We start from the raw sequence: 115,343 nt of genomic DNA on the forward strand, positions 1-115,343 counted from the left end.
GATCTCCGGCGGCAGTGCCGTCAGCGGCCTGTACGCCCATGGAAATGCAGGACAATGCGATTCCTGCAGCTGCGAGAGCCATGGTAATTTTTTTCATTTCTATCTACTCCTTTCCTGCAGCCAATCAATTGGCTGTTTACGATATTATATTACTTGAGATAATTATTGTAAATAGGATAACAATCTTTTCTGCATACACGTCTGTCCCGGTCAGGATGGCATCCTTTAGAACAAAAAAAGACTGTGAGGAAAGGATCTTCTTTCTTCACAGTTCTCTGATCTTCTGGAGCGGATGAAGGGAGTCGAACCCTCCTGTCCAGCTTGGGAAGCTGGCGTTCTACCGATGAACTACACCCGCATCAATTACTTTATCATGATATCATATCTGGGCCGCTTTTGCCAGTAGGTTTTGTGGACGCGCCTTCGGCGCGAGGGTTCAAAGGGTTCAAAAGGTTCAGAGGGTGGTGGTGGCGCCCTTCGGGCGCAGATTTTAAAAAAGGGGCGCGGCTTCGCCGCGGGTTGTGTAGAAGGGTTGCATCGCTTCGCTCAGGGGGCAACAGCGCCTACGGCGCTGAGGGGAGTGGATTGCCCTAACGGGCAATGAGTTTTATAAGCCGCCTGCGGCGGTCACGTCAGCATAGAGTATCTATTCTCTCCGCTTACCTCGTACACCCTTTCCCGCTACGCGGGACTTCCCCTCAAGGGGAAACGAGAGCGTTACGGGATTGGCTTTCTGTGTCATATGGCATGAAAAACAATTCTGCGGATTGGCTCGCTGCGCTCGCCTCCCCCTATCCGGCTTCGCCGGACTTCTCCACGGGAAAGCGTGTCACACGATTCTCAGGTCGCTTCGCTTCCTTACGAATCGTGTTCCCTTGCCACCCCTATTCAGGGGGCAGAACAACCTGTGCTTAAAGTAGAGTCAATTATCAAAAGATAGCGTCACGGAGCTTTATTGTTCCCCCTGCTGCAGGCGGTATAGGCATATATATGATGGCGCCGAAGGCGCCGTACTTCGCCAGCGCAGCGATACTATATAACTCCCGAGGGCGAGAGCCCTCAACCCGCCTGTAAGGCGAAGCCGATCACAGGCAGAACCCTGGCAGCCCAGGGCCAAAGGCCCGGCGGCTGGCTCAACCCTCACGCCCGTAAGGGCGTGTCAACCTTCGGGAATACTGGAAAGCACCGCGCCGAAAGGCGCCTGAACCCTCACGCCCCAAAAGGGCGTGTCCCTAAGAAGTCAGCGTTACGGATTTGGCTTTCTACGTCATATGGCATGATAAGCATTCTGGTGATTAGCCGCTGCCCCCTTTTCAGCAAAGCACGGGCGCAAAAAGGCTGCAGAGTTTTCTGTCTCTGCAGTCTTTTCCCTGTCAGTATTTATCGCCGTAGAGTTCTTTGTTTCTCTGGACGATGGCCATAATGCGGCTGGCCGTTTCTTCGATGGCCTTGTTGGATACGTCGATGACCATGCAGTGGAGCTGGCGCATGACTTCCTTGGCGTAGGAGAGTTCATCTTCTATGCGGGCAATGTCGGTGTAGTTGGCAGTGCCGGAGAAGCCCAGGGCTTTCATTCGTTCGCTCCGGATGGTATTGAGTTTGTAGGGGTCGATGATGAGGCCGATAATACGGTAAGGCGGAATGTGGAAGATTTCTTCTGGCAGCGGCACTTCCGGTACCAGGGGAAGGTTGGCTACTTTGTATTTCTTGTGGGCCATGTACATGGACAGCGGTGTCTTGGAGGTACGGGACACGCCGATCAAAACCACATCGGCCTTGGAGAAGCCGGCTGGGTTTTTGCCGTCGTCGTATTTTACCGCAAATTCGATGGCTTCCACTTTGCGGAAGTATTCTTCATCCAGTTTATGGATAATGCCCGGTTTCATTCTGGGCTTGGTGCTGGAAATGGATCCCACCATGTCCATCATGGGTCCCAGGATATCCACATACCGTACGTTTTTGGCTTCTGCCATTTTTTCAAAGGTCTGGCGGAGTTCCGGACTCACCAGGGTGTGGCAGACCACGGCATGATGCTGGGCTGCTTCTTCTATGACTTTCTGTATCTGTTCCGCATGGCGGATGAAGGGGACCCGCACAATGTCTATGTCTTCATCAAACTGGCTGATGGTGGCTTTGGCCACGCTTTCTGCCGTATCGCCCAGGGAATCAGAAACCACATAGACTTCCGGTATTTTATTCAAGGGCTTAGCCTCCTTATCTTCTGCCTTTTCCCAGTTCCAGGAAAAGGCGGGTAATATTGGTTTTGGAAATCCGGCCTTTCAGCTGGAATTTCCTTTCTCCCTCCACATCTCTGAAGGTGCCTACGGGCAGGCAGTCGATTTCATAATCGATGAGTTTCTGTGCAATGGAAACCATGTCTTCGTCGGGCTCTGCGTAAATCATTTTGGAGCGGGATGTCATGACCATGGAAATGGGCACTTTGGCCAGGTCTTCCCGGCCCATGGCCGATTTCAAAAGGTCCTTCCGGGATACCACGCCCAGTACATCGTCTTCTTTTCCTACGAAGAGGGTGCCTATGTCTTCGGTGAAAAGAAGGACAGCGGCATCGTAGGCATTGGAATCGGCATTCACCAGGACGGGGCGGGACATACAGGCTTCGGCGGTGCAGGAGCGGATTTCTGCGGCTGCAGGGTCCTCTCCGCCGCCAAGGTAGTAGTAGCCCAGACGGCGTCTGGCAGCAATCACTTCTCCCGAGAGAAGGACTGCCAGGTCGCCGCGAAGGGCGCTTCTGGTCACGTGAAGCCGTTCTGCAATCATTTCACCGGTGATGGGGCCGTTTTCCCGCACAATGCGGGTAATTTCTTTCTGGCGGCTGGTGAGCTGCATGTTGACTCCTTTCTTTTCGCTGTAGTAAGAAACCGGGGCTGCAGAGCAGCCCCGGCTTACAGAATATTCGTCATATTCGTCAGGCTGCGGAATCTGGCCTGATTACCAGTTGTAGTCTTCTACTTCTTTCAGACCTCTTCCGGTAGCAGCGTCCAGCATGAGTCTCTGTTCAATGCGGGCCACATTTCTCTTGGTGGCCTTCACCATATCCGGGTTGACGGACACGTAGTCGATGCCGCTCTTTACCAGGAATTCGGTGAAATCAGGATATACGGAAGGTGCCTGGCCGCAGATGGAAACGGTCTTGCCGTCTTTGTGGGCGGTGGCGATGAGGTGGCGGACAGCTCTCTTGATGGCCAGATTTCTTTCATCAAAGAGGGCGGACACGGTGTCGTTGTTTCTGTCGCAGCCCAGAATGAGCATGGTCAGGTCGTTGGAGCCGATGGAGTAGCCGTCGATATACTGGTTGAACTGGTCAGCCAGAATGATGTTGGACGGGATTTCAGCCATGAGGAAGAGTTTGAAGTCCGGACCTCTTTCCAGTCCTTCTTCTTTCATGATGGCAGTGACTTTGGCTGCTTCTGCTACGGTGCGGCAGAAGGGGATCATGCAGTTCAGGTTTTTCAGGCCGTATTCTTCACGGACTTTCTTGACAGCTTTCAGTTCAAGACGGAAAGCAGCGGTGTACTTGGGATCGTAGTAGCGGGATGCGCCTCTCCAACCCAGGAGGTCAGCCGGTTCTACCGGTTCGTATTTGTCGCCGCCTTTGAGGTTTCTGTATTCGCCGGACTTGAAGTCGGAGAAGCGGAGTACCACGGGCCGCGGAGCCAGGGCACGGCATACTTTGGAAATGCCTTCGGCCAGCATGTCGATGACTTTTTCCGGTTTGCCCTGTTCGATGAGGTAGAGCGGATGTTCATGGATGAAGGTGGTCCAGATGAATTCTTCACGCATAAGGCCGATGCCATCGCAGGGGAGGCTTGCGTATTTATCAGCCAGGTCCGGATCGCCCAGGTTCATCATGACGCCGGTGCCGGTGGGTGCGAAGTATTCAGCTGCCACAACGGTGGTGCCTGCTGCGCCGGCTGCCTGTTTCGGTTCGTCCTTCTTTACCAGGTCTTCTACAATGCCTTCATAGACTACGCCGTTCTGGGCATCAATGGTGATGTCCTGACCGGATTTCAGTACCTTGGTGGCTTCCACGCTGCGGCTCTTGGTGCCTACAACGCAGGGGATGCCCAGTTCACGGGAAACGATGGAAGCATGGCAGGTCATGCCGCCGGCATCGGTTACAATGGCAACAGCCTTCTTCATGGCCGGTACCCAGTCCGGGGAGGTCATGGTGGTAACAAGGACTTCGCCTTCCTGGAATTCATCAATATCTTTCGGATCTGTAATTACGTGGCATTTGCCTGCTGCCATTCCCGGGCTTGCAGGAAGACCTTTAACCAGTACCTTGTGATCAGTTGTCATTTTCACTTCTCCATTTCCAGCTTTCTTTTCTTTATTCTTCTTGGACCATACAGTTTCCGGACGGGCCTGGAGGATCCAGATGCGGTCCTGGTGGTCTACAGCCCATTCCATATCCATGTAGCAGCCATAGTGTTTTTCAATGGCTTTGGCATAGCTTGCCAGTTTCACTACCTGGTCATCGGTGAGAGCCTGGGATTTAGCCAGCTCTTCGGGCACCTTTCTTTCTTCTACATCGCCGCCGGGCTTACGCACCAGTTCGATGGACTTTTCATTCACAATGCGGGATTTGATGGTAAGGTCTGCTTTGTTGACGATGAAATTATCCGGTGTCACAGTGCCCTGGACCACGTATTCCCCAAGGCCCCAGGAGCCTTCGATCATGACGCAGGAATCGTCGCCGTTGGCAATATTCACGGTGAACATGACGCCGGCTACCTTGGAATCGGCCATCATCTGGACAGCAGCGGAAAGGGCTACATTTTCATGGTCGAAATGTTTCTTTGCGCGATAGTATACAGCACGGTCGGTAAAGGTAGATGCGTAGCATTCCTTCACCTTGCGGATTACCATGTCACGGCCGGTGACATTGAGGTAGGTATCCTGCTGGCCTGCAAAGGAAGCATCCGGCAGGTCTTCGGCAGTGGCAGAAGAGCGGACAGCCACATAGGGGTTTTCCTGGTCCACTTTTTTAGCCAGTTCTTCGTAAGCGTCGCCGATGGCTTTAGCCAGGTCTTCCGGCATTTCAGCGGAAACGATGCTTTCACGGATCTTGGTGCAGACTTCATGAAGTTCCACAGAATCTTCCACGTCTTTCAGATCCTGCAGCAGTTCATGGATCTTCTTGTTCTGTCCCGTGGTTTCCATGAAATAGCGGTATGCATGAGCTGTGGTAGCGTATCCGTAGGGAACGGGAACACCAGTGGAGGTGGTCAGTTCACCAAGGGAAGAAGACTTCCCGCCTACCAGTGCTACATCCTTTCTGTGCAGTTCATCAAACCATAAAACATAAGCATTTTCTCTTGCGTCCATCATAGCCCTCCTTAAGGTATGAAGATAAGAAATAAATAAGCTTGAATTTCTTGTACACTATTTCGCATCAGCAAATTTATAGTATACCTTTATACAACAAAAGTCAAGGTACTTTATGATACAAAGACAGCCTTTTTAGAAAAACAATGATATCCTTATGGGGCCACTGGGTGGCCCGGGTTCAGAGGGTGAAAGTGGGCGCCTGTGGCGCGGTCGGGACCGGGGGCGGTGCTTTCCAGTATTCCCGAAGGTTGACACGCCCTTACGGGCGTGAGGGTTGAGCCAGCCGCCGGGCCTTTCGGCCCTGGGCTGCCAGGGTTCTGCCTGTGATCGGCTTCGCCTTACAGGCGGTTTGAGGGCTCCGCCCTCGGGAGTTATATAGTATCGCTGCGCTGGCGAGGTACGGCGCCTTCGGCGCCATCATATATATGCCTATACCGCCTGCGGTAGGGGGCAATAAAGCTCCGTGACGCTATCTGTTGATAAGTGACTCTACTTTAAGCACAGGTTGTTCTGTCCCCCGGATGGGGTGGCAAGGGAACACGATTCGTAAGGGAGCAAAGCGACCTGAGAATCGTGTGACACGCTTTCCCGTGGAGAAAGTCCGGCGCAGCCGGATAAGGGGGAGCCGCGTAGCGTCTAATTACCAGAATGCTTATCATGCCATATGACACTGAAAGTAAATCCCGTAACGCTGACTTTATAAGCATTGCCCTACGGGCAATCCACAACCCTCAGCCCGGTAGGGCTGTCGCCCCCCTGAGCGGAAGCGATGCACAGCGAACATGATTTGAAGGAGCGCCAGCGACGCACAAATCATAGTGAGTCGTTTCCCCTGTGGGGTGCAACCCTTCTACACAACCCGCGGCGGAGCCGCGCCCCTTTTTTTATTTGCGGCAGAGCCGCTACCACCACCCTTTGAACCCTCTGAACCATTTGAACCCAGGCGCCGAAGGCGCCTGAACCCTCTTACTTTCGAGAATACACCACAGCACCGCTATGACGCGAAAAAAGCGCCCCCGGGAGGACGCTTTTTGTATGTCACATAAGTCCGCGGATCAGAATGACCAGGATGAGGACGGGGAGGATGAACTGGAAATAGGGTTTCATCCAGCGGGGCATTTTCATGCCGCTGCCTTTATTGACTTCTTTGATGTAATTGTCAAAGCCCCAGCCGAAGCGGGTAACGCAGAAGAGGAGGTACACCAGGGCACCGCCGGGGAGGAGGAGATTGCTGACCAGGAAGTCTTCGCTGTCCAGCACGTCCCTTCCTCCGATGAAGTGCATGCCGGAGAGTACATTGTATCCCAGGACGCAGGGGATGGAGAAAAGGAAGACTATGACAAGATTCACCAGCACTGATTTCTTTCTTGTCCAGCCGAAATTATCCATGGCGCAGGCAATGAGGTTTTCAAATACCGCCGTCACCGTGGAGAAGCTGGCAAAGGTCATGAATACGAAGAAGAGGGTACCCCAGAGCCTGCCTGCGGTCATGTCGGTAAAGATTTTCGGCAGGGTAATGAAAATCAGGGAGGGGCCCTGGTCGGGATGCACATTATAGGCAAAGCAGGCCGGGAAAATGATGAGGCCTGAAAGGAGGGCCACGAAGGTGTCCAGGGCTGTAATGCGCACTGCTTCGCCGGTTAAGGTGAAGTCGTCGGTCATGTAGCTGCCGAAGATTTCCAGGGCGCCAATGCCCAGAGACAGGGTGAAGAAGGCCTGGTTCATAGCCGCTGCTGCCACGTTGCCAAGGCCCGCTTCCACGGCCCTGTCCCAGTCAGGAAGAAGGTAGAAGGCCAGGCCCGGCTCTCCGCCTTTCAGGAACAGGCTGTGAAGGGCCAGCACCACAATGAGGATAAGGAGGCAGGACATCATGACCTTCGTAATCCGTTCCACCCCGTTGTGAAGGCCCAGTCCGCACACCAGAAACCCCAGGAATACGGTGAGGGCCATGAAGATGCCCATTTCCCAGGGACTTCCCAGCATGGCGGTAAAGACCTGTGGGATCTCATCCTGGGACACGCTGCTGAAGGTGCCGGTGAGAAATTTCCAGAAATAGGCCACCATCCAGCCGGATACGGTGGTGTAGTACATCATGAGGAGGTAGCATCCAAGAACGCAGAACCAGCCATGCAGGTGCCAGAAGCTCCCCGGCTTTTCCAGACTCCTGTAGGCACCGACGGCGCTCTTCCTGCCGCCCCGGCCTACTGCCAGTTCCATGGTCATCACGGGGATGCCCATGAGAAGAAGGAAGCAGAGGTAAAAAAGGACAAATACGGCACCGCCGTATTCTCCGGTAATATAGGGGAATTTCCACACATTCCCTATGCCGATGGCACAGCCGGCACTGACCAGAAGGAAGCCCAGCCGGGATTTAAAACTGTCTCGATTTTCCATACGTCTCTCCTTATCATTTGATATGTATAACAGGTATTATACATCGGCCAGGGCCATGGCGCCAGCGGGACCGGACCTTTGGGCCACTGCGTGGCCCGGGTTCAAAGGGGTATGGTGGCGGCTCGCAGGCGGTGAGTTTTATAGCCGCTCTACGGCTGCCGCCAGCGGCATTCAAACTCCCCTCTGAACCAGCCCGCTCTGTGGGCGGAACCGGAGCCGTCAAGGGCGGCAGCCCGATGACGGCTTGAACCTGGGCGCCGAAAGGCGCCTGAACCCTTTTGCTTTCGAGAATACAGTAAGAACAGCCTTATATCTCCACTCCCTTAAAGTACTTCTCCACAAAAGGCACGCGGGAAAGGCGGATGGTCTTTCCGGAGAGGTAGGAAAGGGCCCCTCCTTCTTCCGCGAAATCAAAGGTGGTCTTATAGGAGCAGAGAAGCTGGCGCCTTTCTTTTTTGTCCCGGTTCCATTCCTTGGAGCCGTACTTGTCATCGCCCAGAAGGGGATGGCCGGCGTGGGCCATCTGGCAGCGTATCTGGTGGGTGCGTCCGGTAAGGAGATGACATTCCACCAGGGAAAGGCCCTGGCGGAAGGATTTCACTTCATATTCCGTCACCGCCGTTTTGGAGCCCTTCACCGGATGGTCCACCACGTAGACCCGGTTCTTTCTGGCATCCTTGAAAAGCTGGTCCTCCAGGCGCCCTTTGGGTGGCGTCATCCGCCCTTCTGCCACGCAGAGGTAGGATTTCCTGATTTTCCTTTCCCGGATCAGCCGGTCCAGCAAGTCCCTGTCCTCTAGGCTTTTTGCCAGAAGAAGGATGCCGCTGGTATTGAAATCAATGCGGTGCACCGGGAAGGCCGCCGTTTCTCCCCGTTCCGCCAGAAGACAGTTCACCCGGTCCAGCATGGTGTCCTTTGTTTTTCCTGTCACATCCAGGGAAAGAAGGCCTGCCGGCTTATTGACCGCCAGAATATGGTCATCTTCGTAGAGGATCTCCGGCGGCGGCAGCGGCCTTTTCTCCTCCAGTACAAAGGAGCGGAGCCTGTCTCCCTCCTGAAGCCGGTAGGAAGGCTCTTCCTTTTTCCCGTTCACTTTGATTTTTTTCGTGCGCAGGGCTTTCATAAAAAAAGACCGGCTCCAGCCCTTTCTTTCCATAAGAAAGGCGTCCAGCCTCTTCCCGGCTTCCCCGGCCCTGATGGTCCATTCTTCCATAGATTATCTCCTGTTACTGCCACTGGTCACGCCATGGGACCTGCCGTCCCTTTCCCGGATGCCCCGCAGGGTCAGTTCCCGGATGGCACGGTAAACCAGGCGGTCATGTTCGCCAGCTATGTCAAAGGCACCGCACATGGCCTGGGACAGGGATGTCATCAGCGGCCTGTACTGCTCCTTGTCTATAATAATTTCAATTCTTCCCTTGTCCTTTTCAATGACCTGGATTAAGGCATTCTGTTTTTCTTCCATCATTTCCCCCGGAAACCGATTTATCTTCCATCTTCCCTGTAGGACCTGGCCAGCACGGAAAGAAAAGCATCCACGTCCTGCACATGGTCTTCGGGAATCCCCTGCAGAGAGCAGAGAGCTGCCGTAAGCAGCGCCTTTGTTTCCTTCCTTGTTCCGTCGGAATGAAGGGTGAGTCCCTCTTCATCCATGGTGATGGCTATGGAAATCCGATTCTTCCAATTTTCCATGGTCTCCCTCCCTGCAAAGATTTATATTATATCACACTATTTATGCTACACGATAGAGAGAATAAAGGCAATACTTTTCAAGGCGGCTTCGCCTTTGGACACGCCCTTTCGGGCGTGAAGGTTGACGGGCCTCCGGCCCGAAGGTTCTTAAGGTTCTTAAGTTTGACGGAGCCTTCGGCCCCGAGGGTTGTGGTGGCGCCCTTCGGGCGCAGATTATAAAAAAGGGGCGCGGCTGGCGCCGCAGGTTGTGTAGAAGGGTTATGTCCCCACAGGGGAAACGACTCACTACATTTTGTGCGTCGCTCCGCTCCTTCACCCACTGCTGTCACTGACTCACTGGATTTTCAGGTCGCTGATGCTCCCTTACAAATCCAGTTCGCATAGTGCAAAATGTGTTCGCTGTGCATCGCTTTCGCTCAGGGGGCGACAGCGCCTGCGGCGCTGAAGGTGGCGGATTGCCCTTCGGGCGTGAAGGTTCTTAGGATTGACCGGCCTGAGGGCCGGAGGGTTCTTAAGTTTGACGGCCCTTCAGGCCGAGGGTTGTGGTGGCGGCTTCGCCGCAGTTTTATAGTGCCGCCTTTCAGGCGGCCCCTTCCACCGCTTCGCGGTCCCCCTCCCGCCCCGCTGGAAAGATGTTGGCGCCAGCTACCAAAGGGGGAAAACTTCCTCGAGTGTAGCGAGGTCGGCCCGTTTTCCCTCGGGCGAAGCCCGGTTGTTAGGTTTTATCATAAGAGGGCGCCTTCTATAAATTTAGAGGCGCCACCACAACCCTCGCGCCGTAGGCGCGTCAAACCTAAGAACCCTCGAGGCGATAGCCCCGTCAAACTTTAGAACCCTCAAGCCTGTCAGGGCTTGTCCGTAAGGCGGTTGTATGGTTTTCGCTGCCCCAGGCAGCGGTATATAAAACTCCCCTCTGAACCAGCCCGCTCTGTGGGCTGAACCCATCGTTCGGTGCGCAGCACACGAACGATAGAACCCGGGCGCCGAAAGGCACCTGAACCCACAGCGGGGCCCAGCGCACCCGCTCACCAGTTCACTCATATAGATATTACATATGTATCATGAAATTCTCCTATTTTTATTATATCTTCTCGGAAGCTATACTACAGACAGGAAAAATTTCTCCTCTTATCCTCCGGTGAAATGCGGAATTTAGCTGGTAAAATGCAAAATATAATCTTTAGGCTATCATAGATATTTTTATTAGATTTATTCTATGCGTTTTCCTTATAATAAAATCAGAACATGGCATACAGTTTTTGGGCAGTATGGGAGGTTTGCTATGAATAACAAAGAGTACATGGAATACGAAGGATACCGGGTCATTGAAGCGGCGCTTCTTTCCTATACTTCCCCTGCCGGCAGTCTGCTGTCTGCCGCCCCCGGGAACCATGGCCTGGTTTGGGACTACATTCTCTTTCGCCTCTACCTGGCTGAAAAGGCTATCCGCCGTTTCCCCAGCGGCTTCGGCTGCATGGATGAAATGGCCAGCGGCCTTCGGGAAGGGCTGTCCCACCTTCCCCTTACTCTTCGCACGTTGTCTCTTTTGAAGAATCTGGAAGGGTCTTCCCTGATTCTGGGCATAGGGTCCCTGCCGGATGAAGGAAAGGTGAAGCAGCGGTTTCATGAATTTCATGAGCTGGAAAGAGCCTGCAGCGGTTCTATGGAAAAAATGGTGGCTTCCCTGGCTTCCCTTTCCGGATGCCGGGCCGATGGGAAACTGATTTCCTACCTTTCTGCTGAAACGAAGGCTTTCCTTTCCCACCTGTCCGTGAAACTTTCCTCCCTTACGCCCTGCCGCATCTGCCAGGGGGCCAGAAAATTCACTCCTTCCCTTCCTGCTTTTGCAGAAGAAGCGGGGGAAGATTCCCCTCTTTTTGCCCTGCTCACCGGCCTGGCCCTGAGCTGTCTGGTGATGCTCCTGTAAATCCACTATCCAAAACGAAACGCCTGGAGTACAATGAAAACATAGGAAAATAAAGAAGCATGGATTCTGAAGGATCCATGCTTCTCTGATAGAAAGGGAGGTCTCTTTGATGGATATGACGGAATACCTGGAAAATATGGGCATCACCATATGCCAGCGGGCCTTCTTTTCCTACATGGCCAAGCCCCAGGGAAGCTACGGGCTCCATATGATTTTCCGTCTGTTCCTGAAAAAGAAAAGGATCATCATGCTGGAACGGGACCGGGCAGGCTGGTGCCGCTTCCTTGCCGATTACGCAGTGCTTCGCCTCTATATCGCCCGTTTCGTGCTGAAGGACTTTGCCCGGGACTACCCGCCCCTTTTGAGCATATACGCCGGTTTCGACAGGGTGGAGAAAAATTTCCCGGAATTTCTGAAAAAAGAAGCGGACCCCGGAAGGGGCGTAGGCGACATATCCCTCCTGCCGGACAATCTTCCCTTCCTTTATTCCGAAGAAAAAATCAAAGCCTGCCACGAGCTCTTTGACCATATGGCGGCCAAGGCGGAAAGGAAGCTGGACAATCCCGATGAAATTTTAAAGAGCCTCATCACCGAAAGCCTTTCCTATCTCTGTACCCGGGACAAGGCGCCGCTGTACACGCCGGTATTCTGGTTCTTCTCCAAGGAAACCCTGGCCTATGCCCAGTACCTGTCAGAACTTTATAAAGGTCTCATTCCGGAAAGCCATTATGAAAATCTCCATGCCCGCCCCTACCAGGAAGTGGAGCGGGAGGAGGATACCTTCTACACCGACTACCGCCTGCCGGCGTATATCCTCTTCTTCCTGGCAGGGCTTATTTTCCTGGTACTGGCCAAGGCGTGAGAGGGCCGCGCCTGTTGGGCGCGAAGGGGCACGGCTCCGCCGTGGGTTGTGTAGAAAGGTTGTGGAAAAAGGTTCTTAAGTTTGATGGGCCCTGTGGGCCCAAGGGTTGTGGTATCGCCCATGGGGGCCACTGGGTGGCCCGGGTTCAGAGGGTTCAAAGGGTTCAAAGGGTGGTGGTATCGCCCTTCGGGCGCAGATTTTAAAGAAAAGAGAGGCGGCTTCGCCGCGGGTTGTGTAGAAGGGTTGTGTCCCCACAGGGGAAACGACTCACTACATTTTGTGCGTCACTCCGCTCCTTCAAAATGTGTTCGCTGTGCATCGCTTTCGCTCAGGGAGCGACAGCGGCTTCGCCGCTGAGGAGAGTGGATTGCCCTTCGGGCAATGCTTATAAAGTCAGCGTTACGGGATTTGCTTTTCTATATCATACGTTATGATAGGAATTCTGCTGACTGGCTCGCTGCGCTCGCCACCCCCTATCCGGGCTGCGCCGGGCCTCCCCCTGTTCAGGGGGCAGAATAACCTGTGCTTAAAGTAGAGTCACTTATCAAAAGATAGCGTCACGGAGCTTTATTGTTCCCCCTGTTGCAGGCGGTATAGGCATATATATGATGGCGCCGAAGGCGCCGTACCTCCCCAGTGGAACGGTACTTCATACCTCCCGAGGGCGGAGCCCTCAACCCGTCCGGGAGGCGTCAGCCGGTCCCGGACAGAACCCTGGCAGCCCAGGGCCAAAGGCCCGGCGGCTGGCTCAACCCTCACGCCCGTAAGGGCGTGTCAACCTTCGGGAATACTGGAAAGCACCGCACCGAAGGCGCCTGAACCCTCTTACTTTCGGGAATACAGCCCGCCCTCCATTTTGACACTAAAAAACGCCCCTTTCGGAGCGTTTTTTTAGTGGATATCAGAATACATCCTTAATCACGATGGTCTGTTCACGGCTGGGGCCTACGGACACGATGCCGATGGGCACGCCGATGAGTTTGGAAATACCTTCCAGGTATTCCTTGCAGAGAGCCGGGAGTTCGTCGTAGCTGCGGATGTCGGAAATCTTCTGTTTCCAGCCCTTGAAGGTCTTGTATACAGGAGTAATCTTTTCCAGGAAGTTCAGGTCAGCCGGATATTCTTCCACTTCTTTGCCTTCGTATTCATAGCCTGTGCAGACTTTGATTTCTTCCATATCGTCCAGAATGTCCAGTCTGGTAATGGCCAGGTAGTCGAAGGAGTTCAGGGCAGCAGCGTAACGGACAGCGCGGGTGTCCAGCCAGCCTACACGGCGGGGACGGCCGGTAACGGTGCCGAATTCGTGAGCCGTATTTCTGATGTAGTCTCCGGTCTCATCCAGAAGTTCCGTGGGGAACGGGCCCTGGCCTACGCGGGTGCTGTAGGCTTTGACTACGCCGAAAATGTTCTGCATCATATGAGGTCCGATGCCGGCGCCGATGCAGGCACCGCCGGCGGTAGGATGGGAAGAGGTAACGAAGGGATAGGTGCCGTTGTCGCAGTCCAGCATGGAAGCCTGGGCGCCTTCAAAGAGTACGTTCTTGCCTTCCTTCACCAGGGTCTGCACGGTGTAGTTCGTATCCTTTACATAGGGACGGAGCTTTTCCGCATAGCCCAGGTAATCGTCCAGCATGGTTTCATAATCAAAGCCTTCCATGCCGTAGAGCTTTTCCAGCAGCATATTCTTCTGGGCCACATTGTATTTCAGCTTTTCTGCAAAGGTTTCCTTGTCCATAAGGTCGCACATGCGGATGCCGATGCGGTTGATCTTATCTGCATAGCAGGGTCCGATGCCGTTCTTGGTGGTGCCGATCTTGCGGCTTCCCTTCCTTGCTTCTTCCGCTTCATCGAGACGGATATGGTAGGGGAAAACCACCTGGGCACGGGTAGAAATCTGGAGATGGCGGGCATCGATTCCCTGGTCTTCCAGCCGTTTCATTTCTTCCAGAAGGCTCTTGGGATCCACCACCACGCCGGTGCCGATAATGCAGATGGTGCCGGGATACATGATACCGCTTGGCATGAGGCGGAGCGGATATGCCTTGCCGCCGGTGACTACTGTGTGGCCTGCGTTGTTCCCGCCCTGGGAACGAACCACCACGTCTGCCTTTGCGGCCAGATAATCTACAATCTTGCCTTTGCCTTCATCGCCCCACTGGGCACCAATTACCATTGCTGTTGCCATTATTCATTCTTCCTTCCTGAATCGGAATTCCCATCCCAGGTGATGGGAAAATTTACATGTACGGTTTTTTCGCACAATTACGCCTATATTATACCATCTCCATGGAAATGGGGCAAAGTGATGGGCTGCCGGTTTCAAAAGGTTCAGAGGGTTCGTAGGGTTGCGGATTGCCCTTCGAGCGTGAAGGTTCTTAAGATGGACCGGCCCTATGGGCCGGAGGGTTCTTAGGTTTGACGGCCCTTCGGGCCGAGGGTTGTGGTGGCGGCTTCGCCGCAGATTATAAAAAAGGGGCGCGGCTAGCGCCTTTGGACACATCTTCGGTGTGAGGGTTCAGAGGGTTCAGAGGGTTCAGAAGGTTCAAAGGGTTCAAAGAGTGGCGGTATCGCCCTTTCGGGCGATGAGTATGAAGTCAGCGTTACGGATTTACCTTTCTGTGTCATATGACATGATAAGCACTACGATAATGAGCCACCTTCGGTGGCTTCCCCCCTTTGGTGCCTTACGGCACCACCTTCCCCCCGCTGAGCGGTGGGACTATAAAGATATGAAAGGCAGTCTTCTCATAGTCGATTCTACTGTGCTCCTGTATAGGTGGCGCCAACCACCAAAAAAGGGGGGATGCATTTCCTCGCCCGCAGGGCGGTTGTAAAGGTTTTATACAAACCGGCGCCTTCTATAAATTTAGAGGCGCCCACAACAACCCTCAGCGGCAGAGCCGCTGTCAAACTTAAGAACCCTCGGGGCGATAGCCCCGTCAAACTTTAGAACCCTCAAGCCCCATAGGGGGCTTGTCCATAAAGCGCCGCCAGTGACGCAAAAAACTCCACCGCCAGGGTGGAGTTTTTCTTATTCTGCTACAACTGATACGTGGACGGTGCTGGTCACCTGCTGGTGTACCCATACTTCCACATCATATTCGCCCAGGGTCTTGATGGGGTTCTTCAGGCGGATATTTTTCTTTTCCAGCTTGAACTTATACTGCTTTTCCAGAGCTTCGCTGATGTCCTTGCCGGTGACGGAGCCGAAAATTCTTCCGTCCTCACCGCACTGGACCTTGATGACCACTTTCACTTTTTTCAGCTGGGCTGCCATGATGACTGCCTCATCGGCGGCTACCTGGTCCTTGAATACCTTGGATTCCTGACGCTGGGCAGCGGTATTGAGGTTGGCTTTGGTCCCTTCTACGCCCAGGCCTTTACGGATGAGCACGTTGCGGCCGTAGCCGTCGGAGACTTCTACTACGTCTCCTTTTTTACCCATTTTTTTGACATCCTGTAAGAGTACGACTTTCATTCTTTTTCCTCCTTTATTTGTTTGCGGACCTGTGCAATAATCACTTTCTCCGCACTTTCTTTATTTCCCTCTTTCCCCAGTTGGGCGCCGGCAACGGTCAGGTGACCGCCGCCGCCCAGGGCTTCCATGACAACCTGTACATTGACAGAGCCGTCGGAGCGGGCGGAAAGACAGAGTCCCTTATCGGTATGGTAAAACAGGAAGCTGGCCCGGATTTCCTTGATGGTAACCAGGTAGTCTGCCACCTGGCCTGCCAGAATCTGGGCTTCTTCCACATGATCCGGGCAGGAGGCAATGGCAATGGTGCCGTCTACGAGCTGCATGCCTGCCAGGATTTCTGCCTTGCACTTAATGCTGCTGATATCTTCTTCAAAGAGGCGGTGTACCAGCTTCGTGTCAGCGCCGCAGCGGCGCAGGAAGCTGGCTGCGTCGAAGGTACGGACGCTGGTCTGTACGGCGAAGTTCTTGGTATCCACCACAATGCCTGCATAAAGGCAGGACGCTTCCAGTTCATTCATTTCCTCTTCGCCGCCGTAGTACTGCACCAGTTCGCTCACCAGTTCAGAAGCTGACGAAGCAGAAGGTTCCATATAGGTGAGAAGGGTGCCTGTAATCATGGAGCTGGCTCTCCGGTGGTGATCGATGACCACCTTTTTCTTGGCCTTTTTCAGCACTTCCGGCGCTGCAGCCAATTCCGGCACATGGGTATCCACCACGATGACCACTGTTTTGTCTGTCACCATGCCTTTGGCCTGACTTTCGTCGATAAGGAGCCCTTCCGCCACGCCGCTTCCCTCGATGGCTTCCACCATTTTGCGGCAGGTATCCCTTTCTTTCGAAAGGACGATATGGGTTTCCTTATGGGAAGACCGGGCCAGATGGGAAACGCCCACGGCGGCGCCCAGGGCGTCGAAGTCTTCGTGGGCATGGCCCATGATGAGCACCATATCGGCGCCGTCGATGATTTCCTTCAGCGCCTGGGCCACCACCCTCACCCTGACACGGGTGGAGCTGACAGCCGTAGGCGACTTGCCACCAAAGGCCCTGACATCCTTGCCGATGCGGACAATGGCCTGGTCCCCGCCCCGGCCCAGAGCCAGATCCAGCGATACCTGGGCTTCCTCGAACTGCCTTGCAAAGCTGTCTTCGCTCTGCACCACGCCGATGGACAGGGTGACAGGGATGCGGTTCACCGTATGGATTTCCCGGACCCTGTCGAGGATATCAAAATTTTCCTCCATCATGTCTGCCAGAGCCTTCTGGGAAATACAGGTCACAAAGTCGGTGGTGGAGTACTGTTTGATAAATCCGTCACGACTGGAGAAATAGGAAAGCACCCTTTCCGTCACATCGGAGAGAAGGGCCGACTTTTCCATATCCGTCATATCCGCCGTCACTTCCGACACGTTATCAATGCGGATAATGCCGAATACCGGCCGGGCTTCGGTACATTCCTTTACCGCCACTTCCACATCGGTGCGGTCCATGAAATAGAAAACCATGAAAGGCGACTGGGTGCCGCCGCCGATATCCACGTCGATAAACTTGTGAAATACCCGGAAGAACGTTCCCCCTGCATGGCAGTCAAACCAGCCGGTTTTGCCCCATATTTTGGAAATCTTCTGTCCAGTCACCAGGTTCTGGAAGCGCACCCCTTCCTGGGCATCCTTCCCTATCCAGTTCTTAAATACATTATTGGCCCACACAAGCTCTTTTTTTTCATCCATCATGGCAATGCCCACAGGCAGGTTCTTCACGGCATACACCGTGCCTGCCGATACGCCGGCGGACAAATCGTCCAGATACCGGGACAGTTTTTTCTCCTGATAGAAATCGCAGCGCTTGATATACACGATGCAGCCTGCAATGATGATGAAAAGAAGAAGTCCCAGCTGCCAGTTCTGGGTAGAGAGCATAACCACTGCAATCAGCAGCAGCACCAGCATAATACGGGATGTCTTTTTATACACCCAGATATCATTCAGCATTTTCTTCTTGTAACCTCGATTTCTGAAAACCGGTTCTATGGCGCCGGCTTTTGCCGGCCTACTCTAATCCTACTCGAAATAAGAGATGAATGCAAATGTATGTGTATGGACGCACCTTCGATGGGAGGGTTCATTGGACACACCTTCGGTGTGAAGGTTCAAAAGGTTCAGAGGGTTCAGAGGGTTCAAAGGGTAGTGGTAGCGGCTCCGCCGCAGATTACAAAAAAGGGCGCCACTGGCGCAGCTGGATAGAGGGTATATCTGCCGCAGGCAGATCATTCAGCAGACTGTTTACCAAGCCATACGATACAGAAAGCCAATCCCGTAACGCTGACTTTATAAGCATTGCCGCAGAGCGGCAATCCACCACCCTCGGCCCGAAGGGCCGTCAAACTTGCGAACCCTCCGGCCGCAGGCCGGTCCATCTTAAGAACCCTCACACCGAAGGTGTGTCCAAAGGCGTCAGCCGCCACCGCCACCCTCTGAACCCTTTGAACCTTCTGAACCTTTTGAACCCGGGCCACAGAGTGGCCCATACAGACGCCGCCCATGTCTCTACTGGTAATTCCGCTTCTTTCTGTAACTGGCAGCCATGTCCGCAATGCCCAGGAACACCGCAAACATCTGGATGACACCAATGAAAGCAGAAAGGATCATAATGAACAGCCGGAGCGGTTTCATGAAGGGATAGCGGTGAGGCATCCACCAGAGTACCGACAGCCCCTGGAGCCAGAAAATGGAAACGCAGAGGGTGCCCAGATTGTAGGCCACATAGGACACCTGCTCCTGATCCTTGAAGAAATACTGGGCTGCCAGCACCAGAAGGTAAAGGCCCAGGGTGGCCTTTGGAAATTCCCACCGTTCAAAAGGAGGAAGATGGGGAATATCGGTAATGCCCATTTTCTTAAACACATGAGACCCCAGAGCCATGGAAGCCCAGGAGTAGAAAAAAGAAACAGCCACCAGCGTATAGGGCACCGATTTTTCCATGGCATCCATGAGGAACTCCACCTTTTCCTTCGCCTGGTCCAGAGCCTCGCCGCTGTAGAAGGAAGGCAGCGTTTCCAGCATGCTGTCCCTGATCTGGGAAAGGCCTTCGCTGCCGAAAATCAGGCTGGGAAGCCCCAGAAGATAGAGGGTGGCAATACCTTCTGCCACCAGAGCCAGAAGAACCACCACGGCGCCCGCAATCAGCGTCTTGGCTGCCGACACTTTAAACCGGTAGCATATACCCATGGTGACTCCCAGAAGGCCGAAGATGGCGCACACAAAAGCGGCAGACACCACACCGAAAAAGGTGGAGTCCAGCACCAGCACGCCGGTGGTTACCACAATGGACCATTTCACGCCTTCCTTCATGCCCAGATAGGCAATAGGAAGGGGAATCAGAAGAAAAACTACCGTAGAAAGAAGGGGCATGTAAAACCCCAGAAGGGAAAGCACCACCACCAGTGCCGTACACATACCGGCCAGCACAATGGCGTGATTATCTCCGGAAATCCGATCGTTCATATAAAACTCCTTCATAAATATGATGATATAGATATTATATTTTACCACATTTAGATAAGTTCATGCAGAACCCCCAAGCCCCGGGCTTGGGGAGCCTCCTCTTCTCCTGAGGCAAAGGGGAGGGAAAAGCGGCAGGGCCTTAGAAAGGGATTCTCCATATGTCCCGTTCCCACTAAAAAAGACGCCGGAAAGGCGTCCTTTGACGATTCGACAGGCGTAGCGCAGGCCCCTCTTTTCCCCATGTCCCTTCTTTCGCAGCATAGCTGCCACGGATTGGATTTCTTCTGCCCTTTTCTTTCCATGCCCGCTCAGGGAATCCTGTAAAATCCCGATTCTTTCTCCGCCGCTGCCTTCTTCACTTATCTCTGGAAGTCTGTTTTGTCCTTTTCCTCCGCCCTCGCTGTATCGGCCGGTTTCTTCTTCTCTTTTCTTCCGATTTCCTCATCGGTATAGGAAATGGGAAGCAGCTGTGCTTCCTCAGCAGCGCAGGTAAAATGATGTTCGCTCCAGTCTCCCAGTCCAATGAGCAGCAGAACAAGGAGCAGTATGATTTTCGTTTTCATGTCATCTTCCTCTCCTTTCAGATGTCTTGTCATAAGGCTTTATGAAACAAGGAAGCCCAAAGGCAGCAGGCCGCCATCGGTGCCCATCTCTGTAATGACAGGCCCCCTACCATCATGATGATCTGTCCGTCAGCGCTTCCTTACAGAAACGGAGAAACGCCTTCACCGCCGGCGTGCGAGGTACATTCCTCTTCCAGGCAATGGCAGTCTGGATGCGGCGCTCCGGATATAAAGGAATAAACTTCAGTTTCTTCTCGTCGTACATAGGCACCGCACCTTCGGAAGACAGGGCACAGAAGCCTGATGCTTCCACGAAGAGTCCCGCATTGCCGCCCAGATTCTCTGTCACCGGGACGGTCATACTCTGGAACTGCTCCCCCAGCCAGCTGATGATTTCCTTTTTCAGCTTTTTTCTGCTGGGAAGAATCAGTGCCCGCCCGTGAAGATCAGAAGGCTTGATATGGTCTTTGGATGCGAGCACATCATCTGTCCGCAGGTAGACTCCCCACCGGGCATCCGGCCCCACAGGTATATAATCAAAGGCATCTGTATCAAAAGGGCAGACCAGAATGGCCGCATCAATCAGGCCATGATTCATCCGTTCATCAATTTCATCGGTAGTCCCGGTGAAATAGTTGAACCGGACAAAGGGATGCTGTTTTTGAAATGCGAAAATGAGAGAGGCAAAACGCTCCGTCACCATCAGCTCTCCGCCGCCCACCATGATGCAGCCTCTCAGCTTTTTTTCGCTGGAAGAAAGTTCTTCTTCCGTCTTTTCCATGAGTTCCATCATTTCCTCCGCCCTTCTCCGAAGAAGATGACCCTCCTCTGTCAGAACGAGCCGGCGGTTTCCCCTTTCGAAAAGGTGAACGCCCGTCTCTTCTTCCAGTTCTGCGATCTGCCTTGACAGGGTGGGCTGGGTGATGTGGAGACTTTGGGCGGCTTTGGTCATACTTCCCAGCCGGGCTGTCATCAGGAAATATTTCAATACACGAAATTCCATTTTCTATCCCTCTCCTTTTATGATGTACCCAGAGCCGGTCTGCCGTTTCTCCATGCTTCATTAATCACGGCCGCCATGTCCTGCTTGGCCCTCCAGTCCCCATGCAGGCCGTCTAATGCCAGAGACGGAGGCATGACCTCCATTCCCTCAAAGGGGGCTGCCGTATCTATATGCTTTCTGGTTCTGATAAAATCATTCACCCTGCGGAAAGAGGCCTGCCAGCCCTCAGCCGTAGGTTCCTGAAAGGCTCTGGCAATGGAGGCGGGATTGATGGGAGGCAGCGTGAGAAATACAGGAGTTATGCCGTGGGCATAGCTCATCATTTCCAGCGTTTCCAGGTCATGAATCACCTCTTCCGCCGGAACACCGGCGCGAAGGCTGTTGGTTCCTCCCATGATAAGCACTGTGCGCAGATGAAAGGGGACTACATCCTTTTCAAACCGTTCCACCATCATGGCACTGGTGTCGCCGCTTTGGGACAGATTCACCACTGGAAAAGACAGATAGGATTCATAGCTGTAGGCCCTGTCCGCCGGGCTGAAGGACAGGTGGCCTCCGCCATGGCTGATACTGTCGCCGAAGACTCCCACTGTCCAGCCATGTACATCCAGTGTCCTCTTCTGGGGAAGGCTCCAGATACCTACCGGATGGCCTTCCCGGTCCAGTCCCCGTACCCTCCAGTAATACGTTCCCTTCCTGGGTGCCGGGTCATAGAGATCAGTAAGCGTAGTGACCCCTGCATAGACACGATACCGGGAAGGGGCATATCCATCTTCATTTTCCGGATACCGGCTGGTCACTTCCACTTCGTAGGAGTCCGCTCCGGGAATGCCGATGTAGGAATATACGGGATACAGAAGGGCTCCTCCCTTCTCCCCCTCATCATAGGGGCGGGGAAGCGGCGCATAGCGATGGATGGGGACCAGGGAACCTTCCAGCCGGCGAGGCGCTGAAAAAGGCCCTGCCGGCTTCCCGTCCAAATCAAAGGGTCTCACCCTCCAGTACAGATGATCCTTTATCTCTGCCTTCAAGGGAAGCGCCGAAGAAGAAATCATAACGCCCGGCACATACACCTTCGGCACATGGTACACCACCTTTCCAGAAGGCTGCTCCCCATCCCAGGCCCCCTCTTCTTCTGCAATCTCCAGCTCATAACCGACGGCATCGACATTTTCATCCCAGGAAAGAAAATACATATCCCCTTCCTGGATTCCGGAATTTTCTTCCTGGTGATACACCGATGCATCTAGCTCCCGGGAATGTCCATAGTAAAAAGGAACTTTCTCTGCATTCATAACCAGTGGAAGAGCTGCCAGCAGTCCGGCAATCAAACAAATTCCCATCCTCTTCATAGCAGATTCCTCCTTTGCCTCTTTCTTCCTATACCATCCAGAGGGGACCCTTTCGTCCCTCTCATCCTTTCTGCCCATATTCTAATATAGAAAGATTCGAATATCCAATAGTTATAGGCAATGTTCTCCTATGCCTTGTAAGCATTGGATGCCCCCCCCTGTTTCTGATAAGAGCGTTCTGTTATCAGGCCATTGAATCCTTGGACCCAAAGGCCCGATGATCTTTGCCACAGGGCTTCGCCTCTCCATAAAATATTTCCCACTCCCTCTTCCCCCTTGTGCTATAATATGAGAAGCGACTATGGAACGGCTTTTTTTATTTTTTACATACATAATATTTACCATTATTTTTCTGCTTATTTCAAAAACATAGGCACCAAACAATTGAATAGGAGGATTTGAATCTTGGCAAAAGCTAGATTACAGATTATTCCCCTGGGAGGTCTGGGGGAAATCGGAAAGAACATGACTGTCTTCCGTTACGGCGACGAAATTATCGTAATTGATGCAGGCATGGCCTTTCCGGAAGAAGATATGCTGGGAATTGATATTGTCATTCCCGATTTCAGTTATTTAATCGAAAACAAGGATAAGATCAAAGCCATTCTGATTACCCATGGTCACGAAGATCACATCGGCTCTCTGTCTTATCTTTTAAGGGATGTATCGGCGCCGGTCTATGCGACCCGCCTCACCTGCGGCCTCATTGAAGGCAAGCTGAAGGAAGCCCATATTTCCAATTATGATTTACACGTAGTCAAATCAGGAGATGAATTCAAAGCCGGTTCATTTAAATTCGGATTCTTCCATGTCTGCCATTCCATTCCTGATTCCTGCGGCATTTACCTGCGCACCCCCATCGGTACCATCGTCCACACCGGCGACTTCAAGTTCGATCACTCCCCGGTAGACGGCGAACAGACCGATATGTACAAGCTGGCCGAGCTGGGCCATCGGGGCGTGCTGGTGCTCTGCGCCGACTCCACCAATGCCCAGAACCCCGGCTACACACCGTCGGAAGCCGTGGTCACCCGTTCTCTCATGGAAGCCTACGGCGAAGCAAGGGGCCGTATCATTCTGGCCACCTTCGCATCCAATGTATCCCGTATCCAGATGGCTGTGGATGCCGCCGTCCATTACAAGCGCAAAGTCTGCGTCTTCGGCCGCTCCATGGTGAATGTAGTGAATATCGCCCTGGAAATGGGCTATCTCACGGCGCCGGAAGGCACCTTCATCGAGCCGGAAGAAATCAACCGGTACCGGGATGACCGTCTCTGCATTCTCACCACCGGCAGCCAGGGCGAACCTATGGCAGGGCTGTCCCGCATGGCTGACGGCAGCCACCGGCAGGTCACCATCCATGCCGGCGATACGGTCATTATCTCCGCTTCCCCGATTCCCGGCAATGAAACAAGCGTGGGACGCACCATCGACAGCCTGATGAAACTGGGTGCCCATGTGGTGACCAGTGCCACCACCAGGGTCCACGTATCGGGCCACGGCTCCCAGGAAGATCTGAAAACCATGCTTTCCCTGGTACACCCGAAATTCTTCATCCCTGTGCACGGCGAATACCGCATGCTCTGCAGCCATGCGGAACTAGCTGAAAGCCTGGGTGTCAAGAAGCAGAACATCCTCATCGGCGAAAACGGCTCTGTTTTCGAATTCACCAACCGCAGCGCCAAGATCAACGGCAAAGTACAGGCAGGCCCTGTATTCGTTGACGGCCTGGGCGTAGGGGATGTAGGAAATATCGTCATCCGCGACCGCCAGCAGCTGGCCCAGGACGGCGTAGTCATCGTAGTCATTGCACTGGAAAAAGGAAGCAACCAAGTCCTGGCAGGCCCGGATATCGTTTCCCGCGGTTTCGTCTATGTACGGGACAGCGAAGCCCTGCTCACGGAAGCCCGGGACCGCACCGAGTCCGTACTGGACCGTTGCGAAGCCGGCAATGTGACCGAATGGAATGCCATCAAGACCCAGATCCGCGATACCCTGGGCAAATATTTCTACGACCGCACCAAACGGCGCCCCATGATTCTTCCCATTATCCAGGAAGTCAAATAACCATCCCCCTTCCCCGCCCTGCCATGGGCGGGGATTTTTGTCGAAATCAGTTTCCTGCCGCTGTGAACCGCACTGCTGCCACGGCGAGTAGGAAACTTCCGCAAACAGTTTCCCGCCGCCATGAACCGCACTGGTGCCGCGCTGAGTGGGAAACTTTCCGCAAACAGTTTCCTGCCGCTGTGAACCGCACTGGTGCCGCGCCGGACAGGAAACCCATTGAATTCCCAAGGAGCCCTGCCATGATTACCATTTTCCCTACCTTCTTTCCCTCCTTTGCCTGTAAGGCAGACAAATGCCGCCACACCTGCTGCCAGAAATGGGAAATCGATATTGATGAAGACACTGCCCGCAAATACAGACATACCCCCGGTCCTTTGGGCGATGAACTCCGTGCATGGATGACCACCGGCGACGAAGGCAGCGCCTGCTTCCGGCTGAACGATCAGGGATACTGCCATTTTCTGAATGAAAAAGGGCTCTGCCGGCTCATTCTGGAAATGGGACCTTCCAGTCTCTGCCAGATCTGCCGGGACCATCCCCGGTTCTACAAGTTTACCTATGACAGCCAAAGGGAGGAAGACGTGACCCTTGCCGGCACAGGGCTGGCCTGCGAAGAAACGGTGGAACAGCTTCTGGCGGAAGAGGGAGAAATGGTTTTTGCGGTGAAGGGAGAAAAAGGACTTCTTTCCTTTGAAGACCTGCTGAGCCGACTCTCCCTCTCCCTGCCCCGCTTCCTTCTTCATTTCCATCCTTCTTTCCAGAAAGACCAGGTGCACCAGGTGCTGCAGCTTTTGGAGAAAACAAATCCCATTGACCGGGAGTGGACAGAATCCCTGTCCTTCATGGAAGACCATGAAGAAGAACTCAGCCGGAAAGCAGAACGCCTCGCAGAAAGCCTGCCGCCCCATTTCCTTACCAATCTGTACCGGTACATTTTCTACCGCCAGCTGGATGAATGCGAGGCCTACGACATAGAAGATGCCGCCTGCTACAGCAGCGAAAGCGTGACTTTCATCCTTCTGGAATATGCCAGAACAGGAAACCTCATCCGCTCTGTCACCCGATGGTCCGAGCAGGTGGAATACGATACGGAAAATGTGTACATTCTTCTGGACAGCATGTGGACACACCTTCGGTGTGAGGGTTGACGGGCCTCCGGCCCGAGGGTTGTGGCCGCCTGTCGGCGGCGGGTTATGTCCCCACAGGGGAAACGACTCACTATGATTTGTGCGTCGCTAGTGCTCCTTCAAATCATGTTCGCTGTGCATCGCTTCGCTCAGGGGGCAGAGGGAAAGGTTCTTAAGATTGACCGGCCTGGCGGCCGGAGGGTTCTTAAGTTTGACGGGGCCTTTGGCCCCGAGGGTTGTGGTATCGCCCTCTTGGGCGATGAGTTTTGTAATGCCGCCTTCGGCGGTCACGTCCACATCGAGTATCATAATCATTCTTACCCTCGTACATACCGACTTCGCTGGATGGCGTCTCACTGGATTCGCGGGTTGCGGGGCTCCCCTATGAATCCAGTTCGCTTGCACACCCTTCGCCACTTCGTGGCCCTCTTCCCCTAAAGGGGACGCAAGAACGTTACGGGATTGGCTGTCTGTGTCATATGTGACACAATATCCAGTGCCACCTATTTTCTCGTTTCCCCTTGAGGGGAATGCCTCGAAGAGGCAAAGGGTGTACAAGGCAGAGCGCCGATTTGACACCCCATCGCTATCCTGACCGCCAATCGGCGGCCTGTGTCATTTTTGTTTCTTACCCTTGGACACACCTTCGGTGTGAAGGTTCAAAAGGTTCAGAGGGTTAAGGTTGACGGCCCTTCGGGCCGAGGGTTATGGTCGCCTGTCGGCGACGGGTTGTGCATCGCTTCGCTCAGGGGGGCGACAGCAGCTTCGCCGCTGAGGGTGGTGGCGCCCTTCGGGCGCAGATTACAAAAAAGCCAGCCCGCGCCCTCCGTCATTTCGACCGAAGCGGAGCGGAGTGGAGTGGAGAAATCTCCCCCCCTCTGATGGTACGGGCGGCATTACGGCAGGAGATCTTCAGGCTCAGAGTATCATCGGAGCGGTTTGCATCTACCCCCCATACCGGCACATCCCCCCGCTCGAGATGACGATGCTGGCGGGCACCATTGGACACACCTTTGGTATGAGGGTTCACAGGGCTCAAAAGGGAAGGTTCTTAAGATTGACCGGCCCTAAGGCCGGAGGGTTCTTAAGTTTGACGGGCCTTTGGCCCGAGGGTTGTGGTGGCGGCTGACGCCGCAATTTTTAAAAAGGGGGGGCGGCTGGCGCCGCGGGTTGTGTAGAAGGGTTGTGTCCCCGCAGGATAGAAAAAAGACTGTGAAAAATGATTTACATGTTTCACAGTCTTTTTTGCTGCCTTTTTCAGGTCAAGCGGATTCTATTATTCTCCCATTTCCTGGAGTACATGGGCGCAGCGGGCGCAGACATGGGGATGAGCGGCATCGCTTCCCACATCGGGGGTCCGTTTCCAGCAGCGTTCGCATTTTTCCAGGGTGCATACGGCTACGGAGCACTTCACGGTGCCTTCTTCATTGGAAGATGCGCCTTCCGGTGCTTTTTCGGTGCCTTCTTCAATCTTTGCCTGGGATACGAGGCAGAAGTCGGCCAGTTCTTTTTCCATGTCCTTCAGCACCTGGAATTCATCGCCGTCGGCGTAGACGGTGACTTCAGCGTCCAGCGGATGGCCGATGGTCTTGGCCTGTCTGGCTTCTTCCAGAGCCTTGGTGACTACGCTTCTGACAGCCAGCCGTTTCTTCCACTTTTCGTCCAGTGCTTCATCCAGATATTTCTCATTGGCTTTCGGCATGTCTGCCATATGGACGGACCATTCTCTTTCTTCCCTATTCGGGAGAGCCTGCCATACTTCTTCGGAGGTGAAGCAGAGAACCGGTGCCACCAGGCGTACCAGGGTGGTAAGGATTTCATACATGGCGGTCTGGGCGCTTCTTCTCAGTTTGCCGTCCGCCTTTTCGGTGTAGAGGCGGTCCTTCAGAATATCCAGGTAAATGGAGGACAGGTCGACGGTGCAGAAGTTGTGGACTGCATGGTACATCACATGGAACTGGTAGTCGTCATAGGCTTTGAGAACCGTTTCCTTCACCTGTTCCAGGCGGAGCAGTGCCCAGCGGTCCAGTTCTTCCATATCTTCATAGGCTACGCTGTCTTTCTTCGGATCGAAGTCATAGAGGTTGCCCAGGAGGTAGCGGAAGGTATTTCTGATTTTCCGGTATACGTCGCTCATGGCTTTGATGATCTTGTCGGAGAGACGTACATCGCCCTGATAGTCCACGGAGGAAATCCAGAGGCGCATCACGTCGGCGCCATACTTGTTGATCACATCCTGGGGAGCCACTACGTTGCCTACGGATTTACTCATCTTGCGGCCTTCTCCGTCCATGGTGAAGCCATGGGTGAGGACTGCCTTGTAGGGGGCATAGCCGTTGACGGCAACGGAGCAGAGGAGGGAGGAATGGAACCAGCCGCGGTGCTGGTCGGAGCCTTCCAGATAAAGGTCGCAGGGATATTTCACGCCTTCCCATTCCTTGTGGGGATAGCGGAGGACACCGTTCCAGGTGGAGCCGGAGTCAAACCATACGTCCATAATGTCCTTTTCCTTGTGGAAATGGGTGCCACCGCAGTGGGGGCATTTGAAACCTTCCGGCAGCAGTTCTTCTGCGCTGTGGGCCCACCATGCATCGGTGCCTTCTTTTTCCACGATTTCTTCCACTTTCTTCATGGTTTCCGGTGTGATCACCCATTTGCCGCAGTCATCGCAGTAGAAGGCAGGAATCGGCACGCCCCAGGAACGCTGACGGGAAATGCACCAGTCCTGACGGTCGCGAATCATGTTGTACAGACGGTCATGGCCCCAGGAAGGAATGAAACGGGTATCATCTACGGCTTTCAGTGCTTTGTCCCTGAAATCATTGATGGATGCAAACCACTGTTCCGTAGCTCTGTAGATAATGGGGTTCTTGCAGCGCCAGCAGTGTGCATACTGATGGTGAATGGATTTCTTGCCCAGCAGCATGCCTGCATGAGCGAGAGCGGAAATGACAGGGCCTTCTGCTTCCCAGATGGTCTTGCCTTCCAGGCCCAGACCGGCTTCCGCGGTCATATGGCCCTTTTCATCCACCGGGCAGATGATGGGCAGATCCAGCTTGCCCTTATTTCTGTAGTCCTGGCACACTTCAAAGTCGTCCACGCCATGTCCCGGAGCGGTATGAACGCAGCCGGTGCCGGCATCCAGAGTGACATGGTTGCCTTCCAGCACATAAGCCAGACGGTCCAGCAGGGGATGATGGAAGGTGGCCAGTTCCCATTCAGCGCCGGTCATTTCACGGCCCACAAATTCATAATCTTCTACCTTGCATTCTTCCAGTGCCTTCGGTGCCAGTTCCTTGTTCATGAGGTAGTATTCATCGGCTGCCTTGTTATGTACCCATACATAGGTGAACTTCGGGTTCACGCAGATGGCTTCATTGGCAGGAATGGTCCAGGGAGTGGTGGTCCAGATGACGGCAAAGAGCTTGTCCTTCGGCACCCCTTCAGGAGCAAGGCCCTTCAGGTCCACTGCCGGGAATTTGACATAAATGGAAGGAGACTTTCTGTCTTTATATTCGATTTCTGCTTCTGCCAGAGCGGTTTCGCAGTGGGGGCACCAGTATACAGCCTTCTTGCCTTTGTAAATGTAGCCCTTGTTGGCCATTTCGCCAAAAACTTCCAGTTCCTTGGCTTCCAGATGGGGATCAAAGGTGACATAGGGATTGGCAAAATCGCCCACCACGCCCATACGGATGAAATCGGCCTTCTGGATGGCAATCCATTTCTTGGCATAGGCCAGGCATTTTCTGCGAAGTTCCAGAGGAGTCATGTTGGCCCGGTCTTCGCCGGAATCCTTCAGTACCGCATATTCGATAGGAAGTCCGTGGGTATCCCAGCCGGGGATATAATTAGCTTCATAGCCGGCCATATGTTTGTAGCGGACAATGATATCCTTCAGTGTCTTGTTCAGTGCATGGCCGATATGAATCTTGCCATTGGCATAAGGAGGTCCATCATGAAGAACAAAGGTCGGTGCGCCGTCCTTTCTTCTCTTTTCCTGTCTGGCATGATAGAGGTCATGTTCCTGCCAGAAATCCACAAAGCCCGGTTCCTTCTTCGGCAGATTGCCGCGCATGGGGAAATCCGTCTGCGGCAGATGTAAAGTCTTGCTGTAATCCATTTCAATTCCTCCTATGGAAATCAGAAATTTCCAAAATAAAAAATTCCCGCCCGCAAGGGGCGAGAATTCATTTCCCGTGGTACCACCCTCATGACCTTCCGGCCACTTGGTACAGTTAACGATGTCCCGTCAGGGCTTTTCTTCCCTGAAGCTCCGAAGTGATCCTCCCGCAGGCTGAACGCTCCCTTTCACCAGACGGAAGCTCTCTTTGGAATCAATCCATGCGAAACGTCTTCATCCACGCTTGTCAGTATTTTTATATTTTACTTATCATAAAGCCATAAGTCAAGGGGATTTTAAAAAAGACGCGCCTTTGGCGCGAGGGTTCAGAAGGTTCAGAAGGTTCAGAGGATTCAAAGGGTGGCGGATTGCCCTTCGGGCGTGAAGGTTCTTAGGATTGACCGGCCTGAGGGCCGGAGGGTTCTTAAGTTTGACGGCCTTTCAGGCCGAGGGTTGTGGTATCGCCCTTACGGGCGATGAGTATAAAGTCAGCGTTACGGGATTGGCTTTCTGTGTCACATGGTATGATAAGCATTCTGCGGATTGGCTCGCTGCGCTCGCCTCCCCCTATCCGGCTTCGCCGGACTTCCCCCTATTCAGGGGGCAGAATAAAACACCTCGAAGCCTCGCTTCGTAAGCGGCTCTACAGTAAGCACGGGTTATTGTGCCACCTCGCAGAGGGGGTGGCAAAGGAACTGGATTCATAGGGGAGCTGTAGGCGACCCGCGAATCCAGTGACATGCTTCCCACCGGGCAAGGTGGTGGCGCCAGCCACCAAAGGGGGAATGCATTTCCTCGCCCGTAGGGCGGTTGTATGGTTTTCCAACGGGCGAAAGCCCGGTTGTCTGGTTTTCGCCGCCAAAGGCGGCATAAAAAATGGCGCCGAAGGCGCCGTACCTCCCCAGTGGGCACGGTCAGCCAACCAATAGGTAAGCCCTTTAATGGGCAGGCTAAGGGCCTACTTTGGCTGACTTGGAGGTCCTATGCAGGACCTCCACAGTACTTCATACCTCCCGAGGGCGGGAGCCCTCAACCCGTCCGGGAGGCGTCAGCCGGTCCCGGACAGAACCCTTGGCGCCCAGGGCCAAAGGCCCGGCGGCGCCATCAACCCTCACGCCCGTAAGGGCGTGTCAACCTTCGGGAATACAACCACCTGCCTCAAATGACACTGCCTTCCCTTACTTATCTTCCTCCTGGTTAATAACCCGGTTCTTTGTCTTCATGAAATTCGGTGCCACCAGGACCACCAGCACCAGGGCCATGAGGGCGTAAATGCCGAAGGTGCCCAGGAAACGGTAGGCCATGGACAGGGCCATGCCTACCACGTTGAAGTCGAAATCGCCGAAGGTAGTGTTTTTGAAGCCCAGTCCTTCAAACACAGGAATGAGAAGGGCGGCGGCAAAGGTGATGAGGAGGCCGTTGGTGAAGGCCCCCAGTGCGGCGCCCCGGCGGCCGCCGGTGGCATTTCCGAAGATGCCGGCTGCAGCGCCGCAGAAGAAATGGGCTACCAGACCGGGAACGATGAGAACGCCGCCGGCAAAGCCCAGGATGAGCATGCCCAGTACGCCGCCGATGAAGGAGGACACAAAGCCCAGCACCACCGCCGTAGGAGCATAGTTGAAGAAAGCCACGCAGTCCACTGCCGGCACCGCATTGGGGATGACTTTTTCCGATACCCCTTTGAAAGCAGGGATGAGGTCGCCCAGCATCATGTTGATGCCGCTGCTCACCACTGCCACGCCTACGGCAAATTCAAGGCCCGCCATGATGGCGAAGATGACCGGGGACATGCCGTGGGAAATGGTGGATACATAGTCCGGGCCGGCAGCAAAGGCAGCCAGCAGGAAGAACACAATCATGGTGAGGGCGGTGGACACGTTGGTATCCTTCAGGAAGGCCCACTTTTCCGGGATTTCCATGGATTCGATATTATCCTCCGCCTTGCCGGCCTTAGAACCTACCCAGGCAGAAATGTAGTAAGCCAGACTGCCGAAGTGGCCCAGGGCGATGTGGTCTCCATGGGTGACGCGGTTTGTATATTTTTGGCCAATGGCCGGTGAAATGGAGCTCCAGGCCCCCAGAAGGAAGCCTCCTGCCAGCACCAGCTCCATGCCGGAAAGGCCGATGGTACCCAGTACCGCCGACAGAAGGCAGGCCATGAAGAAGCTGTGGTGCACCGTGAGGAACACATATTTGAATTTCGTAAGCCGAGCAATGACCAGGTTCATCATGAGCCCTGCCACCAGGATAAACATGGTTTCCGTGCCAAGGAGGCGGGAAGCGGAAGCTACGATGGCTTCATTGCTGGGCACTACACCGGTGATATGGAAGCCTTCATGAATCATCTGCCCCAGAGGCTCCAGGTTTGCCACAATGATATTGGCCCCGGCCATCATCATGATATAACCCAGAACCGGCCGAAGGGTTCCTGTCAGTACTTTGTGAAAAGGCTTCCGAAGGGCCATGAGGCCGATAAAAGAAAACAGCCCCACAATCAGCGCCGGCTGCTTCACCACATCCATTAAAACATCCAGAATTCCCATGCCTTACCTCTCTGCTTTCTTATAGAGTCAATCAAATAAAACAAATTTGATTTTACGCTTTTCTATCAGGGCCGTCAAGAAAAAAGAAAGCCAAAAAGCCCCGTCCCGCTGCCCCTTTCGGAGAGAAGGGAAGCGAAACTTCTAGCCCTATGTTCATCAAAAGTATATAAATTCATCATTCTGCAAATCTATAGTTCCTATTTCCTGTCCCCCTTCCTTCATGGACAGGCGATGTAAAATTTTTGTAGAGGTCTTTTAGTTCCCTCTATAGCTTTTATATACCGGACCATTTATAATAAGGCTTGTGAATTTAATCCTATCCTATTCGAGTGTTATAAAAAGTGTTATAAAAAATAAATGTACCTTAATCCATAACAATCTTTTATTACAGATATTTTAACAGATGAATTTTTATTCATGAAGGAGCTTTTATGACCCAGGAGTCATTGACTTATACAACCATTTTGGAGCACGTCATGGATGGTATGCCCGGCGGTGTTCTTGTGTACCGGGATGATGAAAAGGAAGAGATTCTCTATGCCAATTCCTGGCTGATTCATATGTTCGGCTGCCATGATATGGACGATTTCATGGCTGTCACCGGCGGATCTTTCAGAAGCCTGGTCCATCCCCAGGATGCGGAGAAGGTGGAGAAGGATATAGAGCGCCAGATTTCTTCCGGAACCAATGTATTTGATTACGTCAACTACCGCATCCTCACAAAGGAGGGCACGGAAAAGACGGTGGAGGAGTTCGGCCACCTAGTCCATGTACCCGGTGTGGGACCTGTATTTTACGTATTCTTTCTGGACAGCGACGCCAAGTATGTGCTTCATGACATTGACGGCATTACGGGACTACCGGGACAGACCCGGTTCCTTAAGGAGGCAGCCCTGCGCCTGGCCTTTTCGCCTTCTTCTGCCGGCAGGCCGGTGATGCTGTACATGAATATCCGCAATTTCCGGATGTTCAATCTTCTTTACAGCAGCCGCCGGGACAATGAATTTCTGAAAAAAGCAGCGCTCATCCTGAAAACCGCCTTCCCCCAGGCCCTCATTTCCCGTTTTTCCGACGATCATTTCGCCATTCTCACAGAGGAAACCTCGGTGCATGAACGCATTGACCGGGCCTTTCGGGAAATCATGAGTCTTCGGGAGGACGTGGATCTGGCAGTGAAATTCGGCCTCTACTATATCGATGATGCCTGCACGAAGCCGGAGACCGCCTGCGACCTGGCCAAGGCCGCCGCCGACAGCATCAGGAACCGTTATGATATCCACTGCCAGACCTATACGGAAACCATCGGTGAAAAGGCTTTTATCAGGAGCTATGTCATGGACCATCTGCAGGAAGCCCTGGATAAGAAATACATCAAAATCTACCTGCAGCCGGTGATCCGCTCCATTTCCGGCACCCTTGCCAGCGCCGAAGCCCTGTCCCGGTGGGTGGATCCGGTATACGGACTCCTTTCGCCGGCCGATTTCATTCCTGCCCTGGAGGAAAGCCGCCAGATTCAGAAGCTGGACCTCTATGTGCTGGAAGAAATCTGCAAAACTTACCGCGCCAGAGTGAGCCAGGGACTGCCGGTGATTCCTATTTCCTTCAACCTGTCCCGCGTCGATTTCTACAGCGGCTCTATTTTTGAAGAAGTGGACGCCATCGTCAGGAAGTACCGGGTGCCCCACCATATGATTCATGTGGAAATCACGGAAAGCGTCTTCATCAAGGACGGCGTCAGCATCAGCACCCAGATCGACAAATTCCGGGACGCCGGCTATGAAATGTGGATGGACGACTTCGGCAGCGGCTATTCTTCCCTGAACGTGCTGAAGGATTACCATTTCGATGAAATCAAGATCGACATGGCCTTCCTCTCCAGCTTTACGGAAAAAGCAAAGGACATTATCAAATCCACGGTACGCATGGCCAAGGACATCGGCATCCACACCCTGGTGGAAGGGGTGGAAACGGAAGAGCAGCTCCAGTTTATCCGCTCCATAGGCTGCGAGAAAATCCAGGGATGGTACTACGGCAGACCCATGCCTCTTGCGGAACTGGAAAACTGCATGCAGGAAAAAGGATGGATTCCGGAGGACCGGGCCCTTAAAAATTACTACAACCCCCTGGGTTCCATCGATTTCCTCACCGATGAGTCCATGGCCCTGGTAGAGCTGAATGAAGGGAAACTGACCTACCTCTTTGCAAACCATAAATTCCGCCAGGCCCTGGCTTCCGGCGGCACCAGCACGCCCCGCCATTCGGAGAAAGAGCTGAACAGCCCCTCCTCTTCCCTGGGCAGGAACATTCACGCCTTCTTCCTGAATATCCTCCGCACCGGACAGGACCAGACCATCACCTATCCGAAAAAGAACCGCTACATGCATCTCACAGGGCACCACCTTTCCACTCTGGCCGGCAAAGACCGTCACCTCTTCCAGGTCCACCTGACCCATATTTCCATCAGCCGGGAAGCAGAAGAAGCCCACCGGCTGGATGATATGCTGCGCAGCCTGTACTACCTGTACCAGAGCATTACGGTGCTGAACCTGAAGGACGATACGGCCACCCCCATCATCGCCAATACCCCCTTCCGGCAGTATCTTTCCAAAAAGACAAAGGGCCTTGAAGCCCTGCGCAAAGCGGCGGAATCCCAGATTCACCCGGACGACCTTCCCCGCTACCGCCGCTTCACGGAATTTCATCACCTCTACCAGCTTCTGGAGAACGATCCCTATGGCACTGCCGCCGGCATCTTCCGCACCCTGGACGAAGACGGCACCTACCGCTGGTACGTGCACACCATTATGGCTGTGCCCAATACCGATTTCAAGATCTTTCTCTACGCCTGTAAACTGTCCTTCATGAGCAGCAAAGAATTCCGGGAACCTATGCTGGAACTCTGCAGGGAATGGATGGATAAAAAGGAATAAAATCCCGAAGAAGTCATCGGGAGCCCGCGCAAAAAAGCTGTGAAAAATGTAAACCATTTCTTCACAGCTTTTTTGTATGTCTTCATTGGTCGAAATGACGGAGGGCGGAACGGCGTTTTGTCATTGGTGGAGTGAGATTTCTCCACTTCGCTACGCTACGGTCGAAATGACGATAGGGGTGCCCGCTGCCAACGTCATCTCGAGCGGGGCTGCGCGCCGATATGGATGGTAAAGACCCTGGCACGCATGAAACGCTGAGTCGAGAGATCTCCCGCCGTAATGCCACCCGTACCATTAGAGGGGGAGATTTCTCCACTTCGCTTCGCTTCGGTCGAAATGACGATAGGGGTGCCCGCTGCCAACGTCATCTCGAGCGGAGCTGCATGTCGATATGGATGGTAAAGACCCTGGCACTCATGAAACGCTGAGCCGAGAGATCTCCTGCCTCAATGCTTCATGTACCATAAGAATGGGAGATTTCTCCACTCCGCTTCACTCCGGTCGAAATGACGAAGGTGGGGCGGCGTTTTGTCACTAGAGGAATGAGATGGGGCTTCTCTCTTTTAACCATCAAAATGGCGCAGGAGAGTACTGTCTCCTGCGCGGACTATGGATTTCTCTACGTTTTTTTATTTTTCAAAGGGCAGGCGGTTCAGGATCTTCAGCAGCGGTTTTCTGAAGCTCTTTTCATCCAGCGGAGAATTCCTCACGGTATAGAGGAGATAGGTTTTCCCTTTCCGCTGCACCGGAAGGATGGAATGAACATTCCAGTGATACTGACGGTCATTGCCCAGGGTGCGGAAGCAGCCTACCACGGTGCCGTAGGAGTCTTCGTGGATGCGCTGCCGGATATTCGACAGGTTACAGAATTCCAGGAACCGCTGCCGGTCGTCGGGATGCACCATGACGGAAGCATACTGTTTGGCCATTTCCGCCAATCCCGCATGGCGCCGGTGGAAATGTGTCTGGTAAGGCGTATTGTTCACCAGCGGAATGACAGCATTTCCCTCCGGATCTACCAGGCCCACAGCCTGGTAGAGATAGAAAATATTCCGCATCACCCAGTCCAGGGACACTGCCTCGTTTTCCTTTTCATTAATGGTAATGTTCGTGAGGAAGGCCAGTCCCAGATGGGTGTTTCCCTCCTGCGCCAGATGACGCACTTCCAGTTTCATGTACTGCCCGTTTTCCGTATAGGTCATGGTTCTGTCAGCGGCTGACTGCGCCAGGCTTTCTATGAAACTTCTGATGTTCTTGCCAATGGGACCGGCGGAATCATTGATGGAATCCTCCGATTTCTCAAGGCTTTCCACGCCGGCAGAGCGGAGGGATTTCATAAACTCCGGATTGGCGAAAAGGTAATGAAGGGTTGTCCCCGTATATTCCACCACGGCCATGGACTTATCGGTGAGGAAATCTACGCCTTTCAGAGACCCGTAATACTGGCGAAGGTCCGGTGTCTCCACTATCCAGCCCTTCTTCTTCTGTGTCTCCTTCAGTTCATCCAGAGTCATGGGCTTTCCGTAATAGTAGCCCTGGATGAGCTCGCAGCCGATGGAACGGATAAAGCGCACCTGGTCCTCCGTTTCCACCCCTTCCACCAGGGTATGGATGCCGATTTCCTTGGCCATGCGGATAATAGCCTTGATAATATTCCGGGACTTTTCACTGCTGCTGGAAAGGAAGGCCATGTCGATTTTGATTTCATCGAAGTTGTAATCTTTGAGGGTATTCAGGGAAGAGTAGCCGCTGCCGAAATCATCCATCCACACTTCATAGCCGGCGCTGCGGAACCGCTCGATTTCCTTCCGGATCACGTCCCCTTCACGGACAAAGGCGCTTTCCGTCACTTCCACATAGAGCATATTCCGGGGCACCTGGTACCGTTTCCGTATGTCCTCCACCTCATCAAAAATAGAGCCCTGGAAAAAATCCACCCGGGACAGATTAAAGGAAGTGGGAATGACCGCTTTGCCTCCATCCGTCTGGGCGCGGTAGCAGCGGCAGATTTCCTCCAGCACATAGAGATCCAGCTTCTTCACCTGCCGGCTCTCTTCCAGAAGAGGCACATAAATGCCGGGCGAAATCATGCCCCGCTCGGGATCCTTCCATCGGGACAGGGCTTCCACACTGGCCAGGGTACCGGACACGGTGCGGATGACTGGCTGCAGATAAACCTCTATCCACCGCTTTTCCAGTGCTTCCCTGAAGTGGTCGATCACATAGCTCCGAAGGGCTTTCCGGCGGCTCATATCTACCGTATAGAAGCAGACGTACTGATCCGGCAGCTCCTTGATGCTGTCGCAGGCCATCTGGGCCATGCCACAGGCACTTTCCACAGGCACGTGAAAATCATCTACCTGGTAAATGCCAAACTTCACATCCAGACGGCTGGCATCATAGAGAGCATGAATCTGCTCGGTAATGGAGGGAATCAGGGCCTCCACGGAAGGCAGGGACGCCAGAATGACGAAATGGTCATCGGCAAAGCGGGAAATGAGATTATTGGGGAAATTTTTCTGCAATACCGCCGCCATTTTAAGGAGAAACTGATTTCCCTTCTCGCTGCCGTTCCGAAGATTGTAGAAACTGAAATTGTGGATATTTATATAAATAAATGCCAGCTTCGGCGACTTCGGATCCAGAGACGCCATGGCCATGGTCATGGACGCATGCTGCAGGAACCGGGTCTTTCCGGGAAGACCGGTGAGGGCGTCAATATCATAAATCTTGTACTTGGTATCATTGTCCAGGAAGAACACATAAAACACAGGTCCCACACCGGGCACAAACACCCGGTGGCCGAACTCCTCCACCCGCCTGATAGAACCATCCTTTCGGACAATACGGTAATTGACGAAATCCAGCTTTTCCGGACTGCCGGAAATCTGATCCCGGATATCCTTATCCACCCGGCTCCGGTCCTCCGGATGCACCAGATGCATGAAAGAGCCGCCGGTGGTCTTCATGAAATCCTCATAGGAAGAACAGCCGAAAACACGAATCAGCCAGGGATTGGCATATAAAATTGTCTGCTCCCCATCGTCGCGGTAAATGAGAATCCCGCCGGGCAGGTTCCTATCCAGCTGCGAAAGCAGCGTACCTGTTACATCTATCCCTGACAAAATCAATCACCGTTCCTTTGGTATAGGATATTCACTTTCCGGAAGGACCCGGAAATATTCGATAGCCCCCAGAGCTTTATCCCCTCTGAAAAGAGGCTCTGTATGCACCAGAACGGGCACCCGCTTCCCTGCCTTATTCTTCAGGAAAACCGGCTGCTCCCGGGACTGGCCGTCAAAAATGGTAGCCATCATGGGGCAGAAATCATGGCATAAATGAAGGCCCGTGCTGTCGATATGATCCAGGCCGCCGTTGAAACAGTGCTTTCCTACCATTTCTTCCCTGCTGTAGCCGGTAATATGTTCCGCTCCCTGACTCCAGAATATGATTTTCCGCTCCCCATCCAGCACGTACATGCCAAAGGGCGCTTCATCCACCATCTTCCGCAGCAGATCCACCATTTCTATATCCATGCTTCTTTACCCCCCCCGATATATTTATAAATATCAATCTCACAATATGATACACCTGTCACTAATAGTACAATTCCACTGAGACAAAAAATCTATCATAATCTATTACAACCGGTAGTCATGCTCCCTATGGACATGTCCTGCCGACATGAGGGTTTGGCGCCTTCGGACCGGATGTCATCATTGTCCGCCCCTGCCTTTGCCTCAACCAGAGGGCTCAGCCAGGAGGAAAAGCGCTCCCTTGCCGGAACCTATCTGGACATGGGCATCGGCTTCTATCAGGGCGCCTGCAGAAATGACGCCAAGGCCCTGGCCTTTTTCCGGGAAGCAGACAGACTGGGCCACATGAAGGCAGGCCGCTGGATCGGACTTCTCTATGCCAATGGAAAAGGGGTGCCCCGGGATTTCAAAAAAGCCGCCAACTGGTATAAAAAATCGGCAGACAAAGGCGATATCACCGCCACCTGGCTCTTAGGCGAGCTCTATGAAAAAGGAGAAGGCCGTCCCCAAAGCTATGACAAAGCCTTTACCCTCTACCAGCGGGCCGCAGAGCGCACAGACATCATCGGCGCCCCTGCCATGACAAGGCTGGGACGGCTCTATGAAAAGGGGCTGGGCTGCCCGAAGGATACAGCCAAAGCCGAAGAGCTGTACAAAAAAGCAGTGGAAGCAGGCTATGAAGAAGCCAAAGCCGACCTTTCCCGGCTTGATGGATGAAATCGAAGCAGTGAAAAAAGCACCGGTCCTTACCGATGCTTCTTTCACTGCTTTCTTTTTTTCAGGAAAACGGAAGGCCAAAAACTCACAGCGTCGCTGCTTTGCCGCCTTCTAAATGGAAGGTCCGGAAATCTCCCCGGTGTCAAGTATATGATTTTCTGCCTTCCTTTGTGCCACGCAAAAAACCCCTGATTCATCCCATGCTGATGCGCGGTAGGGCTCAGGCGTTCAGCTTCGATGAATCGGCCAGGAGCAGCCGCCTAAGCGGAATATCTGTGTCGTCAAGGAAGAACTGGTATAGCCATTTGCCACCAGGATGTCTGGCAGGTCATCTTCAGGAGTTTTATAGATTGTTTTCGACGCGTCAGAGAGTTCTGATTCATATGAGGAAGTTCTTCCTGCCTCCATGGCCTGTCCCTTGATAAGGTGTGTGCACGTAACAGGCAGGGAGGCGGGCGCCCCTTCCGGGCCCTTTCAGTTCTCTCTGTCTATATAATCCCTTTAAAGGAGGAAAGTTCTCATGGAAAGAGGAAATCTCAGGGCCCTGCACCCCGCTTCTCATATGCCTTTCCTGCCTTCCAGCCCCTTTGCAGCGTCTCACTGTCTGATGGCCTGATTCCCCCTTCCTTTACCTTTCTTTTACAGGAATGTTATATAATAAGACAGAATATCTTTGGATTTCATCAGTGAAAGGAGCCTTTCCATGATTAAACTTCTGTTCCTGTCTCACACCGGAAGCGGCGAGCCGCCGATGGCGGAATTCATTATGAAACATTTGGTGAAAAAAGCGGGCCTGTCGGAGAAAATCTACGTTTCCTCCGCCTGCCTGGAAAAGGAAGGCTCCCCTCTCTGCCAGGAAGGGAAGGATGTACTGGCAGCCCACGGCATCCCTGCCACCAATAAGAAAGCCCTGCCCCTGGAATGGAGTACCTATGACCAGTTCAACTACATTTTCCTCATGGATAATCCCCAGGATCCCCGGCTTTTCAATACCATGGGCGGCGATGTGGACAATAAGATTTCCCTCCTGTCCGCGGCAGCCGGTTATGACGGCGGCATTGCCAATCCCTATAAAGGGGCCTCCTTTGAAGAAGCCTTCCAGGCTTCAGACATTGCCTGTCAGAAACTCTTGGAGAAATATAAGGACTGGATCGAATAGGGCCCCTGCGGAAAGGCTGCGGCCTGCCATGGGACGACAGACAGGCCCCCGGGAGCGTGTTCACGGAGGAACAGATGGATACAAGAATGCGCTATATGGCGATGGCCAGAGAAAATGAAAAAATCATAAACCAGGGATTTTATGAAGCAGGGGGAGAGGTCTTTCATTTTGCCTCTCCCCTTTCCAGACTGGAGGAGGCGGAAATCTACGGGCTGAAGGCGCTGGAAGAGATGGTCTCTTCCCTTTCCGCTCCCCTGGGGGAAGGAAGAATTTCGGTGGTCGAAGGAGATACCCTGGCCTACGGGGCAGAGGGGGTATTGAATTTTGCCAATGCCTTTACCCCCGGCGGCGGATATCTTTACGGCGCCTCTTCCCAGGAGGAAGCCCTCTGCCGGGAGAGTACCCTCTATGCATCCCTTTCAGGGAAAAAGGGACTTCCCTATTATGAAGAGAACCGGCGGCGCCAGAGTATGTACGGCTCTTACGGCATGGTCTTTTCTCCTTTCGTAGAAATCTTCCGAAGCGCCGACGGTACTCTTTTCGGGCCGCCCCGCCAAACCGCTGTCATCACGGCGCCGGCCATAGACCTTCGGGGACCGGCAGGAAAAATGGATAAAAAGGAAATCGGCCGCCGGCGGATACAGCGCATACGACGCATCCTGGCCCTGGCAGTGGCAAAGGGTATCCGGACTCTGACCCTGGGCGCCTGGGGCTGCGGCGTATTTCTCAATCCGCCGGACCAGGTGGCCTCTGATTTTTACAGGGTACTGGTGGAGGAAAGGTATCGCTTTTATTTTGACTCCATCCTCTTTGCCATATACTGCCCTGGAGACAAGAGGAATCTCCAGGCCTTTCGGGAAAGGTTTTCCCCATAGGCTTCAGCCTATGGCGGCGGGCTCCCTGCCCCCTTCGGCGAGAGACCCTCTCTTTCTCATGAAGTGCTTAAAGAAAAATTCAATAAGCCCTTTTTGCCGGCAGCAGCGGCATTTTTTACCATTTCCTCCTTTAAAAGATAACAATCGCCTTTAATAAAATCCTAAATGATGTATAATAGAGACAGGTTAAGGTGATAAGTATGGTTTCCATGCTGTACCGCCGGTTCCTTTTTCTTTTTTCCCGCTGGCCCGGCCCTTTGATTTCCGGCAGGTTTCCCGGCAGATGAAACGTACGATCCTTTGGGGAAGGGGAGAAATGAGAACCTTTTGAGGTCTATCCTCCGAAGTATTTCGATTGTGAGATCCGGATTCCTCAGCCACTCTGCCACAGGCAGGCTGGAGGGGCAGCGGCTGGAAGGGTCCGCGAATCTGCCGCTTTTGAAATCGTTTGACTGTTACAGGGTTTCAAAGCGGAATCATTTTTGCTGAAGGTAAGGAAGAGGCATCTTCCTCTTTCCTCTTTTTCGGCCAAGCCTTTCGTAAGGGCTGACAGGAGAAAAGGGCAGATGGAGATTAGCCATTGCACAGGAATGCATTCATTCCTTCACCCCGCACAGGTCAGTGTTTCGACAGAAGTGACAAATTCAGCATGCGCCCTGTCTTTCTCCCGTACCCGGCTGACGGTATGACAGCCGCAGGAAATGGAAAGTTTCCTCCTTTCCCCTTTCTGCAGGGATTCTCCCCATACCTCTTCATAGGCTCATTTTCTATGGGTCCATGATTACACCATTCCCAAACTCCAAAAATACAAAGGCCTTCACCGGCTGCCATCCGGTGAAGGCCTTTTACGTGCGGATTCTATGGAGATGCTTTGGGGCTTGAGGGTTCAGGCGCCTTCGGCGCCCTATGGGGCTTGAGGGTTCTAAAGTTTGACGGGGCTATCGCCCCGAGGGTTCTTAGGGTTGACGCGCCTCCGGCGCGAGGGTTGTGGTGGCGCCTCTAAATTTATAGAAGGCGCCCTCTTATGATAAAGCCTTTACAACCGCCCTGCGGGCGAGGAAATGCATCCCCCCTTTGGTGGCTGACGCCACCACCTTTCCCGGTGGGAAGCATGTCACTGGATTCGCGGGTCGCCTACAGCTCCCCTATGAATCCAGTTCCCTTGCCACCCCCGCAGTTCGGTGGGGCGGCAAAAGGAAAGCGCCTTAATGGGCAGGCTAGGCGCCTTACTTCGCCCCACTTGGAGGTCCTATGCAGGACCTCCACAGGGGACTATAAAGCTCCGTTATGCTGTGAGCTGCTTATGAAAGGACTGCTTTTCAGAGCTTTATTCTGCCCCCCGCTTGCGGGGGAAGTCCGGCGCAGCCGGATAGGGGGTGTATCTGCCAAAGGCAGATAATTCAGCAGAATGCTTATCATGCCATATGGCACTGAAAGTAAATCCCGTAACGCTGACTTTATGTTCATCGCCCATAAGGGCGATACCACAACCCTCGGCCTGAAAGGCCGTCAAACTTAAGAACCCTCCGGCCCCTGGCCGGTCCATCTTAAGAACCTTTCCCTGCACAACCCGCCGCCGACAGGCGGCCACAACCCTCGGGGCGCAGCCCCGTCAACCCTCACACCGAAGGCGTGTCCAAAGGCGGAGCCGCCACCACCTTCCCGTCCCGTTTTCCCCACGAAAAAAGACTGTGAAAAAATGCAGATCATTTCTTCACAGTCTTTTTTATCAGTTGGTCTTGGTACCGTCGCCCTCAGAAGGTTTGGCGCCGCCTTTCCCGGTAATCCGGTCAAGGAGTTTGTTTCCGGCGTTTTTATTGTCTTTCACGGACTTATCGTCTTTCTTCTTGTCCTCGTCCTTCTTCTTGGTTTCTGCCGCCTTGGCCGCCTGGGCTGCTCTTGCCCTTTCGTTTTCGGCTCTCACCGATTCAGGGATATCAAAGCTCTTGGTCTTGTAGGCAGAGAGGGCCTGTTTCATGAAGTCTCTCCAGATGGCTGCCGGAACGGTGCCGCCGGTGTAGCCTGCGTTACTGGAGGTATCGTCACCAATCCATACGGCTGTCACCAGTTCAGGGGTATAGCCTACGAACCATGCGTCGTGTTCGTCATCGGTGGTACCGGTCTTGCCGGCTGCGGTGCGGCCGATGTAGGCGTTGCCGCCGGTGCCCCGGGAGACCACTTCTTCCAGAATGCTGGTCAAACGGTAAACTGCATTTTCACTGACCACCTGTTTCCCTTCCGGTTTTCCGGAATGGTCTTCCAGTACATTGCCATTTCTATCTACCACTTTCATGATGGCCGTGGGTTCGATGAGTTTGCCGCCGTTGGCAAAGACGCTGTAGGCCTTGGCCATGTCGTATACGGAAACGCCATTGGTGAGGCCGCCGATGGAGGCTGCCAGGTTGTCATCGTTTCTCTTTCCGTCCTTCACCAGGGTGGAAATACCGCAGGCTTCTGTAGTGTCAAGAATTTTCTTCATGCCCACTTTGTTGGCCAGGTCAATGGTAGGAATGTTCATGGAGTGAACCAGGGCTTCTTCCAGTGTCACTGATCCGCCGGAGGTGCCGCCGTAGTTCTTCGGGGTCCATCCGCCGCCGTAGGTCTTCTTTTCGTTGCTTACGGTATCATAGGGGCTGAATTTATTTTCAAAGGCTGTGAGGTATACGAAAGGTTTGAATGCAGATCCCGGCTGACGGACCATCTGGGTGGCGCGGTTGAAGTGGTCTTCGCCCCGGCCGCCTACCATGGCTTTGATGTGGCCTGTGCCGGTTTCAATGGTCATGAGGGCGCCCTGGGGCTGGGTGAGTCCCTTGGCATCCTTATTTCCGGCAGGAAGGTCTGCTTTCAGCACCTTTTCGGCTTCCTTCTGCATATCCAGGTCCAGTGTGGTGTACACCTGGAGTCCTTCTTTGTAAATAGCATCAGAATCGTACTTGTCGCTGATGGTCTGAATCACGTAGCTGATGAAATAGGAAGCGGTGCTGTTTGTGCCTTTGGCAGCCTGGGGCTTAGCCAGGTGCAGGTCTGCTTTCTTGGCAGCCTGGGCATCGGCTTCGGAAATATAGCCATACTTGGCCATCTGGTCCAGTACGATGCCCTGGCGGTACTTGGCCGCTTCCAGACTCCGGAAGGGAGAGTAGTAGTTCGGGCTGTTGGGAAGTCCGGCCAGCATAGCGCACTGAGGCAGTGTCAGGTCTTTCACGTCTTTTCCGAAATAGACGCGGGATGCGGTCTGGATGCCGTAGCAGCCCTGGCCGAAGTAAATCTGGTTCATGTACATTTCCAGAATCTGTTTCTTGGTGTACTTGTTTTCAATCTGGAGTGCCAGTACCACTTCCAACAGTTTTCTTTTCAGTGTCTGCTCCTGGGTAAGGAAGGCATTTCTGGCCAGCTGCTGGGTAATGGTGGAGCCGCCCTGTCCTGTGGCGTTGCGGCTGAGCACGTTGTTCCAGACGGCGCGGAGGATGCCCCGGGGATCGATGCCGTGGTGTTCATAGAATCTCACGTCTTCCGCTGCCACAAAGGCATTCTGCAGGTTCTGGGGAACCTCGGTAATAGGCACAGGAATGCGGTTTTCCTCAGCATGCACCGTGGTAATGAGCCGTCCTTTATCATCGTAAATGCGGGATGATGCATTGGGCTGGATATTGGCCGTCACATCGGGCAGATGCTTGGAAACAGACACGAAAAAGCCCGCCGCCGCTCCAGCGCCGGCAATCATCACGATAACCACAAGAAATACGAAAATCCTCTTCAGAATGGACGATTTCCTGGGCGGTCTCTCGCGCCGTATATCGGAATTCTTCATATAATACGCTCCTATATATAAATCACTTCACCGCCCTGCTCTCCGCCAGAGAGACAGAAGCAGGCATATAGTCGCTTATATTATACCACAAGGTGAAAAGAGACGGGGAAGAACATGGCGGCTTCGCCTTTGGACACACCTTCGGTGTGAGGGTTGACGGGGCTTCGCCCCGAAGGTTGTGGCCGCCTGCCGGCGGCGGGTTGTGTAGAAGGGTTGTGGAAAAGGGTTCTTAAGATGGACCGGCCTGACGGCCGGAGGGTTCTTAAGTTTGACGGCCCTTCGGGCCGAGGGTTGTGGTATCGCCCTTACGGGCGATGAGTTTTATAATGCCGCCTTCGGCGGTCACGTCCACATCGAGTATCATAATCAGGATTACCACCGTCCACCCCTTCGCCACTTTGTGGCCCTCTTCCCCTAAAGGGGACGCAAGGAGCGTTACGGGATTGGCTGTCTGTGTCATATGTGACACAATATCCAGTGCCACCTATTTTCTCGTTTTCCCTTGAGGTGGCAAAGGAACTGGATTTGTAAGAGAGCGAAGCGATCTGAAAATCCAGTGACATGCTTCCCACCGGGGCGAAGTCCCGCGAAGCGGGAAAGGGTGTACGGGGCAGAGCACCGATTTGACACCCCATCGCTATCCTGACCGCCAATCGGCGGCCTGTGTCATTTTTGTTTCTTACCCTTGGACACACCTGCGAACGGTCAGCCGACAATAGGAAGGCCCTTTTATGGGCAGGCTAAGGGCCAACTTCGGCTGACTTGCGCATTCTATGCAGAATGCGCACATGAGGGTTGACGGGGCTTCGCCCCGAAGGTTCTTAAGGTTCTTAAGTTTGACGCAGCCTACGGCTGAGAGGGTTGTGGGGGCGCCCTACGGGCGCAGATTATAAGAAAAGGGGCGCGGCGTTAAGCCTTCATTCTTTTCCCAGAGCCAGTTTCATAAATTCTCCGCGCAGGGCGCTGTCGGTTTTGAAGGCGCCGGAGGAAGCAATGGTTCTTGTCCGGGTGCCGGGTTTCTTAATGCCCCGGGCAGTCATGCAGGAGTGTTCTCCTTCGATGTAGACGATCACATCGGGAGAGTCGGTAACCATTTCCATGACGTCCCGGATATCGGTGCCGATGCGTTCCTGAATCTGGAACCGCTTGGATACGGCGTCGGCAATGCGGGCGATTTTGGAAAGGCCGATAACTCTTCCGTGAGGAATGTAGCCCACGGCGGCCTTCATGTTATACATGAGGGCAATGTGATGTTCGCAGTGAGAGAAGATGGGAATGTCTTTCACCACCACCATATCATTTTCCGGGGTGGCAAAGGTTTTTTCAAATTCTCTGGCAATGTCTTCATTGGAAACAGCGGTATAGGCAAACTGCTCTGCCATCATGTCTGCAAAGCGCTTCGGCGTTTCCCTGAGGCCTTCTCTGTCCGGGTCATCGCCTACGGCTTCAATAATCAGCCGGGCGGCTTGTTCCAGTTTTTTTAAATCCATATCAAACACCTCTCCTGTCCGGGTCCCAGATGATTTTATGAAGCTGCACCTGGACCCGTACATCCTGCAGCTGATGATTTCTTACATACTCTACCAGCTTATCCGGCTGGATTCTTCCCCATACGGGGCTTACAAAAAACTGGGGATGACGGGCCGCCGTGAAATGATGCTCCACCACGTCCTTCATTTCATCCAGATCTTCTTTTGAGCTCACCACGAACTTCAGTACGTCGCCGCCGTTGAGGAGCTTGAAATTATCAGGGTTCATATGAGATTTCATACCGCTGCCGCTGCATTTGAAATCCATGGTATAGAAAACCCCTTCCGGACGCTCCCGCCACAAAGGCACAGCGCCGTTGGTTTCTATATTGATATCGTATCCTTCCCGTCCCAGCGTGCGGCACAGGTGGTGCAGGGGATGGAGCATGGGCTCCCCGCCGGTGATGGTGAGGCGCTTCCAGGGATAGCCGTGAATGCGGCGGATCACTTCTTCTTCCGTCAAAGCCTCTGCCGTGTCCTCCAGAGTAAGGGAATAAGCGGTATCGCAGTAATTGCAGCGGAGATTGCAGCCTGCCAGGCGGAGAAATACAGCCATGAATCCGGTGCGCTTTCCCTCTCCGTCAATGCTGTCAAAAATCTCGGTGATATGGAAAAGGCCGTCATCATAGGCATAGTTACTTTTCATAGGTGGCTACATTCCCTTCCGTTTCCTGCACGGACACCCGGATACAATAGGGAATATGGTCGCAGATCCACTTGGCCATGTTCTCGGCAGTGGGGTTCAGATCTCCCAGCACATCATTAATCAGGTGATGGTCAAACTGGTTTACGATTTCCTTAATCTTGCCGAAATCCACCACCATGCCATTCTTGTCCAGGGTATCATTCTGCACGGTGACTGTAATGATCCAGTTGTGACCGTGGAGATTGGTGCATTTGCTTTCATAGTCCAGGTGCAGAAAATGGGCACCGGACACTTCCATTCTTTTCGTTACTGTAAACATAGGGATTCCTTTCATAAGAGGGTTATGAAATATAAGTTAAAAGGGTAAAAAAGGGGCGCGGCTTCGCCGCAGGTTATGTAGAAGGGTTGTGCAAAAAGGTTCTTAAGATTGACCGGCCCTGGGGCCGGAGGGTTCTTAAGTTTGACAGCCCCTGCGGGGCTGAGGGTTGTGGTGGCGCCCCTGGACACACCTTCGGTGTGAGGGTTCATAGGGTTCAAAAGGTTCAGAAGGTTCAAAGAGTTCAGAGGGGAAGGTTGACGGGGCTTCGCCCCGAGGGTTATGGCCGCCTGACGGCGGCAGGTTGTGTTCGCTGACGCTCAGGGGGGCGACAGCGCCTGCGGCGCTGAAGGTGGCGGATTGCCGCTCTGCGGCAATGCTTATAAAGTCAGCGTTACGAGATTTACTTTTCTGTGTCATAGGGCATGAAAACAATTCTGCTGATTGGCTCGCTGCGCTCGCCACCCCCTATCCGGGCTGCGCCGGACTTCCCCCTGTTCAGGGGGCAGAATAAAACACCGCGAAACACTCTCTTCATAAATGGCTCTACAGTAAGCGCGGGTTATAGTGCCCCCGCTTGCGGGGGTGGCAAAGGAACTGGATTCATAGGGGAGTTGTAGGCGACCCGCGAATCCAGTGACATGCTTCCCACCGGGTGGCAAGGGAACTTGATTCGCAAGGAGCCGGAGGCGACTGAGAATCAAGTGACACGCTTCCCACCGGGCAAGGTGGTGGCGCCAGCCACCAAAGGGGGGATTGCATTTCCTCGCCCGTCAGGGCGGTTGTATGGTTTTCCTGCCGCCGCAGGCGGCATTTCAAACTCCCCTCTGAACCAGCCCGCTCTGTGGGCCGAACCCATCGTTCGGTGCGCAGCACACGAACGATAGAACCCGGGCGCCGAAAGGCGCCTGAACCCTCTTGCTTTCGGGAATGCTGTCAACCGTCCGATTGACAGCTAATTCAATGCCGGGTCCTTCACTCCGTTGGCGGCGAAGGCAGCGGCCCGGTCGATACAAGTGCCGCAGGTGCCGCAGGGTTTATCTCCCCCTTCATAGCAGCTCCAGGTCAGCTCGTAGGGCGTCTTCAGTTTCAGTCCTGTGGCTACCACGCCGGCCTTGTTCATTTTGGCAAAGGGAAATACCAGGTGCACTTTGCCGTAGGTGCCGATGCGGATGGCTTCTCCCATATGCTGCAGGAAAGGCTCGCTGCAGTCTGCATAGGCATCGCCGGCTGCATCATCGGCATGGGCGCCGATGTAAATATCCACATCGTCCTCTTCAAAGAGAGATGCCGCCAGGGATGCGGCGGTGGAAAGCATGAGGCCGTTGCGGAAAGGCACATAGGTGGATACCTTACCCTCCCCGTTTTCCGCAATCTGCCGGGCATAGCTCTCGTGGACGATTTCCTCGGTGGAGTTTGCCAGAAGGGAACAGTTGGAATACTGGAAAATCTGGGACAAATCAAACTCATAATGCTTCAGATGATAATACTGTGCCACCTTGCGGGCCGCCAGGATTTCCTTCTTATGCTTCTGCCCATAAAAAATAGAAGCAGTCACAACGTTTTCTGCTCCCAGTCTGTCAACAGCCAGAGAAACGCAGGTGGTGGAATCTACGCCTCCGCTGGATAATATAATCGCTTTTTTCATCTTTCCTCCTGTTTTTTAGAGTTGGTTAACAGATGACAACTGAGAAATATAGATATGGTGTATTATAGCACTCTTTGGGCCTTGATTGCAAAGTGAAAGGTTCTGAGGGGGCGGCTCCGCGGCCCGGGTTCAGAAGATTCAGAAGGTTCAAAGGGTTCAGAGGGGAAGGTTGACGGGGCTTCGCCCCGAGGGTTATGGCCGCCTGACGGCGGCAGGTTGTGTAGAAGGGTTGAGGAAAAGGGTTCTTAAGATGGACCGGCCTGACGGCCGGAGGGTTCTTAAGTTTGACGGCCCCTCGGGCCGAGGGTTGCGGATTGCTGCTCTGCGGCAATGCTTATAAAGTCAGCGTTACGGGATTTACTTCCAGTGTCATATAGCATGATAAGCATTCTGGTGATTAGCCGCTACGCGGCTCCCCCTTATCCGGCTACGCCGGACTTCCACCTAAAGGTGAAACGACTCACTATGATTTGTGCGTCGCTGGCGCTCCTTCAAATCATGTTCGCTGTGCATCCACGGGAAAGCGTGTCACACGATTCTCAGGTCGCTTTGCTCCCTTACGAATCGTGTTCCCTTGCCACCCCATCCGGGGGACAGAATAAATCGCTCTATGCTTTCCTGTAGAGACATGGCCCCATGGCTAAGTATCCATAGTCCCACCACGGAGTGGGGGGAAGGTGGTGGCGTTAGCCACCAAAGGGGGAATGCATTTCCTCGCCCGCAGGACGGTTGTATGGTTTTCGCCGCCAAAGGCGGTATAAAAAATGGCGCCGAAGGCGCCGTACCTCGCCAGCGGGCACGGTCAGCCAACCAATAGGTAAGCCCTTTAATGGGCAGGCTAAGGGCCTACTTTGGCTGACTTGGAGGTCCTATGCAGGACCTCCACAATACTATATAACTCCCGAGGGCGAGAGCCCGGGGCCCGCCTGTAAGGCGAAGCCGATCACAGGCAGAACCCTGGCAGCCCAGGGCCGAAAGGCCCGGCGGCTGGCTCAACCCTCACGCCCGTAAGGGCGTGTCAACCTTCGGGAATACAGGAAAGCACCGCCCAGGTCCCGCTCTCCTGCCATGTTCTGAAAAAGGTTTCCGCTGCCCTTTTGAGATAAGCTGCCGGTTCTTTCATGGCTTTTTCTATTTCTTCTCCCCACGCCGCTCCATAGACAGCCAGGGCGCCCTGCTGCCGCAGGATTTCCCAGCCCTTTCCCAGGGAGCCGGAAAGCACAGCGCAGGGCACCGAGCAGCGGGCGCAGTGTTTTACAATGGAACCGGTGATTTTTCCCTCGCCGCTTTGGGCATCGCTCCGTCCTTCCCCGGTCACCACTAGGTCCGCCTTCTGTATTTTTTCATCAAAGCAGGAAAGCCCCAGGAGTTCCTCTGCACCGGAAACCATGGAGGCTCCCAGAAAAAGGGAGAGCGCCGCCCCCAGTCCTCCGGCAGCGCCGCTTCCGGGGATGTCATCGGGATTTCGGCCAAAGGTTTTCTTAAGAAGCTCCCGATAATGCACCATGCCCCGTTCCAGTTCCTCTGCCATAACTTCATCCGCCCCTTTCTGGGGAGCAAAGGCAAGGGCGGCGCCCCGGGCTCCACAAAGGGGATTTTTCACATCGCTCAGCACCACCAGGTTCGTTTCCCTTAACAGAGGATGGCAGGAAGAAAGGTCTATCCTGTCCACCAGGGAAAGGGAAGCACCCCTTCCGGGCAGTTCCTTTCCCTCCTTATCCAGAAAACGGAACCCCAGCGCTTCCATGGCGCCCATACCGCCGTCACAGGTGGCTGAGCCGCCGATACCCAGGAAGATTTTGCGGGCGCCGTCTTCCATGGCCCGTGCTATCATCTCTCCGGTACCCATGGTGGATGTGAGGAGGGGATTCCTTTTTCCCTTTGGAACCAGCATGAGCCCCGAAGCCTCTGCCATTTCCATAATAGCCCGGTTTCTGGAAAGCCGTCCGTAGGAAGCCTGCACCGGTTCTCCCAAAGGACCGGTGACTGTGAAAACTGCCTTTTCCCCTGCGGTGCAGTGAAGCACCGCTTCCACCGTCCCTTCGCCGCCGTCTGCCATGGGAAGTACTTCTATGGAGGAGCCGGGAAAAACGGACAGGGCCCCTTCTTTGATGACAGTCCCCGCTTCCAGAGAAGAAAGGGTGCCTTTGAAGGAATCGGCGGCGATGATGATATGCATAATGGCTCCTTTCGTAATAAGGCCGCTTCGCGGCCCGGGTTCAGAGGGGTAGGTTGACGGGGCTTCGCCCCGAGGGTTGTGGCCGCCTGTCGGCGGCGGGTTGTGGAAAAGGGTTGTGGAAAAAGGTTCTTAGGGTTGACCGGCCCAATGGGCCGGAGGGTTCTTAAGTTTGACGGCCCTTCGGGCCGAGGGTTGTGGATTGCCCGTAGGGCAATGCTTAAGAAGTCAGCGTTACGGGATTTACTTTCAGTGCCATATGGCATGATAAGCATTCTGGTCATTGGCTTGCTGTGCTCGTCACCAAAGAAGGAAACGCATTCTCTCGGGCGAAGCCCGGTTTGCTTGTTTTTTCTCGGGCGAAAGCCCGGTTGTAAAGGTTTTATCATAAGAGGGCGCCTTTTATAAATTTAGAGGCGCCACCACAACCCTCGCGCCGGAGGCGCGTCAAACCTAAGAACCCTCGGGGCGATAGCCCCGTCAAACTTTAGAACCTTCAAGCCCCATAGGGGCTTGTCCATAAGGCGTGTCAACCTTCGGGAATACAGCCCAGCGCCCCACTAACAGCGGTCAGCCGACAGCGGACCGCCCGCTATCTCACTCATCCACCGGATGAATGCCGTGGATTTCCTTTACCACCCTGTGCAGGCGGCAGGAACCGTAGGCCGAGAGGACCTGAAGGAAGGCGTCCCTTTTTTCTTCGCTCTGGAAATGGGCGTCAATGAAGACCATGCCTGTTTCCGTTTCGTAGCAGTGCAGAATGTGAAATTCCGTGGTGTGGACGAAGCGGTAGAAATCGGCGGCCCGGTCCTTTTCCAGTCGGAGGGTGAAGAGGCCGTGGACGGTGTAGCCGAACACGGGGCAGTTCACATTCACCGTATACCGTTCCACCACGCCCAGATCCTGGAGACGCTCCAGCCGGTTTTTGGCAGCCTGGCCGGTCATAAATACCTTTTTCCCCAGTTCCGTCATGGAAATGCGGCTGTTTTTCTTCAGCTCATTAATAATTTTTCTGTCCGTATCATCCAGTTCTTTCGGAATCATGGATTCTTCCCCTTTCTTTTTTCCCTTATTATATCATTGCAGGAAAAGAAGCGGGCCTGGGGCTTTCCCTGAACAATGAACTGATGAGCCGGGGATGGACAGGCCCGGTGAAGGTGCTCCCCTTTGCCACCCATGAAACCATTTCCCTCAGTCTGGCGCTGCCGCGCTTTTCATTCTTCGGACCGGCGCTCCAGAAATGGATCGACACCACTCGGGAAGTGCTCGGCATTTCCCCTGTTTCCCGTCATCTTTCCCCTCCGCCCATGCATGAGTAAAAATTCCATCAAACTCCTGTAAATTTCTGTTGGCAGGAGAGGGGAAAATGGTATAGAATATAAATGACCGAGTTTTGAGAAGTCTGTGATGCAGGAAAGGGGGGAAATGATGACATATTTCTATCCCGCCATATTTAAACATGATGCTGAAAAGAAAATATTTACCGCTGTATTTCCGGATCTGCCGGGCTGCCAGGCCCAGGGCCGTTCCATGGATGAAGCAGCGAAAAAGGCCAGAGATGCCATGGCTGCCTCTCTTCTGGAAATGGAAGAAAAGGAAATTTCCATTCCCCTGCCTTCCGATGAACGACTTCTCCAGCACCGTCTGAGACATGCCAAAGTGTGCGTCATGCTGGTAGATATGAATTCCTACCGTGCCTTCAGGGCTTATAAAGTGAAACATGCAGAATCCAAATCCGCTGAATGGGCTGCTTCTGCCAGGAAAAGCAGAAAAAGCAGTTTCCTTTCCCGGGTATTTGGGCTGAGATAATATAAAGAGCGATGAAAGGGTCTCCTTTCACCGCTCTTTTTTTTGAAGGCCCGCCCGGTCATAAAAAACCACAGGCTTCCCCGGGGAAACCTGTGGTTTTTGCATGCACTGGAAAATCTTTACAGCGCCCTCATAATGGTGCCGCCGCCGATTAAGCGGTCATCATCATAGAACACCACAGACTGCCCTGTGGTAATGGCCCGCTGGGGCTCATCAAACTTCACCACTGCCCGGCCGTTCCTTTCCAGCGTCACCGTGCAGTCATGGACCTTGATGCCATAGCGGATCTTCGCCTGGCAGCGGAATTCTTCCGCCGGCGCTTCGCCATCGGTAAAATGAAGCTCGTCAGCCAGAAGGCGGGTGCGGAAGAGGTCGTCATTGTCCCCTACCACCACCTGGTTCTTGTCGGGGCGAAGGGCCGTCACATAGAGCGGCGTCCGGGCCGCAATGCCCAGGCCCTTCCGCTGCCCTATGGTGTAATAGGGAATGCCCCGGTGCTGTCCCAGGACGCGGCCTTTTTTGTCCACAATATTTCCGGGCCGGAAAGCCTCGGGCGCATGGTTTTTCAAAAATTCCACATAAGAACTTTCACTGGTAAGGAAGCAGATATCCTGGGACTCCGCCTTATTATAGGTAGGAAGTCCCTTTTCTTTGGAAATCCGGCGGGTATCTTTCTTAAACGTACGGCCCAGAGGGAAAATGATATGAGCCAGCTGGTCCTGGGTGAGATGGTACATCATGTAGGACTGGTCTTTCCCCAGATCGATGCCCTTGTGCACTTCATACTTCTGCCGCTCCGGATTGTAAAGAATGCGGGCATAATGGCCGGTAGCAAAATAAGGCGCATCAAAGGCCCTGCGCACTTCGTCATAAAAAAGGCCAAACTTCACCTTGAAATCGCACATCATGCATGGGTTCGGTGTCATGCCCCGGGCATAGGCATCAATGAAATAGGAAAGCACGAACTTCTGATACGCCTCCCGCACATCCACCACCTTGAAAGGGATGCCGATGAACTCAGCCATGCTGCGGGCTCCTTCGATTTCCTCATCCTGCCCGTCAAACTGGTACATGGTGGCGCCATACACATCATAGCCCTGGTCCAGAAGGAGCCGGGCCGTCAGGGTGCTGTCCACGCCGCCGGACATGGCCACCACGACTTTTTTCTTTTCTGTCATTTTGAAATCCTTTCTCGGGAAGCCCTGGGCTTCCCATAAACCATCATTCCGGGAAATCCCGAAAAAATCGCATCGGAGTGAAAGTCCGAAGGATACTTTAACATTATATCATTACGGTGCAAGGGGCCGCGCCTTCGGCGTGAGAGTTCATAGGGTTCAGAAAAAAGGTTCTTAAGATTGACCGGCCTGTTGGGCCGGAAGGTTCTTAAGTTTGACGGCCTTTCAGGCCGAGGGTTGTGGTATCGCCCTTTTGGGCGATGAGTACGAAGTCAGCGTTATGAGGGAGGGTTATTAAGATGGACCGGCCCTATGGGCCGGAGGGTTCGTAAGTTTGACGGCCCTTCGGGCCGAAGGTTGTGGTATCGCCCTTACGGGCGATGAACATAAAGTCAGCGTTACGGAATTTACTTTCAGTGCCATATCGCATGATAAGCATTCTGGTCATTGGCCTGCTGCGCTCGTCACCAAAGGAGGAAACGCATTTTCTCGGGCGAAGCCCGGTTTGCTTGTTTTTCCTCGGGCGAAAGCCCGGTTGTAAAGGTTTTATCATAAGAGGGCGCCTTTTATAAATTTAGAGGCGCCACCACAACCCTCGCGCCAGAGGCGCGTCAAACCTAAGAACCCTCGGGGCGATAGCCCCGTCAAACTTTAGAACCCTCAAGCCCCAAAGGGGCTTGTCCATAAGAAGTCAGCGTTACGGGATTGGCTTTATGGGTCATATGGCATGATACGCATGCTGGTGATTGGCTCACTGCGTTCACCACCAAAGGGGGAAACTGCGGAATGGTACATGAAATATATGACTCTCTGTTTTTCCTCTCCATACTTCTCGTTTCCCCTTGAGGGGAACGCCTCGAAGAGGCAAAGGGTGTACAAGGCAGAGCGCCGATTTGACACCCCATCGCTATCCTGACCGCCAATCGACGGCCTGTGTCATTTTTGCTTCTTACCATTGGACACACCTTCGGTGTGAGGGTTCAGAAGGTTCAAAGGGCTCAGAGGGTGGTGGATTGCCCTTACGGGCAATGAGTTTTATAAGCCGCCTGCGGCGGTCACGTCAGCATAGAGTATCTATTCTCTCTGCTTACCTCGTACACCCTTTCCCGCTACGCGGGACTTCCCCTCAAGGGGAAACAAGAGCGTTACGGGATTGGCTTTCTATGTCATATGGTATGATAAGCATTCTGCTGATTGGCTCGCTGCGCTCTCCTCCCTCTATCCAGGGGGCAGACCAACCTGTGCTTAAAGTAGAGTCACTTATCAAAAGATAGTGTCACGGAGCTTTATTGTCCCCCCTGCCGCAGGCGGTATAGGCATATATATGATGGCGCTGAAAGCGCCGTACCTCGCCAGCGCAGCGATACTATATAACTCCCGAGGGCGAGAGCCCTCAAACCGCCTGTAAGGCGAAGCCGATCACAGGCAGAACCCTGGCAGCCCAGGGCCGAAAGGCCTGGCGGCTGGCTCAACCCTCACGCCCGTAAGGGCGTGTCAACCTTCGGGAATACTGGAAAGCACCACCCTTTGAGCCCTTTGAACCCGGGGCGGCTGCGCCGCCCCTATTTCTTCATGTCCCACAAATACTGATTATATTTTTGCTGGTAAAATTCGGCTTCCTTCTTTTTACGCCAGTTGTCCCGGTCCTCACAGATAGCAAGCATTTCGTCAGCAATATCTTCCGCACTCCAGGGCTCACTGTGGGAAAGCCAGCCGATCATGCGGGTCATGGCCTTTTCGCTGCCCAAACTGTCCGCTGCCAGAGCACCCAGTTCGCCAGGATATCCCTTTTCTTCCACCAGTTTTATGATTTGATTTTTCAGTCTTTCCAGTTCTGCAGTCATATCAGTCCTCAACGAAAACATACACCAGGGTCATTACGATAAAGAATCCGAGGAAAAGGAGGAACAGGGGGTATTTCTTTTCCTTCTCCTCCTTCACCTCCGGAATGCGGCCAAGGGCAGCAGGCACGCTCTGCCAGGAAAGCCCCCGGCTTGAAGGGGCCTCTTCCGGTCTTCGTCCTTCTTTCATGTCCTTCCTGTCCTTCTCCGCCCTTTCCTGGAACTCCGGCCATGGCGTGAAGAGGGGAAAGAGGGCTTCCCCCAGGGCCCGGCTGTCATCTTTTCTCCCTTTGTCCCAGAGGGTAATCATTTCCCTCCTTACCCTTTGGAAGGCAGTCTCCAGAGGCCAGCAGCCGCTTCTGATAGAGAGGGGCAGCGCCAGGTCCTTTATGGCTTTCAGAGTATCCCCTGCCAGTAGGAGTCCCTGGGGAAAATGGCGGTCCGTCAGGCATAGGGCATAGTCCAGATTTCTTTCCAGCTCCTCCCTCTCTTTCCGGCTCATTTCCTCATAATCCATCACAAAGAGCCGCCAGGGGAAAGTGTCCTTTTCTTTTCCCAAATCCCCCAGAAGGCAGGCCCAGTCCGACATTTTCTTCCCCTTGACCATCCGGTGCGCCGCTTCCAGGAGCTCACCGGGGAGCTCCCGTTTCCACATTTCCACATGGGATCCATTGCGCAGCACCGGCAGATGAGCCTTTCGGCGGGCTGCATTAAAAAGGGCCGTCACCTCTGCTGGGTAGATGTGATCGTAATTGGCGCAGATTTCCTGCAGGAAAAGCCGGGAACTGTCACATCCATAAAACAGGCCATTCATGGCCAGCACCACCCGGGATAAAGGGGACAGGGACAGGAAATCGGAAGGTGAAAGCGCCCTGGCATCAGTAACCTTTTCCACCAGCCCCCATGCTTCCTCCCGTGAGAGCTCGGGCAGCCAGAAAAATTCGGCGCCGCTTCGCTTCACGCTTTTCTGCAGGACATAGGCGGCATCCAAAAGGCGGTCTCTTTCCGCTTTCTCCGAAGCGGCATGCAGTTTGTCCCGGAGCGCCTCTTCCAAGCGGTCTCCGCTGTCTGTGGTATGTACCCCCAGCAGGTAGAAAGGATTGTCTTTGAAAAACAAGGGGAACTCCTTCGTGAAATCAGTAGAATCATATGATATGTTTATTATAATACAGGATTTGCAGGGTGCGAAAGAGTGCAGTGCCCTTCGGGCGTGAGGGTTCTTAGGATTGACCGGCCTGAGGGCCGGAGGGTTCTTAAGTTTGACGGCCCTTCGGGCCGAGGGTTGTGGTATCGCCCTTACGGGCGATGAACATAAAGTCAGCGTTACGGGCTTGGCTTTCTATGTCATATGGCATGATAAGCATTCTGGTGATTAGCCGCTGCGCTCGCCTCCCCCCTATCCGGCTTCGCCGGACTTCCCCCTGTTCAGGGGGCAGAATAAAGCTCTGAAAAGCAGTCCTTTCATAAGCAACTCACAGCATAACGGAGCTTTATAGTGCCTTTGTGGAGGTCCTGCATAGGACCTCCAAGTGGGGCGAAGTAAGGCGCCTAGCCTGCCCATTAAGGCGCTTTCCTTTTGCCGCCCCACCGAACTGCGGGGGTGGCAAAGGAACTGGATTCATAGGGGAGCCCCGCGACCCGCGAATCCAGTGACATGCTTCCCACCGGGCAAGGTGGTGGCGCCAGCCACCAAAGGGGGAATGCATTTCCGACGCCCGCAGGGCGGTTGTATGGTTTTTCTGCCGCCGCAGGCAGCATATAAAACTCCCCTCTGAACCAGCCCGCTCTGTGGGCCGAACCCATCGTTCGGTGCGCAACACACGAACGATAGAACCCGGGCGCCGAGAGGCGCCTGAACCCTCAAGCCCCATAGGGGCTTGTCCATAAGGCGTGTCAACCTTCGGGAATACTGGAAAGCACCGCCCCGGTCCCGATCCTGACCACGCCACCGGTGACTCCCGGGAAGCAGGAAACTGGCCTGTCCTCCCGCTCTCCCTCATCCCCCTATTTACCCCTGCCCCCTCTTCGTGCTATGATGAAAGAATAAATCTTTTTGCAGGAGTATTTCATGGATATATTGCTTCAATACCTCATTATCTGCCCTCTGGTCATGGTGGCCGGATTTGTAGATGCCATTGCCGGCGGCGGCGGACTGATTTCCCTTCCGGCCTATCTGATTTCCGGTCTTCCCGTGCACAACGCCATTGCCACCAACAAAATGAGTTCCACCATGGGCACTGTGCTGGCCACTTTTAAATTTGCCAGAAGCGGATTTATCCCCTGGAAGCTGGCGCTTACCTGCGTGTGCTTTGCCTTTGCCGGTTCATCCCTGGGTGCCCGGCTGGCCCTTCTCATGGATTCCCACATATTCCTTCTTTTCATGGTGGTAGTCCTTCCGCTGACAGCCATTTACGTCACCCGGGGCAAGGCACTGATCGTGGAAAAAGAACCGTATACCTATAAAAAGACGGCGGTTCTCAGCATCCTCATGGCCCTTCTCATCGGCGTGTACGATGGATTCTACGGCCCCGGCACCGGTACCTTTCTCCTGCTCCTTCTCACCGGCGTGGCCCATCTGCCTTTGAAGGAAGCCAATGGCGTGACAAAGGTCATCAATTCCACCACCAACATTGCCGCCCTCTGCGTGTTCCTTCTGAACGGCAAAGTGCTCTTCCCCCTGGGCCCCATAGCCGGTCTCTTCGGCATGGCGGGAAATTACCTGGGCGCCCTGTACTTCGCCAAAGGAGGCGCCAAAAATGTAAAACCCGTCATCATGACGGTGCTCACCATTTTCTTCCTGAAGGTACTCTATGAACTTTTGTAAGAGGCCGCTTCGCCTTTGGACACACCTTCGGTGTGAGGGTTGACGGGGCTTCGCCCCGAAGGTTCTTAAGGTTCTTAAGTTTGACGGCCCTTCGGGCCGAGGGTTGTGGTATCGCCCTCTCAGGCGATGAGTATGAAGTCAGCGTTACGGATTCACCTTTCTGTGTCATATGGCATGATAGGCATTCTGGTGATTAGCCGCTACGCGGCTCCCCCTTATCCGGCTGCGCCGGACTTTCCCCCATCCGGGGGACAGAACAACCTGTGCTTAAAGTAGAGTCACTTATCAAAAGATAGCGTCACGGAGCTTTATTGTCTCCCTGCCGCAGGCGGTATAGGCATATATATGATGGCGCCAAAGGCGCCGTACCTCCCCAGTGGAACGGTACTTCATACCTCCCGAGGGCGGAGCCCTCAAACCGTCCGGGAGGCGTCAGCCGATCCCGGACAGAACCCTTGGCGCCCAGGGCCAAAGGCCCGGCGGCGCCATCAACCCTCGCCCGCGAAAGCGGGCGTCAACCTTCGGGAATACAGCCTCCCGCCGATTCTGCACAAAAAACCATGGTTTCCCTGACGCCAAAGGCGGTATAAAAAATGGTGCCGGAAGCGCCGTACCTCGCCAGCGGCCATCGGTCAGCCGATAGCGGATGACCACCAGCACACTAGAACACTATCTTCGAGGTTACTTATGAAATACAAATCTCCCGGGCAGAGCAATCCCCTTGCCCTTCTCCCTTTTATCATCTTTATCGCCATCTATCTGGGCGCCGGTCTGTATTTCCAGGCCGCTGGCGTTTCCATGGCTTTCTACCAGTTTCCTTCGGTAACGGCCATGTTTATTGCCGTCCTTTCGGCCTTCTGTCTCAGCCGGGATCCAGTGATGTATAAATTCGGCATTTTCTCCAGAGGCGCCGGCAATGACAATATCATGACCATGCTCATGATTTACATTCTGGCCGGTGCTTTTTCCGCCGTGGCTGCTGCCATGGGCGGAAGGGATGCTACAGTGAATCTGGGTATGAGTCTCATTCCGCCCCAGTATCTGACGGTAGGCATTTTCCTTATTTCCGCTTTTATGGGCACCGCCACAGGTACCTCCATGGGCACGGTGGCAGCCATTATCCCTATTGCGGCAGGCATGGCGGAAAAGAGCGGCCTTCCGGCGCCCCTTCTTTTGGGGGCCTGCGTGAGCGGTGCCATGTTCGGTGACAATCTGTCCATGATTTCCGATACCACCATTGCCGCCACCCGCACCCAGGGCTGCAATTTGAAGGATAAATTCAAAATGAATTTCCTGATTGCCCTGCCGGCAGCCCTTCTGACTATAGCGGTCTTCCTCTTTGCCCCGGTGCCTGCTGTAGAAGCTGCCGGCCATGGCGATTTCACCTTTTGGAAGGTCCTTCCCTATGTGGCAGTGCTTCTTCTAGCCCTTCTGGGAGTGAACGTATTCCTGGTGCTGGTGAGCGGTATCTTCCTGGCCGGCATCATCGGCCTGTCCGACGGCAGTCTGTCCGTCATTTCCTTTGCCCGCCAGATCTGGACCGGTTTTACCAGCATGAATGAAGCCTTCTTCCTGGCTCTTTTCTGCGGCGGCATTTCGGAAATGATTTCATACTACGGCGGTATCGCCTGGCTCATTGAAAAGCTCCAGAAGAATATCCACTCTTCCCGCACCGCCCAGCTGGGCATTGCCCTGCTGGTGTCCCTGGTGGACGCAGCCACTGCCAATAACACGGTAGCCATCATTGTTTCCGGCGATGTGGCCAGAAAAATTTCCGCCCGCTTCCATGTGGACCCCAGGAAATCAGCGTCTCTTCTGGATATCTTTTCCTGCGTCTTCCAGGGTATCATCCCCTACGGCGCCCAGCTCCTTACCGCTGCCGCCCTGGCTTCCCAGAGCGGGATATCCATGAACGCCATGGATATCGTGCCCCACATGTGGTACTGCTTCTTCCTGGCTGCCTTCGGCATCCTGTCCATTTACATTCCCTTCGCGGACTACGCCATCCGGAAGAACCCCTGGAAATGGGAACAGTAACCGCAGGGCGATAAGGGGCCGCAAAGCGGCCCCGGGTTCAAAGGGTTCAGAAAAAAGGTTCTTAAGATTGACCGGCCTGTTGGGCCGGAAGGTTCTTAAGTTTGACGGCCTTTCAGGCCGAGGGTTGTGGTATCGCCCTCTCGGGCGATGAGTATTATAATGCCGCCTTTCGGCGGTCACGTCCACATCGAGTATCATAATCATTCTTACCCTTGTACATCCCTTCGCCACTTCGTGGCCCTCTTCCCCTAAAGGGGACGCAAGAACGTTACGGGATTGGCTTTATGAGTCATATAGCATGATAAGCATTCTGCTGAATTATCTGCCTTCGGCAGATACACCCCCTATCCGGCTGCACCGGACTGCCCCCGCAAGCGGGGCAGAATAAAACACCGCGAAGCATTCCTTTCATAAGTCGCTCACAGCATAGCGAAGCTTTATAGTGCCACCGCTTGCGGGGGTGGCAAAGGAACTGGATTCATAGGGGAGCCCCGCGACCCGCGAATCCAGTGACATGCTTCCCACCGGGCAAGGTGGTGGCGCCAGCCATCAAAGGGGGAATGCATTTCCTCGAGCGGAGCGAGGCTGGCCTGTTTTCCTACGCCCCCAGGGCGGTCGTAAAGTTTTTTATAAAAGGGCGCCTTCTATCAATTAAAAGGCGCCCACCTCGCCAGCGGGCACGGTCAGCCAACCAATAGGTAAGCCCTTTAATGGGCAGGCTACGGGCCTACTTTGGCTGACTTGGAGGTCCTATGCAGGACCTCCACAATACTATCTAACTCCCGAGGGCGAGAGCCCGGGGCCCGCCTGTAAGGCGAAGTCGATCACAGGCAGAACCCTGGCAGCCCAGGGCCGAAAGGCCCGGCGGCTGACTCAACCCTCACGCCCGTAAGGGCGTGTCAACCTTCGGGAATACAGCTTCCCGCCGCCATCGGACAGCGGTCAGCCGATAGCCGATAGCCGATGGCCGCCATAGGCTCCACCAGAACGCCAGAACTCTCGAACACCATTTCAAAGGAGGTTTTACCATGAATTTCAAGGAATTATCCATTCAATGCCGTACTTACCGTCGTTTCAGCCAGAAACCGGTGGCTCCTGCCATTCTGCAGGAGCTCATGGAGAACGTTCGCATTGTGTCCAGCGCCATGAACGGCCAGGTCCTGCGCTATGTACTGGTGAAGGATCCAGCCCTAGTGAAGAAGCTGCAGCCCACCATTCACTGGGCCGCAGCGCTCCCAAAGGAGCTGGGCACGCCGAAGGAAGGGGAACAGCCTACCGCCTTTATCCTGGTTTGTAAGGAAGGAAGAGGCAATCCCTGGGATGATATCGACGCCGGTATAGCGGTAAGAAATATGGCCCTGAACGCCTGCGCCTACGGTATCGGCTCCGCCATTTTAGGGGCTGTGGAATGGAACAGGGTAAAGGATATCCTTTCGGTGCCGGAAAACTGGAACCCTCGCCTCCTCATGGCCCTGGGCTATCCGTCCTGTGAAAGCCATATTGTGGATGTGCCGGAAAATGGAAGCATTAAATATTTCCTGGACGAAAACAAAAATTACTGTGTTCCCAAGAGGGCTCTCAAGGATATCTGCATTGTGAAATAGGATGGGGCCGCAGAGCGGCCCGGGTTCAGAAGGTTCAAAAGGTTCTGCCCGCTTTCAACGGGCGGGTTCAGAAGGTGGTGGTATCGCCCTGTCGGGCGATGAGTTTGTGATTCCACTTCGTGGGATGAAAACCACACAACCGGGCAACCGCCGATGGGCGGCATTTATATTGGCGCTGACAGGCGCCATACCTCGCCAGCAGCAGCGATACTACATAACTTCCTTTGAACCAGCCCGCTCTGTGGGCGGAACCGGAGGCCTCCAGGGGCGAAGCCCCGGCGAGGCCTTGAACCCGGGCGCCGAAGGCGCTTGAACCCTCTCGCTGTCGGGAGTACTGTATGTCAGACGTCTGATATCTGTCTTCTATCTTCTGCCAGTCCGATGTTGACAGGGCACCGTTTCCTGTTTATAATATGACTTGTAGTCAATTTTATAGGAGGAACTGTATATGAATAAAAAGTGGATTGCCTTTTTAACAGCCGGCGTCATCGCCTTTTCCTGCATGACAGCCCAGGCGGAGGAACCGGCCAGAAGAAGCATTACCGTCACTGGGACCAGTGAAGTCACCGCCAAAAGCGACATGGCCACAGTCAATGTTTCCGTAGAAACTTCCTCTCCCAACGTGAAGGCAGCGGTTCGTGAAAATGCCAATGCCATGACATCGGTCAAAAATGCAGTCATTGCTGCCGGCGCCGATGCATCAAAGATTGAGACCCAGAATTATAATGTCTATCCCCAGCAGACCTATGACAGCAAGGGCAATGCGAAGACGAAGGAATACCGCTGCACCAACACCATGAAAATCGTGGTAAGCCAGCTTTCCAAAACAGGAAGCGTCATGGACGCCGCTGTGGAAGCGGGAGCCAACCGCATTGATTCCGTAGATTTCTCCGTAAGCCATCCGGAGGTGTACAAGGATGAAGCCCTGCGGAAAGCCACGGAAGATGCGTACCGCAAGGCCAAAATCATCGCCGCTGCCCTGGGCAGAAATGTGGTCAATGTCATTTCCGCCAGCGATGATCATGTGAACGTAGTTCCCTACCGCATGATGAATGTGAAGCTGGCTGCTGCCAGAGCAGAAAACGACGCCGCCACCCCCATCGATCCCGGTGAATCGAAAATGCAGGGACAGGTAACTGTGGTATTTGAAATCGACTGACCCATCAAAAAAGCGCTCCCGAACGGGAACGCTTTTTTATTGGGAAAATCGGCTGTCCGCTGATAGACGACAGACGACAGAGGTCTCACTGTTCCCGCCAGCCCACCAGAACACTAGAGTTTCACCTCTCCCATATCAATGGCAATGAAGCCGCTGGCGTAGGGACCAATTTCATAGGGCTCAAACACAAGATACACATGGTTATCTTTTCCTATGTAGAATAAATCCGGCAGTTTTCTCACCTCATGGCGGGCAAAGAGGTGGATATTTCTTTCCCCACACTGGATATCAATCTGTCGGTTCACCTCTTCCACCGTCAGATTTCCCATGGTCTTCTGCAGATCCTTCAGGGTGACCCGGTGCCCCAGTCTGTCGAAATTCATGGCCACGGCGCGGCTCATGGGGTGGGCCGCCCGGTCGGGATAGGAGGATTCCACCAAAAGGAAGCTGGTAACAGGGCTGTCCTTTCTGTCCATAGCAGACTGCCAGGTCACCCAGCCCGAGGTTTTCCAGATTTCATTTCTTTTTTCAATGGTTCTGGTGAAACGGGCTGTTTCCACTTCCACTGCCGCATTGATGCGGGCCCGCTTCAGCAGGTTTTCATCTTTGGAAACGGGTATGTTCACATTCATGGTGCCCTCCTGCCAGCCCTTCGTGGAAAAGGCGGGGTTGGTGGGAAGCGGAGGCGCAAGGCCGGGCCCCAGGGTCCATTCAGCTTCTGCACTTCCTGCGGAAAGCGCCAGAAAAAAGGAGAGGGCCAGGGCGGCAGTTTTCCATTTCATAGAGATTCCTCCTTTTCATGAAATCAAGTTTTGAAAGTTCTATACCTTCCCGATGGGAACGGAAAAGACCCCTTCACGGAAGGGCGTCAGGTCATCCTGCTGGTAAAGGGCGTAGACCACCCGGTTCTTTCCTACGTAAAAATTGGTGGGAAGCTCCGTTACCTCATGGTTGGGAAGGAGGGTAATGCCCTTCTTCTTCGCCGTCAGTTCAATGCAGGCATTCACGTCGGCCACCGTCAGGCGGGGCAGCACCTGGGTCAGGTCGAAAAGATCGCCGGCGCCGTTGAAATTGAGCCCCTTGGCAAAAGTCTTCCCGTGCTCGTCACCGGCCGACAGCTTCTGCTCCACCAGCACGATGCTGGTTATGCCCTCATTATTGCTGATGAAATTGCCTATGAGCCCTTCATGCCAGATCATCCACCCTTCCGTGGGTTTTACCTGATTCTCCGCTGCCAGCTCCTCGGTGAACCGGTCCTTTTCCCGGGCAATGGCCGCATTCACCCGACCTGCAAAATCGGCATTGTTCAAATGGGTCACCAGGTAGGGGCTGCGGAGGGTAATGGATCCCTGATGGAAATCGTCGGTACGGAAGGCACCGGATTTTTCAGATACCTTTGACGCCAGCCCCGGCCACAGAGAGGCTTCTGCCACCTCACCGGACAGGGAAATCAGAAGTGCTGCCAGCATGGCGGCTCCCAGTTGTTTATATGTCATGGTTCATACCTTCCCTTCTCTTTTCTCTATTATACCTGAAAAAGAGCCGCTCGGCGGCTCTTTTTTTAATAGGTTGACGGGGCTGCGCCCCGAGGGTTGTGGCCGCCTGTCGGCGGCAGGTTGTGTAGAAAGGTTGAGGAAAAGGGTTGAGGGAAAGGGTTCTTAAGATGGACCGGCCTGACGGCCGGAGGGTTCGTAAGTTTGACGGCCCTTCGGGCCGAGGGTTGTGGATTGCCTCTGGCAATGCTTATAAAGTCAGCATTACGGGATTCACCTTTCTGTGTCATATGGCATGATATGCATGCTGGTGATTGGCTCACTGCGCTCGCCACCAAAGGGGGATTGCATTTCCGACGCCCGCAGGGCAGTTGTATGGTTTTTCCTCGGGCGAAAGCCCGGTTGTTAGGTTTTATCATAAGAGGGCGCCTTCTATAAATGTAAGGCGCCCACCATAACCCTCGCGCCGGAGGCGCGTCAAACCTAAGAACCCTCGGGGCGATAGCCCCGTCAAACTTTAGAACCCTCAAGCCCGTCAGGGCTTGTCCATAAGGCGTGTCAACCTTCGGGAATACTGGAAAGCACCGCCCCGGTCCCGATCTCGACCGCGCCACAGGCTCCTCACATGCCCACCATGCTGTACTTTCCATCCTTCATTTTCATGAGGATCAGGTCCACCACCGGATCTCTCTTGTCGTCGAAGCTGAAGGTGCCGCAGACGCCTTTGAAGTCCTTCATCCGGGCCAGAGCGTCCCGGATTTTCTTATGGTCTGTGGTACTTCCGGCCCGTTTCATGGCATCCACTGCCATGTACACACCGTCGTAGGCGCTGGCGGCGAACTGGTCCGGTGCATGGCCGTATTTCTTTGTGTAGGCGTCCACGAAGTTCTGTACTCTGGCATCCTTTCTTTCTGCCGACCACATGGAAGATACGTATACATTGTCAGCGGCGCTGCCGGCCATGCGGCCCAGTTCCGGGGAGACGAAACCGTTGTCTCCCAGTACCGGCTGGTTCATGCCCATTTCCCTCATTTTCTTCAGAATGCGGGAACCTTCCTGGTAGTAGCTGCATACCACGATGACGTCGGGGTTCTTTGTCTGGATATTAGTGAGCTGGGCGGAGAATTCGCTGTCCTTGCTGCCGAAGGTTTCCACGTCTACCACTTCTACTCCTTCTTCTTCCATGGTCTTCTTGAAATATTTCTGGGCGGTTACATGCTGTTCATTGTCATGAGCATACAGGATGGCCGCCTTCTGATAGCCCAGCAGTTGATGGGTTTTCTTCACGGTCTGGGGAATGTTCTTTGATTCCGGTACGGAGTTTCTGAAAATGCAGTCTCCCATGTCTGTAATATTTTCAGCGGTGACGGAAATTTCCAGGGACGGCACTTTGGCATTCTGGATAATGGGACCGGCTGCCTTGGCTTCATTGGAGGTCATGGGGCCGATGAGGATGGACGCCTTATCCTGGATCTGCTTCTTGGTGGCGTTCATGGCTTCTGCCGGCACGGCTTTGGTATCATCTACCATGAGGTCGATAGGGAAATCCCTTTTCCCGTTGATCTCTTCCACTGCCAGCCTTACGCCTTCCTCTTCCGATTTCCCGTAGGCTGCAGCGCCGCCGGTGAGGGCGGCAGTGAAGCCGATTTTCGCTGCATTTTTGGCGCCGGAGGATACATTGTTTCCTGCTTTCCCTCCGCAGCCTGCCAGTCCTGCCATCATCACCACTGCTATGGAGCAGATGCCTGCCATTTTCATTGCCTTCTTGAAATTCTTCATTTGATTTCCTCCTGTTCTTCTTTCCTGCTCCATCAAAAAAGCCCCTGATGGAACGAATCATTCCACCAGGGGCGGGGAAACCGCGGTACCACCCTGATTTATCTCTTCATAGAAAGTACGGATGATGATACAAAAAGCCCCTGTCCCGTTTCGGGACAGGGGCATAGCTGCGGTACCACCCTGCATTGTACTTTCTTTTCTGTCCGTAACGGGGACTGCCGCCTTCACTACTTTCTTCGCTCCAGTGCTCATGGGAGAGTTCGCCTTATGCTCCATACCGGCTTGCACCATCCGCCGGCTCTCTGCCATGGCCTTCATCAGACTTTTTCCCAATCATCGCTGTTTTTTTAGTTGAGATAGATATTACAGGATTTCCCTGATTCTGTCAATCCTTATTTCACTGTATTCTTTTTCTGTATAAAAAACGCCTTTTATGATTTCAGGGAATATCAGGAGTCCCGCCTGCCTGCTTTCAGCCGCTTCAAGATTTCCACGCCGATTTCCTGGTTCAAATAGGCATAGCAGTAGGCATTCAGAATAAACACCAGGCCCAGCATCACCATGCCGGAGGTGGTAAATGCCGCCTTTCCAGGATCCGGGTCCAGATGGAAGAGGAATGACAGGGGCTTCCAGATCCACTGAATCATGGAAACAAAGCGGTCAATGGCGCTGGTCAGGGCGTCTGCAATGCCCAGAATGTAAATGGACACGGCAATCTTATAGGACATTTCCACTACATAGGCCAGGGCTGTGAGATGGAGGGTTTTGGCAAAGGACAGTTTATGCCTGAATCCATATCCCATGGCCATGCCCAAGGCAGCGGCGTAGAAGGCAGTGGTAAAGCCAATTTCCGGTCCCCCGATAATATTGACCAAAAAGATTTCCGCCAGGCTGGTGCCCAGACCCCACTTCATGCCGTGAAAGCTGCAGATTACGGCAATGGGCACGGCCGACGTGAGCATGGTAATAAAAACAAAGAAGGGCGCCACCAGTTTCAGCAGTACCAGCAGCGCCGCAATGGCTGCCGCTGCCGCCGCTTCCGTCAGATATTTTGTCTTTTGTACTGAAGAATTCACTGTTTCTTATCCTTTCCAAAGGAAGCCGCCAGGGCCTCCTTTTCCTTCTTTGTTTTCTTCTTCATGTGCCACTCCAGGGACCGGGCTTCATGTTCCGTGAAAAAAGTGCGGTACCACACCAGGGTCACCGGCAGGCGGCTTCTGGTGTATCGGCTCCCTTTTCCGCTGTTGTGGGTTTCGATGCGCTTTTCCAGACTGTCCACCGTATACCCGGTATAGAGGGACCCGTCAGCGCAGCGCACCATGTAGGTAAAATATTTCCGCTCTTCAGAACCACTCATTGATCCAGTTCTTTTCTGCCGGCAGCAGGCTTGCGGCCAGAGAAAGCACCTGGTCCTTCTCTTCTTCATCTGCCGTAAGCCAGCTGATTTTTTCCAGTCTGTCCAGTTCTGGAAGGTCTGCGGCCCCCATGAAAAGCTCTGCCAGACTGCCTGCACCGATGCAGAAGGAGGGCTCCGGAATGTCTTCTCCCAGACGGACGCCGGAAATATCTTCAATGTGGCATTTCAAGCTGTAAAAAACATCTTCCTTCAGCGCACTGATTTTCCCATCTTCCGCCCGAAGCACATAAATCCCGTTATTTTCCGGCAGGAAGGAATCCACCAGCTGGAATGCCAGAGTGCCATGGATATGGTCATTGCAGGGCAGTCCGTCAAAAGCGGTGACCGGATCGGTGAGGCGGGCAAGCATGTAGGGGAAAGAGCGGTTCCGGATATAGGTATGTTCCGCCCCGTCTTCCCAGTACCGGAAAGACCGGTCGTCCAGTGGTTCATACCAGATGCATTCATCCACGGATCCCCGGTGGCCTGCCATAAAGGCATAGAGTCCCTGCCTTCCTTTTTCACTGGCAAAAGCCATTTCCGTCACAATCAGGCGCCGGTCTGCCAGGCTGTAGAACATATAGCCGGCAGGCCCTTTTTCATCATAAACCAGGGCGATGAATCCGTCTAAAAGCTGTCCATGGATATGGGATTTCCAGGACTTTTCATCCCGAAGGGTAAAGCCGTTTCTGCCTCTGGTATAGGCATCATACACCCGGGCCAGTTCCTGCCAGCCTTCCCCATCCGTCAGCACCCGGCAGGAAACCGGTTTCTTTCCCAGCGGCGCCAGATGCTCCGGCGATGATTTCCTCTCCCACTGGTGCACGAAAAAGCCAAACCCCATGGGCAGGTAATAGGAAGCAGCCGAAGGCATAAGGGTCACAAAGGGCTTCCCTTCCCGGGCAGCCAGATGGAAGGCGCTGCGAAGAAGGGATGACGCATACCCTCGCCCCCGGGCAGCGGGATGGGTAGCTACGCCGACAATGTAATCCGTATCAAACCGGCGGCCTCTCACAGACATGGTATAAGGCCGGCGATGAAGGTCACAGGCAGCCTGCCCGTTTTCCTCTCCCAGCAGCACCGTTTCCGGTGTATACAGGTCTTTGAAATACCACTGGAAGAAGGGATCCGTCGGTTTTTCAAAGCAGTAGGCCCAGAGGGCCTTCACGTCTTCTGTATCGGAAGCAGAAGCTTTTCTGATTTTCATGGGTACCTCCTTGGGGCCAGGAAACGGCCCTGCGCCCTTGGGGCGCAAAGTTTCTAAAATTTGACGGGGCTTCGCCCCGAAGATTCTTAAGGCGCTGAGCCTCTGAAGGCGGAAGGGTATGGTATGTCCCTTTAGACAATACCTTTTCTATGCTGAATGCCCCCTTCCCCGGTGCACATCCTGCATACGGATGCGCAAGTCAGCCAAAGCTGGCGCCTGGCCTGCCCATTAAAGCGCTTTCCTTTGATTTGGCTGACCCTGTTCGCGGTCCCCTTAACCCATAAACGGGGCAGGGAACAGGGGGGCGCGGTCCATGACAAAGGGCTCCCCGGAGCCTTCTTATTTCTTCAGCACCACATCAAATTTTTCTGTCAGATGATCCGGATTATACCCCATCTTTGCTTCCCGAAGGCCGGGAATGCCCAGATCTTCTTCTCTGTTTACAAACTCCGTGTCCGCAAATTCATGAATCAGGAAATCCCGGTTAATGGCCTGATAGAGACCGCGGATATTGGGATTGGCCTTTTCAAAAATAATATGGGCCATTTTATCATTCACCAGATCGCCGTTGGTGAAAGCCTCCACCTTGCCGTAAATGCGGATAATGGCGCCTTTCACGCCCAGGGCATCCCAGTTGTCAAAGCACACCTTCATGGCTTCTTCTTCCTCCTCAATGTCTCCGTGACGGAGGAACCATTCATGAATGCCCTCTTTGGCATCTTCCATATTATCCTTTGTAATGGATTCATACTGATAATCGGAATACTGGCGAAGGAAGGAATTCAGGTGATTCTTCTTCATGCGCAGTTTCTTGCCGGGAAGCGAAATCATATCGGCTGTGCGGTACACATATTCTTCATTGTCCCGGTCTTCAATGAAATCATATTTTCCGGGGCAGAGTCTTTCAATCTGCTCCATCACCCAGCGGGATGCAGACTTCAGACGGAACTCCATGCCCGCCTTGTCCAGTTCTTCATGAATCAGGTCCAGGCCGTGAACGAAATCTTCTTCCTTATGGGCAAAGGGCGGCAGGAAAAACATATCCTTTCCACTGCCGGCGCGGATGAAAAGAATATCATCCTGCACCGCCCACTTCGTCTGGTGGGCCTCCTGCCACAGGAAAAGGGTATTAAAAGTGCAGTCAATCTGCTCATAATGATGAATCTTGAAAAAGCCGTCAATCAGCGGCTTATCTTCTATGCGAAATGACTTGAATTCTATGATGTCCATCTCCTTATGAATGGAAAAAGCTTCTAAAATATATTTAAATTTTTGAATACTATACCATACCATTGTACCACAGCAAGGCAAGGGGAAAAAGAGGGGCGCGGCTGGCGCCGCAGGTTGTGTAGAAGGGTTGTGTAGAAGGGTTGAGGAAAAGGGTTCTTAAGATGGACCGGCCTGCGGCCGGAGGGTTCTTAAGTTTGACGGCCTTTCAGGCCGAGGGTTGTGGTATCGCCCTCTCGGGCGATGAGTATAAAGTCAGCGTTACGGGATTTACTTTCAGTGCCATATAACATGATAGGCATTCTGCTGATTGGCTCGCTGCGCTCGCCTCCCCCTATCCGGCTTCGCCGGACTTCTCCACGGGAAAGCGTGTCACACGATTCTCAGGTCGCTTCGCTTCCTTACGAATCGTGTTCCCTTGCCACCCCTGTTCAGGGGGCAGAATAGGTTTCTATGCTTTCCTGCAGAGACATGGCCCCATGGTTAAACATCCATAGTCCCACCACGAAGTGGTGGCAAGGGAACCTGATTCGCAAAGAGCCGTAGGCGACTGAGAATCAAGTGACACGCTTCCCAACGGGGCGGGAAGGTGGTGGCGCCAGCTACCAAAGGAGGAAAACTTTCTCGAGCGTAGCGAGGTCGGCCTGTTTTCCCTCGGGCGAAGCCCGGTTGTTAGGTTTTATCATAAGAGGGCGCCTTCTATAAATTTAGAGGCGCCACCACAACCCTCGCGCCGGAGGCGCGTCAAACCTAAGAACCCTCGGGGCGATAGCCCCGTCAAACTTTAGAACCCTCCTGCTTTGGAGCATACCCTTTCCTGCCCCCATATCTCCCATATAAAAAGCAGGCACCGAAATGCCTGCTTTTCTTTGAAGGAAAGATGTTTTTCTATTAAGCGAAAGGAACCCACTTGCCGTCTTTAACCTGGAGAACGTCCAGATCCATCTTGGGATCCCGGTTTTCATCAAACTGGAACTTGCCTGTAGCGCCTTCGAAGTCTTTAATCTGGGCCAGGGCATCACGGAATTTCTTTCTATCCGTAGTGCTGCCCGATTTTTCTGCTGCTTCATGCATAACGTAAATGGCATCGTAAGCCTGGGCAGAGAACTGATCCGGTTCATGACCATACTTGTCTTTGAAGGCCTGGCGGAAATGCTGGGCTTTTTCTGTCTTCCGTTCTGCATTCCACGGGGTAGCTACCAGGGTTCCTTCGGCAGCGGCACCGGCCTGTTCGATATATGCCGGGCTGTTGAAGCCGTTGTTGCCGATGATTGGCTGTTTCATACCCATTTCACGGGCTTTCTTAACGATGAGGGCGCCTTCCTGATAGAGGCCGGCAATGCAGATTACATCAGGGTTGGCAGCCTGAATCTTGGTGAGCTGGGCGGAGAAATCGGTATCCTTGTCTGCAAAGGTTTCGGTATCAATGATATCAATGCCCATCTTCTTGAACAGTTCTTCGTAAATGCCATGTTCCCCTACCATCTGGTCGTTATTGTTGGAGTACATGATAGCTACGTTCTTGAAGCCCAGTTTGTCATGGGCTTTCTTTACGGTAATGGGGATAGCCATTTTGCCGGGGATAGCATTTCTGAAGATATAATCACCCAGGTCTGTAATTCCAGGGGCCGTGGTGCCGGTACCGAAAGCAACGACTTTGGATTTCTGGGCAATGGGGCCTGCGGCAAACATGGAGCCGGAAAGGGTAGGTCCTTCGATAGCCAGTACTTTATCCTGCTCAATGCACTTCTTCATGGCATTAATGGCTTCTGCCTTGTTGCCTTTGGTATCATAGGTTTTCAGATCGATTTTCATCTTTGTGTTCGGATCTTTGTTGATTTCTTCTACAGCCAGTTCCGTGCCTTCTTTCATGGCCTGCCCATAGGCAGCGGCCGGTCCGGTATAGGCTCCCAGGAAACCAAATTTCACGGTCTGTTCTCCACCTGCACTGCCATTGGCCTTCTTGTCACCGCCACATCCTGCAAAAGCTCCGCAGATTGCTGCTGCTGCCATGATTGCTGCCATACCTTTTAACCATTTTTTCTGCATAATGAAAACCTCTTTCCTTTGACTGCCTTCCTACAAATGATTCTTGACCAGACTTCTGAGGGGATAAGATGAAACAAAAAAGCCCCCACCGGCAGCATATGCTGCCAGCAGGGGCGGATTTCCGCGGTACCACTCTGATTTGTCTCTTAACCGCCTGCAAAGATAGAATCTCCCTGTAAACAGAAAGCCCCTACCTCCAGCCTGCGCCGGAGATAGGGGCGAATTGTTTCGCGGTACCACCCTACATTATACTTGCGGTTCCATATTCGTAACGTGAATGGACGTTCCTGCTTACTATATTCGGCAGAAAAGCTCTCGAGTGACTAACAGTATGCCCTCGTCTACCGGTTTTCATCTCCCACCGGCTCTCTGCAAGATCAAAAGCAACCTTTTTCTCGTTCATCGCTTATCTATATTACTTTCAGAAGCTTGTAGAAAGCATAACGCCGGATCTGGATTTTGTCAAGAGGAATTTTTGAGTACGTAAGCCAGTTTTCATTTACCCATTCCGCGCCCGGTCCGCCGGGAATCGCATACATGAGCTTTGTTAGCTCCTCTTCCGGCAGAGAAATCTCCGTCTCTTCCTTCAGAAAAGGAAAGAGCGGCGACGTCAGAAGCACATGAGCAAAGGAAGAAGCAAGGCGCCACAGGAAGACAAAGGAAGGGCTGCCCTCTTCCTTTTCCTGGAACCCCAGATCATAAAGGGCCTGCCAGCGGTCTTCCTCAAATCGCTGCTTCCATGGTTTCATGGAATTGGTCAGTTCGCCGCCTTCTTCATCTGCTGCAAATCCTCATTCCGTAAAAATAAAGGACAAGCCTTCTTCCTTATCCTTCATTTTCCAGCCCCTTTTCCATCATCATTTCTTTTCCCCAGCCGCCGGTGGGGATGGTAAAGCTGCCAGCCGTAGTGGATGGCAGCCACCCGGAGAAGCAGCACCGCCCCGAAGGCAGTCCAGGACACGAGAGACAGCGGCAGGACACCGTGAAGAATGCACATGAGAAGCCCGCCAGCCACCGAGGCAATGGCATAGACGTCCATGTAAAGCACCACCGGCATGCGGCGGGCCATCATATCCCGGATCACCCCGCCTCCTACGGCGGTGATAAGCCCCAGCATGGTGGGAAGCACATATTCATAGGACGGCCAGGCATAGAAAGCAGTGAGCACACCGGTTACCGTAAAGGCGGAAAGACCGATGGTATCAGACAGATGGTAGAGAAAGGAAATAATCACCCTGCCCTTTTTAGGAATGCGGAAAAAGGGATAAAAGAGGCTCACCGCCAGGGCCGTGCCGATGGAAACCAGAAGACTCATGGGATGGGTCAGCGCCGACGGCGGAATGATGCCGCAAAGCACGTCCCGGATCATGCCGCCGCCTACGCCGGTCATCACTGCCAGCACCGTAATGCCGAATATGTCCATGCGCCGGTAAAGACCTACAATGGCGCCGGAAAAGGCAAAGGCAATGGTGCCCAATATTTCAAAAATCATCCAGGTAACAGACATGGAAATGCCTCACTTTGGAAAAAGGGGCCGCTTGGCGGCCCGGGTTCATAGATAAAGGTTAACGGCCCTCCGGGCCGAAGGTTGTGGCCGCCTGACGGCGGCAGGTTGTGTAGAAGGGTTGTGAAGAGAAAGGTTCAGAAGGTTCAGAGGGTTCAGAGGGTTCAGAGGAAAAGGTTCTCAGGATTGACCGGCCTTATGGCCGGAGGGTTCTTAAGTTTGACGGCCCTTCGGGCCGAGGGTGGTGGTATCGCCCTTTGGGCGATGAGTTTTATAAGCCGCCTGCGGCGGTCACGTCAGCATAGAGTATCTATTCTCTCCGCTTACCTCGTACACCCTTTCCCGCTACGCGGGACTTCCCCTCAAGGGGAAACGAGAGCGTTACGGGATTGGCTTTCTATGTCATATGGTATGATAAGCATTCTGCTGATTGGCTCGCTGCGCTCGCCTCCCCCTATCCGGCTTCGCCGGACTTCCCCCGCAGTTCGGTCGGTCAATCGAAAGGAAGGCCCTTTTATGGGCAGGCTAAGGGCCTACTTTGACCGACTTGCACATCCTATGCAGGATGTGCACAGGGGCAGAATAAAACACCTCGAAGCCTCACTTCGTAAGCGGCTCTACAGTAAGCACGGGTTATTGTGCCACCTCGAAGAGGGGCAAAGGTGGTGGCGTTAGCCACCAAAAGGGGAATCTCCTTCGCCCACCAGGGCGGTTGGCCTGTTTTCCGACGCCCGCCAGGGCAGTTGTGAAGGTTTTTCATAAGAGGGCGCCTTCTATAATTTAGAGGCGCCCTACCACAACCCTCGCGCCAAAGGCGCGTCAAACTTAAGCCCCTTAAGAACCTTCGGCCCAGCGGGCCGTCAACCCTCAAGCCCCATAGGGGCTTGTCCATAAGGCGTGTCAACCTTCGAGAATACAGTCCCCGCCGCCATCGGACAGCCGACAGCCGACAGCCGCCTCACTCCCACCAGCCCACAGGTACGCTGTCTAAAACACCAGGTACACCACATAGCTTGCAAGGGAGATGAAAAGGTTGGCCAGGGGATTGATGATGCGGTTGATGAGGCCGCTGAAAACCACCACCATCAGAAGGACGAAGCCGTACTGGGCGTTGAAATTTTCGTATTTGAAGGACAGTTCTCCCGGCAGGAACATGGAGAGGATTTTGGAGCCGTCCAGCGGCGGCACGGGAATGAGATTGAAAAAGGCAAACCACACATTGTACATCATCATCCAGTTCAGAAAGAGGGCGCTTTCCCGGCTGAGCATGCCCAGCTTGAGCAGAATGGCAGAAAGCAGGATGGAAAGAAAGCCCAGGAACAGATTCATGCCGGGGCCGGCAAAGGACACTTTCAATACGCCGCTCCGGTAATCCTTGTAATACCTTGGATTAATCATCACCGGTTTGGCCCAGCCGAAGCCGCAGAGCACCAAAAGGATGGTGCCCAGCACATCCAGATGGGCCAGGGGGTTGATGGTGAGCCGTCCGTCCAGGGAAGGTGTGGGATCTCCCAGGGCGTCAGAAACAGCGGCATGGGCATACTCGTGGAAGGACAGGGCGATGAGAAGGGCCGGCACTCGGTAAATCAGGGTGCCTATATCAAGAAAATCAAACATGGCAGACTCCTTTCCTGTTCATGATTTGATTCTATTATACATGGTTTGCCCGGGCCGTCATAGCCTGTGAAATTTCTTCCTGTCCCGTAGAGAGGGTGGTTTAAAAAGGGGCTCCGGGCTGGAATTCATGAGGCCCTCTGTTTGAAATCGAAAAGCACCTATGAAAGGGCCTGCCATTTCCATGCATAACAAAAACTGTCCCTTCCATACGGATTCCCCATATTTCTTGACCCCGGGGTCCTGTTCCTTTATACTTTAATCTGTAATTAAAAAATGGGAGATTGACTATGGAAATCAATTTAAACATGTACCAGACCCTGGCAGCTGCGGTGGCTGTCTTTTTTCTGGGCGGCTTTCTGAAGACGAAAATCAAGCTGCTTCGGAAATACTGCATTCCGGCGCCGGTCATCGGCGGCACCATCTTTTCGATTCTGAACTGTATTTTATACACCAGAGGCATCTGGACCTATACCCAGGACACGGTGATGCAGAACTGGTGTATGATGCTTTTCTTCACCAGTATCGGCTACATGGCCAGCGTGCACCTTATCCGAAAGGGGGGCCTTCTGGTCATTAAAATGGCCCTGCTGGTAGGCATCCTCATTGTCATGCAGAACCTCATCGGCATTTCCCTTTCCCGCTTTTTCGGTGAAAATCCCCTCATGGGGCTGGCCGACGGCTCCATTCCCCTGGTCGGCGGCCACGGCACCTCCGGTTCCTTCGGCCCGGTGCTGGAAAGCATGGGACTTTCCGATGCCACCACCATTGCCTTTGCTGCCGCCACCTTCGGCCTGGTGGCCGGTTCCTTTATCGGCGGCCCGATCGGTGAACTCCTGATCCGCCGTTTCCGTCTCACCTCTTCGGAAGGAAAGGTCATTGATGCTTCCCTGCCCGGCGGCAAAATGGGTCCCCATCCGGAAACAGAGAATGATGAAGACGCTGCTGCCAATTACCTCAACATGGACAATTTCATGTACGCCTTCGGCCAGCTCCTTCTGGCCATGGGCATCGGTACCTATGTGAGCCAGTTTTTCATCGATATCGGCCTGGTGTTCCCGGGCTACATCGGCGCCATGATTGTGGCAGCGGTGATCCGGAACATAGCAGAAGGCACCGGTCTCTACGGCATTTACCAGAAGGAAAGCGAAGTCCTTGGCGGCATGTGCCTCAATATTTTTATTTCCTGCGCCCTCATGAGCTTGAAGCTCTGGCAGCTGGCGGACCTGGCAGTGCCGCTCATCATCACCCTTCTTATCCAGACAGTGGTGATGGCCCTCTTCGCTTACTTCGTCATTTTCCGGGTTATGGGTGGAAATTATGAAGCCGCCGTCATGGCTTCCGGTACCTGCGGCTTCGGCATGGGCGCCACGCCTAATGCTATCGCCAACATGAATGCCATGTGCGAACGGTTCGGTCCTGCCCACACCGCGTACTTCGTCATTCCCTTAATCGGCGCTTTCGTCGTAGATTTCCTGAACGCTTCCATTCTCATGATTTTCATGAATCTTCTGAAATAGGGATTTCCCTGAAGAATTATAGAAAAACGACTGCCTCCGGGCTTATCCCGGGCAGTCGTTTTTCTATGGTTTTATTTTTTCTGGTCTTCCGCTTCGGTGGATTTCTTCACCCAGGCAATGAAATTGTCAATGCTGGATCCGGTGCGTTCCGCCAGGGTATGTTTCTTGTTCCATACGGTGGCAAAGTCCACATCATCCACATCACTGCGTCCTTTCAGCGCCAGGGCCAGATTCATTTCCGTATTCAGGGATGTATCTCCCTGGGAAATGCCGGTGTGGATGCGCCAGTGCCGGGCCAGAGTAGACGGTTTTTTCTCCCCTTCCGGCACCAGCACAAAGGTCATGGGATCATACATGAGCTGCCGCGCCAGGGACGGGGTATGGAGGGCATCTTCATTGTTCATGTCTCCTTCATAGGCCCTGCGGATACTGTCATCGTAATCACTATAGTTTTTGTAGGTATCCTTTCTCTTTTCCATGAGGAAGGTCATCTGCCCGTCGAAATGGAGGGCATTGTCCTTTCCGTTGCCAAAGAGCCGGTTTTCCGCCTGTGCCTTCTGCAGGTCATCGAAGGCTCCCACCGCTTTGGAAGCCTGTTTCATATGGACCACAAAGGCTTCGATGGAGGAAATGGAGGCGGTATTTGTCTTTTCATCATAGGAAATCCAGGGATCCTCTCCATTCAGGGCATCAATGTACTCTTTAGCACTGTTATAGGTATGGAGTTCCTCTTTCGGCATTTGCAGAGGGAGCCCGTTCGGACTCATGGGCAGCGGTGTCACATCCCGGCTGCTCTGTCCCGGGAAGGCGCCGTCCACCATGAAATCATTCTGTCCGGTGGTCAGGGGGAAGGTGGTATCAGACAGGAAATGGTTCAGCGATGTTTCGATGGTTTTCTTCATGTAATCATAATAGGAGCCGGCCATATAAATTCCCTTTGACGAAGGGGAAAGGATGAGCTTTTGTCCCTTTTCATCAGTGAGGCCCATGGCGTTCAGGGAATCCGCATAGGCCCGGGCCATATCGCGGGACAGGGACCGGGTCCAGGTGCCGTAGGCCCGGGTGCCTTCCGTGCTGAACTGGCCCATCATCCATTCATAGGAAAGGTCTGCCTGGGTCAAGTTGGTAATGGGGCACCAGGCCATGGCACCGTCAATGGCATCGCTTAACTCTCTTCCCTGATCATCTTTCATCAGGGCGCCGATAGAATCCAGGTAGGGCCGGTAGAGCACGCTGTCACCGGTAGCCCCCATGAGGGCGCTCTGGGCGCCGCCGCCGCTGTGGCCGAAGGTAAAGATGCGATCCTTATTGCCGGGCAGGAAGGAATCATTGTAGCGCAGGTACCTCACCGCTGCCTTCAGGTCTGTCACGCCCCAGGGAGCGCCGCCGTCAAAGGTAGTGCCGTCGGGATTGGTGCCGTTATCCCTGCCCCGGCAGCCGGCAAATACATACACAAATCCCTGGGACAGGTACGTATTGAGCCCCTTCGGCGCATAGGAAGACGGCGCCTTCTGGGCGGCATATCCGCCAGTATTCACCGGCATGATTACCGGCGCCGTGCGGGCAGTATACTCTCCCACCTTCCCTTTGTCGCTGATCTGGCAGGTATAGGTGCCATCGGCGTTCGGCGTGCCTTTCATATAGGCCCCCGGCACATAGACCGACAGGGATTCATACTCCGAAGCCGCCGGATTTTTACAGTACACCAGACCGATCTGGTAGTAAATATCATTATCCTTATCATAGTTCCACCGGCTGCTGTCCACATGAAGGGCGCTTTCTGCAGAAACAGCCGCCTTTTCCGTCCCCTGCAACGGTGCAGCAAAAGCAGTACCGCAGAACGCAGATGACACAGTCAGCAGAATGGCGCACATTGCCGCCTGTTTTTGAATCATAACTCCTCCTTCTCCCGGGCCTTCCCTTTTCACGGGAATTCTTCTCCGGGTAAAAAAGAAACCACAGACCCCTTTTCAGTCTGCGGCATTCAATTATCAAATATATACCTTACATAAGTTTTATAGTCTCATTGTAGAGGATTGACCCGAAAAATGCAAGGGCTTCCCTGCTTCTGCCTCCATTATCAAAGGAGGAAATCTTTAAATTCCATACGATCAACGACACAGATACCGCTCCGCACCCTGTCATTTCGACGAAAGAGGAGCAGAGAAATCTCACTTTGCAATGGTGCAGAAAGCATGGCGGCCGAAGATCTCTCGGCTCCGCGTTTCATGGGTGCCCCAGGTCTTGACCGCCCATACCGGCGCATCCCTCCGCTCGAGATGACGATAGCAGCGGGCAGCATACATCCATTTCAAAAGGAGACAAATGGCAAGAACGTTTCCCCTCACCCGTCATTTGGGCGAAAGCGGAGCGGAGCAGTGAAATCTCGCTCCCCCATAGTGCAGAGAGCCTTGGCGTCAGGAAATCTCTCGGCTCCGCGTTTCATGAGTGCCCCAAGCCTTGACCACCCATACCGGCGCGTCCCTCCGCTCGAGATGACCATGAGGGTGGGCAGCTTGCCGTCAGAAAAATGTCATAGAAAAAAGGGCTGTGAAGAAATGATTCCCATTTTTTCACAGCCCCTTTACTGCCGGATATCAAAGGGTTCTTCCCATATCCACAGCCATCTGCTTATCCTTTTCCGGCGGTCTGCCGGCAATGGTGAGGTAGCCGCCGATCATGGCGCCGTTCAGGCCTGCGGCCAGGGCAAAGGCCTGCAGGTCCCGGAGGGCCGTTTCCCTTCCAGCGCACACCCGCATGATTACATGGGGCAGAATGAACCGGTACAGGGCAAACATGCGGAGCACATCCACCGGCTTGGGCGGTTTATTTTTGCCGAAAGGCGTACCGGGAATGGGGCTGAAAATGTTGAGAGGCACGCTGGTGACATGGTGGCTTCGCAGGGCAAAGGCCATGTCCAGGCGGTCATCTTCTGTTTCCCCCAGGCCCATAATGCCGCCGGAGCAGACTTCCAGTCCTGCCTTCTGGATGCGGCGGATATGGTCTTCCTTTTCCTCATAGGTATGGGTGGTGCAGATATTGGGGAAATACCGTTTCGCCGTTTCCAGGTTGCAGTGAATCCGCTGGCATCCGGCTTCCTTCAGCTGCCGGAGCTGATCATCGGTCAAAAGGCCCAGGGAGCAGCACACGGACAGTTTCGTCTGCTGGGAAATGAGCTTGACTGCCTTCACAATGGAAGCAAACTGCACAGGGTCACTCTGGCCCCGTCCGCTGGTGACGATGCCGAACCTTTCCGCGCCGTAGGCTTCTGCCTGCTTCGCTTCGTGAAGCAGGTCTTCCGGGCTCCGTAAAGGATATTCCTTCACGCCGGTGTGGTACCAGCCGGACTGGGCGCAGAATCTGCAGTTTTCCGTGCACCGTCCGCTTCTGGCATTCACGTCGCTGCAGAAACGCATTTTGTCTCCGCAGAAGGTTTTTCGAATCTTGTCGGCTGCCGCCATCAGGAAGAGGGGCTCCTTCTTTCCCGCTTCATTGAGCTTCCCTGCTTCCTCCCTGGTAATATCGGTGCCTCCAAGGATTTTGTTCATACAGTCTTCAATAAATTTTACGTTTTCATCCATATGGCTATGTTTCACTTCTTTCAGGTTATCAGGAGACCGCTGCGGCGGGTTGTATAGAAGGGTTGTGGAAAAAGGTTCTTAAGATGGACCGGCCTTGGGGCCGGAGGGTTCTTAAGTTTGACAGCCCTTGCAGGGCTGAGGGTTGTGGTGGCGCCCTTCGGTGCACAGCGAACACATTTTGCACTAGCGAACTGGATTTGTAAGGGAGCATCAGCGACCTGAAAATCCAGTGAGTCAGTGACAGCAGTGGATGAAGGAGCGCTAGCGACGCGCAAAATGTAGTGAGTCGTTTCCCCTTTAGGGGGGCGCATGAGTATATATGCCGCCGAAGGCGGCAATAAAATGGCGCCGAGAGGCGCCCACCTCGCCAACGCAGTGGTACTTTATAACTTCCCTGGGCGGGGCCCTCAAACTGTCCGGGAGGCGTCAGCCGGCCCCGGACAGAACCCTGGCAGCCCAGGGCCATAAGGCGCGATGGCTGCCTCAACCCTCGCGCCCGTAAGGACGCGTCAACCTTCGGGCAGACATCCCATGTGATGTCTGCCATCTGATTATCTGATATCTTCCCGCCGACTGGTATTTACCGATTCCCCCTCACTTACTATTCTTACCGAGATTCTTCGCTGCGCTCAGAATGACCGGTGGGAGGCGGGAAGGGGGGCAGCGGACAGCCGTTCCACCAGCCCACTAGTACACTAGTACACCAGCTCACCAGCCCACTAGTACACTAATTAATTCAGATTCGGAGCGGTCTGGGTGCGGCCCAGGTCATGGAGCATAGCGATATCGTCCTGAGGATCGGATCCTTTACTGGTAAGGTAATTGCCGATCATGACACCGTTCATGCCGCCGGCCAGAGCCATGGACTGCAGGCTCCGGAGATTGATCTGCCGTCCGCCGGCGGTACGGATCTGGGCCTTGGGGAGGACGAAGCGGAACATAGCAAAAGAGCGGAGGATTTCAAGGGGAGAAAGGCGCTTGTTGTGCTCAAAGGGGGTACCGGGGATAGGATTCAGTACGTTCAGCGGCACGGCGTCAATGTGCATTTCCTTCAGATGGAATGCCATTTCCACCCGCTGGTCCAGGGATTCGCCAAGACCGATGATGCCGCCGCAGCAGACGCGGATGCCTGCTTTCTGGGCACGGGCTACGTTCTCCGCCTTTTCCTCCGCTGTATGGGTGGTGCACACTTCCTTGAAGAAGGAAGGAGCTGACTCGATATTGCAGTGCAGGCGGCTGATACCGGCTTCTTTCAGCTGGTAAGCCTGTTCCTGGGTGAGGAATCCGAGGGAGCAGCATACTTCGATGCCTACTTCCTTGCGGATACGACGGATTAAGTCGAGAATTTCCGCAAAGTCCTTCGGATTTCTCTGGTCACGGCCTGCAGTAACAATATCGAAACGGGCAGCTCCGGCTTTTTTCGCTCTTTTAGCCGCTTCAATGACCTCATTTTCCGGAAGGAATTTATAGGTTTTTACACCTGTATTGTAACGAGCAGACTGGGCACAGAATTTGCAGTCTTCCTGGCAGGAACCGCTCCTGGCGTTGATAATGGCGCAGAGGTCTACGCTCCGGCCGGAAAATTTCTGACGGATCTTATCAGCGCAGGCCAGAAGAAGCATGGTATCTTCGTCCCTGGTGCGGATGAGGGCTCTGGCCTCTTCTTCGGTCAGTTCTCCGCCATTCAAAACTTTTTCAGTCCACTTCAAAATCTGTTCACAGCTGCTTTCCATTGCAAACCACTCCTTTTATAAAATCACCTGCCGTCAAGGGACAGGGTATTGCCTTGATGAAACCTTACGTGTATGTGCGTAATAGAAATATTCGTGTTTCACAATGGTGCGGAATATTTCTATCTGTATGAAATTGTATATGAAATCAAAGCTGAGGCTGGGTCATGGAGCGTCCCAGGTCTTCGGTCATCCGGATATCCTCCTTCGGATCCCGTCCGCCGGTGGTGAGGTAGCCTCCCACCATAATGCCGTTCAGGCCGCCGGTCAAAGCATAGGCCTGCAGGCTCCGGAGGTTCACTTCCCGGCCGCCGGCGGTGCGGATGAGCGCCTTCGGCAGGACGAAGCGGAACATGGCGAAGGTGCGGAGCACTTCCAGCGGTGGCAGGCGGCGGTTCGTATAGAAAGGCGTGCCTTTCACCGGATTCAGAATATTCATGGGAATGGAATCGATGTGCATGGACTTCAGTTTGAAGGCCATTTCCACCCGCTGGTCCAGGGATTCGCCCAGGCCGATGATGCCGCCGGAGCATACCCGGATGCCCGCCTCCTGGGCGGTGCGGATGATGACTTCCTTGTCTTCCATGCTGTGGGTGGAGCACACTTCCGGGAAATAGGAAGGTGCCGTTTCGATGTTGCAGTGGATTCTCGTGATGCCTGCTTCCTTCAGGCGGATGGCCTGCTCTTTGGTAATGAGTCCCAGGGAGCAGCACACTTCGATGCCCACCTGCTCACGAATTTTCTTCACAATATCGATGATTTCCTCAAACTCATTGGGATTGTCCTGGTTTCGTCCGCTGGTGACCAGGGAGAAACGGACAGCGCCGGCTGCCTTGGCTTTCTTCGCCGCTTCCAGAATTTCATCTTCCGGAAGGAGCCGGTATACTTTGGCACCGGTATGGTACCAGCCCGACTGGGCGCAGAACTTGCAGTTCTCCTGACAGTGGCCGCTTCTGGCATTGATAATGGCACAGAAATCCACTGCATTGCCATTGAATTTCTGGCGGATTTTATCCGCCATAGCCAGGAGCAGCATAGTATCCTCATCTTTGGTACGGATTAATTTCTTTGCTTCTTCTTCTGTAATCTCACCGCCATCCATGACTTTTTCAGCCAATTTGATAATTTCTGCACAAGCACTGTCCATAATGAAAACTTCCTTTCACAATCGGAGCACCTGCGTTTCAAATTGTTACCTTGTGATTAAGTATAAAATAAACAATCAAATCTGTCAATCCTGTTATTTCTAATAGTTAACAATGTGTTGACATAATTGCCCTGGTGCCGCTTTTTAATATTTCTTTATCTTCCTGCCGTCCGCCTTATTCTATAATAAAGAAAAGACAGGGAAAGGAGGTGTGAGCCATGGCAGGAAAAAGAGAAACCGCCAGGGTATCCTACTATTTTCTAAAGGAGAAAAAAATACTGACCATTACGGCGCTAAGCGGCATCCTCTACAATCTGGGCCTTGTGGCAGTGCCCTGGTTTGAAGGGCACATATCTCAGTACCTGGCAGACATTTTGGAAGGGACCCGCCAGCCTTCTTCCCTGGTATTCCTTGCCCTTTCCTACTTTTTCACCGTCCTTTTCGTACAGGCCATGCGGTATGTGAAGCGCCTCTATGTGCGCCGTTTTGCCAACAACACCATACTGTCCATGAAGGAAACGATCTATACCAGGCTTCTTCAGGAAAATCGGCAGGACCTTGAGGGCCAGGGCGCCCGCTGGATGACCCGGGTCATTTCCGACGTGGAAGCCTGCGCCGAAGGCATGCGGAAATTCACGACGGAACTCTTCGATACCGGCGTAGCCCTTCTATCTTACAGTGCCTTCCTCTTCTATTACGACTGGCGCCTCACCTTTCTGGTGCTTCTTTTCCCTCCGGCCGCCTACCTTCTGGCAGACAGGCTGAAGAAACCGGTCACCAGCGCCGGCCGCCGGGCAAAGGAATCAGCGGAGCGCCTGGCCCGGGGCACCATGGACCGGCTGCGCCATGCCCTGACCTACCGTCTCTATGGAGAAGAAGAAACAGCCGATAGGCGCTACCTTCGCCTGCTCACCGATTATGAAAAGCGGCGGATCCGCCAGGGTCTTTGGGAAAACAGCATGGAACCGCTCTACCGGGTCATTGCCATGACCGGTTCCCTCCTCATTCTCTGGCTGGGCGGGAAAAATGTGATGGGCCAGGGCTGGGAAGACTGGAACATTGCCGCCTTTGCCGCATACCTTGCCTGCTTTACCAGGCTGGCGGTGAAATCCTCCCATGCGGCCCACCTGTTCAATGCCCTGCAGAAAGCAGACGTTTCCTGGCACCGCATCCGTGATTTTCTGACGCCTCTTTCGGAGACGGCCCTGCCGCCGGCAAAGCCGGACCGCCTTACCGTGAGCCATGTATCCTTTACCTATCCCGGCGCCAGCCATGCTGTCATTCAGGACTGCACCTTTTCCGCCGCTCCCTCAGACATCATAGGCATTACCGGAGGCACCGCCTCCGGCAAGTCCACTCTGGGCCGCCTTTTCCTCATGGAATCTCCCCATGAAGGGTCGATTACCTGGGGCAAAAAGGAGCTGGGCCGGGACATATCCCCCCTGTCTCTCATAGGCTATATGGGCCATTCCATGGAGCTCTTCAATGCCTCCCTGGAAGAGAATATAGGGCTTGGGAAAAAAGGAAATCTGGACGAAGCGCTGTGGGGCGCCTGCCTTGCCGAAGAGGCCGCCGCCTTTCCCCAGGGCGTCAAAACAGTGATAGGCGAAGGAGGGCTCCGTCTTTCCGGAGGCCAGCAGGCCCGGGTCATGATTGCCCGCCTTCTCTACCACCGCCGCCCCCTCATTATTCTGGATGACCCCTTCGCATCGGTAGACAGGGAAACGGAAGACCAGCTCTTTGACCGCATCCATGCCCTGTGCCGGGATTCCATTATCCTACTCATTTCCCACCGTCTCCGCACCTTCCCTAAAACCAGTCAGGTCCTGTGGATAGGGAAGGATGGAAAAGTCACCACATCTACCCATGAAAAACTGCTGGCGGAAAATGAAGACTACCGCCGGCTCTGGGCTCTCCAAACCCCAGAGATGCATGAAAGTCATTGCGAGGAAAGGAGGTAACCCCATGGACCATTCCACTTCCGGCCTGAAAGAAATCATCGCTTCTTCTCTGACCGCCCGCCCGGCGCTGACCGCAGCCCTGGTGGGGACCATTGTCCTCTCCCTCTTTCTCAGCATCCTTCCGCCGCTGGTACTGCAGAGAGCCATTGATGCCCTGGCCGCTGGAAAAGCGGAGAGCTCCCTCCTTCTCTTCTGGGGCCTGCTGTACTTTCTTCTCACCGCCCTTAGCGGCCTGTCAGAGGGAATAAGGGAAACGCTGATTACCATGTTCGGCCAGGCTGTCACCAAAAGGATCCGGCAGGCCATGGCAGCCAAGCTGAGCCGCCTTCCTGCCGCCTTCTTTACCGGCCGCGGTGAAGGCAGCACCGCCTCCCTTTTCGTCAATGATGTGGACACCCTGGAAGACCTCTTCGACTCCGGCATTATCAGCATGGCCGTAGACAGCTGCCGCCTCTTTTCCATACTGGCTGCCGTATACTGGCTGAGCTTCGGTCTTTTCCTGCTGCTCCTGGCAGCCCTTCCCTTTCTCTTCCTTCTCACCCGGACCTTCCAGCATCACATGCTGGCTGCCCAGATAGAAAACAGGAAAGCCATTGCCTCCACCAATGAGCTCATTCCTGAAACCTGTCGCAATATCCGCACCATCCGCCTTCTTTCCTGTGAAAATTTCATGAAGAAAAGATACGCCGCCGCCATCAAGAAAAGTTTTCAGTCCATGGAAAAAACAAACTTCTACGATTCCATTTACTCTCCCATCATCCTTACCACCAGCGCCCTTCTCATATCCCTCATGGCCATTCTCTCCGTAAGCCCGGAGGGAGCCAGCCTTTTCGGCATGACCGCCGGCACCGCCGCTGCCCTCATCGCCTATGTGGGAAAAATCTTCTCCCCCCTGGAAAGCCTGGGCATGGAAATAGAAAATATCCAGTCCGCCATGGCCGGCGTCCACCGGATCCGGGAATTTATGGAAGAAAAGGAAATGGCCCTGCCGAAAGAGAAGGGAAAGAAGAATGACCTGCCCCTCCGTATCAGCCATCTTTCCTTTTCCTATGAAAAAGGCCATCCCCTTTTCAAAGATTTCAGCCTCACCCTGGAAGCCGGCTGCCATCTGACTCTCACCGGCCGCACAGGCAGCGGGAAAAGCACCCTCTTCAAACTCATTACCGGCCTCTGCCTGCCTGACAGTGGCACCATTGCCCTCTTCGGCATGAATCCCGCTGCCATTCCTCCCAAAGAACGAAGAAAAATCTTCGGCATCGTGAGCCAGTCCTTCCCCATGATTGATGGCACCGTGAGAGACCAGATCACCCTGGGCGATATGCGCATCACTGACACCATGACCGCATCAGCCCTCAGGATTTCCGGGCTGTACGAAACAGTGATGGCCCTTCCCCAAAAACTGGACACCCCTTTCCAGGACAGCCTTTTTTCTGAAGGAGAAAAGCAGCTCCTTTCCATTGCCCGGGCCCTGGTATTCCAGCCGCCCCTCCTCCTTCTGGATGAAATGAATGCCCATCTGGATTCGCTGACAGAGCAGAAAGTGTTCCGCGCCCTGTCCCGGGCCTCCAGCCACCGCACGGTACTCTCCATTTCCCATCGTCTGGGAAAGGCCTGCCAGGGGCCGGTGCTCCGTATAGGAGAAGGAAGAGGGGAAGGGAGGCCATAATTGAACTGTGGTCTTTTGGACACGCCTCTGGTGTGAGGGTGGTACGCAGTACCAAAGGGGGAAAGGGTTCTTAGGTTCTTAAGTTTGACGCGCCTTCGGCGCGAGGGGGGTGGTGGCGGCTTCGCCGCAGATTTTAAAGAATGCGTTTCTCTCCTCCCTGTTACTTGCCCACCCCCATTCAGGGGGTGGGTGGCGAGCGCAGCGAGACGGAAGGGGGCGGCTTCGTTATGGGGCACTCTGTGGCCCGGGTTCAAAGGGTTCAGGCCGCCATCGGGCTCCGCCCCGGGCGGCCCGGGTTCGGCCCGGGAATGGCTTTCGTCCCCTGAGCGAAAGCGATGCACAACCCGCCGCCGGCAGGCGGCCACAACCCTCGGGGTGCAGCCCCGTCAACCCGCACATCGAAAGCGTGTCCAAGGGTAAGAAGCAAAAATGGCACAGGCCGCCGATTGGCGGTCAGGATAGCGATGGGGTGTCAAATCGGTGCTCTGCCTTGTACACCCTTTCCCGCTTCGCGGGACTTCCCCTCAAGGGGAAACGAGAAGTATGGAAAGAAAAAACAGAGAGTCATATATTTCATGTACCATTCCGCAGTTTCCCCCTTTGGTGGTGAACGCAGTGAGCCAATCACCAGAATGCGTATCATGCCATATGACACAGAAAGTTAATCCCGTAACGCTGACTTTATGCTCATCGCCCCATAGGGCGATACCACAACCCTCGGCCCGAAGGGCCGTCAAACTTAAGAACCCTCCGGCCGTCAGGCCGGTCCATCTTAAGAACCCTTTTCCACAACCCTTTTCCACAACCCTTCTACACAACCCGCGGCGCCAGCCGCGCCCCCTCTTTTCCCCACGAAAAAAAGACTGTGAAGAAAGGATTACCCTTTCTTCACAGTCTTTTTTTATTCGCTAAGGGAGGTGAGGTAATTTTCCAGTTCTTCCGCCAGCCGGTGGTTGCCGGTGAGGCCCGGCGCCAGGGGGATAAAGCGGAGGCTGTAGTCTTCGTCGCTTTTCCCCGGGATTTCTCTGGGGAATACGGCCCACACTTCTTTCACCGGACGGCTGTCCCGAAGGGAGGCGGTTTCGTCCAGATCCCGATAGAAGCGGGTGTTCATGTCGCGGTAGGCGTTGAACTGGCGGCGCAGGCTGGCGCTTCTCGTTTCGTCCTGCCAGAGGAAGAGAAGGTCCCGGTACTTGAAATCGGCCACCAGGGAGCCGTAGTAAAGGCCGCCTTTGTAGTAATCCAGGCGCAGGTCCGGCTGGCGGTGGGAGTTATTGGTGTACAGGGGATGGTTTTCCCTGTCTGTGTCCGCCGAGGAGGCGGGAAGGATGCCGTCGTAGGTCAGGTGTACTTCTTCCCCTTCCCGCCGGAGCTTGATTTCCGTGCCCGATTCCAGGGAGGAAAGGCGGTAGCGTCCTTCTTCCCGGATTACGGAGATCCCTTCTTCCAGTTCCCAGCCCTTGGCGGTGAGGGCTTTGATGAACTGGAGAAAGCTCCACATTTCATAGAGTTTGTCCGTCCGTTTCCACTGGAACTGGTAGAAGCTGGATACATCCAGGCTCTGGGCCGGGTCGGACAGGTTCTTATACAGGCGGTACAGCACGCTGTACCTGGGGTCCATGAAGACGGTCATAGGCACTTCGCCTTCCACCGCCGTTCCTGCTTCTTCAAACCAGGGCGCTCTGGATACGCGGCTTATGCTGTCTTTGATGCGGCGGGCCCGCCGGCGGTAGAGGGACAGCCGGGAAAGGGCTTTTTCTCCCGTTTTGTATTCCAGGCCCCAGGTGTATTTCCGAAGCTCCGCCTGTTTTTCCTGCAGTCGGCGGATGGGACCGTCGATTTCTTCCAGAAACTGCTGCAGAATATGGTCCAGGGCCAGAAGGATGGACTTGGCAAAGCGATTTTCTTCCACGTCCCTGGTGATTTCCGTGCGAAGGGCCGGCATGCGCTCTGCCCCGGGCCGCTCTTTCACATGCTGCGGCCGGATGTGGGGGTCCGGACGCCGTCCTTCTTCCTGCCGTATCTGCTTGAGCCGGAGCACCATACGGGCATTAGCGGTATGGGACAATTCATCCAGCACGCTCAGCACCACCGACGATTCACTGCTGATGGTATAGAAACGGAGAAGCATAGAGGCATTTAATCCCAGGGCTCCTTCCAGGGCTTTGGAAATATGGATATTCTTTTTCATGAAATCGAAGGACAGCGTCCTGATTTCATCGGTCAGTTCGTCCCGCATATCCTGCCAGCTCTGCTTGCCCATGTACTTGGGCGTGATTTCCATGAGGCCGTACCAGCTTTTGCCACCGCCTTCTACCGTAAGCACATAGTACCCCGGCACCAGGGGAAAGTCCTGTCCCTCGAAGAGAAGGATGGGCTGGTCCTGCCGCCGGAAAGGGGCAATGTAGGTCTGGCCGTTTTCTCTTTCCTCGCCGGGAATGGTGACCACGTCCAGGCCGTCCATAGTGAAACGGAAGCCCCGGGGCGCGTCGAAGCGGATGTAAATGTCCTGGTTCTCCGTGAAGGTCAGGCCCGGCGCCCGGTCTTCGGCCAGCTCTTCCGGATGGTCCGTGAAGCGGTTGAAATAGCGCACTCCCTTGTCCCAGCCGCCGGAAAAAGTGAGGGTGAAGGGAAGTTTAGATGGTGTAATCATAGAGTTTCAGCTCCCTGGCTTTTTCCTCCAGTACCTTCCGGGCACCAGTGAAGGAGGACAGGCGGCTGAACCGTTCCAGCACCTCCGGGAGGGAGCCCGTCAGTTCCCCTTTGTCGCTGGTGGATACCAGGGCCGCCAGCTGCTGGGCGGAGCCCCGGAGTTTGGTGAGGATGCGCTGCACCACCTGGGCATCCAGTCCTTCTTCCCTGGTGAAGGAAAGACCCTGGGGAATATTTTCCAGATATCGTCCCATCTGGCAGGCAATGCGGAAACCGATGCCGCACTGGATGCCGCTCTTGTGGAAGGCATCGTTCAGGGCGTCCAGAAGATCCAGCTCTTCTTCCTTAAGGCCCAGGCCCTCATGGACGCAGAAGCTCTCAAACAGGGAGGCCGGCATTTCGGGCCACTCTGTTTTTTCTTTCTTTCCCAGCGACAAAAGGTCATGGAACCGTCCCTGATGGAGGGTAATCACATTGGCCCGGTCCAGGATTTTATCAGAAAAGTGGTAGGTGGATTCGTCCACGTTCACCGTGCCGGTGAAGAGGACATTCCTGCCGATGGGGATTTCCGCCGGGTAGGCGTCGCCGTTGTAGAGTTTCGCCCGAAGGCTGGGATTGTAGAGGCGGATTACCGGATTTTCTTCCTTTTCCAGCACTGAAATGAACTGGGCAAAGTAGTGCTCTGCCCGGGCCAGGTTCATTTCATCAAAGCAGATGAGGAACATTTCATCGGGATGGGCGGCAGCATCGATGAGGAGCTCCGCCAGTCCCGTATCGGCACTGCGGTACACCATGTTCTTCATGTCCACATAGCCCAGAATATCGCCATCATCCATCCAGGAAGGGCGTACGGCCAGGAAGCGGACCCGGCTTTCCGGCAGTCCCAGGGCCCGGCCATAGAGGCGCACCAGTCCCGATTTCCCAGTGCCGCTCATGCCTGCCAGAATGGTGAGGCGGGAGGATTTCAGGGAAATATGGAAATTGATGAGGTCATCCTTATCATAGAGAAAGCCTGACCGGTCGGCCGTTTCAGACAGCCTTTCCAGGAATCCCGCTTCGCTCAGGGTATCCTGCTCCTCCGAGGTGATTTCCTCTTCCCCGCTGCTTACAGGCTCCCTGTCTTCCCGGGATATGAAGCTCTGAATGATCTTATCTACATCTTCCGGGCTGAACCTTTTTTCTCCATTCTCTTCACTGCCAAGGGTGATGGGTTCGCCGTCAGCAAAAGGGTTCACCAGCACGCCGCTGTCTGCCAGAAGGTCGCCGTCAGAAGGCACGGGCTTCAGCTTCAGCCGGAGATCCGGAATGAATTCCTCCGGTACATACCAGAGGGGCGAATGGGTGCAGCGGAGGATATGGGAGAAAAGCTCCGAATTTTTGAAATCCACCACGCCGTAGCCCAGGGGACCGTTATTCTTCACATGGAAATAAGCGCCCCCTTCGCCGATGACGGTGGAGTCAAAGGCATCATCATAAAGCGGTGCAAACACCACCCAGGGCCCCAGTTTCCCCTCAAAATTCTTCGTAGCCGCCACGATGACCCGGGGCTGCACATCATTGTTCCAGTATTTCTTGGACAGTCCCGGCAGCGGCTTTCCGGTGAGAATGTGGCTGCAGAACTTGTTGATATCTCCGGAAAATGGCGGCTGGTCCACGGTGCCGAAGGCAGGGATAGGGTAAAAATGGCTGTCCACATCCATGAAGGACGTGGTGCCTTCCAGCTGCATATCATCGAGCACAAAGAATTTATTATTCCTGATGGCCGGCGTAAAGGTGACGAAGGCATCGCCAAAAACGGTCTTCAGATAATGCAGGGCATCGGCCTCATTGTCAAAGGCATTGTATCCGCAGCCGATGCGGCTCATGAAACCGGTAAACCCGTGCTTTTCCGAATCCTCAAATCCCCGGGGCAGCGGAGAGAGAGGATCCACAAAAAAACGATAATCCTTCATCCCCGGCTGGGGTGTGGACAGCTTCACGCCGGGGCGCACCCGTCCCAGCACCTTGCCGTCAGCCTGCCGAAGAGCAAAAAAAGAACTATCGCCATTTCCATAATTTGAGTTATAACTCCCCATATTCAATTTCCTTCTTTCCCGGGCAGCCCCTTTCCCAGACATGGTTCTTTATGACACCATAAAGTTTGATTTCCCGAAAAGGACTGCCTTCTTAAAATTCTGTACGAAAAATCTTTCGTATCAACCCATGGAGGAAACCTCCGGCGAAATGAGAAAGTCCCGTCATTTCGCGCCTTTGCGGCTTACACTTCTTTGACCCCTAAAACTCTTAGGGGTTCTTTATATTTTAACATATAAAAAAGAGGGAGAAAAGAAAATAAAGCAGGGATGAAACCCTGTGTTACAGGCAAAGAAAAAAGCGAAGGAAGAGCCCCTCTCTTCCTTCGTTCTCCTACTTCCATTCATCCCAGTGATTCGGGAAAATCAGGGCCAGCACCGTTCCCATGACCAGGATGGCGTACTTGATGCCCGAGGGCATGAAAAGGTCCGCAATGATGTACATGAGAATCACCACCGCCGAAAGCTCCCGGCCCCGGGGATAGACCCGGTACCGCTGTATCCAGGAAGCTCCCAGAATCACATTGGCCGCAAGGGTCATGCAAAGCTGGATGGCCCCGATGAGGATGAGATTTTTGGCAAAATCCAGCCGCAGGAGATAGACCCCTGTCATGAGGAGGATGGAAAGCACCACCGCTCCCGCCGCCAGAGGCAGCCGCTTCAGGAAGGCCTTCCGGGAAATGGGACGCCGCACATCAAGGGCCGTCTTCTTATAGGTCAGAAAAGCGATAATCAGGGCGGACAGCACATACTCCGCCGTAAAGAACAGATTGGAATCGTAAGGTGTCAATGGTTTATCCTTTCAAGAAATTCATTCATCCGCCATGGCTTCATCATTGTCCGGAGGAAGCACGGCTTTCCCCTCCTGCCGGATATACCGGGCGATTTCGATGAGATTGCCGTCGGGATCCCGAAGATAAATGCTCTTCATGGGCCCTCTGGCGCCATGACGGTCCACCACATCCGTAATCACCGGCGCCCCCTTCGCCAGAAGCTCGGACCGCACCTTCTCCATAGGCGTCTCCGTTATGATGCAGAGATCAATGCTGCCGGACACGGGATAAGCCGCCGCCGGCTGGAACTCCCCGGGCCGCTGGTGGATATTGATTTTGCAGTTTCCAAACAGAAGGGCATATCGTCCCTTGTCAAAAACCACGGTCATGTCCAGGAAATCCCGATAAAAATGAAGGCACTCCTCCAGGTGGCCGGTGGTGAGAACAATATGATCAAAATTTTTCAGTTTCATAGCGCAGAAACGCTCCTTGCTCCGTAAATTTTATAAATATACTATATTCTATCTGTTTAGGAAGGATTAGTCAAAAGGAGCCGCCGGAATCATAAGCGCACCTTCGGTGTGAGGGTTCAAAGGGTTCAAAGGGTTCAAAAGGTTCAAAAGGTTCAAAAGGTTCAAAAGGTTCAGAGGGTGGCGGATTGCCCTTCGGGCGTGAAGGTTCTTAGGATTGACCGGCCTGAGGGCCGGAGGGTTCTTAAGTTTGACGGCCCTTCGGGCCGAGGGTTGTGGATTGCCGCTCTGCGGCGATGCTTATAAAGTCAGCGTTACGGGATTTACTTTCAGTGTCATATGGCGTAATAAGCATTCTGCGGATTGGCTCGCTGCGTTCACCACCAAAGGGGGAAACTGCGGAATGGTACATGAAATATATGACTCTTTGTTTTTCCTCTCCATACTTCTCGTTTCCCCTTGAGGTGGCAAGGGAACTGGATTCATAGGGGAGAGAAGCGACCCGCGAATCCAGTGACACGCTTCCCTGTGGGTGAACGCCTCGAAGAGGCAAAGGGTGTACAAGGCAGAGCGCCGATTTGACCCCTCATCGCTATCCTGACCGCCAATCGGCGGCCTGTGTCATTTTTGCTTCTTACCCTTGGACACACCTTTGGTGTGAGGGTTGACAGGGCTGCGCCCCGAGGGTTGTGGCCGCCTGTCGGCGGCGGGTTGTGTAGAAAGGTTGTGCAGGGAAAGGTTCAGAGGGTGGTGGATCGCCCTTCGGGCGATGAGTATAAAGTCAGCGTTACAGATTAACCTGTCTGCATCATATGGCAAAATAACCATTCTGCTGAATTATCTGCCTTCGGCAGATACACCCCCTATCCGGCTGCGCCGGACTTCCCCCTGTTCAGGGGGCAGAATAAAGCTCTGAAAAGCAGTCCTTTCATAAGCAGCTCACAGCATAACGGAGCTTTATAGTCCCCTGTGGAGGTCCTGCATAGGACCTCCACAGGGGCGAAGTAAGGCCGAGGAGAACGATGGTGAGTTTCATTAGTATGTTTACCCTCGTACACCCTTTTGCCACTACGTGGCATTTCCCCTCAAGGGGAAACGAGAAATTCAGAGGCGCTTTCCTTTTGCCGCCCCACCGATCTGCGGGGGTGGCAAAGGAACTGGATTCATAGGGAGCCCCAGGGTCCGCGAATCCAGTGACATGCTTCCCACCGGGTGGCAAGGGAACTTGATTCGCAAGGAGCCATAGGCGACTGAGAATCAAGCGACACGCTTCCCACCGGGTGGCAAGGGAACTTGATTCGCAAGGAGCCGTAGGCAACTGAGAATCAAGTGACACGCTTCCCACCGGGCAAGGTGGCAGCGCCAGCTGCCAAAGGGGCGCCGCCGGAATGACAGGCGCCGTCATGACGCTCCGCCATAGTGCCTCCGCAGGCAGGTGGAACAGAGGCATGGAAAAAGGGACCTCCGAAGGGGTCCCCATGGCAGACAATGGATGATAATAATGACAATGAATCGGATGTCCCTATTTGGCCAGGGCGTCTTTCCCGCCGGCAATACCGGGATGGGTCATTTCATAGGGCGAGAGGATGCGGGTCATGGCTTCTTTGGTGACCAGCTGCTTCTTCAGAATGATTTCACGCACCGGTTCGCCGGTGGTGTAGGCTTCTCTGGCAGTGGCAGCGCATTTTTCGTAGCCGATATGGGGCAGCAGGGCTGTGATGACGCCGACGCTGTGGTCCACCCAGTACTGGCACTGTTCTCTATTGGCTTTCATGGTTTTCAGCAGCTTTTCATTGAAGGTGTTCACCGCATTGGTGAGGAAGCGGAAGGAGTTAAAAATATTGTAGGCAATCACCGGTTCCATGACGTTCAGTTCCAGCTGGCCGTTTTCTACAGCCATGCTGATGGCCAGATCGTTGCCGATGACCTGGTAGCAGGTCTGGTCAAGCACCTCTGCAATCACCGGGTTTACCTTGCCCGGCATGATGGAGGAGCCGGGCTGACGGGCTTCCAGCTTGATTTCATTGAGGCCGCAGCGGGGGCCGGAGGCCATGAGGCGGATATCATTGGCCATTTTGATGAGGGACAGGGCTGTCACCTTGAGGGCGCTGGATACCTCGGCATAGCAGTCGGTGTTGTTGGTGGCATCGATCAGGTTCGGCGCCGTTTCAAACCGGAATCCCGTAATTTCCGACAGGGTATAGGGGAAAAGCTTGATGTATTCCGGTTCTGCATTGAGGCCGGTGCCTACGGCGGTACCGCCCATATTCAGATCCTTCAGGGCCTCCAGGGAGCGGGTGATCCTTGCCATGCCCCGGCGTACCATGGAAGCGTAGGCATTCATTTCCTCGCCCAGAGTAATGGGCACAGCGTCCTGGAGATGGGTGCGGCCCATTTTCAGCACATCCTGGAATTCCTTTCCCTTCGCCTCAAAGCCCTCTGCCAGCCGTTCCAGCGCATCCGTGAGAGCCACCGCCTTGTGACAGAGGCATACCTTGATGGAAGTGGGGAATACGTCGTTGGTAGACTGGGCCATATTGGCATGGTTATTAGGCGAAATGATATCATAGCGGCCCTTTTCATAGCCAAGAATTTCAAGAGCACGGTTGCACAGAACCTCATTCATATTCATGTTGATGGAAGTACCTGCGCCGCCCTGGATGGGGTCCAGAGGAAACTGGTCCAGCATTTTGCCGTCCATGATTTCATCAGCAGCCTGGATAATGGCTTCTCCAATGGTCTTGTCCATGCGGCCGGTCTTCAGGTTGGTGAGGCAGGACGCCTTTTTCACGGAAGCCATGGATTTGATGAAATCCGGATCCAGATGAGCTCCGGTAATCTGGAAATTTTCCTTAGCCCTCATGGTCTGAACCCCATAGTAAACTTCATCAGGTACTAATTTTTCTCCCAGAAAATCATGTTCCTTGCGCATTTTTAAATTCCTTTCCATGCAGATTCTGCAATAATACAAAATTTTGAAAAATAAGTTCAATGCAATCGGAATACTCAAATCTATTACTTAAAATCATGCCTATGACCAAAAGCGGCGGGGAAGCCTGTCCCCCCGGAAGGCCTCCCCGCCACGTAAAAAGGCGTCTGATAAAAAGCATATCAGACGCCTTTGCCAGTCATATTCACTTTGAAGAAGAAAGCCTTACGGTTCCTTCATCTGTGGCTAAGTGTACACCTGTCACTGAAATCTGTCAAGTGGTATCTCCGATTATGTATGAGAACGAAAAAAATGATAAACTATAAATAATCAGAGTTGTCATGGCCCGCCGCCGGAAAGGAGTTCCTATGAATACATCCACCATACCGCTTGCAGAATTTTCCAAAGAAGAAGGGCTCATTTCACCTGATTTTGAGCACCTTCCCCTTACGCTGCCCCGCCGCTGCCTCATGGCCTTTCTGGGAGAAAAACGGATTGCCGCCTTTGCAGAAAAGAGAGGCGGAAAGGTGCTGGGCACCTTCCTCTCCCTCACCAAGCCCTTTCCCCTCTATGAAATCCCCGGAGAAAAGGAGCCTCTCCTTCTGGTACAGGCGCCTGCCGGCGCCCCGGCGGCAGTGCTCATCGAAGACCGCCTCTTTGCCTACGGCGCAGAAAAAGTACTGGCCATCGGCTGCTGCGGCTCCCTTGCCGACATTCCGGAAAACTGCTTCTTCCCCATCGAAAAGGCCCTCCGGGACGAAGGCACCTCCTACCACTACCTGCCGCCATCCCGCTTCATTGAGCTGGACAAAGAGCCCCTCCTTCACCTGAAGGACTATTTCCGAAAGAAAAATCTTCCCTTCTCCCCTGCTATCACCTGGACCAGCGACGGCTTCTTCCGGGAAACGGAAGAAAAAATCCGGCGCCGCCGTCAGGAAGGCTGCAGCCTGGTGGACATGGAAGCCAGCGCCCTGGCCGCCTGCGCCAGATACAGGAGAAAGGAATTTGCGGAAATCATGTTCACCGCCGACACCCTCTCCTCTCTCACCCACGACCAGCGCCGCTGGGGAAAAGAAAGCCGGAACGCCGCCCTCCTGCTGGGTATGGAAGCGCTGGAGGAAATCTAAAGGGACGCAAACCGTACCGGGTTCAGATAGCGGCAACGGTCGCCAAAGGAAACCGGCGGAACGATTCTCTGCCATAGTAACAGGCAGCCTGCCATCCTATGGCCGAAATCAAAAAGGGGTCTGTGAAAAAATGTAAATCATTTCTTCACAGCCCCTTTTGGGTGTCTTTTTTTGTGTCAATGACAGTAAGGGGCTTGTCCTCATTGTCATCTCGAGCGGAGCCCCATGTCGTTAGCAGGGCAAAGGGTTCCAGGCACTATAGAGACTCTGAGTCGAGAGATCTCCTGCCACCGTGCTCCCGGTACCATTAGGAAGTGAGATTTCTCCACTACGCAACGCTTTCGTCGAAATGACGGTGGGGCAGGGTAGCATCTGTGTCATTTCCTCACAGCCCCCTTTCTCCATCAGCCCAGGTCTTTCAGCAGGTCATCCACATGGGAAGCGGCCTTGACCTTTCTGTATTCCTTCACCAGATTCCCCTCTTCGTCGATGATGAAGGTGGATCTTTCGATGCCCATATACTTTCTGCCGTACATGCTCTTTTCCTTGAGCACGCCGTAGAGGTTCACCACTTTCTCTTCTCCGTCTGAAAGGAGGGGGAAGTTCAATTCATTTTTATCCCGGAAATTGCAGTGCTTTCTGACAGAGTCCCGGCTCACGCCGACGACTGCATATCCCAGGGCTTTGAAGTCTGCCAGATGGTCCCGGAAGGCCTTGGCCTCCAGGGTGCAGCCCGAGGTGTTGTCCTTGGGATAGAAATAGAGAATCACCTTCTGTCCTTTGAAGTCATGAAGAGATACCTCTTTCCCTTCGTCGGAAGGAAGGGTAAAGTCCGGTGCCGGTTTTCCAATTTCAAGTGCCATATAGTCCTCCTTTAAAAGAATGAACTCTTTGTGAATCATTCTGTTAATTCGATTTCCTTCAATATAGTACCACAAAACAGATTTTTCTGAAAGTCTTTTCCATCATAAAAGCGGCAGCCCGGAAGGCGCCGCTTTTTTCATTTCTATATGTATTCCTGAAAGTACCATTTCCTTCCTGCCTTACATAAGTCCTCTCACCAGAATGATGAAGATGAGGAGAGGCAGCACATACTTGAAATAGGGACGAATCCAGCGGGGCATTTTCAGGCCTTCGCCGGTGTTCACTTCCTTCAGATAGTTTTCAAAGCCCCAGCCGTATTTTGTGACGCAGAAGAGGGCGAAAATGATGGAGCCCAGAGGAAGGATCAGGCTGCTGACGATGAAGTCCTCCGTATCCAGGATACCCCGACTGCCCAGGATATGCACGTCAGACCACAGATTGAAGCCCAGCACGCAGGGAATGCTGCCGAAAAAAACCAGGGGCAGCAGCACCAGCACCGCCTTTTTGCGGCTCCAGCCGAAATTGTCCATGCAGTTTCCGATGAGGGCTTCAAACACCGCCGTTACCGTAGAGAAGCTGGCGAAGGTCATGAACACGAAGAAAAGGGAGCCCCAGAGCTGACCCATGGGCATATGGATGAAAATATTGGGCAGGGTCACGAAAATCAGGGAAGGTCCCTCCGACGGCTCCACGCCGAAGGCGAAGCAGGCCGGAAATATGATCATCCCTGCCAGAAGAGCCACGAAGGTATCCAGCGCCGTAATGCGCACCGCTTCTCCGGTGAGCGCATGGTCACGGCTCATGTAGCTGGCAAAGATTTCCATAGACCCCTGGCCCACGGACAGGGTAAAGAAAGCCTGGTTCATGGCTGCTGCCGCCACATTGCCGATGCCCGCTTCCACAGCCCGGTTCCAGTCAGGCAGAAGATAGAACTCCAGCCCCTTTCCGGCGCCCGGCAGAAGGATGCTGTTCACCGCCAGAATCACAATGAGCCCCAGAAGGCCCAGCATCATACATTTCGTCACCTTTTCCAGACTTTTGGCCACGCCGCCGGCGCACACCAGAAATCCCACCAGCACATTGATGCCCATGAAAATCATCATTTCCACAGGATCCGCCACCATGCTGTCAAAGGCTTTCGCCACCTCCTGCGGCGAAAGGCCGTGAAAGGAGCCGTCCAGAAAACGGACAAAATAATCTACCATCCACCCGGAAATGGTGGTGTAGTACACCATGAGGATAAAGCTCCCCAGAAGGCACACCCAGCCATGGATATGCCACCAGCTGCCCTTCGGCTCCAGGGCCTGAAACCCCCGCAGGGCACTCTTGTGACTGGCCCGGCCTACGGCCAGCTCCATGGTTACCACCGGTATGCCCAGTAAAAGCAGAAATGCCAGGTAAAACAGGACAAACACGGCGCCGCCGTATTCCCCGGTAATATAGGGGAATTTCCACACATTCCCGATGCCGATGGCGCAGCCTGCACTGACCAGGATGAATCCCAGCCGGGACTTAAAGCTGTCTCTCTCTTCCATTCTTCTTTCCTCCCATTTCCATAAATTCCAGAGAACACCCCGTCCTGCCGGAAAAATGGATGATCCATAAAAAAACTCCCTGCCCCATTTTCTGGCAGAAAGAGTGCCGGCCCCTTCGCCGGCATAAAATATACATACCTTTTTATTATACAACAGGTTCTTGAAAAGGAAAAGACGCCCTTCTTCCATACAGAAAGCCCTCACCGCACTCAGAGTCTCCCCTCTTTCCGGAAAGAAAGGAACAGGGCAAGGAACTGCAGGAGAGAAAGGAAAAGGAGTACCAGTAACGCTTCAGCGGTACCCGAGGCGGTGGCCCGGGCGAAATCCCCGGCCCCCTCTGTCTGGGCGGCAGACACAATGGCCGCAGCCACGGCAGTGCCCACGGCACCGGAAAGCTGCTGGGCCGTGTTGCAGATGGCGTTGCCGTCAGGCTTCATGGACCTGTCCAGCACCGAAAGGCTGTAGGTCAGAATATTTCCTACCGACATCCCCTGGCCGGCAGCGAAAAAAAGGTAACAAACCGTCAGAATCCCGGTGGACGCAAAGGGCAGGGCGGCGTTGAACAAAACCATGGATAGAATGAGGAGCGCGCTTCCCAGAAGCACCGGCCGCCTGGCACCGAAACGGTCATAAATCCGGCCCGACAGGGGAGCAAAAAGGGCGCCCAGCAAACAGCCGGGCAGAAGGATGCAGCCGGCGGCGAAGGCATTTTCCCCGGTCACAATCTGGGAAAAGCAGGGGAGCAAAAATCCCAGAGCCAGACACAGGAATTGGAGCAGCGACAGCCCCAGTGCTCCCAGCACGAAAGGCCTGTTTTTCAAAGCCCGGATATTCAGAAGCGGCCGTTTCCCCTGGTCCATCAAATTTCTCTCCCGATTCCGGAAAAAGAAAAGGGCCAGTAAAAAGCCAGCGAAAAGGAGAGCCGCCGTGAAAGTGATGCTCCCATGGCCCAGCTCCGTGCAGCCCAGAAGAAGACAGGTGAAGGAAATGGCCAGGTACAGAAGGCCCATGGCATCAAAGGAAGAAGAGCGAAGATCGGAAGACTGCCGCACCGACAGGCCGCCCAGCACAAAGGAAATAAGAAGCAGCGGAAGCACGGCCCAGAAAATCATGCGCCAGCCAAAAAGACTCACAATGTATCCGCCGATGGAAGGCCCCACCGCCGGCGCCAGAGCGCAGACCAGCATGCCTGCCCCCACCATGAACCCCAGCCGGTTAAGAGGCGCCTGGTCCATAATGATATTAAACATGAGCGGCAGCGCAATGCCTGTGCCTGCCCCCTGAAGAATCCGTCCCAGAAGGAGCAGCAGGAAATCCGGCGACCAGGCCCCCAGAAGAGTACCCAGAATGAAAAGGCCCGAGGCCGTGAGAAAAAGCCTCTTCATCAAAAACCGCTCCTTCAAGTATCCCGACAGCGGAATCACCACCGCCAGCACCAGGAGATAGCCGGTGGTAATCCACTGCACCAGAGCCGTGGAAACGGAAAACTCCTTCATGAGAGAAGGAAATGTAACATTCATGGCCGTTTCAATGACCACGCCGGTAAAAGAAAGAATGCCTGCGGCAATGATGGAAAAAACAAGCTTCCTGTCCAGGCGGCGTTCAAACTGCATAGTACTGCTTCCTTTCAAATAGAGTTTTGGGACACACCTGCGGTGTGAGGGTTGACGGGGCTGCGCCCCGAAGGTTGTGGCCGCCTGTCGGCGGCGGGTTGTGGAAAAGGGTTCTTAAGATGGACCGGCCTGAGGGCCGGAGGGTTCTTAAGTTTGACGGCCCTTCGGGCCGAGGGTTGTGGTATCGCCCTCTCGGGCGATGAGTATGAAGTCAGCGTTACGGGATAACCTTGCTGTATCATATGGCATGATAAGCATTCTGCTGAATTATCTGCCTTCGGCAGATACACCCCCTATCCGGCTGCGCCGGACTTCCCCCGCAAGCGGGGGCAGAATAAAGCTCTGAAAAGCAGCCCTTTCATAAGCAGCTCACAGCATAACGGAGCTTTATAGTGCCCCCTGAACAGGGGAAAGGTGGTGGCGCCAGCCACCAAAGGGGGAATGCACTTCCTCGCCCGCCAGGGCGGTTGTATGGTTTTATACAAACTGGCGCCTTCTATCAATTCATAGGCGCCCTACAACAACCCTCGCGCCAGAGGCGCGTCAAACTTAAGCCCCTTAAGAACCTTCGGCCCAGCGGGCCGTCAACCCTCAAGCCCGCAGGGCTTGTCCATAAGGCGCCAGCCACCAAAGGGGGAATGCATTTCCGATGCCCGCAGGGCGGTTGTATGGTTTTCGCCGCCAAAGGCGGTATAAAAAATGGCGCCGGAGGCGCCGTACCTCGCCAGCGCAGCGATACTATATAACTCCCGAGGGCGAGAGCCCTCAACCCGCCTGTAAGGCGAAGCCGATCACAGGCAGAACCCTTGGCGCCCAGGGCCAAAGGCCCGGCGGCGCCATCAACCCTCACGCCCGTAAGGGCGTGTCAACCTTCGGGAATACGGGAAAGCACCGCCCAGGACATCCTTTTGTGCCTATTTACTTTAGATAACTAACGACATCTCTTAGTATACACTGATTCCAAATAAAGGGGAAGCAGTTTTTATATTCCATAAAAAAACACGGCCTGCGCCGCGTTTTTTTTATGATTCAAACGAACTATGATTAGCCCGGGCTTTCAGGAGGATTTCCTTGACCTGGTGAATGGTGTCTACCATGTTCTTTACATGCTCCTCCGGTATGTCTTCCATCTGCTCACAGAGCCAGCCCTGGAAATGATTCACATAGACATCATAATAGTGATTTCCCAAATCCGTCAGTTTCAAGATATATACCCTTCTGTCATTCCGGCTCTGCCTCTTCTTTACCACTCCCATGTCGCAGAGCTCATTCACCAGCTTCGTAATGGAGGGCATGGTACCGTTCATGGCAGATGCCACATCACTGACCCGGACGATTCCCTTTTCCTCATAAATAATATGAATACACCGGATAATGCGGATGTGCCGGGGCTTTAACCGTTCCGGCAGATTCGGCAGAATCTCACAGATTCTGCGAGCCTCATGACAGGCATCCAAAAATTGTCTGGTTAAATCATTGTTCATGGCAATCCCTCTGTTCCTACTCAATGATTCGAGATAAAAATCTGTTTATCCTTTAATTTAAAGTATACCACAATTCAATTTCCTATGAAATCCGTACTGTCATATATGCAAATAAGAATCGCATGCATGAACGCAGGCTGCCGATAGAGAAATAGGTGTCTGATGCCCATGGCCCCCATGAAGGACTTCCTCACGGCATACAGGAAACTTCCATCGCCCAGGCCACGAAACGTCAGCCGGCAGATGGCAGACCGTCAGACAGCGCCAGCCCCCTTCTGCCGCCTGCAGATGCCCTTCTTCCTCTGTGGAAAATCCCGTCCCTCTCTCGCAGCGAGACAATCAAACGCCGCAACGCCGTCCACCCACAAGGAGCAGAAAAAGCCTTTCCCCTGTTTTGAGGAAGGCTTTTTACTAAAAATATGTGAGAGGAAACCGCCTGGCAGCCCTTCCTGATTCATTTGACCCTGTAATCATCACCGAAAGCCGCAAAGCCGCCAAGGATTGGCGGCTTTGCAGCGTCACAGAAAGGATGTGCATATGGCATGGAATTCATACGCACCAGGCCCCTCGTCGCGGGGGGATAGCCCGCTACCGGCACCTGTCATTATAGGCTGCGCATAAGCTATACGGTTATGCGCTATGTTTTAATTTTATCATAATGTTGAAGGACCTGTCTATCCTATTCTGAAACAATGACCTATTTCCCCTGTCTCTTGAAGCACCAGCCATCCTCGGGCCTTTCATTCCAGCCATACTCCATGCTCTCTGCCATGGATAAGGCCCTTTCCCGGCCAAAATGATCCGCCACAAATCCCAGGGCCATATCTATTCCGGCAGACACGCCGGCAGCAGTGTAGAACTTCCCGTCCCTTGTCCAGCGGGCATCCCGCTGCCAGAGCACCTTTTTTCCCATGGACATGGTCCAGTCAAAGGCCCTCTTATTTCCTGTGGCATGAAGCCCGTCCAAAAGCCCTGCTGCCGCCGCCAGGGCAGAACCGGTGCACACCGTCATCACCACCGTCGATGCCAGAGCCGCCTTACGAAGAGCGGCAAGGAAATCATCCCGCAGCACCAGCTGCCGGCTTCCCATACCGCCGGGAATGAGAAGGATATCACCGGGGCCCGGAGAAGACAGCGCCTCCGTCATCACCAACAGCCCCTTCTCATTGGACACCGGGCCGCCGGAAAGAGAAGCATACCGGATTTCATAGCCGGGAAGCCTCCCCAGCACCTCCAGCGGCCCCAGTGCATCCAGAGCGGTGAAATCATGATAAAGCAGAGCCGTAATTCGTTTCATGTATACAAGCTTTCTTCAGACATTAAGCCTTTCAATATTCTTTGCGTGTCAAAACTCATTTATCTTTTTCAATACATTAATGCTTAAGTCTCATTATTAAGAGCAACAATCCAGCTAATCCACCCAAGTACAGACTGTGACCGACGTCGCATTGTTTCTTCATCAATTCCCTTAATCTTGGCTTCCTGCATTAACTGAACAACATCCGATTTTGTCAACATAATACCAGTTTTTAAATATCTAGTTAATGCATTTGCAAAAACGGGATGCTGCAATATACACTTACAAAATTCAAGTTGTCTCCGTTTAAAATTGGAAGTCAAAATTGACATCCCTTTGGAAGTCAGGGTATATACAGGTTCGCGATTCTCATTATATGTTTTTTCAATTAACCCTAGATATCGTGCTGCATTAGTATAATAATCGGATTGCCGTTCGTTAAATGCGTAATTCGCGGTAACTTTATTTTTAGTAAGTTCCTCGTTGCTTGATTTGATAAGTTCACATAAATTTATGACTCTTTCGAAGCTATCCGCTTGCGGAAATGGAATATTATCAGGTTCTGGTACTGGATCCGCACTTTTTAAAACAGATTGAATATCCATCATGGTAATAGTTGTATCCTCAATTGAATACCTCTGTTGTTTCACCAAATGCAAGGAGTTATAATTGTCTATATCTCCAAATGCATATTCCATAATGCGATAAATACCATTTGAATACACTAAAAAAACTGTCTTGACTTCTTTGCTAACTTTTTCTTTCCAGAGTCTAAATGGATAATACAACTGTCTGATTAAAAAATCATCTGCAAGATCTCTTTTTGCCTCAAACAGAGACAAAAAATTAATTCCTTCATATGCTGCGTCAATTTCAATTTGAGACCTATTAACTTGAAGGCAGTAATTCGGTTCTGCCTTATAAACATGATTAACATGAAAAGAGAATGAGCCAGAACTCATACGCCCTGAAACAGTCGACACAAGCTTACTTTGTTCTTCTTCTAAAAATTCAGCAATAATACCGGAAGCAACAGCTGCATTGAGTGCCATCGCTTCACTAGTAATATTATCAACATTTAAGCTTTGTACATAGTCTGGGAGTTGTACCCTTGTTATATCCATTTTCTCATCTTCAAACTGATGATAAACATCAAAGTGTCCGATAGCATAATCGCCACGAGTAATTGGCAAAATTGCTAATTTATTTTTTAAAAATATTTTAGGTAAGTTGATGTGATGATCAAATTTCGTCATTAATCTAGGCTCTCTCTCTTCTTTGATTTGATTAGCCGAGATGACAAATTTCCCCTTGCTCTCAATCTGTTCTAATATATTATATCTATCGAACAGTTTCTCCCAGGCCAAGTCATTTTTAGTATTTTCTTTACCGCTCATAGTTAGTCACCACAACTTCGTCAACATTTCCGCGCTTGCTACCAACTGAATTAATAGACCTTTTGGCTTGCACACGAGTAATCTTGTAGTTCTGATATTGATCAAGAATAAATTCAGTTGCGGAATTTGACAACATAAATTTAATTCCCCGCGAATCCAACTTATCACAAAAAGCCTTTAATCGTATTTGTTCTTCCCTTCCAAAGCCTCCTCTGCTGTACCCCGTAAAATTCGAAGACGTAGATATTGGATCGTATGGCGGGTCCAGATATACAAACGTTCCTTTTGTTATATTTTTTAATACCAAAGAATAATCGCCAGTAGTAAAATGGATATTAGCCTTATTAAAATAATTGCTAACAGCCCGGAGTACCGGTTCGTTTACAATGTTAGGATTTTTATAACTCCCAAAAGGCGAATTGAATTCACCAGCATTATTCACTCTATACAGCCCATTATAACATGTTTTGTTTAAATATATAATTCTAGCTGCTTTTTGTACTTCTGAAAGACTTTGGTATTTTTCTCTATCTCTGTCCCAATCTCTTATCTCATAAAAAAACTTTGAATCATTTTTCATTAGCTTTAGTAACTCAATGAGCTCATCCACATCATTTTGAATGACATTATATACATTAATTAATTCAGCGTTAATATCATTGACATAGGCATTCTTAGGTTGTATAGAAAAAAGTACTGCCCCGCCACCAATAAATGGTTCACAATATGATTTATAACCTTTGGGAAAAAGTGGTTTCAGAGTATCCAGTAACTGTCTCTTCCCTCCCACCCATTTCAAAACAGGAGCTACAAGTTTATTTTTAGCCATTTTGAAGTGCCTCCCTAAAATATTAATTGATCTTGTTATTTTAACATATTTGAGCATATCACTTCAATGCCTAATATATAATCGTTAGTCTAATGCATTTACATGCACTTATGATGCATTTACAATGTATTTGATACTTCTTGTTTTCCTGAATTCGTAAATATAATTTTTTAATTTAAAAGGCTAAAATTTCTCAAATTATGGGGGCTAAATTCGTGATGTTGTATATCATTATTTTCTATATTTATTTTCTGAATACCATTAAATGCTCATGCGCCAAAAGCAAGAAATTAAACTTTTTGCTCCGTTCAACCCATTCTGCTGTATGACGGCAGTTGTACTGCTCTTTAATAATCAATTCCTTAAGAGTAAAACCACATTTTTCAAACACAGACATAACCTTGAACCCCAGAGGTATAACACATCCATGTTGTCTTAAATCTCCCATCAAAATCGCACAGAATTTTCCTCTTTTTAACACCCTGTAACATTCATGAGCAACCTTTTCCATTTCCTTTAAAAAAGGTCGCACACTCAAAAGTGATATATCTGCCGGTATGCCTTTACTGTATTTAATAATATCGGCATAAGGCGGATGAGTGCAGATGAAATCTATTTTCTCATTAGGAATATAGGCAAGATTACGTGCATCTGATTCGTGTAAATAAACCTTCCCGCATCCCGGCCTATCAAAATTGCATTTTTTAGCGGTCAACTGCAATGCCTTTACATTGACATCCGAACCTACCCCAATCCGATTCAGCAGCCTGCATTCTACCATTGTTGTTCCTCCACCACAAAACTGGTCAAGAACTATATCTCCTTCCCCGCTGTACCGTAAAAGTAAATTACGGGGCACATATGGCGACCAATTGCCGCGGTATGAGGAATCATGAGTTGCCCAATCTCCGTGCTCCGGAAATCTCCATACCGTAGAAGTTTCCAAATGAAAGTTGTCCGGTTCCCACCTTTTGATAGCCATTTCCATCGTTCCTTTTCTTACTTACACAATAAAAAATCCCTGCTTTCTTTGATAAAATATGCTATAATAATATTAGCACAAACGTTCACATCTTGAAAAGGAGAAAATGCCATGCTGGATCAATTTGCAGTAAAAATTCCGCAAGAAGACATTATCAATGACACCAAGTTGAAAACGGACACAAATGCAGAAGATGTTTGTCTCTGGTGCAACGAAGATGAATTAAATAACTATATGGACAATCTCTATGCTAATCGAAACGGACACGCCTTTCTCCAGGAAGGTGAATATGTACGCATACAGCAGAAGGATATAGAGGCTTTGATTCAATCCTTTGAAAATGGAGAGCTCCACGCTGTAGATAAGGAAAACATGAGAGAAGCCCTCTACTTCATCAAAGAACGGATCAACCTTGGAGAATCCATTTTTTATAGCTGTTCTTTCTAACAAAAAGCCCTTTCTGCAAAGGAAGGGCTTTTTTATATAAAATATCATGCTGCCAACCATTCATAACGATTTTGCAAAGTGGTTTCCATTTTGTCCTGCTCATACCATATGAATAAGTAGAAAGGGAAAAACAGGGATTCTTATTTCGTTATACCGGCAGATGACCTTGACCATACATTAGGAACACCACCGCTTAAAGAGAAACGGGTCACACCGATTTCACAAATTCCGACGGCAGGCAGAGCGTCTTCATCGATTCATGACGACTGCTTTTCTACACGGACCACCTATGTCCGTTTTTTCGTGCTGTCTTTTTTCAATACATGAAAAAAAGAGCTGTTAAGAAATGATGACCATTTTTCACAGCCCTTTCCCACGCAAAAAACTCCCGATTCGTCCCATGCTGATGCGCGGTAGGGCTCAGGCCTTCTGTTTCGATGAATCGGCCAGGGGCAGCCGCCGGAGCGGAATGTCTGTGTCGTCAAGGAAAAGCAGGTATGGCCTTATTGCCACCAGAATGTCTAGCAGGTCATCCTCAGGAGTTTTTATGGAGTTTTCGGCGCGCCAGAGAGGTGAAATTCATGAAGGCTCCGTTCCTTTCTTCCCCCGCTTCCATGGATTGTGCACCGCAGGGATTGGAAAGGCCTTCGCCAGGCCTTTTCGCCTCTCTGATGACATAGTCTGATAAAGAATACCGAAGTATCACCGGGGTATGCGCCTTCCAGGCACAAAAGGGTACGGCTTGGCTGCGGCCGCCTTCCTCCTGGTGTTTAACACCTTGTATCCTCATTGCTTCATGTGGTGAAATTCTTCACTGCGTTCAGGATGACCTGCCCACAGGAAGGCCCATGCGGTAAGCAGTCAGCAGTCAGCGGCCAGCAGTCTCGTTTTTCCCCACACAATTTACCAAATCAGCAAAAAAGCCCCGGATTTTCCAGGGCTTTTCTTTATTTCATAGGATGATATTTCTCATACACATAGTACAGCTTGTCTGCCATGAAGGCCAGAGGTTCGCTGCATTCCAGAATGTCGGACCAGTAGGAGGGGATGAAGTTTCTTCCGAAGCGGACGCCTTCCAGGGCGCCGGTGATGGCGGCGGTGGTGTTGCTCTTGCCGGAGTGGTTGGCCGAGATAATGAGAGCATCCAGCGGTTCGTCGATGGCCAGGGTACAGTAGACGGCAATGGCCAGGGCTTCTTCGGCGTTTTCGCCGCTCCCCAGGGAGGCAATGCTGTCGATGTGGTCCCAGGTGCCGGTTTTACCGGCAGGGTGATTGTTTGCCTGTTCCTCGGCCGCTCCCAAAAGGGAGAGGATGGGGTCTGTCTTGTGGACTTTGCCCAAAAGAGTTTCTGCCCGTTCCAGTGCTTTGGGCAGGGTAAGGCCATAGGCCAGACAGGAAATCATGGCTGCCAGACCGCCGGCGGCGTAGTAGCCTACGGGGTCGGAGTGGGAGAGGGCTGCCGCTTTGACGCCTTCATCAAAAGCAGCTTTGCTGTCTCCTGCAAAAATAAGTCCGATGGGAATGGCCCTTGCCAGGGCGGCGCTCCCTCTGCAGTCGTTGACTTTGACTTTCGTGGAGCCTTTCACATCTTTGGAAAAGGCACCTAAAAGGCCTTCCTCCGGATTCCGGCGGGCATGCATGAATTTTTCTCTAACAAGGCAGAATTCCCGTTCATGGGGCTGCCGCCTCATCCAGGTCCTCTGCCCCCGGCGGGGTTCTTCCCCGGTCTGGCTGTAGTACCAGCGCATGTATCCGCGGTAAATGCCGTCCACCAGGTCTAATTTCTTGGCATCAGCCCATAGAATCCCATCTATGGTAGCCAGTATCATCTGTGTGTTGTCTGAAATCGGCGCCTTCCTGCCATTTCTGGCATCCCGCACCAGGGTGCGGAGACCGAAGGGGCCGAATCTGCGCTGTATGCGCCCCACAGAGAAATTCTGCAGGGGATAGCCCAGGGCATCCCCGCAGGCACTTCCATGCAGTGCCCCGCGAAACTTCTCTATATCCGCCATGTTTTCCTCCTTTTCTCCAGTTTGGCGCCGCCTGCCTCTCCATGGGCGGGGAAATCATTCTCCTCTTTTCTTTCCTTCGGGAAAATAAAAGTTTCTGTAAATCAATTCACTTCACAGAAACTTTTAGAAAAATAATGAGCAGAACGGCCTACTCCTGATTTTTATCCTTTTAAATATATTATAGCATAATTCGGTAAGAGAAATGTAGAAAAAGTAGGAAATAAGGGCCGCTTTGCGGCCCGGGTGCATAGGGTTGTGGAAGAGGGTTCTTAAGTTTGACCGGCCTGAGGGCCGAGGGTTGTGGTATCGCCCTTCGGTGCACAGCGAACACATTTTGAAGGAGCGCTAGCGACGCGCAAAATGTAGTGAGTCGTTTCCCCTTTAGGGGGCGATGAGTATTATAATGCCGCCTTTCGGCGGTCACGTCCACATCGAGTATCATAATCATTCTTACCCTCGTACATCCCTTCGCCACTTCGTGGCCCTCTTCCCCTAAAGGGGACGCAAGAACGTTACGGGATTTACTTTCAGTGTCATATAACAAAATAACCATTCTGCTGATTGGCTCGCTGCGCTCGCCTCCCCCTTTCCGGCTTCGCCGGACTTCTCCACGGGAAAGCGTGTCACACGATTCTCAGGTCACTTCGCTTCCTTACGAATCGTGTTCCCTTGCCACCCCTGTTCAGGGGGCAGAATAGGTTTCTATGCTTTCCTGCAGAGACATGGCTCCATGGCTAAGCACCCATAGTCCCACCACAAAGTGGGGGGAAGGTGGTGGCGCCAGCCACCAAAGGGGGGATTGCATTTCCTCGCCCGTCAGGGCGGTTGTATGGTTTTCCTGCCGCCGCAGCGGCATATCAAACTCCCCTCTGAACCAGCCCGCTCTGTGGGCTGAACCCATCGTTCGGTGCGCAGCACACGAACGATAGAACCCGGGCGCCAAGAGGCGCCTGAACCCTCAAGCCCCATAGGGGCTTGTCCATAAGGCGTGTCAACCTTCGGGAATACTGGAAAGCACCGCCCAGGTCCCGGTCCCGACCGCGCCGAAAGGCGCCTGAACCCTCAAGCCCCAAAGGGGCTTGTCTATAAAACCAGCAGCATGGCTGCCGCCAGTTCCAGAAGGCCTATCAGCGGCACGCCGTATACGAATTTCTTATGCCTTGTCTTATGGTGGAAGAAGTACATGCCGGCAAGGGCGCCGGCGAAGCCTCCGGCCAGGGCGGCAAGGAGGAGGGTCCTTTCGGAGATGCGCCAGCAGCCATGGACGGCTTTCCATTTGTCCAGGCCGTAGAGGGAAAAGGAAGTAAGGTTGATGAGGAGGAAGGCCAGGGCCCAGGTCATGGGTTTCTCCTCCATCCTCTCGGCCTGTGCTGTTTCCGCCAATCATAGGTTATTTCCATGTTTTTCTCCTTTACCATGTTTCTTCGCTGCCGCAGGTTTGCAGATACTGAATGACCGCCTTGTCCAGATCATCCAGAAAGTCTGCCGGCCGGGAGGGGAGCCCGGCCACCTGGGAAAGGCTTTCCGCGCTGCCGTGGGCGATGAAATATTTCAAAATGTCTGTGTAAACATGGTGCACCTGGAGCAGGACTTCCCTGTTGCCCGGCGATGTTTGTGCCAGATGGCGGATGCTTTCGCAGAGACTGCCGAAGGCAAAGCTGTTGAAGGTTTCCCGCGCCTCCAGGTAGTAGGTGAAGCTGCCGTTATTTTTTCTGTAATTGTCATAAAGTACCAGTTTGGATTCCATAGGTATGCCCCCTTTATGAAATCGAAGGATTCCCTGTTTCCGCCGGGGCCAGGGAGAACCAGCGGAGAGGCTCCTTCTTTTTACTCACGGCGCAGAAGAAGGCCTGCCCCTTCATTTTTTTCAAAGATTTCAGTTCCACCGGCTCCCCGTTGGCGGCCAGAGGATAGAGATGGCCCTGAGGGCTCAGTTTCTTCACCGTTGTCCCTCCTGTTTCTTCGTCTTCCATGAAATAGAGGGGACTGAAATCGCTGCTGCCAGCCTTCTTATCCCGCCGGGGAATCAGGAAAGGCACTGAGATGCCCGTGATTTCCTGCTCCATGTGCCAGCCTTCCCCGTCCCGGTTAAAGATAAGGAGCTCCGGCTTCCCATCCCGGTCGGTGTAAGGGCTTTCAAGAAGTACCAGGGCCTCTTTGCCGCCGTCACCGGAAAGGTCGGTGAAATTGCAGGCGTAGTTCATCAGGCTTTCGTCATAGGTGGAATCGGCAAAATAGTCCAGTACCGCCTGCCGCAGTCCCTGGTCCTCGGTCTGCAGGGAGGACTCCTTCTTCACCTTCTTCGGTATCCAGGCTTCCGGAGACACCGGCGCCGGAGCCGGTGCCTCCACCATGTCTCCATTTTTCTCTATGGAAATGGTGGATATGTCCTCCCCCTGGCTGAAGAATGGAAAAAGAAAAACCATGGCTGCTGCCAGAAATTGAATTTTATATGTCATAGGTATGCTCCTTCTGTCTTTTCTTTATTATACCATGGAGGGGCGGAGCTTCTGGACACACCATGGACACGCCTGCGGCGTGAGGGTTCAGAGGGTTCAAAGGGTTCAGAGGGTTCAGAGGGGAGGGTTGACGGCCCTCCGGGCCGAAGGTTGTGGCCGCCTGTCGGCGGCGGGTTGTGTAGAAGGGTGGTGGAAAAGGGTTCTTAAGATGGACCGGCCTTGGACACGCCTACGGCGTGAGGGTTGATGGGGCTTCGCCCCGAAGGTTGTGACCGCCTGTCGGCGGCGGGTTGTGTTCGCTTCGCTCAGGGGGCGACAGCGCCTACGGCGCTGAAGGTGACGGTATCGCCCTCTCGGGCGATGAGTTTTATAAGCCGCCTGCGGCGGTCACGTCAGCATAGAGTATCTATTCTCTCCGCTTACCTCGTACACCCTTTCCCGCTACGCGGGACTTCCCCTCAAGGGGAAACGAGAGCGTTACAGGATTTACTTTCAGTGTCATATGACATAGTAAGCATTCTGGTGATTAGCCGCTACGCGGCTCCCCCTTATCCGGCTGCGCCGGACTTTCCCCCATCCGGGGGACAGAATAAACTGCTCTATGCTTTCCTGTAGAGACATGGCCCCATGGCTAAGCATCCATAGTGCCACCACGAAGTGGTTGCACCAAAGGAAGAAACGCATTTCCTCGGGCGAAGCCCGGTTGGCATGTTTTTCCCCGGGCGAAAGCCCGGTTGTTAGGTTTTATCATAAGAGGGTGCCTTCTATAGATTTAGTGGCGCCACCACAACCCTCGCGCTGGAGGCGCGTCAAACTTTAGAACCCTCAAGCCACAAAGCCCCAGGCAGCAGTAAGCCACCCCAGTTCCCGGTCCCGAATCCCGAATCCCCATTCCCCAGTCTCCCATCCCTTATACATAGCTATAGAAAAATTCCATAGGTTCCCTTTCGACCCCTTCCAATTTTCCAAATTCTTTCCTTTTCAAGGAATATCGGCATTTTTCGAAATTTCCTGCCGGCGAACGTAAAATTAGAGGATTCGAAAGGACCAAAATTGTCTATTCCCTTTTCTCTCCAGTTGGTGTATGATTATCTCCGGCACAATATGTTGTGTCTTTATTTGCGCGTTTAGACTATATTTAGTAGAATGCATGATTTCATCTACTATTCACATCATTTCTATCGACATAGCAGGCATGACAGGCTGAAATCGTAACTTAGAGGAAACAGGGGAGTGTCTTACATGGAAAACAGGGAGTATACCGACGTGATTCACGTAAAAACGAATGTAATCAAGAGAAACGGACAGGAAGTGTCTTTTGATATTTCCAAGATCATCAATGCCATCGGCAAGGCCAATAAGGAAGTGGAGTCCATTCACCAGATGAATGAATTCCAGATCCGTGCGGTAGCTGACAACATTGCCAAAAAGATTGCCTCCTATCCCCATGCGGTGAATGTGGAAGACATTCAGGACATGGTGGAAACGGGCATTATGGAAATGCGGGGCTACGAGGTGGCACAGAAGTATGTGCGCTATCGGTATAAGAGAGAGATTTCCCGTAAGAGCAATACCACCGATGACGGCATTCTGTCCCTCATCGACCTGTCCAATGAGGAAGTGAAGCAGGAAAATTCCAACAAGAATCCTGTTATCAATTCCACCCAGCGTGACTACATGGCCGGCGAAGTGTCCAAGGATCTCACCAGAAGACTACTGCTGCCGGAGGAAATCGTGAAGGCCCATGAAGAAGGCATCATCCATTTCCATGACGCCGACTATTTCGCCCAGAGGGAACACAACTGCGACCTCATCAACCTGGAAGACATGCTGCAGAACGGCACAGTCATCAGCCAGACTCTGATTGAGAAGCCCCATTCCTTCTTCACTGCCTGCAATGTGACCACCCAGATCGTGGCCCAGGTAGCATCGAACCAGTACGGCGGCCAGTCCTTTACCCTGGCTCATCTGGCTCCCTTCGTAGATATCAGCCGCAAGAAAATCACAAAAGAAGTGATTGCAGAAAGAAAAGAAACCGGCGAATCCATGGATAAAGACATCATTGAAAAAATTGTGGAACGGCGGCTGAAGGAAGAAATCAAATCGGGCATCCAGACCATCCAGTACCAGCTCATTACCCTCATGACCTGCAACGGACAGGCTCCTTTCGTCACCATGTTCATGTACCTGGACGAAGTGCCGGACGGACAGACCCGGAAGGACCTGGCCATGATCATCGAAGAAGTGCTCCGCCAGAGAATGCAGGGCGTGAAGAATGAAAAGGGCGTATGGATTACCCCGGCTTTCCCGAAGCTCATTTATGTACTGGATGAAGACAATATCCATGACGACTCCCCCTACTACTACCTCACCAAGCTGGCTGCCGAATGCACCGCCAAGAGAATGGTACCGGACTACATTTCCGCAAAAATCATGAAGAGTCTGAAGAATGGCGACGTATACCCCTGCATGGGCTGCCGCAGCTTCCTCACTCCCGATACCGAAGGCCTGGGACCCCATGGGGAGCACAAATACTACGGCCGTTTCAACCAGGGCGTAGTCACCATCAATCTGGTAGACGTGGCCTGCTCTTCTGACGGAGACATGGACCGCTTCTGGAAGATTCTGGAAGACCGGCTGGAGCTCTGCCACCGGGCCCTCCGCTGCCGCCACGAACGGCTTCTGGGCACCGTGTCCGACGTGGCCCCCATTCTCTGGCAGTACGGCGCCCTGGCTCGTCTGAAGAAAGGCGAAACCA

At 53.3% G+C, this 115,343-nt stretch carries 84 protein-coding genes, 1 tRNA gene and 2 other annotated features (2 of these 87 only partly in view); of the genes, 21 read left to right on the top strand and 64 right to left on the bottom strand.

What is annotated here, in order from left to right:
- The 9 genes from NW747_RS02240 to NW747_RS02280 form a co-directional block, all read right to left on the bottom strand.
- Positions 1 to 97 carry the beginning of a hypothetical protein gene (locus NW747_RS02240; protein WP_273097040.1) on the bottom strand. 197 nt of this gene lie to the left of the window's left edge, so only the first 97 of its 294 coding nucleotides appear in the window; it begins with the start codon at positions 95 to 97; its stop codon lies beyond the left edge, outside the window.
- A gap of 187 nt (positions 98 to 284) precedes the next feature.
- Positions 285 to 358 (bottom strand) — tRNA-Gly (locus NW747_RS02245).
- Between the two features lie 1,015 nt (positions 359 to 1,373).
- Complete coding sequence (locus tag NW747_RS02250; protein ID WP_008859782.1) at positions 1,374 to 2,201, bottom strand: pyruvate, water dikinase regulatory protein; 828 nt, start codon at positions 2,199 to 2,201, stop codon at positions 1,374 to 1,376.
- A 13-nt stretch (positions 2,202 to 2,214) separates the two neighbouring features.
- Positions 2,215 to 2,847 carry a helix-turn-helix transcriptional regulator gene (locus NW747_RS02255; protein WP_008859781.1) on the bottom strand — a complete coding sequence of 211 codons (633 nt, stop codon included), beginning with the start codon at positions 2,845 to 2,847 and terminating at the stop codon, positions 2,215 to 2,217.
- A 102-nt stretch (positions 2,848 to 2,949) separates the two neighbouring features.
- On the bottom strand, positions 2,950 to 5,352 hold the full coding sequence (ppsA, locus tag NW747_RS02260) for a phosphoenolpyruvate synthase (RefSeq protein WP_198004148.1): 2,403 nt from the start codon (positions 5,350 to 5,352) through the stop codon (positions 2,950 to 2,952).
- 1,038 nt (positions 5,353 to 6,390) lie between these two features.
- Positions 6,391 to 7,746 carry a sodium-dependent transporter gene (locus tag NW747_RS02265; RefSeq protein ID WP_273187835.1) on the bottom strand — a complete coding sequence of 452 codons (1,356 nt, stop codon included), beginning with the start codon at positions 7,744 to 7,746 and terminating at the stop codon, positions 6,391 to 6,393.
- Between the two features lie 307 nt (positions 7,747 to 8,053).
- Positions 8,054 to 8,959: an RluA family pseudouridine synthase gene (locus NW747_RS02270; RefSeq protein ID WP_273187836.1), complete on the bottom strand. Its 906-nt coding sequence runs from the start codon at positions 8,957 to 8,959 to the stop codon at positions 8,054 to 8,056.
- Positions 8,960 to 8,962: 3 nt separating this feature from the next.
- A complete protein-coding gene (locus NW747_RS02275; protein WP_273187837.1) occupies positions 8,963 to 9,214 on the bottom strand; it encodes a hypothetical protein in 252 nt (83 codons plus the stop codon).
- A gap of 17 nt (positions 9,215 to 9,231) precedes the next feature.
- Positions 9,232 to 9,438: a hypothetical protein gene (locus NW747_RS02280; protein WP_008859775.1), complete on the bottom strand. Its 207-nt coding sequence runs from the start codon at positions 9,436 to 9,438 to the stop codon at positions 9,232 to 9,234.
- 1,282 nt (positions 9,439 to 10,720) lie between these two features.
- Between NW747_RS02280 and NW747_RS02285 the strand changes: the two genes are divergently transcribed.
- The gene (locus NW747_RS02285) at positions 10,721 to 11,365 is read left to right on the top strand and encodes a hypothetical protein (RefSeq protein WP_273187838.1); all 645 of its coding nucleotides are present in this window, start codon (positions 10,721 to 10,723) and stop codon (positions 11,363 to 11,365) included.
- 106 nt (positions 11,366 to 11,471) lie between these two features.
- Positions 11,472 to 12,227: a hypothetical protein gene (locus NW747_RS02290; protein WP_273187839.1), complete on the top strand. Its 756-nt coding sequence runs from the start codon at positions 11,472 to 11,474 to the stop codon at positions 12,225 to 12,227.
- Positions 12,228 to 13,128: 901 nt separating this feature from the next.
- Here NW747_RS02290 and NW747_RS02295 read toward each other — a convergent pair.
- From NW747_RS02295 to NW747_RS02325, 7 genes are all read right to left on the bottom strand, one after another.
- On the bottom strand, positions 13,129 to 14,412 hold the full coding sequence (locus NW747_RS02295; protein ID WP_008859771.1) for an adenylosuccinate synthase: 1,284 nt from the start codon (positions 14,410 to 14,412) through the stop codon (positions 13,129 to 13,131).
- An 846-nt stretch (positions 14,413 to 15,258) separates the two neighbouring features.
- Positions 15,259 to 15,705, bottom strand: a complete 447-nt coding sequence (gene rplI / locus NW747_RS02300) for a 50S ribosomal protein L9 (protein WP_273187840.1) — start codon at positions 15,703 to 15,705, stop codon at positions 15,259 to 15,261.
- The gene (locus tag NW747_RS02305; RefSeq protein ID WP_273187841.1) at positions 15,702 to 17,693 is read right to left on the bottom strand and encodes a DHH family phosphoesterase; all 1,992 of its coding nucleotides are present in this window, start codon (positions 17,691 to 17,693) and stop codon (positions 15,702 to 15,704) included. The genes rplI and NW747_RS02305 overlap by 4 nt, the downstream gene beginning before the upstream one ends.
- A gap of 555 nt (positions 17,694 to 18,248) precedes the next feature.
- Positions 18,249 to 19,205, bottom strand: coding sequence for a YybS family protein (locus NW747_RS02310; protein ID WP_273187842.1), 957 nt, complete (start codon positions 19,203 to 19,205; stop codon positions 18,249 to 18,251).
- 359 nt (positions 19,206 to 19,564) lie between these two features.
- Complete coding sequence (locus tag NW747_RS02315; RefSeq protein WP_273187843.1) at positions 19,565 to 19,768, bottom strand: hypothetical protein; 204 nt, start codon at positions 19,766 to 19,768, stop codon at positions 19,565 to 19,567.
- A gap of 112 nt (positions 19,769 to 19,880) precedes the next feature.
- A complete protein-coding gene (locus NW747_RS02320; protein WP_273187844.1) occupies positions 19,881 to 20,771 on the bottom strand; it encodes a LysR family transcriptional regulator in 891 nt (296 codons plus the stop codon).
- A 17-nt stretch (positions 20,772 to 20,788) separates the two neighbouring features.
- A complete protein-coding gene (locus tag NW747_RS02325) occupies positions 20,789 to 22,123 on the bottom strand; it encodes a GDSL-type esterase/lipase family protein (protein WP_273187845.1) in 1,335 nt (444 codons plus the stop codon).
- Positions 22,124 to 22,525: 402 nt separating this feature from the next.
- Between NW747_RS02325 and NW747_RS02330 the strand changes: the two genes are divergently transcribed.
- Together NW747_RS02330 and fliB are read left to right on the top strand one after the other, a co-directional pair.
- Positions 22,526 to 24,190, top strand: coding sequence for a ribonuclease J (locus NW747_RS02330; protein WP_273188269.1), 1,665 nt, complete (start codon positions 22,526 to 22,528; stop codon positions 24,188 to 24,190).
- 239 nt (positions 24,191 to 24,429) lie between these two features.
- Complete coding sequence (fliB, locus tag NW747_RS02335) at positions 24,430 to 25,338, top strand: flagellin lysine-N-methylase (RefSeq protein ID WP_273187846.1); 909 nt, start codon at positions 24,430 to 24,432, stop codon at positions 25,336 to 25,338.
- Positions 25,339 to 25,425: 87 nt separating this feature from the next.
- On the opposite strand, the gene NW747_RS02340 is transcribed toward fliB, so the two are convergent.
- The 3 genes from NW747_RS02340 to NW747_RS02350 form a co-directional block, all read right to left on the bottom strand.
- Positions 25,426 to 25,632, bottom strand: coding sequence for a hypothetical protein (locus NW747_RS02340; protein WP_273187847.1), 207 nt, complete (start codon positions 25,630 to 25,632; stop codon positions 25,426 to 25,428).
- Between the two features lie 961 nt (positions 25,633 to 26,593).
- Complete coding sequence (ileS, locus tag NW747_RS02345; protein ID WP_273187848.1) at positions 26,594 to 29,437, bottom strand: isoleucine--tRNA ligase; 2,844 nt, start codon at positions 29,435 to 29,437, stop codon at positions 26,594 to 26,596.
- 1,178 nt (positions 29,438 to 30,615) lie between these two features.
- Positions 30,616 to 31,980 (bottom strand): PTS ascorbate transporter subunit IIC, encoded by a 1,365-nt coding sequence (locus NW747_RS02350; protein WP_273187849.1) that lies wholly within the window; start codon positions 31,978 to 31,980, stop codon positions 30,616 to 30,618.
- 431 nt (positions 31,981 to 32,411) lie between these two features.
- On the opposite strand from NW747_RS02350, the gene NW747_RS02355 reads away from it, so the two are divergent.
- Entirely contained in the window at positions 32,412 to 34,910 is a 2,499-nt protein-coding gene (locus tag NW747_RS02355; RefSeq protein WP_273187850.1) for an EAL domain-containing protein, read from the top strand.
- Between the two features lie 629 nt (positions 34,911 to 35,539).
- Here NW747_RS02355 and NW747_RS02360 read toward each other — a convergent pair.
- Positions 35,540 to 38,035 (bottom strand): EAL domain-containing protein, encoded by a 2,496-nt coding sequence (locus tag NW747_RS02360; protein ID WP_273187851.1) that lies wholly within the window; start codon positions 38,033 to 38,035, stop codon positions 35,540 to 35,542.
- A gap of 6 nt (positions 38,036 to 38,041) precedes the next feature.
- A complete protein-coding gene (locus tag NW747_RS02365) occupies positions 38,042 to 38,446 on the bottom strand; it encodes a PAS domain S-box protein (protein WP_273187852.1) in 405 nt (134 codons plus the stop codon).
- Between the two features lie 174 nt (positions 38,447 to 38,620).
- Here NW747_RS02365 and NW747_RS02370 point away from each other — a divergent pair, with 174 nt between their 5' ends.
- From NW747_RS02370 to NW747_RS02380, 3 genes are all read left to right on the top strand, one after another.
- Complete coding sequence (locus NW747_RS02370) at positions 38,621 to 39,163, top strand: tetratricopeptide repeat protein (protein ID WP_273187853.1); 543 nt, start codon at positions 38,621 to 38,623, stop codon at positions 39,161 to 39,163.
- A gap of 703 nt (positions 39,164 to 39,866) precedes the next feature.
- Positions 39,867 to 40,322 (top strand): arsenate reductase/protein-tyrosine-phosphatase family protein, encoded by a 456-nt coding sequence (locus NW747_RS02375; protein WP_273187854.1) that lies wholly within the window; start codon positions 39,867 to 39,869, stop codon positions 40,320 to 40,322.
- 74 nt (positions 40,323 to 40,396) lie between these two features.
- Positions 40,397 to 41,197 carry a TIGR02452 family protein gene (locus NW747_RS02380; RefSeq protein ID WP_273187855.1) on the top strand — a complete coding sequence of 267 codons (801 nt, stop codon included), beginning with the start codon at positions 40,397 to 40,399 and terminating at the stop codon, positions 41,195 to 41,197.
- A 1,729-nt stretch (positions 41,198 to 42,926) separates the two neighbouring features.
- Here NW747_RS02380 and NW747_RS02385 read toward each other — a convergent pair.
- From NW747_RS02385 to NW747_RS02420, 8 genes are all read right to left on the bottom strand, one after another.
- A complete protein-coding gene (locus NW747_RS02385; protein ID WP_273187856.1) occupies positions 42,927 to 45,005 on the bottom strand; it encodes a transglycosylase domain-containing protein in 2,079 nt (692 codons plus the stop codon).
- Positions 45,006 to 45,267: 262 nt separating this feature from the next.
- A complete protein-coding gene (locus NW747_RS02390; RefSeq protein ID WP_273187857.1) occupies positions 45,268 to 45,474 on the bottom strand; it encodes a hypothetical protein in 207 nt (68 codons plus the stop codon).
- A gap of 448 nt (positions 45,475 to 45,922) precedes the next feature.
- Positions 45,923 to 46,495 carry a GTP cyclohydrolase I gene (gene folE, locus NW747_RS02395; protein ID WP_008859748.1) on the bottom strand — a complete coding sequence of 191 codons (573 nt, stop codon included), beginning with the start codon at positions 46,493 to 46,495 and terminating at the stop codon, positions 45,923 to 45,925.
- A 1-nt stretch (position 46,496) separates the two neighbouring features.
- The gene (queE, locus tag NW747_RS02400; RefSeq protein ID WP_273187858.1) at positions 46,497 to 47,180 is read right to left on the bottom strand and encodes a putative 7-carboxy-7-deazaguanine synthase QueE; all 684 of its coding nucleotides are present in this window, start codon (positions 47,178 to 47,180) and stop codon (positions 46,497 to 46,499) included.
- Positions 47,170 to 47,499: a 6-carboxytetrahydropterin synthase QueD gene (queD, locus tag NW747_RS02405; RefSeq protein ID WP_273187859.1), complete on the bottom strand. Its 330-nt coding sequence runs from the start codon at positions 47,497 to 47,499 to the stop codon at positions 47,170 to 47,172. Before queD ends, queE begins: the two co-directional genes overlap by 11 nt.
- A gap of 952 nt (positions 47,500 to 48,451) precedes the next feature.
- A complete protein-coding gene (locus NW747_RS02410) occupies positions 48,452 to 49,144 on the bottom strand; it encodes a 7-cyano-7-deazaguanine synthase (RefSeq protein ID WP_273187860.1) in 693 nt (230 codons plus the stop codon).
- A gap of 1,018 nt (positions 49,145 to 50,162) precedes the next feature.
- On the bottom strand, positions 50,163 to 51,323 hold the full coding sequence (locus NW747_RS02415; RefSeq protein WP_273187861.1) for a glycerate kinase family protein: 1,161 nt from the start codon (positions 51,321 to 51,323) through the stop codon (positions 50,163 to 50,165).
- Positions 51,324 to 51,917: 594 nt separating this feature from the next.
- Positions 51,918 to 52,364 carry an Lrp/AsnC family transcriptional regulator gene (locus NW747_RS02420; RefSeq protein WP_273187862.1) on the bottom strand — a complete coding sequence of 149 codons (447 nt, stop codon included), beginning with the start codon at positions 52,362 to 52,364 and terminating at the stop codon, positions 51,918 to 51,920.
- A gap of 83 nt (positions 52,365 to 52,447) precedes the next feature.
- Between NW747_RS02420 and NW747_RS02425 the strand changes: the two genes are divergently transcribed.
- Both NW747_RS02425 and NW747_RS02430 read left to right on the top strand, forming a co-directional pair.
- Complete coding sequence (locus tag NW747_RS02425; RefSeq protein ID WP_273187863.1) at positions 52,448 to 52,639, top strand: hypothetical protein; 192 nt, start codon at positions 52,448 to 52,450, stop codon at positions 52,637 to 52,639.
- A gap of 106 nt (positions 52,640 to 52,745) precedes the next feature.
- Positions 52,746 to 53,129: a type II toxin-antitoxin system HicB family antitoxin gene (locus NW747_RS02430; protein ID WP_187368058.1), complete on the top strand. Its 384-nt coding sequence runs from the start codon at positions 52,746 to 52,748 to the stop codon at positions 53,127 to 53,129.
- A 119-nt stretch (positions 53,130 to 53,248) separates the two neighbouring features.
- Here the strand turns inward: NW747_RS02430 and mnmA are convergent, their stop codons facing one another.
- The 3 genes from mnmA to NW747_RS02445 form a co-directional block, all read right to left on the bottom strand.
- Complete coding sequence (mnmA, locus tag NW747_RS02435) at positions 53,249 to 54,364, bottom strand: tRNA 2-thiouridine(34) synthase MnmA (protein WP_273188270.1); 1,116 nt, start codon at positions 54,362 to 54,364, stop codon at positions 53,249 to 53,251.
- A 1,502-nt stretch (positions 54,365 to 55,866) separates the two neighbouring features.
- Positions 55,867 to 56,148 carry a hypothetical protein gene (locus NW747_RS02440; protein WP_273187864.1) on the bottom strand — a complete coding sequence of 94 codons (282 nt, stop codon included), beginning with the start codon at positions 56,146 to 56,148 and terminating at the stop codon, positions 55,867 to 55,869.
- A gap of 1 nt (position 56,149) precedes the next feature.
- Positions 56,150 to 57,262, bottom strand: coding sequence for a hypothetical protein (locus NW747_RS02445; protein ID WP_273187865.1), 1,113 nt, complete (start codon positions 57,260 to 57,262; stop codon positions 56,150 to 56,152).
- A 951-nt stretch (positions 57,263 to 58,213) separates the two neighbouring features.
- On the opposite strand from NW747_RS02445, the gene NW747_RS02450 reads away from it, so the two are divergent.
- The 4 genes from NW747_RS02450 (at position 58,214) to NW747_RS02465 (ending at position 63,769) form a co-directional block, all read left to right on the top strand.
- The gene (locus tag NW747_RS02450; RefSeq protein ID WP_273187866.1) at positions 58,214 to 58,969 is read left to right on the top strand and encodes a sulfite exporter TauE/SafE family protein; all 756 of its coding nucleotides are present in this window, start codon (positions 58,214 to 58,216) and stop codon (positions 58,967 to 58,969) included.
- A 687-nt stretch (positions 58,970 to 59,656) separates the two neighbouring features.
- Positions 59,657 to 61,006, top strand: coding sequence for a Na+/H+ antiporter NhaC family protein (locus NW747_RS02455; protein WP_273187867.1), 1,350 nt, complete (start codon positions 59,657 to 59,659; stop codon positions 61,004 to 61,006).
- 1,028 nt (positions 61,007 to 62,034) lie between these two features.
- Positions 62,035 to 62,610, top strand: a complete 576-nt coding sequence (locus tag NW747_RS02460; protein ID WP_273187868.1) for a nitroreductase family protein — start codon at positions 62,035 to 62,037, stop codon at positions 62,608 to 62,610.
- Between the two features lie 448 nt (positions 62,611 to 63,058).
- Positions 63,059 to 63,769 (top strand): SIMPL domain-containing protein, encoded by a 711-nt coding sequence (locus NW747_RS02465; protein ID WP_273187869.1) that lies wholly within the window; start codon positions 63,059 to 63,061, stop codon positions 63,767 to 63,769.
- A gap of 113 nt (positions 63,770 to 63,882) precedes the next feature.
- On the opposite strand, the gene NW747_RS02470 is transcribed toward NW747_RS02465, so the two are convergent.
- From NW747_RS02470 to NW747_RS02520, 11 genes are all read right to left on the bottom strand, one after another.
- Entirely contained in the window at positions 63,883 to 64,551 is a 669-nt protein-coding gene (locus tag NW747_RS02470) for an RsiV family protein (protein WP_273187870.1), read from the bottom strand.
- A gap of 39 nt (positions 64,552 to 64,590) precedes the next feature.
- Positions 64,591 to 65,265: a hypothetical protein gene (locus NW747_RS02475; protein WP_273187871.1), complete on the bottom strand. Its 675-nt coding sequence runs from the start codon at positions 65,263 to 65,265 to the stop codon at positions 64,591 to 64,593.
- Positions 65,266 to 65,883: 618 nt separating this feature from the next.
- On the bottom strand, positions 65,884 to 67,041 hold the full coding sequence (locus tag NW747_RS02480) for an ABC transporter substrate-binding protein (protein ID WP_273187872.1): 1,158 nt from the start codon (positions 67,039 to 67,041) through the stop codon (positions 65,884 to 65,886).
- Positions 67,042 to 67,105: 64 nt separating this feature from the next.
- Positions 67,106 to 67,387 (bottom strand) — a binding site (T-box leader).
- A gap of 103 nt (positions 67,388 to 67,490) precedes the next feature.
- Positions 67,491 to 68,117 carry a DUF2232 domain-containing protein gene (locus NW747_RS02485; protein ID WP_273097292.1) on the bottom strand — a complete coding sequence of 209 codons (627 nt, stop codon included), beginning with the start codon at positions 68,115 to 68,117 and terminating at the stop codon, positions 67,491 to 67,493.
- On the bottom strand, positions 68,114 to 68,398 hold the full coding sequence (locus tag NW747_RS02490; RefSeq protein WP_273187873.1) for a GIY-YIG nuclease family protein: 285 nt from the start codon (positions 68,396 to 68,398) through the stop codon (positions 68,114 to 68,116). The genes NW747_RS02485 and NW747_RS02490 overlap by 4 nt, the downstream gene beginning before the upstream one ends.
- Entirely contained in the window at positions 68,385 to 69,644 is a 1,260-nt protein-coding gene (locus NW747_RS02495) for a GNAT family N-acetyltransferase (RefSeq protein ID WP_273187874.1), read from the bottom strand. Before NW747_RS02495 ends, NW747_RS02490 begins: the two co-directional genes overlap by 14 nt.
- A 339-nt stretch (positions 69,645 to 69,983) precedes the next feature.
- Complete coding sequence (locus NW747_RS02500; protein ID WP_273187875.1) at positions 69,984 to 70,874, bottom strand: DUF2156 domain-containing protein; 891 nt, start codon at positions 70,872 to 70,874, stop codon at positions 69,984 to 69,986.
- Positions 70,875 to 71,762: 888 nt separating this feature from the next.
- Positions 71,763 to 72,920, bottom strand: a complete 1,158-nt coding sequence (locus NW747_RS02505) for an ABC transporter substrate-binding protein (protein WP_273097418.1) — start codon at positions 72,918 to 72,920, stop codon at positions 71,763 to 71,765.
- Positions 72,921 to 73,131: 211 nt separating this feature from the next.
- Positions 73,132 to 73,332: a binding site (T-box leader), on the bottom strand.
- Positions 73,331 to 73,669: a hypothetical protein gene (locus NW747_RS02510; RefSeq protein WP_273187876.1), complete on the bottom strand. Its 339-nt coding sequence runs from the start codon at positions 73,667 to 73,669 to the stop codon at positions 73,331 to 73,333. Its footprint overlaps the feature before it by 2 nt.
- An 83-nt stretch (positions 73,670 to 73,752) precedes the next feature.
- Positions 73,753 to 74,427, bottom strand: coding sequence for a trimeric intracellular cation channel family protein (locus NW747_RS02515; protein WP_273097416.1), 675 nt, complete (start codon positions 74,425 to 74,427; stop codon positions 73,753 to 73,755).
- A gap of 984 nt (positions 74,428 to 75,411) precedes the next feature.
- Positions 75,412 to 76,041 carry a site-2 protease family protein gene (locus NW747_RS02520; RefSeq protein WP_273187877.1) on the bottom strand — a complete coding sequence of 210 codons (630 nt, stop codon included), beginning with the start codon at positions 76,039 to 76,041 and terminating at the stop codon, positions 75,412 to 75,414.
- Between the two features lie 287 nt (positions 76,042 to 76,328).
- On the opposite strand from NW747_RS02520, the gene gltS reads away from it, so the two are divergent.
- On the top strand, positions 76,329 to 77,558 hold the full coding sequence (gltS, locus tag NW747_RS02525) for a sodium/glutamate symporter (protein ID WP_273187878.1): 1,230 nt from the start codon (positions 76,329 to 76,331) through the stop codon (positions 77,556 to 77,558).
- A gap of 71 nt (positions 77,559 to 77,629) precedes the next feature.
- Here the strand turns inward: gltS and NW747_RS02530 are convergent, their stop codons facing one another.
- The 4 genes from NW747_RS02530 to bioB (NW747_RS02545) form a co-directional block, all read right to left on the bottom strand.
- The gene (locus NW747_RS02530; RefSeq protein WP_273187879.1) at positions 77,630 to 79,453 is read right to left on the bottom strand and encodes a subtype A tannase; all 1,824 of its coding nucleotides are present in this window, start codon (positions 79,451 to 79,453) and stop codon (positions 77,630 to 77,632) included.
- A gap of 702 nt (positions 79,454 to 80,155) precedes the next feature.
- Positions 80,156 to 81,139, bottom strand: a complete 984-nt coding sequence (gene bioB / locus NW747_RS02535) for a biotin synthase BioB (RefSeq protein WP_273187880.1) — start codon at positions 81,137 to 81,139, stop codon at positions 80,156 to 80,158.
- Between the two features lie 731 nt (positions 81,140 to 81,870).
- Positions 81,871 to 82,872 (bottom strand): biotin synthase BioB, encoded by a 1,002-nt coding sequence (gene bioB, locus NW747_RS02540; protein ID WP_273187881.1) that lies wholly within the window; start codon positions 82,870 to 82,872, stop codon positions 81,871 to 81,873.
- A 145-nt stretch (positions 82,873 to 83,017) separates the two neighbouring features.
- Positions 83,018 to 84,016 (bottom strand): biotin synthase BioB, encoded by a 999-nt coding sequence (bioB, locus tag NW747_RS02545; protein WP_008859716.1) that lies wholly within the window; start codon positions 84,014 to 84,016, stop codon positions 83,018 to 83,020.
- 218 nt (positions 84,017 to 84,234) lie between these two features.
- Here bioB (NW747_RS02545) and NW747_RS02550 point away from each other — a divergent pair, with 218 nt between their 5' ends.
- Positions 84,235 to 85,977: an ABC transporter ATP-binding protein gene (locus tag NW747_RS02550; RefSeq protein WP_273187882.1), complete on the top strand. Its 1,743-nt coding sequence runs from the start codon at positions 84,235 to 84,237 to the stop codon at positions 85,975 to 85,977.
- A 4-nt stretch (positions 85,978 to 85,981) separates the two neighbouring features.
- Complete coding sequence (locus NW747_RS02555; RefSeq protein ID WP_273187883.1) at positions 85,982 to 87,643, top strand: ABC transporter ATP-binding protein; 1,662 nt, start codon at positions 85,982 to 85,984, stop codon at positions 87,641 to 87,643.
- A gap of 901 nt (positions 87,644 to 88,544) precedes the next feature.
- Here NW747_RS02555 and NW747_RS02560 read toward each other — a convergent pair.
- The 5 genes from NW747_RS02560 to NW747_RS02580 form a co-directional block, all read right to left on the bottom strand.
- Positions 88,545 to 90,296: a DUF2357 domain-containing protein gene (locus NW747_RS02560; protein ID WP_273187884.1), complete on the bottom strand. Its 1,752-nt coding sequence runs from the start codon at positions 90,294 to 90,296 to the stop codon at positions 88,545 to 88,547.
- Entirely contained in the window at positions 90,280 to 92,370 is a 2,091-nt protein-coding gene (locus NW747_RS02565; RefSeq protein WP_273187885.1) for an McrB family protein, read from the bottom strand. Before NW747_RS02565 ends, NW747_RS02560 begins: the two co-directional genes overlap by 17 nt.
- A gap of 331 nt (positions 92,371 to 92,701) precedes the next feature.
- Complete coding sequence (locus NW747_RS02570; RefSeq protein ID WP_273187886.1) at positions 92,702 to 93,157, bottom strand: hypothetical protein; 456 nt, start codon at positions 93,155 to 93,157, stop codon at positions 92,702 to 92,704.
- Positions 93,158 to 93,178: 21 nt separating this feature from the next.
- Complete coding sequence (locus NW747_RS02575) at positions 93,179 to 93,613, bottom strand: VOC family protein (protein WP_273187887.1); 435 nt, start codon at positions 93,611 to 93,613, stop codon at positions 93,179 to 93,181.
- A 1,519-nt stretch (positions 93,614 to 95,132) separates the two neighbouring features.
- Positions 95,133 to 96,542 carry an aspartate ammonia-lyase gene (locus NW747_RS02580; RefSeq protein WP_273187888.1) on the bottom strand — a complete coding sequence of 470 codons (1,410 nt, stop codon included), beginning with the start codon at positions 96,540 to 96,542 and terminating at the stop codon, positions 95,133 to 95,135.
- Positions 96,543 to 96,907: 365 nt separating this feature from the next.
- Between NW747_RS02580 and NW747_RS02585 the strand changes: the two genes are divergently transcribed.
- Complete coding sequence (locus NW747_RS02585) at positions 96,908 to 97,666, top strand: nucleoside phosphorylase (protein ID WP_273096241.1); 759 nt, start codon at positions 96,908 to 96,910, stop codon at positions 97,664 to 97,666.
- 404 nt (positions 97,667 to 98,070) lie between these two features.
- Here the strand turns inward: NW747_RS02585 and bcp are convergent, their stop codons facing one another.
- The 4 genes from bcp to NW747_RS02605 all read right to left on the bottom strand — a co-directional run bounded on the left by bcp (position 98,071) and on the right by NW747_RS02605 (position 103,162).
- Positions 98,071 to 98,529, bottom strand: a complete 459-nt coding sequence (gene bcp, locus NW747_RS02590; protein WP_273096244.1) for a thioredoxin-dependent thiol peroxidase — start codon at positions 98,527 to 98,529, stop codon at positions 98,071 to 98,073.
- Positions 98,530 to 98,709: 180 nt separating this feature from the next.
- A complete protein-coding gene (locus NW747_RS02595; protein ID WP_273187889.1) occupies positions 98,710 to 100,254 on the bottom strand; it encodes a sodium-dependent transporter in 1,545 nt (514 codons plus the stop codon).
- Positions 100,255 to 100,274: 20 nt separating this feature from the next.
- Positions 100,275 to 101,678, bottom strand: a complete 1,404-nt coding sequence (locus NW747_RS02600; RefSeq protein ID WP_273187890.1) for an MFS transporter — start codon at positions 101,676 to 101,678, stop codon at positions 100,275 to 100,277.
- A gap of 1,022 nt (positions 101,679 to 102,700) precedes the next feature.
- The gene (locus NW747_RS02605) at positions 102,701 to 103,162 is read right to left on the bottom strand and encodes a MarR family winged helix-turn-helix transcriptional regulator (protein WP_273187891.1); all 462 of its coding nucleotides are present in this window, start codon (positions 103,160 to 103,162) and stop codon (positions 102,701 to 102,703) included.
- 155 nt (positions 103,163 to 103,317) lie between these two features.
- Here NW747_RS02605 and NW747_RS02610 point away from each other — a divergent pair, with 155 nt between their 5' ends.
- Positions 103,318 to 103,560 carry a hypothetical protein gene (locus NW747_RS02610; protein ID WP_273187892.1) on the top strand — a complete coding sequence of 81 codons (243 nt, stop codon included), beginning with the start codon at positions 103,318 to 103,320 and terminating at the stop codon, positions 103,558 to 103,560.
- 299 nt (positions 103,561 to 103,859) lie between these two features.
- Here the strand turns inward: NW747_RS02610 and NW747_RS02615 are convergent, their stop codons facing one another.
- The 4 genes from NW747_RS02615 to NW747_RS02630 form a co-directional block, all read right to left on the bottom strand.
- Complete coding sequence (locus NW747_RS02615; RefSeq protein WP_273187893.1) at positions 103,860 to 104,459, bottom strand: DJ-1/PfpI family protein; 600 nt, start codon at positions 104,457 to 104,459, stop codon at positions 103,860 to 103,862.
- 83 nt (positions 104,460 to 104,542) lie between these two features.
- Positions 104,543 to 105,856, bottom strand: coding sequence for a type II restriction enzyme (locus NW747_RS02620; RefSeq protein ID WP_273187894.1), 1,314 nt, complete (start codon positions 105,854 to 105,856; stop codon positions 104,543 to 104,545).
- Complete coding sequence (locus tag NW747_RS02625; protein ID WP_273187895.1) at positions 105,846 to 106,685, bottom strand: DNA adenine methylase; 840 nt, start codon at positions 106,683 to 106,685, stop codon at positions 105,846 to 105,848. Before NW747_RS02625 ends, NW747_RS02620 begins: the two co-directional genes overlap by 11 nt.
- Before the next feature lie 244 nt (positions 106,686 to 106,929).
- A complete protein-coding gene (locus tag NW747_RS02630) occupies positions 106,930 to 107,667 on the bottom strand; it encodes a TRM11 family SAM-dependent methyltransferase (protein ID WP_273187896.1) in 738 nt (245 codons plus the stop codon).
- A gap of 111 nt (positions 107,668 to 107,778) precedes the next feature.
- Here NW747_RS02630 and NW747_RS02635 point away from each other — a divergent pair, with 111 nt between their 5' ends.
- Positions 107,779 to 108,114, top strand: coding sequence for a hypothetical protein (locus NW747_RS02635; protein WP_273187897.1), 336 nt, complete (start codon positions 107,779 to 107,781; stop codon positions 108,112 to 108,114).
- Positions 108,115 to 109,061: 947 nt separating this feature from the next.
- Here NW747_RS02635 and NW747_RS02640 read toward each other — a convergent pair.
- The 4 genes from NW747_RS02640 to NW747_RS02655 all read right to left on the bottom strand — a co-directional run bounded on the left by NW747_RS02640 (position 109,062) and on the right by NW747_RS02655 (position 112,585).
- Complete coding sequence (locus NW747_RS02640) at positions 109,062 to 110,126, bottom strand: ADP-ribosylglycohydrolase family protein (RefSeq protein WP_273187898.1); 1,065 nt, start codon at positions 110,124 to 110,126, stop codon at positions 109,062 to 109,064.
- Between the two features lie 1,083 nt (positions 110,127 to 111,209).
- Complete coding sequence (locus tag NW747_RS02645; RefSeq protein WP_273187899.1) at positions 111,210 to 111,467, bottom strand: DUF1294 domain-containing protein; 258 nt, start codon at positions 111,465 to 111,467, stop codon at positions 111,210 to 111,212.
- A 70-nt stretch (positions 111,468 to 111,537) separates the two neighbouring features.
- Positions 111,538 to 111,873: a hypothetical protein gene (locus NW747_RS02650; RefSeq protein WP_273187900.1), complete on the bottom strand. Its 336-nt coding sequence runs from the start codon at positions 111,871 to 111,873 to the stop codon at positions 111,538 to 111,540.
- Between the two features lie 13 nt (positions 111,874 to 111,886).
- Positions 111,887 to 112,585: a hypothetical protein gene (locus tag NW747_RS02655; RefSeq protein WP_273187901.1), complete on the bottom strand. Its 699-nt coding sequence runs from the start codon at positions 112,583 to 112,585 to the stop codon at positions 111,887 to 111,889.
- Between the two features lie 1,242 nt (positions 112,586 to 113,827).
- Between NW747_RS02655 and nrdD the strand changes: the two genes are divergently transcribed.
- Positions 113,828 to 115,343, top strand: partial view of an anaerobic ribonucleoside-triphosphate reductase gene (gene nrdD, locus NW747_RS02660; RefSeq protein WP_273188271.1) — the 5' portion only. It continues 695 nt past the right edge of the window; only the first 1,516 of its 2,211 coding nucleotides appear in the window; its start codon is at positions 113,828 to 113,830; the stop codon falls past the right edge of the window.

The organism is Dialister succinatiphilus (assembly GCF_928721695.1).
GTDB classification, from domain to species: domain Bacteria; phylum Bacillota; class Negativicutes; order Veillonellales; family Dialisteraceae; genus Dialister; species Dialister succinatiphilus.

Bases quoted from the DNA above. Each gene is read 5' to 3' on its own strand.
- NW747_RS02255 (WP_008859781.1), bottom strand. From the start codon at position 2,847: ATGCAGCTCACCAGCCGCCAGAAAGAAATTACCCGCATTGTGCGGGAA.
- ppsA (WP_198004148.1), bottom strand. From the start codon at position 5,352: ATGATGGACGCAAGAGAAAATGCTTATGTTTTATGGTTTGATGAACTG.
- NW747_RS02265 (WP_273187835.1), bottom strand. From the start codon at position 7,746: ATGGAAAATCGAGACAGTTTTAAATCCCGGCTGGGCTTCCTTCTGGTC.
- NW747_RS02270 (WP_273187836.1), bottom strand. From the start codon at position 8,959: ATGGAAGAATGGACCATCAGGGCCGGGGAAGCCGGGAAGAGGCTGGAC.
- NW747_RS02275 (WP_273187837.1), bottom strand. From the start codon at position 9,214: ATGATGGAAGAAAAACAGAATGCCTTAATCCAGGTCATTGAAAAGGAC.
- NW747_RS02280 (WP_008859775.1), bottom strand. From the start codon at position 9,438: ATGGAAAATTGGAAGAATCGGATTTCCATAGCCATCACCATGGATGAA.
- NW747_RS02285 (WP_273187838.1), top strand. From the start codon at position 10,721: ATGAATAACAAAGAGTACATGGAATACGAAGGATACCGGGTCATTGAA.
- NW747_RS02295 (WP_008859771.1), bottom strand. From the start codon at position 14,412: ATGGCAACAGCAATGGTAATTGGTGCCCAGTGGGGCGATGAAGGCAAA.
- rplI (WP_273187840.1), bottom strand. From the start codon at position 15,705: ATGAAAGTCGTACTCTTACAGGATGTCAAAAAAATGGGTAAAAAAGGA.
- NW747_RS02305 (WP_273187841.1), bottom strand. From the start codon at position 17,693: ATGCTGAATGATATCTGGGTGTATAAAAAGACATCCCGTATTATGCTG.
- NW747_RS02310 (WP_273187842.1), bottom strand. From the start codon at position 19,205: ATGAACGATCGGATTTCCGGAGATAATCACGCCATTGTGCTGGCCGGT.
- NW747_RS02315 (WP_273187843.1), bottom strand. From the start codon at position 19,768: ATGAAAACGAAAATCATACTGCTCCTTGTTCTGCTGCTCATTGGACTG.
- NW747_RS02320 (WP_273187844.1), bottom strand. From the start codon at position 20,771: ATGGAATTTCGTGTATTGAAATATTTCCTGATGACAGCCCGGCTGGGA.
- NW747_RS02325 (WP_273187845.1), bottom strand. From the start codon at position 22,123: ATGAAGAGGATGGGAATTTGTTTGATTGCCGGACTGCTGGCAGCTCTT.
- fliB (WP_273187846.1), top strand. From the start codon at position 24,430: ATGATTACCATTTTCCCTACCTTCTTTCCCTCCTTTGCCTGTAAGGCA.
- NW747_RS02340 (WP_273187847.1), bottom strand. From the start codon at position 25,632: ATGATTATGATACTCGATGTGGACGTGACCGCCGAAGGCGGCATTACA.
- ileS (WP_273187848.1), bottom strand. From the start codon at position 29,437: ATGGATTACAGCAAGACTTTACATCTGCCGCAGACGGATTTCCCCATG.
- NW747_RS02350 (WP_273187849.1), bottom strand. From the start codon at position 31,980: ATGGGAATTCTGGATGTTTTAATGGATGTGGTGAAGCAGCCGGCGCTG.
- NW747_RS02355 (WP_273187850.1), top strand. From the start codon at position 32,412: ATGACCCAGGAGTCATTGACTTATACAACCATTTTGGAGCACGTCATG.
- NW747_RS02365 (WP_273187852.1), bottom strand. From the start codon at position 38,446: ATGGATATAGAAATGGTGGATCTGCTGCGGAAGATGGTGGATGAAGCG.
- NW747_RS02370 (WP_273187853.1), top strand. From the start codon at position 38,621: ATGTCATCATTGTCCGCCCCTGCCTTTGCCTCAACCAGAGGGCTCAGC.
- NW747_RS02375 (WP_273187854.1), top strand. From the start codon at position 39,867: ATGATTAAACTTCTGTTCCTGTCTCACACCGGAAGCGGCGAGCCGCCG.
- NW747_RS02380 (WP_273187855.1), top strand. From the start codon at position 40,397: ATGGATACAAGAATGCGCTATATGGCGATGGCCAGAGAAAATGAAAAA.
- NW747_RS02385 (WP_273187856.1), bottom strand. From the start codon at position 45,005: ATGAAGAATTCCGATATACGGCGCGAGAGACCGCCCAGGAAATCGTCC.
- folE (WP_008859748.1), bottom strand. From the start codon at position 46,495: ATGGATTTAAAAAAACTGGAACAAGCCGCCCGGCTGATTATTGAAGCC.
- queE (WP_273187858.1), bottom strand. From the start codon at position 47,180: ATGAAAAGTAACTATGCCTATGATGACGGCCTTTTCCATATCACCGAG.
- queD (WP_273187859.1), bottom strand. From the start codon at position 47,499: ATGTTTACAGTAACGAAAAGAATGGAAGTGTCCGGTGCCCATTTTCTG.
- NW747_RS02410 (WP_273187860.1), bottom strand. From the start codon at position 49,144: ATGAAAAAAGCGATTATATTATCCAGCGGAGGCGTAGATTCCACCACC.
- NW747_RS02415 (WP_273187861.1), bottom strand. From the start codon at position 51,323: ATGCATATCATCATCGCCGCCGATTCCTTCAAAGGCACCCTTTCTTCT.
- NW747_RS02420 (WP_273187862.1), bottom strand. From the start codon at position 52,364: ATGATTCCGAAAGAACTGGATGATACGGACAGAAAAATTATTAATGAG.
- NW747_RS02425 (WP_273187863.1), top strand. From the start codon at position 52,448: ATGAGCCGGGGATGGACAGGCCCGGTGAAGGTGCTCCCCTTTGCCACC.
- NW747_RS02430 (WP_187368058.1), top strand. From the start codon at position 52,746: ATGATGACATATTTCTATCCCGCCATATTTAAACATGATGCTGAAAAG.
- NW747_RS02440 (WP_273187864.1), bottom strand. From the start codon at position 56,148: ATGACTGCAGAACTGGAAAGACTGAAAAATCAAATCATAAAACTGGTG.
- NW747_RS02450 (WP_273187866.1), top strand. From the start codon at position 58,214: ATGGATATATTGCTTCAATACCTCATTATCTGCCCTCTGGTCATGGTG.
- NW747_RS02455 (WP_273187867.1), top strand. From the start codon at position 59,657: ATGAAATACAAATCTCCCGGGCAGAGCAATCCCCTTGCCCTTCTCCCT.
- NW747_RS02460 (WP_273187868.1), top strand. From the start codon at position 62,035: ATGAATTTCAAGGAATTATCCATTCAATGCCGTACTTACCGTCGTTTC.
- NW747_RS02465 (WP_273187869.1), top strand. From the start codon at position 63,059: ATGAATAAAAAGTGGATTGCCTTTTTAACAGCCGGCGTCATCGCCTTT.
- NW747_RS02470 (WP_273187870.1), bottom strand. From the start codon at position 64,551: ATGAAATGGAAAACTGCCGCCCTGGCCCTCTCCTTTTTTCTGGCGCTT.
- NW747_RS02475 (WP_273187871.1), bottom strand. From the start codon at position 65,265: ATGACATATAAACAACTGGGAGCCGCCATGCTGGCAGCACTTCTGATT.
- NW747_RS02480 (WP_273187872.1), bottom strand. From the start codon at position 67,041: ATGAAGAATTTCAAGAAGGCAATGAAAATGGCAGGCATCTGCTCCATA.
- NW747_RS02490 (WP_273187873.1), bottom strand. From the start codon at position 68,398: ATGAGTGGTTCTGAAGAGCGGAAATATTTTACCTACATGGTGCGCTGC.
- NW747_RS02495 (WP_273187874.1), bottom strand. From the start codon at position 69,644: ATGAAAATCAGAAAAGCTTCTGCTTCCGATACAGAAGACGTGAAGGCC.
- NW747_RS02500 (WP_273187875.1), bottom strand. From the start codon at position 70,874: ATGGACATCATAGAATTCAAGTCATTTCGCATAGAAGATAAGCCGCTG.
- NW747_RS02505 (WP_273097418.1), bottom strand. From the start codon at position 72,920: ATGCAGAAAAAATGGTTAAAAGGTATGGCAGCAATCATGGCAGCAGCA.
- NW747_RS02510 (WP_273187876.1), bottom strand. From the start codon at position 73,669: ATGAAACCATGGAAGCAGCGATTTGAGGAAGACCGCTGGCAGGCCCTT.
- NW747_RS02515 (WP_273097416.1), bottom strand. From the start codon at position 74,427: ATGTCTGTTACCTGGATGATTTTTGAAATATTGGGCACCATTGCCTTT.
- NW747_RS02520 (WP_273187877.1), bottom strand. From the start codon at position 76,041: ATGTTTGATTTTCTTGATATAGGCACCCTGATTTACCGAGTGCCGGCC.
- gltS (WP_273187878.1), top strand. From the start codon at position 76,329: ATGGAAATCAATTTAAACATGTACCAGACCCTGGCAGCTGCGGTGGCT.
- NW747_RS02530 (WP_273187879.1), bottom strand. From the start codon at position 79,453: ATGATTCAAAAACAGGCGGCAATGTGCGCCATTCTGCTGACTGTGTCA.
- bioB (WP_273187880.1), bottom strand. From the start codon at position 81,139: ATGGATGAAAACGTAAAATTTATTGAAGACTGTATGAACAAAATCCTT.
- bioB (WP_273187881.1), bottom strand. From the start codon at position 82,872: ATGGAAAGCAGCTGTGAACAGATTTTGAAGTGGACTGAAAAAGTTTTG.
- bioB (WP_008859716.1), bottom strand. From the start codon at position 84,016: ATGGACAGTGCTTGTGCAGAAATTATCAAATTGGCTGAAAAAGTCATG.
- NW747_RS02550 (WP_273187882.1), top strand. From the start codon at position 84,235: ATGGCAGGAAAAAGAGAAACCGCCAGGGTATCCTACTATTTTCTAAAG.
- NW747_RS02555 (WP_273187883.1), top strand. From the start codon at position 85,982: ATGGACCATTCCACTTCCGGCCTGAAAGAAATCATCGCTTCTTCTCTG.
- NW747_RS02560 (WP_273187884.1), bottom strand. From the start codon at position 90,296: ATGATTACACCATCTAAACTTCCCTTCACCCTCACTTTTTCCGGCGGC.
- NW747_RS02565 (WP_273187885.1), bottom strand. From the start codon at position 92,370: ATGGGGAGTTATAACTCAAATTATGGAAATGGCGATAGTTCTTTTTTT.
- NW747_RS02575 (WP_273187887.1), bottom strand. From the start codon at position 93,613: ATGAAACTGAAAAATTTTGATCATATTGTTCTCACCACCGGCCACCTG.
- NW747_RS02580 (WP_273187888.1), bottom strand. From the start codon at position 96,542: ATGCGCAAGGAACATGATTTTCTGGGAGAAAAATTAGTACCTGATGAA.
- NW747_RS02585 (WP_273096241.1), top strand. From the start codon at position 96,908: ATGAATACATCCACCATACCGCTTGCAGAATTTTCCAAAGAAGAAGGG.
- bcp (WP_273096244.1), bottom strand. From the start codon at position 98,529: ATGGCACTTGAAATTGGAAAACCGGCACCGGACTTTACCCTTCCTTCC.
- NW747_RS02595 (WP_273187889.1), bottom strand. From the start codon at position 100,254: ATGGAAGAAGGGCGTCTTTTCCTTTTCAAGAACCTGTTGTATAATAAA.
- NW747_RS02600 (WP_273187890.1), bottom strand. From the start codon at position 101,678: ATGCAGTTTGAACGCCGCCTGGACAGGAAGCTTGTTTTTTCCATCATT.
- NW747_RS02605 (WP_273187891.1), bottom strand. From the start codon at position 103,162: ATGAACAATGATTTAACCAGACAATTTTTGGATGCCTGTCATGAGGCT.
- NW747_RS02615 (WP_273187893.1), bottom strand. From the start codon at position 104,459: ATGAAACGAATTACGGCTCTGCTTTATCATGATTTCACCGCTCTGGAT.
- NW747_RS02620 (WP_273187894.1), bottom strand. From the start codon at position 105,856: ATGAGCGGTAAAGAAAATACTAAAAATGACTTGGCCTGGGAGAAACTG.
- NW747_RS02625 (WP_273187895.1), bottom strand. From the start codon at position 106,685: ATGGCTAAAAATAAACTTGTAGCTCCTGTTTTGAAATGGGTGGGAGGG.
- NW747_RS02630 (WP_273187896.1), bottom strand. From the start codon at position 107,667: ATGGCTATCAAAAGGTGGGAACCGGACAACTTTCATTTGGAAACTTCT.
- NW747_RS02635 (WP_273187897.1), top strand. From the start codon at position 107,779: ATGCTGGATCAATTTGCAGTAAAAATTCCGCAAGAAGACATTATCAAT.
- NW747_RS02640 (WP_273187898.1), bottom strand. From the start codon at position 110,126: ATGGCGGATATAGAGAAGTTTCGCGGGGCACTGCATGGAAGTGCCTGC.
- NW747_RS02645 (WP_273187899.1), bottom strand. From the start codon at position 111,467: ATGACCTGGGCCCTGGCCTTCCTCCTCATCAACCTTACTTCCTTTTCC.
- NW747_RS02650 (WP_273187900.1), bottom strand. From the start codon at position 111,873: ATGGAATCCAAACTGGTACTTTATGACAATTACAGAAAAAATAACGGC.
- NW747_RS02655 (WP_273187901.1), bottom strand. From the start codon at position 112,585: ATGACATATAAAATTCAATTTCTGGCAGCAGCCATGGTTTTTCTTTTT.